108 protein-coding genes, 1 tRNA gene, 2 pseudogenes and 1 riboswitch (2 of these 112 only partly in view) are annotated in these 114,262 nt (G+C 54.8%); of the genes and pseudogenes, 61 read left to right on the forward strand and 50 right to left on the reverse strand.

Features of this window, described 5'->3' with window-relative positions; all coding sequences use genetic code 11:
- The 5 genes in view from MUU51_RS08130 to MUU51_RS08150 are tightly spaced (at most 14 nt apart) and all read right to left on the reverse strand, a layout consistent with a single transcriptional unit that may run on beyond the window.
- A protein-coding gene (locus tag MUU51_RS08130; protein ID WP_159773955.1) for an IclR family transcriptional regulator crosses the window boundary here: on the reverse strand, positions 1-462 show its 5' portion. Its footprint begins 327 nt before the window's first position; 462 of the gene's 789 nt are visible here — the first part of the coding sequence; it begins with the start codon at positions 460-462; its stop codon lies beyond the left edge, outside the window.
- A 14-nt stretch (positions 463-476) separates the two neighbouring features.
- Positions 477-1,226, reverse strand: coding sequence for an SDR family oxidoreductase (locus tag MUU51_RS08135; RefSeq protein WP_159773957.1), 750 nt, complete (start codon positions 1,224-1,226; stop codon positions 477-479).
- Complete coding sequence (locus MUU51_RS08140; protein ID WP_258967562.1) at positions 1,226-2,248, reverse strand: Rieske 2Fe-2S domain-containing protein; 1,023 nt, start codon at positions 2,246-2,248, stop codon at positions 1,226-1,228. Before MUU51_RS08140 ends, MUU51_RS08135 begins: the two co-directional genes overlap by 1 nt.
- Before the next feature lie 10 nt (positions 2,249-2,258).
- Entirely contained in the window at positions 2,259-2,567 is a 309-nt protein-coding gene (locus MUU51_RS08145; RefSeq protein WP_159773961.1) for a recombinase-like helix-turn-helix domain-containing protein, read from the reverse strand.
- Positions 2,564-2,887: a Rieske (2Fe-2S) protein gene (locus MUU51_RS08150; RefSeq protein ID WP_159773963.1), complete on the reverse strand. Its 324-nt coding sequence runs from the start codon at positions 2,885-2,887 to the stop codon at positions 2,564-2,566. Before MUU51_RS08150 ends, MUU51_RS08145 begins: the two co-directional genes overlap by 4 nt.
- A 428-nt stretch (positions 2,888-3,315) precedes the next feature.
- Here MUU51_RS08150 and MUU51_RS08155 point away from each other — a divergent pair, with 428 nt between their 5' ends.
- Positions 3,316-4,527 carry an MFS transporter gene (locus MUU51_RS08155; RefSeq protein WP_159773965.1) on the forward strand — a complete coding sequence of 404 codons (1,212 nt, stop codon included), beginning with the start codon at positions 3,316-3,318 and terminating at the stop codon, positions 4,525-4,527.
- A 3-nt stretch (positions 4,528-4,530) separates the two neighbouring features.
- Here MUU51_RS08155 and speB read toward each other — a convergent pair whose 3' ends face one another.
- From speB to yqgG, 4 genes are all read right to left on the reverse strand, one after another.
- Positions 4,531-5,451, reverse strand: coding sequence for an agmatinase (gene speB, locus MUU51_RS08160; protein ID WP_159773967.1), 921 nt, complete (start codon positions 5,449-5,451; stop codon positions 4,531-4,533).
- A 149-nt stretch (positions 5,452-5,600) separates the two neighbouring features.
- Positions 5,601-7,577, reverse strand: coding sequence for a biosynthetic arginine decarboxylase (speA, locus tag MUU51_RS08165; protein WP_159773969.1), 1,977 nt, complete (start codon positions 7,575-7,577; stop codon positions 5,601-5,603).
- Positions 7,570-7,716, reverse strand: coding sequence for an acid stress response protein YqgB (yqgB, locus tag MUU51_RS08170; RefSeq protein WP_159758637.1), 147 nt, complete (start codon positions 7,714-7,716; stop codon positions 7,570-7,572). The genes speA and yqgB overlap by 8 nt, the downstream gene beginning before the upstream one ends.
- A gap of 90 nt (positions 7,717-7,806) precedes the next feature.
- The gene (gene yqgG, locus MUU51_RS22245; RefSeq protein WP_445326597.1) at positions 7,807-7,950 is read right to left on the reverse strand and encodes a small protein YqgG; all 144 of its coding nucleotides are present in this window, start codon (positions 7,948-7,950) and stop codon (positions 7,807-7,809) included.
- Between the two features lie 422 nt (positions 7,951-8,372).
- Here yqgG and metK point away from each other — a divergent pair, with 422 nt between their 5' ends.
- The 8 genes from metK to ruvX all read left to right on the forward strand — a co-directional run bounded on the left by metK (position 8,373) and on the right by ruvX (position 15,541).
- A complete protein-coding gene (gene metK / locus MUU51_RS08175) occupies positions 8,373-9,527 on the forward strand; it encodes a methionine adenosyltransferase (RefSeq protein WP_159773971.1) in 1,155 nt (384 codons plus the stop codon).
- A 402-nt stretch (positions 9,528-9,929) separates the two neighbouring features.
- A complete protein-coding gene (locus MUU51_RS08180; protein ID WP_159773973.1) occupies positions 9,930-11,324 on the forward strand; it encodes a sugar porter family MFS transporter in 1,395 nt (464 codons plus the stop codon).
- 75 nt (positions 11,325-11,399) lie between these two features.
- On the forward strand, positions 11,400-11,900 hold the full coding sequence (locus MUU51_RS08185) for a SprT family zinc-dependent metalloprotease (RefSeq protein WP_159773975.1): 501 nt from the start codon (positions 11,400-11,402) through the stop codon (positions 11,898-11,900).
- Positions 11,901-11,995: 95 nt separating this feature from the next.
- Positions 11,996-12,730 (forward strand): deoxyribonuclease I, encoded by a 735-nt coding sequence (gene endA, locus MUU51_RS08190; protein ID WP_159773977.1) that lies wholly within the window; start codon positions 11,996-11,998, stop codon positions 12,728-12,730.
- Between the two features lie 20 nt (positions 12,731-12,750).
- A complete protein-coding gene (rsmE, locus tag MUU51_RS08195; RefSeq protein ID WP_258967563.1) occupies positions 12,751-13,482 on the forward strand; it encodes a 16S rRNA (uracil(1498)-N(3))-methyltransferase in 732 nt (243 codons plus the stop codon).
- A gap of 25 nt (positions 13,483-13,507) precedes the next feature.
- On the forward strand, positions 13,508-14,455 hold the full coding sequence (gene gshB, locus MUU51_RS08200; RefSeq protein ID WP_110511946.1) for a glutathione synthase: 948 nt from the start codon (positions 13,508-13,510) through the stop codon (positions 14,453-14,455).
- A 106-nt stretch (positions 14,456-14,561) separates the two neighbouring features.
- Complete coding sequence (locus MUU51_RS08205) at positions 14,562-15,125, forward strand: YqgE/AlgH family protein (protein WP_168927203.1); 564 nt, start codon at positions 14,562-14,564, stop codon at positions 15,123-15,125.
- Positions 15,125-15,541, forward strand: a complete 417-nt coding sequence (gene ruvX, locus MUU51_RS08210; protein ID WP_110511944.1) for a Holliday junction resolvase RuvX — start codon at positions 15,125-15,127, stop codon at positions 15,539-15,541. The genes MUU51_RS08205 and ruvX overlap by 1 nt, the downstream gene beginning before the upstream one ends.
- Before the next feature lie 301 nt (positions 15,542-15,842).
- Here the strand turns inward: ruvX and MUU51_RS08215 are convergent, their stop codons facing one another.
- A complete protein-coding gene (locus MUU51_RS08215; RefSeq protein WP_258967564.1) occupies positions 15,843-16,535 on the reverse strand; it encodes an IclR family transcriptional regulator in 693 nt (230 codons plus the stop codon).
- A gap of 67 nt (positions 16,536-16,602) precedes the next feature.
- Here MUU51_RS08215 and MUU51_RS08220 point away from each other — a divergent pair, with 67 nt between their 5' ends.
- Complete coding sequence (locus MUU51_RS08220; RefSeq protein WP_258967565.1) at positions 16,603-18,861, forward strand: FAD-dependent oxidoreductase; 2,259 nt, start codon at positions 16,603-16,605, stop codon at positions 18,859-18,861.
- Here the strand turns inward: MUU51_RS08220 and MUU51_RS08225 are convergent.
- Positions 18,858-19,838 (reverse strand): type IV pilus twitching motility protein PilT, encoded by a 981-nt coding sequence (locus MUU51_RS08225; RefSeq protein ID WP_258967566.1) that lies wholly within the window; start codon positions 19,836-19,838, stop codon positions 18,858-18,860. The genes MUU51_RS08220 and MUU51_RS08225 overlap by 4 nt on opposite strands.
- 15 nt (positions 19,839-19,853) lie before the next feature.
- On the opposite strand from MUU51_RS08225, the gene MUU51_RS08230 reads away from it, so the two are divergent.
- The 8 genes from MUU51_RS08230 to MUU51_RS08265 all read left to right on the forward strand — a co-directional run bounded on the left by MUU51_RS08230 (position 19,854) and on the right by MUU51_RS08265 (position 26,310).
- Positions 19,854-20,558, forward strand: coding sequence for a YggS family pyridoxal phosphate-dependent enzyme (locus MUU51_RS08230; protein WP_159774055.1), 705 nt, complete (start codon positions 19,854-19,856; stop codon positions 20,556-20,558).
- A 22-nt stretch (positions 20,559-20,580) separates the two neighbouring features.
- Positions 20,581-21,147, forward strand: a complete 567-nt coding sequence (locus tag MUU51_RS08235; RefSeq protein ID WP_258967567.1) for a YggT family protein — start codon at positions 20,581-20,583, stop codon at positions 21,145-21,147.
- The gene (gene yggU, locus MUU51_RS08240) at positions 21,144-21,431 is read left to right on the forward strand and encodes a DUF167 family protein YggU (protein ID WP_258967568.1); all 288 of its coding nucleotides are present in this window, start codon (positions 21,144-21,146) and stop codon (positions 21,429-21,431) included. Before MUU51_RS08235 ends, yggU begins: the two co-directional genes overlap by 4 nt.
- Before the next feature lie 11 nt (positions 21,432-21,442).
- Positions 21,443-22,030 carry an XTP/dITP diphosphatase gene (locus MUU51_RS08245; RefSeq protein WP_258967569.1) on the forward strand — a complete coding sequence of 196 codons (588 nt, stop codon included), beginning with the start codon at positions 21,443-21,445 and terminating at the stop codon, positions 22,028-22,030.
- Positions 22,030-23,166: a radical SAM family heme chaperone HemW gene (gene hemW / locus MUU51_RS08250; RefSeq protein WP_159773989.1), complete on the forward strand. Its 1,137-nt coding sequence runs from the start codon at positions 22,030-22,032 to the stop codon at positions 23,164-23,166. Before MUU51_RS08245 ends, hemW begins: the two co-directional genes overlap by 1 nt.
- Before the next feature lie 305 nt (positions 23,167-23,471).
- A complete protein-coding gene (locus tag MUU51_RS08255) occupies positions 23,472-24,458 on the forward strand; it encodes a TRAP transporter substrate-binding protein (RefSeq protein WP_159773991.1) in 987 nt (328 codons plus the stop codon).
- Positions 24,459-24,505: 47 nt separating this feature from the next.
- Complete coding sequence (locus MUU51_RS08260) at positions 24,506-25,009, forward strand: TRAP transporter small permease (protein ID WP_159774057.1); 504 nt, start codon at positions 24,506-24,508, stop codon at positions 25,007-25,009.
- Positions 25,009-26,310 (forward strand): TRAP transporter large permease, encoded by a 1,302-nt coding sequence (locus MUU51_RS08265; protein WP_258967570.1) that lies wholly within the window; start codon positions 25,009-25,011, stop codon positions 26,308-26,310. Before MUU51_RS08260 ends, MUU51_RS08265 begins: the two co-directional genes overlap by 1 nt.
- A gap of 57 nt (positions 26,311-26,367) precedes the next feature.
- On the opposite strand, the gene MUU51_RS08270 is transcribed toward MUU51_RS08265, so the two are convergent.
- The 3 genes from MUU51_RS08270 to trmB are packed head-to-tail and all read right to left on the reverse strand — an operon-like array spanning position 26,368 to position 28,187.
- On the reverse strand, positions 26,368-27,087 hold the full coding sequence (locus tag MUU51_RS08270) for a YggN family protein (protein ID WP_159773995.1): 720 nt from the start codon (positions 27,085-27,087) through the stop codon (positions 26,368-26,370).
- Positions 27,088-27,141: 54 nt separating this feature from the next.
- The gene (locus tag MUU51_RS08275; RefSeq protein ID WP_110511931.1) at positions 27,142-27,468 is read right to left on the reverse strand and encodes a YggL family protein; all 327 of its coding nucleotides are present in this window, start codon (positions 27,466-27,468) and stop codon (positions 27,142-27,144) included.
- On the reverse strand, positions 27,468-28,187 hold the full coding sequence (gene trmB, locus MUU51_RS08280; RefSeq protein WP_159773997.1) for a tRNA (guanosine(46)-N7)-methyltransferase TrmB: 720 nt from the start codon (positions 28,185-28,187) through the stop codon (positions 27,468-27,470). The genes MUU51_RS08275 and trmB overlap by 1 nt, the downstream gene beginning before the upstream one ends.
- A gap of 143 nt (positions 28,188-28,330) precedes the next feature.
- On the opposite strand from trmB, the gene mutY reads away from it, so the two are divergent.
- The 4 genes from mutY to MUU51_RS08300 all read left to right on the forward strand — a co-directional run bounded on the left by mutY (position 28,331) and on the right by MUU51_RS08300 (position 32,293).
- A complete protein-coding gene (mutY, locus tag MUU51_RS08285) occupies positions 28,331-29,383 on the forward strand; it encodes an A/G-specific adenine glycosylase (RefSeq protein ID WP_258967571.1) in 1,053 nt (350 codons plus the stop codon).
- 25 nt (positions 29,384-29,408) lie between these two features.
- A complete protein-coding gene (locus MUU51_RS08290) occupies positions 29,409-29,684 on the forward strand; it encodes an oxidative damage protection protein (protein WP_110511928.1) in 276 nt (91 codons plus the stop codon).
- A 46-nt stretch (positions 29,685-29,730) separates the two neighbouring features.
- Positions 29,731-30,810, forward strand: a complete 1,080-nt coding sequence (mltC, locus tag MUU51_RS08295; protein ID WP_258967572.1) for a membrane-bound lytic murein transglycosylase MltC — start codon at positions 29,731-29,733, stop codon at positions 30,808-30,810.
- A 226-nt stretch (positions 30,811-31,036) separates the two neighbouring features.
- Complete coding sequence (locus MUU51_RS08300) at positions 31,037-32,293, forward strand: nucleoside permease (protein ID WP_258967573.1); 1,257 nt, start codon at positions 31,037-31,039, stop codon at positions 32,291-32,293.
- Between the two features lie 43 nt (positions 32,294-32,336).
- Here the strand turns inward: MUU51_RS08300 and citG are convergent, their stop codons facing one another.
- The 3 genes from citG to MUU51_RS08315 are packed head-to-tail and all read right to left on the reverse strand — an operon-like array spanning position 32,337 to position 35,042.
- Positions 32,337-33,137, reverse strand: coding sequence for a triphosphoribosyl-dephospho-CoA synthase CitG (citG, locus tag MUU51_RS08305; protein ID WP_159774005.1), 801 nt, complete (start codon positions 33,135-33,137; stop codon positions 32,337-32,339).
- Positions 33,115-33,654, reverse strand: a complete 540-nt coding sequence (citX, locus tag MUU51_RS08310; protein ID WP_159774007.1) for a citrate lyase holo-[acyl-carrier protein] synthase — start codon at positions 33,652-33,654, stop codon at positions 33,115-33,117. Before citX ends, citG begins: the two co-directional genes overlap by 23 nt.
- 23 nt (positions 33,655-33,677) lie before the next feature.
- The gene (locus MUU51_RS08315; RefSeq protein WP_159774061.1) at positions 33,678-35,042 is read right to left on the reverse strand and encodes a 2-hydroxycarboxylate transporter family protein; all 1,365 of its coding nucleotides are present in this window, start codon (positions 35,040-35,042) and stop codon (positions 33,678-33,680) included.
- A gap of 290 nt (positions 35,043-35,332) precedes the next feature.
- Between MUU51_RS08315 and MUU51_RS08320 the strand changes: the two genes are divergently transcribed.
- Positions 35,333-36,961: an ATP-binding protein gene (locus MUU51_RS08320; protein WP_159774009.1), complete on the forward strand. Its 1,629-nt coding sequence runs from the start codon at positions 35,333-35,335 to the stop codon at positions 36,959-36,961.
- Positions 36,937-37,632 (forward strand): response regulator, encoded by a 696-nt coding sequence (locus MUU51_RS08325; protein WP_258967574.1) that lies wholly within the window; start codon positions 36,937-36,939, stop codon positions 37,630-37,632. Before MUU51_RS08320 ends, MUU51_RS08325 begins: the two co-directional genes overlap by 25 nt.
- A 28-nt stretch (positions 37,633-37,660) precedes the next feature.
- Here MUU51_RS08325 and MUU51_RS08330 read toward each other — a convergent pair whose 3' ends face one another.
- Entirely contained in the window at positions 37,661-39,796 is a 2,136-nt protein-coding gene (locus tag MUU51_RS08330) for an ornithine decarboxylase (RefSeq protein ID WP_159774013.1), read from the reverse strand.
- 538 nt (positions 39,797-40,334) lie between these two features.
- Between MUU51_RS08330 and MUU51_RS08335 the strand changes: the two genes are divergently transcribed.
- The 11 genes from MUU51_RS08335 (at position 40,335) to MUU51_RS08385 (ending at position 55,834) form a co-directional block, all read left to right on the forward strand.
- Positions 40,335-40,410 (forward strand) — tRNA-Phe (locus tag MUU51_RS08335).
- 351 nt (positions 40,411-40,761) lie between these two features.
- Positions 40,762-41,868, forward strand: coding sequence for a non-hydrolyzing UDP-N-acetylglucosamine 2-epimerase (gene wecB, locus MUU51_RS08340; RefSeq protein ID WP_258967575.1), 1,107 nt, complete (start codon positions 40,762-40,764; stop codon positions 41,866-41,868).
- Between the two features lie 59 nt (positions 41,869-41,927).
- Positions 41,928-44,168, forward strand: a complete 2,241-nt coding sequence (gene nfrB, locus MUU51_RS08345; protein WP_258967576.1) for a cyclic di-3',5'-guanylate-activated glycosyltransferase NfrB — start codon at positions 41,928-41,930, stop codon at positions 44,166-44,168.
- The gene (locus MUU51_RS08350) at positions 44,165-47,146 is read left to right on the forward strand and encodes a phage receptor (protein ID WP_258967577.1); all 2,982 of its coding nucleotides are present in this window, start codon (positions 44,165-44,167) and stop codon (positions 47,144-47,146) included. The genes nfrB and MUU51_RS08350 overlap by 4 nt, the downstream gene beginning before the upstream one ends.
- A complete protein-coding gene (locus MUU51_RS08355; RefSeq protein ID WP_258967578.1) occupies positions 47,146-48,021 on the forward strand; it encodes a DUF4434 family protein in 876 nt (291 codons plus the stop codon). Before MUU51_RS08350 ends, MUU51_RS08355 begins: the two co-directional genes overlap by 1 nt.
- Before the next feature lie 193 nt (positions 48,022-48,214).
- Positions 48,215-48,874, forward strand: a complete 660-nt coding sequence (locus tag MUU51_RS08360; protein ID WP_258967579.1) for an SGNH/GDSL hydrolase family protein — start codon at positions 48,215-48,217, stop codon at positions 48,872-48,874.
- A 20-nt stretch (positions 48,875-48,894) separates the two neighbouring features.
- Positions 48,895-49,899, forward strand: a complete 1,005-nt coding sequence (locus MUU51_RS08365) for an acyltransferase family protein (protein ID WP_258967670.1) — start codon at positions 48,895-48,897, stop codon at positions 49,897-49,899.
- 76 nt (positions 49,900-49,975) lie between these two features.
- Complete coding sequence (gene hflK, locus MUU51_RS08370) at positions 49,976-51,874, forward strand: protease modulator HflK (protein WP_258967580.1); 1,899 nt, start codon at positions 49,976-49,978, stop codon at positions 51,872-51,874.
- Positions 51,871-52,872: a protease modulator HflC gene (gene hflC, locus MUU51_RS08375; RefSeq protein WP_258967581.1), complete on the forward strand. Its 1,002-nt coding sequence runs from the start codon at positions 51,871-51,873 to the stop codon at positions 52,870-52,872. Before hflK (MUU51_RS08370) ends, hflC begins: the two co-directional genes overlap by 4 nt.
- On the forward strand, positions 52,869-53,930 hold the full coding sequence (gene hflK, locus MUU51_RS08380) for a protease modulator HflK (RefSeq protein WP_258967582.1): 1,062 nt from the start codon (positions 52,869-52,871) through the stop codon (positions 53,928-53,930). Before hflC ends, hflK (MUU51_RS08380) begins: the two co-directional genes overlap by 4 nt.
- The gene (locus tag MUU51_RS08385) at positions 53,927-55,834 is read left to right on the forward strand and encodes a heavy metal translocating P-type ATPase (protein WP_159771676.1); all 1,908 of its coding nucleotides are present in this window, start codon (positions 53,927-53,929) and stop codon (positions 55,832-55,834) included. The genes hflK (MUU51_RS08380) and MUU51_RS08385 overlap by 4 nt, the downstream gene beginning before the upstream one ends.
- A 113-nt stretch (positions 55,835-55,947) precedes the next feature.
- Here the strand turns inward: MUU51_RS08385 and MUU51_RS08390 are convergent.
- Positions 55,948-56,184: pseudogene (locus MUU51_RS08390) on the reverse strand (glutathionylspermidine synthase family protein); the annotation flags it as partial.
- A 150-nt stretch (positions 56,185-56,334) separates the two neighbouring features.
- Here MUU51_RS08390 and MUU51_RS08395 point away from each other — a divergent pair.
- Positions 56,335-56,883, forward strand: coding sequence for a DsbA family protein (locus tag MUU51_RS08395; RefSeq protein ID WP_159771679.1), 549 nt, complete (start codon positions 56,335-56,337; stop codon positions 56,881-56,883).
- A gap of 50 nt (positions 56,884-56,933) precedes the next feature.
- Here the strand turns inward: MUU51_RS08395 and MUU51_RS08400 are convergent, their stop codons facing one another.
- Complete coding sequence (locus MUU51_RS08400; RefSeq protein WP_258967583.1) at positions 56,934-58,349, reverse strand: aldehyde dehydrogenase family protein; 1,416 nt, start codon at positions 58,347-58,349, stop codon at positions 56,934-56,936.
- Positions 58,350-58,461: 112 nt separating this feature from the next.
- Here MUU51_RS08400 and MUU51_RS08405 point away from each other — a divergent pair, with 112 nt between their 5' ends.
- The gene (locus MUU51_RS08405; RefSeq protein ID WP_159771685.1) at positions 58,462-59,370 is read left to right on the forward strand and encodes a LysR family transcriptional regulator; all 909 of its coding nucleotides are present in this window, start codon (positions 58,462-58,464) and stop codon (positions 59,368-59,370) included.
- Here the strand turns inward: MUU51_RS08405 and MUU51_RS08410 are convergent.
- The 5 genes from MUU51_RS08410 to MUU51_RS08430 all read right to left on the reverse strand — a co-directional run bounded on the left by MUU51_RS08410 (position 59,360) and on the right by MUU51_RS08430 (position 64,864).
- The gene (locus MUU51_RS08410) at positions 59,360-60,331 is read right to left on the reverse strand and encodes an ABC transporter ATP-binding protein (RefSeq protein WP_258967584.1); all 972 of its coding nucleotides are present in this window, start codon (positions 60,329-60,331) and stop codon (positions 59,360-59,362) included. The genes MUU51_RS08405 and MUU51_RS08410 overlap by 11 nt on opposite strands.
- Positions 60,328-61,305: an ABC transporter ATP-binding protein gene (locus MUU51_RS08415; protein ID WP_258967585.1), complete on the reverse strand. Its 978-nt coding sequence runs from the start codon at positions 61,303-61,305 to the stop codon at positions 60,328-60,330. Before MUU51_RS08415 ends, MUU51_RS08410 begins: the two co-directional genes overlap by 4 nt.
- A complete protein-coding gene (locus MUU51_RS08420) occupies positions 61,298-62,143 on the reverse strand; it encodes an ABC transporter permease (protein ID WP_258967586.1) in 846 nt (281 codons plus the stop codon). The genes MUU51_RS08415 and MUU51_RS08420 overlap by 8 nt, the downstream gene beginning before the upstream one ends.
- Positions 62,144-62,149: 6 nt before the next feature.
- Complete coding sequence (locus MUU51_RS08425; RefSeq protein ID WP_258967671.1) at positions 62,150-63,094, reverse strand: ABC transporter permease; 945 nt, start codon at positions 63,092-63,094, stop codon at positions 62,150-62,152.
- Positions 63,095-63,271: 177 nt separating this feature from the next.
- Positions 63,272-64,864, reverse strand: a complete 1,593-nt coding sequence (locus tag MUU51_RS08430; protein ID WP_258967587.1) for an ABC transporter substrate-binding protein — start codon at positions 64,862-64,864, stop codon at positions 63,272-63,274.
- A 368-nt stretch (positions 64,865-65,232) separates the two neighbouring features.
- Here MUU51_RS08430 and yghU point away from each other — a divergent pair, with 368 nt between their 5' ends.
- Together yghU and MUU51_RS08440 are read left to right on the forward strand one after the other, a co-directional pair.
- Positions 65,233-66,099, forward strand: coding sequence for a glutathione-dependent disulfide-bond oxidoreductase (yghU, locus tag MUU51_RS08435; protein WP_159771703.1), 867 nt, complete (start codon positions 65,233-65,235; stop codon positions 66,097-66,099).
- A 111-nt stretch (positions 66,100-66,210) separates the two neighbouring features.
- Positions 66,211-67,182 (forward strand): sensor domain-containing diguanylate cyclase, encoded by a 972-nt coding sequence (locus MUU51_RS08440; protein ID WP_258967588.1) that lies wholly within the window; start codon positions 66,211-66,213, stop codon positions 67,180-67,182.
- 185 nt (positions 67,183-67,367) lie between these two features.
- Here the strand turns inward: MUU51_RS08440 and yghX are convergent, their stop codons facing one another.
- On the reverse strand, positions 67,368-68,255 hold the full coding sequence (yghX, locus tag MUU51_RS08445) for a YghX family hydrolase (RefSeq protein WP_159771715.1): 888 nt from the start codon (positions 68,253-68,255) through the stop codon (positions 67,368-67,370).
- 111 nt (positions 68,256-68,366) lie between these two features.
- Between yghX and MUU51_RS08450 the strand changes: the two genes are divergently transcribed.
- Positions 68,367-69,407, forward strand: a complete 1,041-nt coding sequence (locus tag MUU51_RS08450; protein WP_159771718.1) for an aldo/keto reductase — start codon at positions 68,367-68,369, stop codon at positions 69,405-69,407.
- A 72-nt stretch (positions 69,408-69,479) separates the two neighbouring features.
- On the opposite strand, the gene MUU51_RS08455 is transcribed toward MUU51_RS08450, so the two are convergent.
- Positions 69,480-69,983, reverse strand: a complete 504-nt coding sequence (locus MUU51_RS08455) for an ESA_00282 family adhesion-associated protein (RefSeq protein ID WP_159771720.1) — start codon at positions 69,981-69,983, stop codon at positions 69,480-69,482.
- 103 nt (positions 69,984-70,086) lie between these two features.
- On the opposite strand from MUU51_RS08455, the gene MUU51_RS08460 reads away from it, so the two are divergent.
- Entirely contained in the window at positions 70,087-70,491 is a 405-nt protein-coding gene (locus MUU51_RS08460; protein ID WP_258967589.1) for a hypothetical protein, read from the forward strand.
- Positions 70,492-70,493: 2 nt separating this feature from the next.
- Positions 70,494-70,925: a cytoplasmic protein gene (locus tag MUU51_RS08465; protein ID WP_159771725.1), complete on the forward strand. Its 432-nt coding sequence runs from the start codon at positions 70,494-70,496 to the stop codon at positions 70,923-70,925.
- On the opposite strand, the gene MUU51_RS08470 is transcribed toward MUU51_RS08465, so the two are convergent.
- From MUU51_RS08470 to exbB, 4 genes are read right to left on the reverse strand one after another with little or no spacing between them, the layout of a single operon-like run.
- Entirely contained in the window at positions 70,926-71,138 is a 213-nt protein-coding gene (locus tag MUU51_RS08470) for a hypothetical protein (protein ID WP_159771728.1), read from the reverse strand. It lies immediately after the preceding gene.
- Between the two features lie 28 nt (positions 71,139-71,166).
- The gene (locus MUU51_RS08475; RefSeq protein WP_159771731.1) at positions 71,167-71,352 is read right to left on the reverse strand and encodes a hypothetical protein; all 186 of its coding nucleotides are present in this window, start codon (positions 71,350-71,352) and stop codon (positions 71,167-71,169) included.
- Between the two features lie 12 nt (positions 71,353-71,364).
- Complete coding sequence (exbD, locus tag MUU51_RS08480) at positions 71,365-71,793, reverse strand: TonB system transport protein ExbD (protein WP_110512539.1); 429 nt, start codon at positions 71,791-71,793, stop codon at positions 71,365-71,367.
- A 6-nt stretch (positions 71,794-71,799) separates the two neighbouring features.
- On the reverse strand, positions 71,800-72,531 hold the full coding sequence (gene exbB / locus MUU51_RS08485; RefSeq protein WP_159771734.1) for a tol-pal system-associated acyl-CoA thioesterase: 732 nt from the start codon (positions 72,529-72,531) through the stop codon (positions 71,800-71,802).
- A gap of 251 nt (positions 72,532-72,782) precedes the next feature.
- Between exbB and metC the strand changes: the two genes are divergently transcribed.
- Together metC and yghB are read left to right on the forward strand one after the other, a co-directional pair.
- Positions 72,783-73,970: a cystathionine beta-lyase gene (metC, locus tag MUU51_RS08490; RefSeq protein ID WP_159771737.1), complete on the forward strand. Its 1,188-nt coding sequence runs from the start codon at positions 72,783-72,785 to the stop codon at positions 73,968-73,970.
- Positions 73,971-74,103: 133 nt separating this feature from the next.
- Positions 74,104-74,763 carry a DedA family general envelope maintenance protein YghB gene (gene yghB / locus MUU51_RS08495; RefSeq protein WP_258967590.1) on the forward strand — a complete coding sequence of 220 codons (660 nt, stop codon included), beginning with the start codon at positions 74,104-74,106 and terminating at the stop codon, positions 74,761-74,763.
- Positions 74,764-74,814: 51 nt separating this feature from the next.
- On the opposite strand, the gene MUU51_RS08500 is transcribed toward yghB, so the two are convergent.
- Positions 74,815-75,714, reverse strand: coding sequence for an AraC family transcriptional regulator (locus MUU51_RS08500; RefSeq protein WP_159771743.1), 900 nt, complete (start codon positions 75,712-75,714; stop codon positions 74,815-74,817).
- Positions 75,715-75,908: 194 nt separating this feature from the next.
- On the opposite strand from MUU51_RS08500, the gene yqhD reads away from it, so the two are divergent.
- Together yqhD and dkgA are read left to right on the forward strand one after the other, a co-directional pair.
- Entirely contained in the window at positions 75,909-77,072 is a 1,164-nt protein-coding gene (gene yqhD, locus MUU51_RS08505) for an alcohol dehydrogenase (RefSeq protein ID WP_258967591.1), read from the forward strand.
- Positions 77,073-77,306: 234 nt separating this feature from the next.
- Complete coding sequence (dkgA, locus tag MUU51_RS08510; protein WP_159771749.1) at positions 77,307-78,134, forward strand: 2,5-didehydrogluconate reductase DkgA; 828 nt, start codon at positions 77,307-77,309, stop codon at positions 78,132-78,134.
- A 106-nt stretch (positions 78,135-78,240) separates the two neighbouring features.
- Here dkgA and MUU51_RS08515 read toward each other — a convergent pair whose 3' ends face one another.
- The 5 genes from MUU51_RS08515 to MUU51_RS08535 form a co-directional block, all read right to left on the reverse strand.
- A complete protein-coding gene (locus tag MUU51_RS08515) occupies positions 78,241-80,418 on the reverse strand; it encodes a YgiQ family radical SAM protein (RefSeq protein WP_258967592.1) in 2,178 nt (725 codons plus the stop codon).
- A 98-nt stretch (positions 80,419-80,516) separates the two neighbouring features.
- Positions 80,517-81,929, reverse strand: a complete 1,413-nt coding sequence (gene ftsP / locus MUU51_RS08520) for a cell division protein FtsP (RefSeq protein ID WP_110510410.1) — start codon at positions 81,927-81,929, stop codon at positions 80,517-80,519.
- Between the two features lie 108 nt (positions 81,930-82,037).
- On the reverse strand, positions 82,038-82,778 hold the full coding sequence (locus MUU51_RS08525) for a 1-acylglycerol-3-phosphate O-acyltransferase (RefSeq protein WP_258967593.1): 741 nt from the start codon (positions 82,776-82,778) through the stop codon (positions 82,038-82,040).
- A 155-nt stretch (positions 82,779-82,933) separates the two neighbouring features.
- Positions 82,934-85,198 carry a DNA topoisomerase IV subunit A gene (parC, locus tag MUU51_RS08530; protein ID WP_159771755.1) on the reverse strand — a complete coding sequence of 755 codons (2,265 nt, stop codon included), beginning with the start codon at positions 85,196-85,198 and terminating at the stop codon, positions 82,934-82,936.
- A gap of 129 nt (positions 85,199-85,327) precedes the next feature.
- A complete protein-coding gene (locus tag MUU51_RS08535; RefSeq protein ID WP_159771757.1) occupies positions 85,328-85,738 on the reverse strand; it encodes a YgiW/YdeI family stress tolerance OB fold protein in 411 nt (136 codons plus the stop codon).
- A gap of 151 nt (positions 85,739-85,889) precedes the next feature.
- Here MUU51_RS08535 and qseB point away from each other — a divergent pair, with 151 nt between their 5' ends.
- The 6 genes from qseB (at position 85,890) to MUU51_RS08565 (ending at position 91,679) form a co-directional block, all read left to right on the forward strand.
- A complete protein-coding gene (gene qseB / locus MUU51_RS08540; protein WP_159771760.1) occupies positions 85,890-86,549 on the forward strand; it encodes a quorum sensing response regulator transcription factor QseB in 660 nt (219 codons plus the stop codon).
- Positions 86,550-87,899, forward strand: a complete 1,350-nt coding sequence (gene qseC / locus MUU51_RS08545) for a quorum sensing histidine kinase QseC (protein WP_258967594.1) — start codon at positions 86,550-86,552, stop codon at positions 87,897-87,899.
- Between the two features lie 104 nt (positions 87,900-88,003).
- Positions 88,004-88,585 carry an NAD(P)H-dependent oxidoreductase gene (locus tag MUU51_RS08550; protein ID WP_159771766.1) on the forward strand — a complete coding sequence of 194 codons (582 nt, stop codon included), beginning with the start codon at positions 88,004-88,006 and terminating at the stop codon, positions 88,583-88,585.
- Positions 88,586-88,618: 33 nt separating this feature from the next.
- Positions 88,619-88,933, forward strand: a complete 315-nt coding sequence (locus MUU51_RS08555; protein ID WP_159759928.1) for a putative quinol monooxygenase — start codon at positions 88,619-88,621, stop codon at positions 88,931-88,933.
- Positions 88,934-89,238: 305 nt separating this feature from the next.
- Positions 89,239-89,733: a putative pterin-binding protein gene (locus MUU51_RS08560; RefSeq protein ID WP_258967595.1), complete on the forward strand. Its 495-nt coding sequence runs from the start codon at positions 89,239-89,241 to the stop codon at positions 89,731-89,733.
- A 17-nt stretch (positions 89,734-89,750) separates the two neighbouring features.
- Complete coding sequence (locus MUU51_RS08565; protein WP_258967596.1) at positions 89,751-91,679, forward strand: putative bifunctional diguanylate cyclase/phosphodiesterase; 1,929 nt, start codon at positions 89,751-89,753, stop codon at positions 91,677-91,679.
- A 27-nt stretch (positions 91,680-91,706) separates the two neighbouring features.
- Here MUU51_RS08565 and catA read toward each other — a convergent pair whose 3' ends face one another.
- A complete protein-coding gene (gene catA / locus MUU51_RS08570; RefSeq protein ID WP_159771774.1) occupies positions 91,707-92,384 on the reverse strand; it encodes a type A chloramphenicol O-acetyltransferase in 678 nt (225 codons plus the stop codon).
- A 379-nt stretch (positions 92,385-92,763) separates the two neighbouring features.
- On the opposite strand from catA, the gene MUU51_RS08575 reads away from it, so the two are divergent.
- Positions 92,764-93,408 (forward strand): QnrB family quinolone resistance pentapeptide repeat protein, encoded by a 645-nt coding sequence (locus tag MUU51_RS08575; RefSeq protein WP_159771777.1) that lies wholly within the window; start codon positions 92,764-92,766, stop codon positions 93,406-93,408.
- 107 nt (positions 93,409-93,515) lie between these two features.
- Here the strand turns inward: MUU51_RS08575 and parE are convergent, their stop codons facing one another.
- The 5 genes from parE to nudF are packed head-to-tail and all read right to left on the reverse strand — an operon-like array spanning position 93,516 to position 97,917.
- Positions 93,516-95,411: a DNA topoisomerase IV subunit B gene (gene parE / locus MUU51_RS08580; protein ID WP_159771780.1), complete on the reverse strand. Its 1,896-nt coding sequence runs from the start codon at positions 95,409-95,411 to the stop codon at positions 93,516-93,518.
- A gap of 27 nt (positions 95,412-95,438) precedes the next feature.
- A complete protein-coding gene (gene yqiA, locus MUU51_RS08585; protein WP_159759940.1) occupies positions 95,439-96,014 on the reverse strand; it encodes an esterase YqiA in 576 nt (191 codons plus the stop codon).
- Positions 96,014-96,841 carry a 3',5'-cyclic-AMP phosphodiesterase gene (cpdA, locus tag MUU51_RS08590; protein WP_159771783.1) on the reverse strand — a complete coding sequence of 276 codons (828 nt, stop codon included), beginning with the start codon at positions 96,839-96,841 and terminating at the stop codon, positions 96,014-96,016. The genes yqiA and cpdA overlap by 1 nt, the downstream gene beginning before the upstream one ends.
- A gap of 24 nt (positions 96,842-96,865) precedes the next feature.
- A complete protein-coding gene (locus MUU51_RS08595; protein WP_097162172.1) occupies positions 96,866-97,288 on the reverse strand; it encodes a DUF1249 family protein in 423 nt (140 codons plus the stop codon).
- Positions 97,285-97,917 (reverse strand): ADP-ribose diphosphatase, encoded by a 633-nt coding sequence (gene nudF / locus MUU51_RS08600; protein ID WP_258967597.1) that lies wholly within the window; start codon positions 97,915-97,917, stop codon positions 97,285-97,287. Before nudF ends, MUU51_RS08595 begins: the two co-directional genes overlap by 4 nt.
- Before the next feature lie 205 nt (positions 97,918-98,122).
- On the opposite strand from nudF, the gene tolC reads away from it, so the two are divergent.
- From tolC to MUU51_RS08615, 3 genes are all read left to right on the forward strand, one after another.
- Positions 98,123-99,601 carry an outer membrane channel protein TolC gene (gene tolC, locus MUU51_RS08605; protein WP_159771789.1) on the forward strand — a complete coding sequence of 493 codons (1,479 nt, stop codon included), beginning with the start codon at positions 98,123-98,125 and terminating at the stop codon, positions 99,599-99,601.
- Between the two features lie 171 nt (positions 99,602-99,772).
- Entirely contained in the window at positions 99,773-100,441 is a 669-nt protein-coding gene (locus MUU51_RS08610) for a DUF1190 family protein (protein WP_159771791.1), read from the forward strand.
- A 5-nt stretch (positions 100,442-100,446) separates the two neighbouring features.
- Complete coding sequence (locus tag MUU51_RS08615; RefSeq protein ID WP_258967598.1) at positions 100,447-101,607, forward strand: glutathionylspermidine synthase family protein; 1,161 nt, start codon at positions 100,447-100,449, stop codon at positions 101,605-101,607.
- A 72-nt stretch (positions 101,608-101,679) separates the two neighbouring features.
- Here MUU51_RS08615 and ygiD read toward each other — a convergent pair whose 3' ends face one another.
- Positions 101,680-102,468 (reverse strand): 4,5-DOPA-extradiol-dioxygenase, encoded by a 789-nt coding sequence (ygiD, locus tag MUU51_RS08620; RefSeq protein ID WP_258967599.1) that lies wholly within the window; start codon positions 102,466-102,468, stop codon positions 101,680-101,682.
- A gap of 196 nt (positions 102,469-102,664) precedes the next feature.
- On the opposite strand from ygiD, the gene zupT reads away from it, so the two are divergent.
- Positions 102,665-103,438, forward strand: a complete 774-nt coding sequence (zupT, locus tag MUU51_RS08625; protein ID WP_159771797.1) for a zinc transporter ZupT — start codon at positions 102,665-102,667, stop codon at positions 103,436-103,438.
- 74 nt (positions 103,439-103,512) lie between these two features.
- Here the strand turns inward: zupT and ribB are convergent, their stop codons facing one another.
- Positions 103,513-104,166 (reverse strand): 3,4-dihydroxy-2-butanone-4-phosphate synthase, encoded by a 654-nt coding sequence (gene ribB / locus MUU51_RS08630; protein ID WP_159759954.1) that lies wholly within the window; start codon positions 104,164-104,166, stop codon positions 103,513-103,515.
- Positions 104,167-104,268: 102 nt separating this feature from the next.
- A riboswitch (FMN riboswitch) is annotated at positions 104,269-104,418 on the reverse strand.
- Between the two features lie 122 nt (positions 104,419-104,540).
- Here ribB and ubiK point away from each other — a divergent pair.
- Positions 104,541-104,825, forward strand: coding sequence for a ubiquinone biosynthesis accessory factor UbiK (ubiK, locus tag MUU51_RS08635; RefSeq protein ID WP_159771799.1), 285 nt, complete (start codon positions 104,541-104,543; stop codon positions 104,823-104,825).
- Between the two features lie 57 nt (positions 104,826-104,882).
- Here ubiK and hldE read toward each other — a convergent pair whose 3' ends face one another.
- From hldE to MUU51_RS08650, 3 genes and pseudogenes are all read right to left on the reverse strand, one after another.
- A complete protein-coding gene (hldE, locus tag MUU51_RS08640; RefSeq protein ID WP_159771801.1) occupies positions 104,883-106,316 on the reverse strand; it encodes a bifunctional D-glycero-beta-D-manno-heptose-7-phosphate kinase/D-glycero-beta-D-manno-heptose 1-phosphate adenylyltransferase HldE in 1,434 nt (477 codons plus the stop codon).
- Between the two features lie 45 nt (positions 106,317-106,361).
- Entirely contained in the window at positions 106,362-109,202 is a 2,841-nt protein-coding gene (gene glnE, locus MUU51_RS08645; RefSeq protein WP_258967600.1) for a bifunctional [glutamate--ammonia ligase]-adenylyl-L-tyrosine phosphorylase/[glutamate--ammonia-ligase] adenylyltransferase, read from the reverse strand.
- Between the two features lie 27 nt (positions 109,203-109,229).
- Positions 109,230-110,132, reverse strand: a pseudogene (locus MUU51_RS08650) (CYTH domain-containing protein); the annotation flags it as partial.
- A gap of 199 nt (positions 110,133-110,331) precedes the next feature.
- On the opposite strand from MUU51_RS08650, the gene MUU51_RS08655 reads away from it, so the two are divergent.
- Positions 110,332-110,952: a TIGR04211 family SH3 domain-containing protein gene (locus MUU51_RS08655; RefSeq protein ID WP_159771807.1), complete on the forward strand. Its 621-nt coding sequence runs from the start codon at positions 110,332-110,334 to the stop codon at positions 110,950-110,952.
- 80 nt (positions 110,953-111,032) lie between these two features.
- Positions 111,033-112,271 carry a multifunctional CCA addition/repair protein gene (locus tag MUU51_RS08660; RefSeq protein WP_258967601.1) on the forward strand — a complete coding sequence of 413 codons (1,239 nt, stop codon included), beginning with the start codon at positions 111,033-111,035 and terminating at the stop codon, positions 112,269-112,271.
- Here the strand turns inward: MUU51_RS08660 and bacA are convergent.
- Positions 112,264-113,085 (reverse strand): undecaprenyl-diphosphate phosphatase, encoded by an 822-nt coding sequence (bacA, locus tag MUU51_RS08665; protein WP_159771813.1) that lies wholly within the window; start codon positions 113,083-113,085, stop codon positions 112,264-112,266. The genes MUU51_RS08660 and bacA overlap by 8 nt on opposite strands.
- Before the next feature lie 98 nt (positions 113,086-113,183).
- The gene (gene folB / locus MUU51_RS08670; RefSeq protein WP_258967602.1) at positions 113,184-113,546 is read right to left on the reverse strand and encodes a bifunctional dihydroneopterin aldolase/7,8-dihydroneopterin epimerase; all 363 of its coding nucleotides are present in this window, start codon (positions 113,544-113,546) and stop codon (positions 113,184-113,186) included.
- A 107-nt stretch (positions 113,547-113,653) separates the two neighbouring features.
- On the opposite strand from folB, the gene plsY reads away from it, so the two are divergent.
- A protein-coding gene (gene plsY / locus MUU51_RS08675; protein ID WP_159771817.1) for a glycerol-3-phosphate 1-O-acyltransferase PlsY crosses the window boundary here: on the forward strand, positions 113,654-114,262 show its 5' portion. It continues 6 nt past the right edge of the window; 609 of the gene's 615 nt are visible here — the first part of the coding sequence; its start codon is at positions 113,654-113,656; its stop codon lies beyond the right edge, outside the window.

Genomic DNA, 114,262 nt, shown 5'->3' on the forward strand with positions numbered 1-114,262 from the left:
GACATCGGTCAGCAGCATGCGACCCAGCGACGTACAGTGAACCGGCAGACGCGTGCCAATACTGACCTGATTGATGCGTGAACCGGCGGCGCTGACGCGGGCGATGTAGATAATGTCCCGTCCATCTCGGATCGCCAGATGGCTGCTGCACTGACTGGTATCTCGCAGTTGCTCAATCACCGGCTGGCCGACCTGCGCCACATCCAGCGACGCAATGTACTCAAAACCAAGACGCAGCACGTTCATCCCAAGCGAGAAGGTGTTGGTGCGTGAATTACGCTCCAGAAACCCCATATACTCCAGCGTCTGCACCACGCGATAGGCGGTCGCTTTCGGCATATCGACCAGCCGGTGCAGCTCGGCAAAGGTCAGATCGCGATGTTGTTCGCCAAATGCCAGAAGCAGCTGTAGTCCTCGCTCCAGCCCCGGCACCAGGTATTTCACTTCCTGATCGTTTGCCATACCGCCTCGCTTTTTTAGTTGAAAACAAATCCGCCGTTGACCGGAATCAGCTGCCCGGTGATAAACCGCGACAGATCGCTTAACAGCCACACCACACTGCCAGTAACATCTTCCGGCTGCTGAGCGCCGCTTAATGCACGACCATTTTCGTACAGCTGATGACGCTCGGCGGGAACATATTCCGTCGCCTCAACGCGGGTCAGACCAGGGGCTATAGCATTGATACGGATACGCTTTTCGCCAAGCTCACGGGCCATTGAGCGGGTCATGGCGATCACTGCCCCTTTGCTGGCGACATAGGCCATCAGCCGTGGTGCGCCCCACAATGCGGTATCGGAGGCGACGTTCACGATGCCTGCGCCTTCACGCAACAATGGCACCGCCGCCCGGGTCACCAGCCAGGTGCCCTTGACGTTAACAGACATCACCCGATCCCACAGGCTCGGATCGTAATCGATCATATCTTTGCCGCCGACGCCAGTAGCCATCGCGGCGTTATTCACCAGACCATCGATCTTCCCCTGCTCGCCGATCGCACGAAAAGCCTCGGTGATGGAGTGCGCATCAGCCAGATCGATAAACTGCGATTCGATGCGATAACCCTGCTCGCGCAGACGATGGGCGCTTTCCGCCAGCTCGCCCTGCAGAATGTCGCACATCACCACCTCAGCCCCCTGCTCTGCACAGGCTTTGGCAAAATGAAAGCCCAGGCCGCGCGCCGCACCAGTGACCACCAGACGCTTACCGTTTAACAGCCCGTTCATCAGGCGGCTCCCTGCTGTTCTTCGCGCGCAGCCAATTGCTCTTTAGCCGCTTTTTGCATCATACGGCGCAGGCGGGAAAGGCCCACATCGTGCTGATACAAGTATTCGTGATCGCGGGCATTGGGCGCGAGGCTTTCCAGCACTACGCGGTCCTGCTCCAGCACTTCCCAGTGCAGTTTTTCCAGGCGGTTGCGGTACATAAAGCGCCATAAATCACGCTGCCAGCCCTGCACACCGCGAATACGCCAGAAAAAGACCCGGCAGTTGTCGTTATCTTCTGGCACCACCATGCCGACAATCCAGAAGTGCCCACCAGGCCCAAAGCGCTTTTTGTACGGAATAGACAGCCGCATCCAGTAAGCGCCGCTGTTACCCAGCTCTACCCAGTCGAAGTTCACGCCACTTTGGCCTTTCTTCTCGAAGATAAAACCGGTTTTCGTCGGCTGGAGTACCATCTCCGCTTTACGCTCTCCTTCTGCCATCGAGTGCGAAGAGGAGTGCAGGTAAGTGCCATGCATGGGATCCATGACGTTTTCCAGCGCGTACTGATAGTTGCACTTCCAGGCGGCGGTGCAGAGGAAATTACTGTATTTATCGCTGTCAGCCAGCTCTTGCGGGAAGGTGAGATCTTCCGGCGGCTGATCGGCCGTGACGCCAAACCACAGGAAGATAGCCCCATGCGCTTCCTGAACACTGTAGCTGCGTACGCACTGCTGGCCCACCAGCGGACATTTGTCCACCGCCGGAACATCTTTCACTTCGCCGTTTCCGGCCACTTCCACGCCGTGATACCAGCAGGCGATACGGTCGCCCAGGTTCCAGCCCATCGACAGGCGAGCACCGCGGTGCGGGCAGCGGTCTTCCAGCGCCTGCAGCTGACCGTCTTTATTACGCCACACCACAATTTGTTCGCCGAGACGGGTAATGCCGACCGGTGCGGATTGCACTTCCCAGCTTGCCAGAACCGGATACCACAGACCGCGTAACCCTTTATCAAGATAGTTTTGTACCGTTGTCGTCATCGCTGTGTCCTCAGTAACCGTTTACCTGCAAAAACGCCTGAAAGCTGGCTTCGCTCCAGGGCTCGCCTTGCTGATCGTGCATCTTCAGCGCATTCAGCCCTTCTACCAGTTGCGCCAGGCTCTCCGCTCCCTGTTCAAACAGCGTTTCGAGGGTGGCGATAAGGTGCAGCTCCCAGTTTTCCGGGACGCGGCTACGGGTCTGCCAGATAAGATTGTGATAGTCGCCGGGCTTATGAATATTGCCATTCCCGCCTTCAGCGGGCGGCGTAAACTGGCGGCTTTCCGGCAGCGCCGGGTTGAAGTTCAGGGTTTCGCTCATGCCACGCTCTCCTCGATAAAAGTAATCTGGATCTGATTGTCGAATACCCGAACCGGGTAACGATTGAGGTTACGACCGCCCGGACCATGCAGACACTGGCCGGTTTTCACATCGAATACCGCTTCATGCAGCGGACATTCGACCTTGCCGTCTTCCACAAAACCTTGGCTTAACAGCGCATAGGCATGGGGACATACGTCTTCCAGCGCGTAATACTCCCCCTCAATCAGATAAATGCCGATTTCTTTACCGTCGATGTTGCCGCTATAAGGGAAATCTTCCTGTACCTGCTCTGCGTCACATACGCCTATCCAGCTCATCACGATCCTCCAGGCTCTGTTTCATATATGAAACTCTGTTTCTTATTTAATACGGTCAATATAAAAGCGTTCACTCTTTCGTCAAGCGGCAATGTGAAGGATTTGTTAATCGATCGCTATTTAATGAGCTAACTGTGCAACCGATCACGAAAAAGGACGAAAAGAAGAAGTCGTGATATTCAAAGCGCGGCATGAGAATAAATTAATCTGGCCATTTAATTTTCGAAAATGACTATTGACTTCTTTTCCAGATCGTTATTAAAAATGATAAAGGCCATGCTACATAACGTTTCACCAGTGAAACCAATATTTAATTTATTGTTTTAAAACAATGAGTTTCACTGGTGAACCATTTTACCTGCGTGACTATCACCGCTATTTAAAAATAACAATTTTGATTGTTAGATGACCGGGAGAAAAGAATAAAGATGACCACAAAATGGCAGGGGACAATAGCATTGCTGTTGTTAATTATTATTTCTTATATCGATCGGGTAAATATTTCAGTAATGATACTGAATCCAGACTTCGCCGCCCATTTCCAGTTAAATGAAAACAGAATGTTACAGGGAATGCTGATGACCTGTTTTCTTCTGGGTTATGGTTTTTCGGCATTACTCTTAACACCGTTCATAGAAAGTCAGTGGAATTACCGACAGGGATTGTTAGCCAGCATCGCTATCTGGGCGGTAGTCTGCGCGATTTCACCGTTGTTGGGTTCGCTGATGGGGATGCTGGTCGCCCGCATTATTCTGGGTATCGCGGAAGGTCCGCTGTTTTCACTTAAAACGCGTTTTATCAGCGATAACTTTGCTGCTGAACAGATTGGCAAACCCAATGCCGTCACCGCATTGGGCGTCTCTTTGGGGCTGGCCGTCGGGTTTCCGCTGGTCACTTTTTTAGTCGCCCACCAGGGATGGATGGGATCGTTTTACAGTTTGGCGGTACTGAACCTGGTGCTCGGAGGTGGACTGATTTGGCGCTTCCTGCCCGCCCCCGTCGCTGTGCCGAAAAACAGTAACCCTGGTTTTCAGCAGACCTTGCTCCTGGCCTGGCATACCCCTCTCCTCGGCTGGATCCTGTTGGTTGAAATTGCCACCCTCAGCTATCTGTGGGGCAGCAGTGCCTGGCTTCCGGCCTGGCTGCGCGATGAACACCACTTTTCCTTGCAGGCCACCGGCTTCCTGGCGGCGATCCCTTTTCTGCTCAGCCTGGGCTCTAAATTTCTTGGCGGTGTCTTGCTCGATAAGATGCGCCCGGAACAGGCACCACTGCTGTTTATCATCGGTGGAGTCCTGACGGCCTGTTCAGTACTGGCGCTGATGCTCAGTCAGCAACCGGCGCTGCTGGCGCTGTTTATGCTGTCAGCCAATATTTTCTGGGGGTTACAGGGGGCCGCGATACCGGCAGTGGTGCAGCATCATGCGCCGCGACAAGCCGTAGGCAGCGCTTATGGGATAATCAATGGAATAGGCAATATCTGTGCGGCGTTTATTCCGCTTCTGATGGGCATGGTGATGAAATCGGCGGGATCGGTCAGTTCCGGATTTTCGGTGCTGGTAGCATCGCAGATGGTGACTCTGGTTGCCGGCAGCATGCTGCTGCTGCGCATGCGTCGCGCAGCAGCGGCAAGTGCCTGAGACTTACTCGCCTTTCTTCGCCGCCTGGATGTAAAGCATCTCCAGCGCCAGTGTCGCCGCGGCCAGGGCGGTGATCTCTGACTGATCGTAAGCCGGAGCGACTTCCACCACGTCCATACCCACGATGTTCAGGTCTTTCAGACCACGCACCAGTTTGATCGCGCGATCGGACGTCAGGCCGCCGATTACCGGCGTACCGGTGCCCGGCGCAAACGCAGGATCCAGACAGTCGATATCAAAGGTCAGGTACACCGGCATATCACCGACTACCTTTTTCACCTGCTCAAGAATATCGTCAACGCCACGGTCGTTCACCTGCGCAGCATCCAATACGGTAAAGCCGTTATCTTTGTCGAACTCGGTACGAATACCAATCTGCACCGAGTGATTTGGGTCGATCAGACCTTCTTTCGGCGCGGTGAAGAACATGGTGCCGTGGTCAAATTCGCAGCCGTTCGCGTAGGTATCGGTGTGCGCATCGAAATGCACCAGCGCCATTTTACCGAAGTGTTTTGCGTGCGCGCGCAGCAGTGGCAGCGTCACGAAGTGGTCGCCGCCGAAGGACAGCATGCGTTTGCCATTTGCCAGCAGGCGTTCTGCGTGGGCCTGCAACTTCTCGCTCATTTCACGGGCATCGCCGAACGCGTAAACCAGGTCTCCGCAGTCCACGACGTTCAGACGTTCGCGCATGTCGAAGTTCCACGGGAAGCGGTTGTGCTCCCACGCCAGGTTGGTAGACACCTGACGGATAGCCGCTGGACCATGACGCCCGCCCGCACGGCCAGAAGTCGCCGCATCAAACGGCACACCGGTAATAACCCAGTCGGCGTCGCTATCGTAAGGCTGGAAGTTCAGCGGCAAACGCAGAAAACCAAAGGCGTTAGATACCAGAGAGTTGTCGTACTGATGACCCAAAGTGCTCATGGAAATGACCTCTTTAACCGTCGTGTATGAAAAAAAGATGAAAAAAATCCCCTCCGCGTCGTTAGGCCCGACGAGGAAGGGATCTATTCGTGTTACTGCTTAATAGTGCGAATTATCGTCAAAATTTTGACCGGGTCAAGTGCCCTGTTTTATTCGTCTTCCAGATACGTGTAGCCATACAAACCGGCTTCAAACTCTTCAAGGAACTGCTGCTGCAGCGCGTCGTCAAGATCGGTCTGTTTTACCTGGTCACGGAACTGGGTCAGCAGTTTTTTCGGGTCTAGCTGCACGTATTCCAGCATGTCTGCCACGGTGTCACCTTCATCGGAAAGCTCCACTTCCACGCTGCCATCAGGGAAGACAAACACGTCCACCGCTTCGGTATCGCCGAACAGGTTATGCATGTTGCCCAGAATTTCCTGGTAGGCACCGACCATAAAGAAGCCCAGCATCGGCGGGTTCTCCGGATCGTATTCCGGCATTGGCATGGTGGTGGCAATCCCGTCGCCGTCGATGTAATGATCGATAGCACCGTCAGAGTCACAGGTAATATCCAGCAGCACAGCACGGCGTTCCGGTACTTGATCCAGCCCTTCCAGCGGCAAGACCGGGAACAGCTGATCGATACCCCACGCATCCGGCATAGACTGGAACAGCGAGAAGTTGACGTAAATCTTATCCGCCATACGTTCCTGCAGCTCGTCAATGATCGGACGGTGCGCACGGTTGCTCGGGTCGAGCTGTTTCTGCACTTCGTGACACATGCTCAGATAAAGCTGCTCTGCCCAGGCGCGTTCCTGCAAATTAAAGGTGCCGGAAGAGTAACCAATGTGAATATCATGCAGATCCATCTGGCTATCATGCAGCCATTCGCGCAGCGAACGACGCCCGCCCGGTTCACGCATTTCCTGCCAGGTTTCCCACATGCTTTGCAGCGCGCGCTGTGCATCTTCAGCCGGGGCTACTGGCGTGGTGTATTCGTTGCGCTCAACGCCGATGATGTTCGACACCAGCACCGTGTGGTGAGCGGTCACGGCACGGCCGGACTCGGTAATCACCGTTGGATGTGGCAGACCGTTCTCTTCGCAGGCATCACCGATAGCCCAGATAATGTTGTTCGCGTACTCATTAAGGCCATAGTTGACCGAGCAGTCAGACTGCGAACGGGTTCCTTCGTAGTCCACGCCCAAACCGCCGCCGACGTCGAAGCACTGAATGTTCACGCCGAGCTTATGCAGCTCGACGTAGAAACGGGAAGATTCACGTACGCCGGTGGCGATATCGCGAATGTTCGCCATCTGCGAACCGAGGTGGAAGTGCAGCAACTGGAGGCTGTCCAGACGACCGCATTCACGCAGGGTTTCTACCAGCTGCAACACCTGAGTTGCCGCCAGGCCGAATTTGGATTTTTCGCCGCCGGAAGACTGCCATTTACCGGAACCCTGAGAAGCCAGACGTGCACGCACGCCGAGGCGCGGAGTCACATTCAGACGCTCAGCTTCTTCGAGAACCAGCGCAATCTCAGACATCTTCTCGATAACCAGATAGACCTTGTGGCCCATCTTCTCGCCGATCAGCGCCAGACGAATATATTCGCGGTCTTTATAACCATTACAGACGATAACGCTGCGGGTCATACCGGCGTGCGCCAGAACCGCCATCAGTTCTGCTTTGGAGCCGGCTTCCAGACCCAGTGGTTCGCCTGAATGGATCAGGGACTCAATCACGCGGCGATGCTGGTTTACCTTGATCGGGTAAACGAGGAAGTAGTCACCCTTATAGCCGTAGGATTCACGCGCACGCTTGAACGCGGCGTTAATCGAACGCAGGCGATGTTGCAGGATCTGCGGGAAACAGAATAATGCAGGCAGTCGCTGTCCTTGCGCTTCGCGAGCTTTAACAAGCTTAGCGAGATCTACGCGGGCGTCTGGCACATCAGGATCGGGACAAACGCTGATATGGCCCAGTTCGTTCACGTCGTAGTAATTATTGCCCCACCAGGCAATGTTGTAAGTCCGCAGCATCTTGCTGGCTTCCTGAGAGCTCATTGCCACCTCCTGCATGGAACGTAGTACACCCTGCTCGCCGGCTGACGAAGGGGAAGAAAAAGACATGTCGTCAGACATAGCGAACCTCAAATGTTGTCGAAAGTGTAAAACAGTTGACTACTATCGCAATGTTATAAAGCGATAACAACCCATAAACAGCCGTCTGTTCCAGCAGAGTATGCTGAACGTCCGCCTGCGCGACCGGTTTCATGTTCATATAATTGTAAAACATAGGCCCGGGGTTTGTAGGACCGCCGGAGAAACCACGAGAAAACCCCTTACGATCAGGAGCGCCCAAGTCCCATTATCACAGCGCCTTGCCGGCCCTGGAGTCCTGAGATGTGCCCGAATGGGAATAACTTCGGCAGGTATTTATCGAAGAGAAAAAGGTTGCGGGGTATAAACGCACGCCTGAATGGCATGACTGAGTCTGCAAAAAACGCTGGTTCATTATGTCGTATCACCTCCACGCCAACCTTTCGGGGCCAGCGACAAGCCAAAGCCAAAAATTACACTGCTTAACCCGGCTGGAAGTGGCGACACGACGGATTTCGTCGTGCGCTTTTTAGGAGAGCCGCGCGCGGCGTTTTATACCGAGAACCGGGGTAAAAAGCAAAATAAAAATGCGCATTCTTCCACCGCTGTCAGGAAAAATTTCCAGCACAAAAGCGACTCAGGTGAGACCTATCTCAAAAAAAACTGGAAATCGGGCGAATATCTGACCTAAAATAGCCATCCAGATGTTAATCCATCTATACTGATTAACACCCAGACTGTTAGTAGGTTTACCTGCAGCCTTTGGTCGAAACGTCTATCAAAGTCTTTTTCTACAACAGTTTGCGCTAACCAAATTCTTTCCAGGTGAAATAAAACATGGCAAAACACCTCTTTACGTCCGAGTCCGTATCTGAAGGGCATCCAGACAAAATTGCTGACCAAATCTCTGATGCCGTACTGGATGCGATCCTCGAGCAGGATCCTAAAGCACGCGTTGCTTGCGAAACTTACGTTAAAACCGGCATGGTTATGGTCGGTGGTGAAATCACCACCAGCGCGTGGGTTGATATCGAAGAGATCACCCGTAATACGGTGCGCGAAATTGGCTATGTGCATTCCGATATGGGCTTTGATGCCAATTCTTGCGCGGTACTGAGCGCAATTGGTAAGCAGTCTCCGGATATCAACCAGGGCGTTGACCGTGCTGACCCGCTTGAGCAAGGTGCTGGCGACCAGGGCCTGATGTTTGGCTACGCCACCAACGAAACCGACGTGCTGATGCCAGCGCCAATCACCTACGCACACCGTCTGGTGCAGCGTCAGGCTGAAGTGCGTAAAAATGGCACCCTGCCGTGGCTGCGCCCGGATGCAAAAAGCCAGGTGACCTTCCAGTATGACGACGGCAAAATCGTCGGCATCGATGCGGTGGTTCTGTCTACTCAGCACGCTGAAGATATCGATCAGAAATCCCTGCAGGAAGCAGTGATGGAAGAAATCATCAAGCCGGTTCTGCCGACCGAGTGGCTGAACAGCGCAACCAAATTCTTCATCAACCCAACCGGACGCTTCGTTATCGGCGGCCCAATGGGTGACTGTGGTCTGACCGGTCGTAAGATAATCGTAGATACCTACGGCGGCATGGCTCGTCACGGTGGTGGCGCGTTCTCCGGTAAAGATCCGTCTAAAGTGGACCGTTCTGCAGCGTACGCGGCACGTTACGTAGCGAAAAACATCGTTGCTGCAGGCCTCGCTGACCGTTGTGAAATTCAGGTGTCCTACGCTATCGGCGTTGCAGAGCCGACTTCCATCATGGTCGAAACCTTCGGCACTGAAAAAGTACCGACTGAGCAGCTGACCCTACTGGTACGCGAGTTCTTCGACCTGCGTCCATACGGCCTGATTCAGATGCTGGACCTGCTGCACCCAATCTACAAAGAAACCGCGGCATACGGTCACTTTGGTCGCGAACATTTCCCTTGGGAAAAAACCGACAAAGCCGATGTGCTGCGTGAAGCTGCCGGTCTGAAATAAAACCGTTGCTTTTCCTCGTCAAAGGCCAGCCTCGTGCTGGCCTTTTGTCTTTTTTCCTGCACAAAACTCCGTCCCTCTTCTCTCGCTCTGCCTATACTAAAAAACTTCGACTTCATTTTAATGAAAGCGATTACATTTGGATTCATTGCTTATTTTTAAGATTATTCGCTTTGCATGATGAAAGATTGCCTGTCGTTACATTATATTTCAGGAAAGTCTGAAACCTGTATTTTTATCTCCTCAATACAATATTTATCCTACTGATTTATAATCATTTATTTAACTTACATAACATGACACTTGTGTAACCGATTACACCAATGTGATTTATCTCACATCTTTTCATGCCCTCCTACCCTAACCTTTATATTGATGAGATTAATAATCCAACTGGAGGGCATAATGCCTGACAATAAAAAACAGGGATATTCCAACAAGGCGATAACGTTCTTCGTCTGTTTTCTCGCAGCCCTGGCGGGGTTACTGTTCGGCCTTGATATCGGTGTGATTGCCGGCGCGCTGCCGTTTATCGCCCATGATTTCCAGATTGACTCACACACTCAGGAATGGGTCGTCAGCTCGATGATGTTCGGTGCCGCCGTCGGGGCCGTCGGCAGCGGCTGGCTCTCCTATCGTCTTGGGCGTAAAAAGAGCCTAATGATTGGTGCGGTTCTGTTCGTGCTCGGGTCGCTGTGCTCCGCTGCTGCGCCGAACGTAGAAATACTGTTGATGTCACGCGTGCTGCTCGGCCTCGCCGTCGGCGTAGCGTCCTACACCGCGCCGCTCTACCTGTCTGAAATCGCGCCCGAGAAAATTCGCGGCAGCATGATTTCGATGTATCAGCTGATGATTACCATCGGTATTCTCGCAGCCTATCTGTCCGATACGGCGTTCAGTTATAGCGGCGCATGGCGCTGGATGCTCGGCGTTATCATTATCCCAGCCGTCCTGCTGCTGATTGGCGTGTTCTTCCTGCCGGACAGCCCACGCTGGTACGCCGCTAAACGTCGCTTTAACGATGCCGAACGCGTCCTGCAACGCTTGCGTGATACCAGCGCCGAAGCGAAACAGGAGCTGGAAGAGATCCGCGAAAGCCTGAAGATCAAACAGTCCGGCTGGGCGCTGTTTAAAGAGAACAGCAACTTCCGTCGCGCGGTATTCCTTGGCGTGCTGCTGCAGGTCATGCAGCAGTTCACCGGAATGAACGTCATCATGTACTACGCGCCAAAAATCTTCGAACTGGCGGGCTACACCAACACGACCGAGCAGATGTGGGGTACGGTTATCGTCGGTCTGACCAACGTGCTGGCGACCTTTATTGCTATCGGTCTGGTGGACAGATGGGGCCGTAAACCGACACTGGTACTGGGCTTCCTGGTGATGGCGGTCGGTATGGGCGTGCTGGGTACCATGATGCACAACGGCATCCATACCCCGAGCGCGCAGTACTTTGCGGTTGCGATGCTGCTGATGTTTATCGTTGGTTTCGCCATGAGTGCCGGTCCGCTGATTTGGGTTCTGTGCTCGGAAATCCAGCCGCTGAAAGGACGTGATTTTGGTATCACCTGCTCTACTGCGACCAACTGGATTGCCAACATGATTGTCGGTGCAACCTTCCTGACTATGCTGAACTCGCTCGGCAACGCCAACACCTTCTGGGTATACGGCGGGCTGAACCTCTTCTTCATCGTCCTGACCCTGTGGCTGGTTCCAGAAACCAAACACGTGTCGCTGGAGCACATCGAACGCAACCTGATGAAAGGCCGTCGTCTGCGCGAGATTGGTGCGCATAACTAAGTTCCCGGGCTTCCCTCCGCCAGGAGGGAAGCCTTCTCTTGCACTCCCCGTTTCCCGGCTTTATCCTTCTGCGTTATGAAAACCCCTCGCCTCCCCATCGCCATTCAGCAAGCCGTTATGCGCAGCCTGCGGGAAAAACTCGCCCAGGCGAATCTGAAGCTCGGCCGCGAATACCCTGAGCCGAAACTGACCTGGCAACAGCGCGGCACTTCCGCAGGCACGGCCTGGCTGGAAAGCTATGAAATCCGCCTAAACCCCGTGCTTTTGATGGAAAATCAGCAGGCGTTCATTGACGAAGTGGTGCCGCACGAACTGGCGCATTTACTGGTCTGGAAGCGCTTTGGTCGCGTGGCCCCGCACGGAAAAGAGTGGAAGTGGATGATGGAGAGCGTACTCGGCGTCCCCGCCCGCCGCACACACCAGTTCGAACTGGAATCCGTGCGCAAAAATACCTTTCCCTATCGCTGCGGCTGTCAGCAGCATCAGCTCACCGTACGCCGCCACAATCGCGTTCTGCGCGGCGAAGCCGTTTATCGCTGCGTGCACTGCGGCGATCCTCTGGTGGCTGAAAAGTAACCTTCGGAAACTACTGGAAGTTTTTCTGATCTAGCTGATTGCATCTGGCAACAGCATTCGCTACGTTGCGGGCTCGTTTTGACACGGAGTTCGTGATGTCCCGTAAATCTCTTCTGGCGTTGGCTTTTATTGCCACCGCCCTTTCAGGCCAGGCATTGGCCAACGGTATCAACAGTTTTTCACAGGCAAAAACCGCCGGTGTGAAGGTCAACGCTGACGTTCCCGGCGATTTTTACTGCGGCTGTAAAATCAACTGGCAGGGTAAAAAAGGCGTAATCGACCTGGAATCTTGCGGTTATAAAGTGCGTAAAAATGAAACCCGCGCCAGTCGCGTCGAGTGGGAACACGTGATGCCTGCCTGGCAATTCGGTCATCTGATGCAGTGCTGGCAGGACGGCGGACGTAAAAACTGCGCCAAAGATCCGGTATATCGCAAAATCGAAAGCGACATGCATAATCTGCAGCCCGCAGTCGGGGAAGTGAACGGCGATCGGAACAACTTTATGTACAGCCAGTGGAACGGCGGCGAAGGCCAGTACGGCCAGTGTTCAATGAAGGTCGATTTTAAAGACAAAATCGCTGAACCGCCGACGCGCGCACGCGGGGCCATCGCCCGCACCTACTTCTATATGCGCGACCAGTACAAACTCCCGCTTTCTCGCCAGCAAACGCAGCTGTTCACCGCATGGGACAAACAGTATCCGGTCAGCGCCTGGGAGTGTACGCGTGACGAGCGCATCGCCCGGGTACAAGGGAATCACAACCCATACGTCCAGCAGGCTTGCCAGGCGCAAAAGAGCTACCCTACACTAGCGTCAAACGTTAACTGATATCCGGAAATCTTGAGACTATGCGCATTCCCCGCATCTATCATCCTGAGTTTATTACCGCGGGCAGCCAGATTGCCCTGAGCGAAGACGCAGCCAACCACGTAGGCCGCGTGCTACGCATGGGCGCAGGCCAGGCCATTCAGCTGTTTGACGGCAGCAATCAGGTCTTTGAAGCCGAAATTATTCAGGCGGATAAAAAGAGCGTGCGGGTCAATGTGCTGAGCGGCGAGACCGACGATCGTGAATCGCCGCTGCACATTCACCTCGGGCAGGTGATGTCGCGCGGCGAAAAAATGGAATTCACTATCCAGAAATCGATCGAACTCGGTGTAAGCCTCATTACGCCACTCTTTTCCGAGCGCTGTGGCGTTAAACTGGATGCTGAACGACTGAACAAGAAGCTCCAGCAGTGGCAGAAAATCGCCATCGCCGCCTGCGAACAGTCCGGGCGTAACGTGGTCCCGGAAATTCGCCCGGCGATGACGCTGGAACAGTGGTGCGCAGAAGAGGAAAGCGGGCTGAAGCTCAACCTGCATCCGCGCGCCAGCGCCAGCATCAACACGCTGCCGCAACCCGTTGAGCGCGTGCGCTTGCTCATCGGCCCGGAAGGCGGATTATCGGCAGATGAAATTGCCATGACCGCCCGCTATGCGTTTACTGATATTCTGTTGGGACCTCGCGTTCTGCGTACTGAGACCACTGCGCTCACCGCCATTACCGCGCTGCAGGTGCGTTTTGGCGATCTGGGCTAAAAACTCGCGTTACAGGAGAAGAGTAATGATCAAGCTCGGCATCGTGATGGACCCCATTGCGAAGATCAACATCAAGAAAGATTCCAGCTTCGCTATGCTGCTGGAAGCGCAGCGTCGTGGTTACGAACTCCACTATATGGAGATGAACGATCTCTATCTGAACAACGGCGAAGCGCGGGCGCAAACGCGCCTGCTGAGCGTTGAGCAGAATTATGACGGCTGGTATACCTTCAACGGTGAACAGGATCTGGCGCTGGCCGATCTGGATGTCATCCTGATGCGTAAAGATCCGCCGTTCGACACCGAATACATCTACGCGACCTACATCCTTGAGCGCGCTGAAGAGAAAGGCACGCTGATCGTTAACAAACCGCAGAGCCTGCGTGACTGTAACGAAAAGCTGTTCACCGCCTGGTTTGCCGACCTGACGCCGGAAACGCTGGTGACCCGCAACAAGGCGCAGCTGAAAGCGTTCTGGGAAAAGCATGGCGACATCATCCTCAAGCCGCTGGACGGCATGGGCGGCGCGTCGATTTTCCGCGTGAAGCAAGGCGATCCGAACCTGGGCGTCATCGCCGAAACCCTGACCGAGCTTGGCAACCGTTATTGTATGGCGCAGAACTATATCCCTGCCATCAAAGACGGTGACAAGCGCGTGCTGGTCGTTGACGGCGAACCGGTGCCGTACTGCCTGGCGCGTATTCCGCAGGGCGGTGAAACCCGTGGTAACTTAGCCGCAGGTGGCCGTGGTGAACCGCGTCCGCTTTCTGAAAGCGACTGGGAAATCGCCCGCAAAGTAGCCCCGACGCTGAAAGAGAAAGGTCTGATATTCGTTGGCCTCGACATCATCGGCGATCGCCTGACGGAAATTAACGTCACCAGCCCAACCTGCATTCGCGAAATCGAAGCCGAATTCCCTGTCTCCATCACCGGGATGCTGATGGACGCTATCGAAAAACGTCTGGGCAAGTAATTCCGTTTCTTAGGCGGGAGCAATCCCGCCTTCGCTCGACAGCGCCCTGGTTTGCCCGCATACTGGCCGTTGTTGCTTTTTAAACCAGGAAACAGAACCTCTGACAATGAATTTACAGCACCACTTTCTTATTGCCATGCCTGCTCTCCAGGACCCGATGTTTCGCCGCGCCGTGATCTACATTTGTGAATACAATGATGACGGAGCGATGGGGATCATCATTAATAAACCGATGGAAAATCTGAAGGTTGAAGGGATTCTGGAAAAGCTGAAAATCACCCCTGATCCACGCGATCCGGAGATCCGCCTCGACAAACCGGTGATGTTGGGTGGCCCACTTGCGGAAGACCGCGGTTTTATCCTGCACACGCCACCTTCGTCGTTCGCCTCGAGTATCCGCATATCTGACAACACGGTCATCACCACGTCTCGCGACGTGCTCGAAACGATCGGCACCGCCGAACAGCCGTCGGAAGTGTTGGTCGCACTGGGTTATTCCTCCTGGGAAAAAGGCCAGCTTGAGCAGGAAATCCTGGAAAATGCGTGGCTGACCGCCCCGGCTGATCTCAACATTCTGTTCAAAACACCGATCGCCGATCGCTGGCGCGACGCGGCTCGTCTGATTGGCATTGATATTCAGACCATGCCTGGCGTGGCGGGACACGCCTGATGAGCGGAACCCTGATTGGTATTGATTTCGGCACCCGCAGCATTGGCGTCGCAGTCGGACAACGCGTGACGGGCACCGCGCGTCCTCTTGGTGCGCTAAAAGCGCAGGACGGTACGCCGGACTGGAACGCAATCGAAAAGATACTCAAAGAGTGGCAACCGGAAGCTGTAGTGGTTGGCCTGCCGCTGAATATGGACGGCACCGAACAGCCGCTTACCGCACGCGCGCGTAATTTTGCCAATAAAATTCACGGTCGCTTCGGCGTAAAAATTATCCTTCACGATGAGCGTTTGAGCACCGTAGAAGCACGCGCTGGCCTGTTCGAGCACGGTGGTTACCGGGCGCTAAACAAAGGGAAAGTGGATTCCGCCTCCGCGGTGGTGATTCTGGAAAGCTTTTTCGAACAGGGATTCTGACTTGCCCAGTGCTGACCGGGCCTACAGGTTCTTTGGATTTTGTAGACCCGGCAAGCAAATAATGATGAGAATGTAAAAGTAATTTATATTAACCGATTCATTTTCAACATCGATATAACATTAGCGTTAATGAAGTCTTTTCCCTCTAAACAAATTTGATTTGTTCCGCCCCATTCAAATAAATATTAAATACTGCATAAATAATTTTATGTTTCTGGCGTCAATCTCGCGATCGCACTCACAGATTATGACTGCATTTTTTGCATATCATTAACCGTTTCTATAAAAGAAACACATCAAATCATGAAGGTTTAATGAGCATCCGTGCCAGCTCATGCAGCGATTGCCGGCGACGTTCCACCTCGGCGGGTTCCGGGTTCCACATACCTGCGAACGCTAATGCGGCGGAATGTTCGCCCAAAGGCTGTGCCATGGAGACTTCGCCATCGCTGTGATGCCAGACCACGTGGCCTTTTTCACGCTGCTGCTGCAGATGAGGTGCCAGCTGCTGCCACTGCTCCGGACTGAAACGCTGCTGAAGACTTTCGTCGCTTTCGTCAGCCAGCAGGGACATACCGATGACCGACTGCCAGGCCGGCAGCATATGGAAACCGGCCAGCGCCTGACTCATCTTGCTGCCCGGCTCGGAGTGCCAGATATAAATCACCTGGTCCTCCCAAAGAACGCCCACCGCCACGACGAGATCGCCAGGGGCTGCGCGTTCGAGGATCGGCAGCGCATGGGAAAACAGCGCGGAGCCGCGAATGGCCTGCGCGGCCAGTGCATGAATGCCCGGCCCTGGAAGATAGCGTCGCTGCTCGTCCTGCATGGTCAGGCCTACCGACGCCATGGTCATTAGCAGTCGGTTCACGCGGGTGGTGTTGATCCCCATCAGGCGCGCCAATTCACGACAGCCAATGGCCCGGCCGCTGGAAACCAGATATTGCAGACAGCGGATGCCATCGATCAGGCTTTGGTTCGGTTGAGAGGACATTAACGCTCCATCCGTTACAGGATTATAAAGCAATGATTTTAGCGCCAGCTCAAAAGGATACAAGGTAATGAATATCTACCCGCCATGTGACAACAGAACCTTTCCTGTGCAACCACTGCACGCTGACTTTGTCGTGGCCGGAGGCGGTCTGGCCGGGCTATGCGCCGCCCTCGCGGCCGCACGTCGCGGGCTGGAGGTTATCCTGATTCAGGACCGTCCGGTTCTCGGCGGCAACGCGTCGAGCGAAGTCAGATTATGGGCCAACGGCGCGACGTCGCATATGGGCAACAACAACCGCTGGGCGAGAGAAGGCGGCATCATGGGTGAAATCATGGAGGAAAACCTGTGGCGCAATAAAGAAGGTAACCCGGTGATGTTCGACCTGGTGCTGCTGGATATGGCGCGCAGCCAGCCAGGGTTGACGTTACTGCTCAACACCGCCGTGTATGAGGTGAAAAAAGAGCATAACCGCATTACGAACGTCAGCGCCTTCAACGCCATTAATGAAACCTTCTACCAGGTTTCCGCCTCGCAGTTTTGCGATGCCACCGGTGACGGTGTGCTCGGCTATCTGGCAGGCGCTGAATTCCGCGAAGGCGCAGAGGAAGAAAGCGAGCTGGGCGAAAAGATGGCCCCGGGCGACAATTTCGGTCACAAACTCGGGCACTCGATCTATTTCTACACCAAAAGGACTGAGGGTCCGGTCAACTTTGTCCCGCCCTCTTTTGCGCTAAAAGAGATAACCGACATCCCACGCTATAAGCGGCTCACGTCCACGCTGAACGGCTGCGATCTGTGGTGGCTGGAATGGGGGGGTCGCCTTGATACCGTCTATGAAAGCGAAACCATCAAGTGGGAGCTGTGGAAAATCGTCTGGGGCGTGTGGGATCACATCAAAAATTCCGGCGAGTTTCCTGAAGCCGCCAACATGACTATCGAATGGGTCGGCTCGGTGCCCGGCAAGCGCGAAAGCCGACGCTTTATGGGCGATCATCTGCTGACTCAGCAGGACATTGTCGAACAGCGCGATCATTATGACGCCGTCGGCTACGGCGGCTGGTCGATAGACTTACATCCCGCCGATGGCGTGTACAGCACCCACGACGGCTGCCGTCAGTTTCACAGTAAAGGTACCTACACCATCCCGTGGCGCAGCCTTTACAGCCGCTCGCTGGATAACCTGCTCCTGACCGGGCGACTGATTTCCGCCTCCCACGTCGCCTTCGGCAGCGCCCGCGTGATGTGCACCTGCGGGCTACTCGGCGAAGTGGCTGGCGCAGGTGCAGCACTCTGTCATGAGCACGTCATTACGCCAAAAGCGCTGGCGGGCCAGCAACGCATCGGCGAGCTTCAGCAGCGTTTGCAGGAATCGGGCTGTTATATCCCGCGCCAGTGGCTGGATGACCCTGCCCTTGGCGCTGAAATCAGCGTCAGCAGCGAACTGCAATTGAGAGAGCTTCCCCCGAACGGTACGTGGCACTCTCTGCGCGAACGAATGGCGCTTCTGCTGCCCGTGAAAACCGGGGAAGCGCTGTCGGAATTGTCATTCACCTTACGCAGCCAAAACCCGCAGATGTTGGACATCACGCTGTTGGGCAGTCTACGCCCTGGCAACTTCACGCCGGAGTTACACTACGCCAGCCATCGCCTCAGCGTAAATGGAGAAGGCGAATACCGCTGCCAGCTCGACTGGGTAAGCGATCATGACCAGTATGTTTTCGTTGCCTTCGACGCACAGGAAAATATCGACATTGCGCTTACCGACGTTCGGCTTCCTGGCATCATGACCGTGTTCAACAGCCTGAACGCCCGCGTCGCAAAACACACTCGTCAGGTGGTCGACGGCGACTACGGCGTGGACGAGTTCGACTTCTGGCTGCCGCGCCGCCACCCGAATCAGATCCTGCCTGCCCTGCGTTTTGCTACGCCGCTGCACTGCTATCCGGCAACTCATCTGCGCAATGGTCGCCTGCGCCCGGAACAGCAAACTAACGCCTGGGTGCCAGCCCTGAACGATAAAACCCCGACGGTTCTCTGGCATTGGCCAGAGCTGCTGCTGATTCACAGCCTGACGCTGGTGCAGGACAACGATTTCGACAACGCGATGGAAACCGTGCAGATGGGCCATGCCAGCGCGGTGACACCACATTGCATCACCCATTACCGCCTGTGGGCAGATGAAACGTTACTGGCAGAAGTTGAAAACAACCATCATTCCGTGTGCAGGCATGAGTTCCCCACCGCCATTCGCGTACGTGAAGTGCGGCTGGAAATTATCGCCACCGCGGGCGCGCTGCCCGCCGTCTATTCACTCAATGTTCGCTAAAGGCGGCCTGCTTCCTGTCGCTGCTGGAAACACTGCGTAAACGTCATCATCCCCATTTGCTGCCCGGCCTGCATCACACCGGGCAGCTGATGGGTTTTGCCATCGCGAATCAGACTGCCGACCGCAGGCGTGTTGACCAGCAATTCGTACAACGCCGCACGCCCGCCCTGTTTATCAGGCAGCAGCTTTTGCGACAGCACCGCGCACAGGCTTCCCGCAAGCTGACTGCGAACCTGTTCTTTTTCCCCAGCCGGAAATACATCCACCAGCCTTTCAATGGCCTGTGCTGCGCCTCGCGTGTGCAGCGTCGACAGCACCAGATGCCCGGTTTCGGCCGCCGTAAGCGCCAGACGAATGGTTTCGGTGTCACGCAGTTCACCGAGCATTATCACATCGGGGTCCTGACGCAATGCCACACGCAGCGCCGCAGAAAACGATCCGCAATGCGCCCCAACTTCACGCTGATGAATCAGACATCGCTCGCTGTGATGCATAAACTCCACCGGATCTTCCAGGGTCAGAATATGCCCGTCACGCTGATGATTGAGATAATCAACCATCGCCGCCAGCGTGGTGGATTTACCACTGCCGGTGGCACCCGTAACCAGAATCAGCCCACTTTCTCCGGCTAACAGTTCGCTGATGGCGGGCGGAACACCAAGCTCCGCCAGCTGCGGGCAGATTTCTGGCAATAGCCGTAAAACTAATGAAACGCCGTCCGCATGTCGGAACGCACTGGCGCGCAGCCGCATGCCGCTGTCCGTCTGCACCGCAAAATCACACTGGTTATCCTTTTCCCATTGCCGCAGCGCCGTTTCACTCAGCCAGTTTTGCAGCAGCGTTTGTGGCTCCGGCGCACTGAAAGGAGCCGGTTCGAGGAGTCCTCGCCGCCGCCAGCGCGCGGTGCCATTGCCGCACAGGTGTAGATCCGAGACGTTATGCTTTACACTAAGGGCCACAATTTCCTGCATATCCATACCATCATCCTGAAAATGAACGACATTGCGCATAACCTGACACAGGTCAGGGACAAAATCTCAGCCGCTGTCGCCCTTTGCGGCCGTGCTCCAGAAGAAGTTACGTTACTTGCAGTGAGTAAAACGAAACCTGCGAGCGCCATCGAAGAAGCTATCGCTGCGGGCCAACGTGCCTTTGGTGAAAACTACGTTCAGGAAGGAATAGAAAAGGTCCGCTATTTCCAGGAAGCGGGACAAAACGACCTGCAGTGGCACTTTATTGGCCCGCTGCAGTCGAACAAAAGTCGTCTGGTAGCAGAGCATTTCGACTGGTGTCATACCGTTGATCGCCTGCGGATCGCCAGCCGTTTGAGCGAGCAGCGCCCTGCGCATTTACCGCCGCTGAACGTGCTTATTCAGGTCAACATCAGCGATGAATCGAGCAAATCCGGTATCGCGCCAGAGGAAATCGATGCGCTGGCCGCCGAAGTAGCTGTTCTGCCAGGTCTGAACCTGCGTGGGCTGATGGCCATTCCGGCGCCTGAGTCAGAATATGTAAGGCAGTTTGCGGTAGCCCAACAAATGGCGGTAGCATTTGCCCGGCTGAAAACACGCTATCCGTCCGTGGACACGCTCTCTCTGGGTATGTCAGACGACATGGAAGCCGCCATTGCGGCGGGTAGCACGATGGTGCGCATCGGTACCGCCATTTTTGGTGCGCGCGATTACACACAACAATAAATAAGGAAAACTGAGGAACGCCATGAAGACGTTGACTTTCCTGCTTTCGACAGTGATTGAGCTGTACACGATGGTGATGCTGCTCCGCGTCTGGATGCAGTGGGCTCGCTGTGATTTTTACAACCCCTTCTCGCAGTTCGTGGTGAAAGCCACTCAACCGCTGGTTGGACCGCTGCGTCGCGTTATTCCTGCGATGGGGCCAATTGACAGTTCATCATTATTGATTGCCTTCGTGCTCTGCGTACTGAAAGCTATCGTGCTGTTTATGGTTATCACCTTCCAGCCAATTATCTGGATTTCCGCGGTGCTGATTCTGGTGAAAACCATCGGCCTGCTGATTTTCTGGGTGCTGATGCTGATGGCGATTATGAGCTGGGTCAGCCGCGGTCGTAGCCCGGTTGAGTTTGTGCTGATGCAATTGGCCGACCCGCTGCTGCGCCCAATTCGCGGTATGCTGCCGTCGATGGGGGGTATCGACGTCTCCCCGATGATCCTCGTTCTGTTGCTGTACGTGGCCAACATGGGTATCTCCGAGCTGTTACAGGCTACCGGAAATATGCTGTTGCCGGGGCTGTGGATGGCACTATGAGTGCCGTTGAAGTCTGCGACGACGGGCTGGTTTTACAGCTGTACATTCAGCCGAAAGCCAGCCGTGACAGCATTGTCGGATTGCATGGCGACGAACTAAAAGTCGCCATCACCGCACCACCGGTGGACGGCCAGGCCAATGCGCATTTGGTAAAATTTCTCGCCAAACAGTTTCGCGTCGCGAAGAGCCAGGTGATAATTGAGAAAGGCGAATTGGGCCGCCACAAGCAGGTAAAAATCATTCAACCGCAACAAATCCCTTCGGGCGTTGACGCGCTCATCTGACAGGACATCCCATGCAAAAAGTAGTTCTGGCTACCGGTAACGCCGGTAAAGTGCGCGAGCTTGCCTCGCTGTTAAACGATTTTGGTCTCGACGTGGTCGCACAGACCGAACTGAACGTCGAGTCGGTGGAAGAAACCGGGCTGACCTTTATTGAGAACGCGATTCTCAAAGCGCGTCATGCAGCGAAAGTCACCGGCCTGCCTGCAATTGCTGATGATTCCGGTCTGGCGGTTGACGTTCTCGGCGGTACGCCGGGTATCTACTCCGCGCGCTATGCCGGCGTTGACGCCAGCGATCAGCAGAATCTGGAAAAGCTGCTGGTTGCGTTGAAAGACGTGCCCGACGATAAACGTCAGGCGCAATTCCATTGCGTGCTGGTGTACATGCGTCATGCCGAAGACCCAACGCCGCTGGTGTGCCACGGCAGCTGGCCGGGCGTGATTACCCGTGAAGCCGCGGGCAACGGTGGCTTTGGCTATGACCCCATATTCTTTGTTCCCGACGCCGGTAAAACGGCGGCTGAACTGAGCCGTGAAGAAAAAATCGCCGTGTCCCACCGCGGACAGGCGCTGAAACTGTTACTGGAAGCACTGCGTTAATGACCGTTCTCCCTCCGCTGAGTCTTTATATTCACATTCCCTGGTGCGTGCAGAAATGCCCGTACTGCGATTTCAATTCGCACGCGCTGAAAGGCGAAGTGCCGCATGACGACTACGTACAGCATCTGCTCGCCGATTTAGACGTCGACGTGCCTTACGCACAGGGACGCGAAGTAAAAACAATTTTCATCGGCGGAGGCACGCCGAGCCTGCTGTCTGGCCCGGCGATGCAAACATTGCTGGATGGCGTACGCGCGCGCCTGAATCTGGCGGCCGATGCAGAAATCACCATGGAAGCCAACCCAGGCACGGTGGAAGCCGACCGCTTTGTGGATTATCAGCGCGCGGGCGTAAACCGCATTTCGATTGGTGTGCAGAGCTTTAGCGAAGCCAAACTCAAACGTCTGGGGCGTATTCACGACGCCGACGAAGCGAAACGTGCGGCACATCTGGCGACAAGTCTGAACCTACGCAGCTTTAACCTTGACCTGATGCACGGCCTGCCAGACCAGTCGCTGGAAGAAGCGCTGGACGATCTGCGTCAGGCGATTGCGCTCAATCCGCCGCATTTGTCGTGGTATCAGCTCACCATCGAACCGAACACGCTGTTTGGCTCTCGCCCACCAAAACTGCCGGACGACGACGCGCTGTGGGATATCTATGAGCAGGGCCACCAGCTGCTGAGTGCCGCGGGCTATCAGCAGTATGAAACGTCAGCCTACGCCAAGCCGGGCTATCAGTGTCAGCACAACCTGAACTACTGGCGATTCGGTGATTACCTGGGCATTGGCTGTGGCGCGCACGGTAAAGTCACATTCCCGGATGGGCGCATTTTGCGTACCGCCAAAACTCGTCATCCGCGTGGCTATATGGAAGGCCGGTATCTGGAGCGTCAGCACGACGTCGAAACCACTGACAAGCCGTTCGAGTTCTTTATGAACCGCTTCCGCCTGCTGGAACCTGCCCCTCGCGCTGAATTTACCGCGTTCACGGGTTTACCGGAGTCTGCGGTTCGTGCGCAGATTGATGAAGCCATCGCCCAGGGTTATCTCAGCGAGTGCGAGCAATTCTGGCAGATTACCGAGCACGGGAAACTGTTCCTGAATTCGTTACTCGAATTATTCCTCAGCGAATAAACACAAAGCATGATGCCTGTATATTATTCACAGGCATCATCCATTCGACATTTCCGAGCTAATTCATCGATATTATATATGAGTTATTCATTTATAATTATTTTTTTATTTACCCCTTCCGAATAAAAACAAAAATAAACCTAACCCAGCGCACAAAATTAAGCGGCTATTTATTTTTCGGCGTAAATCTGTGAACTTGGTTGTGCATTGATGTCTGACAACCAGGATAGGATGTCATACAGATTCTTGTGGTATGTGGTTTTCTATATACCATCATCTTCTTATTTATGTGCATGGAGCCAATAATGAAAATGAACACTATCGCCCGTTCCTTGCTGGGCATTTCAATGCTTGCCTTCTTTGCAACGACTGCACAAGCAGCGGAAAAAGTGACCTTAAAGCTGGCACACAACCTTGAGCGAAGCCATGTGGTACATCAGGCTTTCGAGCAAATGGCGAAGGAGGTCAAACAGCTTTCTGACGGTAAAATGACAATCCGTATTTATCCGAGCAGCCAGATGGGCAGTGCGCGGGAAACCATGGAATTATTGCAAAACGGTGCGTTGGATATGACCAAAGGCTCCGCCAGCGATCTGGAGTCATTTGATAATATCTACGCTATTTATAACCTTCCTTATTTATTTAAAGATCAGAAACATTTTGATAACGTCGTCTTTGGCAACGTTGGCAAAGAAATTATGGGATCCAGTAAAGATAAAGGTTTCTTTGCCCTTTCCGCTTATATTGCCGGTACCCGTAGTTTCTACGCAAAAAAACCGATAACGAAACCTGAAGACCTCAAAGGTTTGAAAATTCGTGTTCAGGCAAGCCCTACGACCTTACGCATGGTCGAGTTAATGGGCGGTTCGCCTACCCCTATCTCCTTCGGTGAGGTGTATACCGCCATGCAGCAAGGAGTGGTGGATGGTGCAGAAAATAACGTCCCTTCCTGGGTGCAAACCCGCCACATCGAAATCGCCAAAGTCTTCTCCGAAGATGAACACTCCTCTATTCCTGACTTCCTGGTTATCTCGACCAAAACCTGGAACAAGCTAACCCCGGAACAACAGCAAATCCTGAGTAAAGCTGCGAAAGACTCCGAGGTCTGGCAGCAAAAAGCCTGGGCCGGTGTTGAAGCAGAAACCCGCGCCCAGGCCAAAGCGATGGGTGGCACCTTTGTCACGGTGGATAAAGCCCCGTTCCGGGCTGCCGTACAACCGCTGTATGACGATTTCAAAAAAGATCCGCAGCAGGCCGCTTTACTGGCGAAATTCGAACAAGCCGCGCAATAACGTGACACGGGCCTGGTAACAGGCCCTTCTCTCCGGGGTATTCCATGATGATTTTAAACCGCATTAAACAGGTGGTGGACGGCACTATTGCGGCGTTTTCCATCGCCGTAATGGTGGCACTGGTGGTCTGTGTGGTGTGGCAAGTGTTCAGCCGCTACGTGCTTAACCAACCCAGTACGATGACTGACGAACTGGCGCGTTTTCTGATGATTTGGGTCGGCCTGTCAGGTGCTGCCTACACCGTCGGCGCACAACGCCATTTGGCGATTGATCTGCTGGCGATGGCGCTGAATGCCCGAAAACAGGCGCTGCTGAACATCCTCATTAATAGCCTGATTTTCCTTTTCTCCGGCCTGGTGGTGGTGACAGGGGGTATAAAACTTATCAATAAGACTCTCGCCACCGCGCAGGTGTCCGCCGCGATGCAAATTCCGATGGGCTACGTCTATCTCATTCTGCCGCTGTGTGGCGCCATGATGATGTTTTACGCGTTGTACTTTATTCAGCTGAATCTTCATCGTCTGACTCATCCGCAGGAGGCGGCACACTAATGGAAGGATATATCGCCCTTACATTGTTCGGTTGCTTCTTTGCCCTGGTGTTCATCGGCGTTCCTATCTCTTTTTCCATTGGCATCGCCACAGTTACCTCAATGCTGCTGATGTTTCCCTGGGATATTGCGGTGATTACCGTTTCTCAACGCCTGGCCAACGGGCTGGATAGCTTTGCCCTGCTGGCTATTCCGTTCTTTATTTTCGCCGGCACGCTGATGAACAGCGGCGGGATAGCCATTCGCCTTATCAACCTCGCTCAGGTCATGGTCGGTCGGGTGCCTGGTTCACTGGGTCATGTGAATGTGCTGGCTAACATGATGTTTGGTTCCATTTCCGGTTCAGCGGTTGCCGCTGCCGCTGCGGTCGGCGGGACCTTAAATCCGATTCAGGCCCAAAAAGGATATGACCCGGCCTTTTCCACTGCGGTAAACGTTTCATCATGTATTACCGGTTTGCTTATTCCACCGTCCAACGTGCTGATTGTTTTCTCACTGACGGCAGGGGGAGTCTCTGTCGCCTCACTGTTCATGGCAGGTTATCTACCCGGTATCCTGATGGGTCTGGCTATCATGGTGGTGTGCGCGATTATCGCCAAACGCCGGGGGTATCCGCTGTCTGAACGCCCAACCTGTGCACAGGCCGCAAAAGCCTTACTGGATGCGCTACCCAGCCTACTGTTGGTGGTGATTGTGATGGGGGGGATTCTGGGTGGCATCTTCACGGCTACCGAAGCCTCCGCGATTGCGGTGGTGTATACCTTTATTCTCTCGGTGCTTATTTACCGCGAAGTGAAGTGGCGCGATTTGCCGAAGCTTATCCTCGAATCGGTGGTCACAACGTCTATCGTGCTGTTGTTAATTGGCTTTTCCGTCGGTATGTCATGGGCGATGACCAATGCGGATATCCCGTACCTGATTAGCGACACACTGATGGGCATCTCCGATAACCCGTTGATCATTTTGCTGTTGATTAATATCGTGCTGCTGATCGTGGGCATCTTTATGGATATGACCCCGGCAGTGCTTATCTTCACGCCTATCTTCCTGCCGATTGCTCAGGAACTGGGTATGGACCCGGTTCATTTCGGAATTATGATGGTGGCTAACCTGTGTTTCGGTCTGTTAACACCGCCGGTCGGTAGCGCATTGTTCGTGGGATGTTCAATTTCCGGGGTGAAGATCCAGCACCTGATCAAACCGCTGCTGCCCTTCTACGTTGCCCTGCTGGTTGCGTTGATGTTGATAACCTACGTCCCGCAGATTTCACTGTTTATTCCCCAGGCACTGGGGCTGATGTAACAACCTTAACAGTCTGACCCTCGCGTTGGCGTCCGGCCTGCGCGAGGGTCACTGAGTTTACTTCAGCGAACTCACCAGCGTTTTACGGCTGTCTTCCAGCGACACAACGCGACTACACACGTCTTTGCCGAACTTCTGGAAATCTGCCTGCTGGCTCTTCCATTCATCCTGAATCGCGCCCTGCAGACCGCCGAGGCTGCCTAAAATACCTTGCAGTGGATTACCACCGCCTTTGACGACCGCTTTCGCGCCCATCTCATTAATGCTGTCCTGCAAAATACCGCCCATCGCCTGATTCACCAGTTCCTGGCCATCAGCGCGAACCTGATCGATACCTTTGTAGTGGAACGTCAGGCCATCGGTACGATGCTCAATAATACGGTTCATCTGCTCTTTCAGCTGGGCATCAAGTTTGGTCAGACGTCCATGCATATTGCTGCTGGCCCCAACCTGCTCGGTGATGATTTTGTCCAGCGCGACACGGCCTTTGTCGACGCGGGAACGGGCGCCTTCGTCAATCCACGGCAGCGCGCTGCGCAGATCGGTCTGGTAGTCTTTCGCCTGCTCACGCTGAGCAGCACTGAGCGTGTACTGTTTGCCGTTATACATCACGTTGCCATCAGGGGTGATGACCAGATTGCCGTTCTCCCCTTTCACCTGCACGGTTTGCGGGCTGAGGATAACGTCATCACGTGGGGTCACGCTGCACTGATAATCCGCCTGAGCGGCAAATGCGGTGACGCAGAGAGCCGCTGCCAGCAGCGTTTTGCGCATCATAGAAACTCCTGTAAAGACAAAACGGGCCAGCGATTGCTGGCCCCTTATGTTTGTTTAGTCCCACCAAACGTCGAAAAGTTCGCTGGTGCGTACCTCTTCGAACTTCCTGTCTTCCAGCCATTTACGCACGGCGGCCTGGTGTTCTTCGGTACATTTACCGATTTCCTGCATGCAAATCAGACCTTCCCAGGCCAGATAGCCGCTGCCATCAAAGGCCAGTTTATTCGGCTCAATCACCTCGTTGATAAACTCATCAACGATATGGTCGATTTGTTCTTCAGTCGTGCCTTCCGGGAAACGCCATGCAACGGAAAATCCTAATTCCTGAAACTCGTCGATGTGCATTTTTTTACGCAGACGACGGCTACGGTTCTTCGCCATTATTTCACCCTCTCGAACATTAAGTCCCAAACGCCGTGACCAAGACGATGGCCACGCTGTTCAAATTTGGTCACCGGACGTGAATCCGGACGCGGTACGTAGTCGTTGCTTTCAGAAAGGTTTTTATACCCGTCGAGTGACGACATCACTTCCAGCATGTGCTCCGCATAAGCTTCCCAATCGGTCGCCATGTGGAAGACGCCGCCAAGCTTCAGCTTACTCTTCACAAGCTCTGCAAAAGGAGCCTGAACGATACGGCGTTTATTATGACGCGCTTTATGCCACGGGTCAGGGAAAAACAGCTGTACCATGTTCAAAGAATTGTCAGGAACCATTTTATGCAGCACTTCAACCGCGTCGTGACACATCACGCGCAGGTTTTCCACACCCTCTTCATGGGCAGACGCGAGACACGCGCCGACGCCTGGAGAGTGGACTTCAATGCCTAAGAAGTTCTGCTCTGGTTTGGCGCTCGCCATGGTGACAAGCGAGGCGCCCATGCCGAAACCGATTTCCAGTGTGGTCGGCGCATCGCGGCCAAACAGAGCGGCAAAGTCGACAGGCGTTTCGCTAAACTCGACACCCATCACCGGCCAATAGTTATCCAGCGCGTGCTGCTGCCCTTTGGTCAGGCGGCCCTGACGGCGGACAAAGCTACGAATACGGCGCAGAGGGCGGCCGTTTTCATCAAAATCCGGTGAAATGACGTCGTTGTTCATAAAAATTCTGTCTACCTGATGAGTATTCGGGAAACGGGCATTATCCAAACTCAGGCGAAGTATGCAAGCATGGGAAAGATCCGGTTTACAGCCCGATGGCGCTGTGCTGCAATCTGCGTCCCTGATACAGCGAATCGGTAGCCATGCAAGCCTCTCAATTTTCAGCCCAGGTGCTGGACTGGTACGACAAATATGGGCGTAAGACCCTGCCCTGGCAAATGGAAAAAACGCCGTACAAAGTATGGCTCTCTGAGGTGATGTTGCAACAAACTCAGGTTGCTACCGTTATTCCTTATTTTGAGCGCTTTATGGCGCGTTTTCCGACCATCACCGATCTCGCGAATGCGCCGCTCGATGAAGTGCTGCACCTGTGGACGGGCCTCGGCTATTACGCCCGGGCGCGCAATCTGCACAAAGCCGCCCAGCAGGTCGCGACGCTGCATAACGGCAAGTTTCCGGAAACGTTCGAGGAAGTTTCTGCCCTGCCCGGCGTCGGCCGTTCTACTGCGGGCGCGGTGCTTTCCCTGTCGCTGGGTAAACATTTCCCCATTCTCGATGGCAACGTGAAACGGGTGCTCGCGCGCTGCTACGCGGTGAACGGCTGGCCGGGTAAGAAAGACGTGGAAAAACGGCTGTGGGAAATCAGTGAAGACGTGACCCCGGCGAAAGGCGTGGAGCGTTTTAATCAGGCGATGATGGATTTGGGCGCGATGGTCTGCACCCGTTCAAAACCTAAGTGCGAACTCTGTCCGCTGAACAACGGCTGCGTGGCGTATGCCAACCACTCGTGGGCACAGTATCCCGGCAAGAAACCGAAGCAGACCCTGCCGGAACGCGTGGGGTATTTCCTGATTATGCAGCACGACGACGAGGTGTTCCTGCTTCAGCGTCCGCCAAGCGGTCTGTGGGGTGGGCTGTTCTGTTTTCCACAGTTCACCTCCGAGGAAGAACTTCTCGAATGGTTGGCCTCGCGTCAGATAAAAGCCACGTCACTCGCGCAGCAAACGGCTTTTCGCCATACTTTCAGCCATTTCCATTTAGATATTGTGCCTATGTGGCTCAGTGTGCAGTCGATAGACGCGTGCATGGATGAAGGCGGCGCTCTCTGGTATAACTTAGCCCAGCCACCGTCAGTCGGGCTGGCGGCCCCCGTGGAGCGTCTGTTACAGCAGTTACGCGCCGGCGCTCTGGTTTGAGCGACGGCCATAAAGAGGAATAGTCATGAGCAGAACCATTTTTTGTACCTTCCTGCAGCGCGACGCTGAAGGCCAGGACTTCCAACTGTATCCGGGCGAGCTCGGAAAACGTATCTATAACGAAATCTCTAAAGAAGCCTGGGGTCAGTGGCAGCATAAGCAGACCATGCTCATCAACGAGAAAAAACTCACCATGATGAACCCGGAGCACCGCAAACTGCTGGAGCAGGAGATGGTTAACTTCCTGTTCGAGGGTAAAGACGTTCACATCGAAGGCTATACGCCGCCAGAAAAACAATAAGGGCCTTTCGGCCCTTTATTTCAACCTGACGACACTTCCCGGAATGATGAAAAAATATTTAGCGCTAGCCCTGATTGCGCCGTTGCTCATTTCGTGTTCAGGCTCCAAAAAGGGCACGCCCTATAATGAAGCTTGGGTAAAAGACACCAACGGTTTTGACATTTTGATGGGGCAGTTTGCCCATAACATAGAGAACATCTGGGGATACAACGAAGTTCTGGTCGCCGGACCGAAGGACTACGTGAAGTATTCCGACCAGTATTACACTCGCAGCCATATCAACTTTGATAATGGCACCATCACCTTTGAAACCATCGCCGGAACCGATCCTGCGAGCCATCTTCGCCAGACCATCATCAAAACGCTGTTGATGGGCGACGATCCGGGTTCGGTCGATCTCTATTCCGACGCCGATGATATCCAGATTTCCAAAGAGCCGTTCCTGTACGGTCAGGTGGTGGATAACACCGGGCAGCCGATTCGCTGGCAAGGCCGCGCGTCGAACTACGCTGACTGGCTGTTGCAAAACCGTCTGAAGAGCCGCAGCGACGGGCTGCACGTTATCTACAGCGTGACCATCAACCTGGTGCCAAACCACCTCGATAAACGTGCGCATAAATACATCGGCATGGTACGTCAGGCCTCGCGCAAGTATGGCGTGGATGAGTCACTGATTCTGGCGATTATGCAGACCGAATCCTCATTTAACCCGTACGCAGTCAGTAATTCCGATGCGCTGGGATTGATGCAGGTGGTTCAGCATACCGCGGGGAAAGATGTGTATAAGGCGCAGGGGAAATCCGGGACGCCAAGCCGCAGCTATCTGTTCGACCCGGCCAACAACATTGATACCGGCACCGCGTATCTGGCGATGTTGAGCAATGTTTATCTGGGTGGAATTGATAACCCGACCTCACGCCGCTACGCGGTGATCACCGCTTATAACGGTGGCGCGGGCAGCGTACTCCGCGTGTTCTCCAGCGATAAAGTTCAGGCGGCGAACATCATTAACAGCATGGCGCCGGGCGACGTTTACCAAACGCTGACGACGCGTCATCCGTCGCAAGAATCGCGCCGCTATCTGTATAAAGTGAACAACACCCAGAAGAGTTACCGCCGGAAGTAATTGATGTCCTCACCCCACGGGTGAGGGCATCAGCCCACACAAAATCCGCCCCCACCATACGAAAATGTTATTTGCGTCACTAATCCACTCTGCAAAAGAATAAATATTGCATTTTTTTGCTGGAGGTAACAAAACGCCGACCCCGACCTCGATAGAATCGCATCAAATTCACGCCATAAATGTTTCAATAAAAACACACAGCCGGTCACTTTGTGAGGAAAATAACATGAACCTTAAGCTGCAGCTTAAAATACTGTCGTTCCTGCAGTTCTGCCTCTGGGGGAGCTGGCTGACAACCCTCGGCTCCTATATGTTCGTCACGCTCAAATTTGACGGTGCATCCATCGGTGCGGTGTATAGCTCGTTGGGGATTGCGGCGGTCTTTATGCCGACGCTGCTCGGCATCATGGCGGATAAATGGATCAGTGCGAAATGGGTATATGCGCTGTGCCATTTAGTCGGCGCAGGCACGCTGTTTATGGCGGCGCAGGTCACCACGCCGGGCGAAATGTTCATCGTCATCCTGCTTAACTCGCTGGCCTATATGCCGACGCTTGGGCTGGTGAACACTATCTCCTACTATCGCCTGAAATCAGCGGGCATGGATATCGTCACCGATTTCCCGCCAATCCGTATCTGGGGCACCATCGGCTTTATCATGGCAATGTGGGCAGTGAGCTTCTCTGGCTTTGAACTGAGCCACATGCAGCTGTACATCGGCGCGGCGCTGTCGCTGGTGCTGAGCCTGTTCACCCTGACACTGCCGCACATTCCGGTTTCGCAGCAGCAGAAAAACCAGAGCTGGAGCACCATGCTGGGCCTTGATGCCTTCGCGCTGTTTAAAAACAAACGCATGGCGATATTCTTTATCTTCTCCATGCTGCTCGGCGCTGAACTGCAAATCACCAATATGTTCGGCAACACCTTCCTGCACAGCTTCGATAACAACCCGCTGTTCTCCGGAAGCTTTATCGTTGAACACGCGTCGGTGATGATGTCGATTTCCCAGATTTCCGAAACCCTGTTCATCCTCACCATCCCGTTCTTCCTGAGCCGTTACGGTATTAAGAACGTGATGCTTATCAGTATTTTCGCGTGGATGCTGCGCTTCGGTCTGTTCGCCTATGGCGACCCGTCCGCGTTCGGTACCATCCTGCTGGTGCTGTCGATGATCGTCTACGGCTGCGCGTTCGACTTCTTCAACATTTCCGGTTCGGTGTTTGTTGAGAAAGAGGTGCGACCTGAAATTCGCGCCAGTGCGCAAGGGATGTTCCTGATGATGACCAACGGCTTCGGCTGCATCCTAGGAGGCATGGTGAGCGGTAAAGTCGTTGAGATGTACACCGTGAACGGCAATACCGACTGGCAGAGCGTGTGGCTGATTTTCGCGGGGTATTCGCTGGTGCTGGCCTTCGCATTCGTGGCATTGTTCAAATACAAACATGTGCCAACGGTTGCGGCCGCGCAGCCGGTTGCCCACTAATCGAATTTCACATTAATGCCCGGCGGCGCTACGCCTGCCGGGCTTACAATTCCCCGAGTACCCACGCCACCGACAGCAAATCTGCGCTGCCCCCCGGGCTTAAATTCCGTGCTATCAGCGCATCGTCCATCGCCTCTAACGCGTGTTTGTCCCAGCCGTCACGCAACAGGTTTTGCGCAGCGTGCCGGACGTATTCCAGCCCGGCCATTCCGCCACGCGACACCAGATTGCTGTCAGGATTAATGGCCATCAGTCGCAGCAGCATCTCGTCGAGTCGATAGCGGTTCCAGTGCGGTAAAACGGCGTTGACCGTCGCGAAACCGCTTTCCGCTTCGCCGCGCGCGCCCGTCAGGCCAAACTGCTGAAACTGACGCTCGCCCGCCGTGGTCGCCGATGTGCGAACCATCAGTTCGCGGGCGACCACGCCCCGGCATATCCCCCGCACCTGCAGGCATAAATTCTCTGCGGTCGCGTCACCGATACGTCCGGCGGAAAAGCACAGCAGGCCGAGAGAAAATATCCCGCCTTTATGGCTGTTAATACCGTCGGTTGCCGAGTACATCGCTTGCTCACAGGCGATACCCATCGGGCGCAGAATGCGCAGCTGTTCGGTAATATCGCGCGTCGCGTGCTGTGCTCCGAGTTCAGCAAAACGCGCAAACCATGGCGTAATCGCCCGGATGCTGCGCTCAAACAGCGCGTGGTCCATATCGCGATGAGAGCCGTTGTTACGCCGGTCCACCAGCCCCGGTTTTGGCGTCAGCTCCAGCTCCTGCCACAGCGCCTCTTCTGCCAACGCCGGGACATTTTTAACGCGCGGTTTAGTCGCGTGCAAACCAGTCATCAATGAGTTTCTCCACGCTGGCAACCACTAACGCCTGCTCATGACGACGGGAACGTGAGCAGGCATGAGCCGGTTCATCACACAGCAGGCAACGGCGCTGTGTGCGGCCCAATGAGGTGCGCCCAACCGGGCCACTCTGCGGACAAATCACGTCGATATCCCACAGACGGCCCAGCGGATGCGACTGCTCCAGGGTAGTCGCATGAGCTTTAATTTCAGCGGCGCTATGCGCCACGCACCACAGGGCTTCCGGCCCGGTCGGCAGCCACAACACCTGGCGGTCGAGCACCTGCCAGTGATGCTGCCACAGCAGCTGGTCGCAGGCCTGGATGGCAACGCCCATGCTGTTGCGATAGCGGATACTGTCTTTCACTTCGCCGGGCGTCACCAGCGTCAGGGACACCACCGGCTGGCCGTAATGCAGCAGCCAGTCGGTCTGACGCGCGGCGCGGTTGTCCTTCGCGGCCAGCATCTCGTCCAGTTTCACGCCCGGTCGGTGCAGCGTTTCGAGGGTCATACTTTCTCTCCTTCGTCCGTTAATCAGGCAAGAAATTTACTGAGGATAAGCAGCGACAACGCGACATTAATGGCCCCGCCTATACGCGTTGCGATTTGAGCAAACGGCATCAGGCTCATGCGGTTACCCGCAGTCAGGATAGCCACATCCCCGGTGCCGCCCTGCCCGCTCTGGCAGCAGGAAACAATCGCCACATCAATCGGATGCATGCCAATCTTTTTACCCACAAAAAAACCGGTCGCCACCAGCGCCGACACGGTGCTGACGATAACCAGCAGGTTGCTGATCGTAAATGCCGCCATCAGCTCATTCCATGGCGTGATAGCCACGCCAACCGCGAACAGCACCGGATACGTCACCGCGGTCTGGAAGAATTTGTACACCACCTGTGAGCCGTCCAGCAGACGCGGCGATACACCGTTCACCAGCTTGATGAACACGGCGATAAACAGCATTCCCACCGGCGCAGGTAGGCCAATCAACTTGTAGCCGAGCATCCCGAGCATGTAGAGCAGTACCGCCAGCAGCGCACCCGACGCGATAGTCGTCACATCCGTTTTTCCGCTGGAGACTGCCGCGTCCGGGGCAGAATCAGGTTCACCGTCGCGCGCAGGCATCAGTTGCCCTTCTCCGGTCAGATGCGGGTAACGCTTGCCGAGCTGATTCAGACAGCCTGAAATCACAATCGCCGTCAGCCCGCCCAGCATCACCATCGGCAGCACGCGCCCAAGTGCCACGCCCTGATCCATATGCAGTAAAGTGGCATAGCCTATCGACAACGGAATCGCCCCTTCGCCCACGCCGCCCGCCATGATAGGCAGAATGATGAAGAAGAAAATCTGGAACGGTTCCAGCCCCAGCGCCATGCCGACGCCCATCCCCACGACCATGCCGACCACTTCGCCGCACAGCATCGGGAAGAAGATGCGCAGGAAGCCCTGAATCAGCGTGGTGCGGTTCATACTCATGATGCTGCCAACGATAATGCAGCAGATGTACAGGTACAGAATGTTGGTGGATTTGTAGAATTTAGTGGTCGATTCCACAACTACATCCGGCAGCAGGCCATAATAGACCAGCGCGGAAGGAATAAACGTGGCGCAGATAGCCGCCGCGCCGAATTTACCCACAATCGGCAAACGCTTGCCGAACTCACCACAGGCGAAGCCGAAGAAGGCCAGCGTGGCGACCATCACCACGATGTCACTCGGCAATTTGCCCCCGAGGCAATCAATGGCGATTAGCGCCCCGGCAAGCAGAAACAGCGGCAGAGGAATGATCCCTATTTTCCAGCTATCCATAATGTGCCACCACTTCTCTCTCAGTGATGTTTTCGGAATATTTATTGGTTCATGGTTAACAGTAAAAGAATCATCGGTCGTGCTCATCATCAGCCCCTTGGTTATTTCACGCTCTCATCTTAGAGGCCCCGCGTTCGCCTTTACGTGAGGAAATTCAGATTAAAACTGAAGTTTTTATGGTCACTATGGTGTTAATGGTTTTAATTATTGAACGTGATCTACACCTTATTATTTTGTGTGGTTTTTATGGTTTTAATTATTGCGAAATGCCTCAGAGAAGCGGCTGTGCAAACGATCACAAGTTTCGCTGAAAAGCGGCGTAATGGCGGGTTTTGGTGATACAGTAAAAACTATTTTTGTGAGTGCGTGTGATGGTAATGAAGCTGTCTTTCCAGATAAAACTGTTTATATCCCTGGTGGCCTTTTTCTCTGTGCTATTCGCCCTGCTCGGCGGATATTATTATGTCGACATGGGCCGTCAGTTGTATCAGGAAATGAGCATTAGAGCGAAAATACAGGCCGAAGAAATTGCCCTTATTCCCACCCTGCGCCAGGACGTTGCCAATAAAAATATCCCCGCCATTCACAACTTCATGCAAAAACTGGCGGCGCACAGTGATGCCAGTTTTATTGTGATTGGCGATAACCACGCCCGCCATTTATTCCACTCTGTTTTTATCGATCGCGTCGGCACGAAGCTGGTCGGGGGTGACAATCAGGAAGTACTGGCGGGCAAAAGCACTATCACCATCCGCAAAGGCGGGCTCGGCATTTCACTGCGCAGCAAAGTTCCCATTCTGGATGATGACGGTATGGTGGTGGGCATCGTGTCGGTAGGCTATCTCACCAGCTATCTCGACGATGTTACTGTCAGCAAAATGGTCAATATTCTGATTGCCGCCGTTCTGCTGCTTATCGCACTCTTTGTCTTTTCGTGGTTCTTCACCCGTAGCATCAAAAAACAGATTTTCTCGCTCGAACCACGGGAAATCGGCCTGCTGGTACGTCAGCAAAAAGCGATGATGGAATCCATTTTTGAAGGGGTGATCGCCATTGATAAAGACGGCCATATTGAGGTTATTAATCAGGCGGCGCGTAAATTACTGAACCTCAGCCAGCCCGCGCGACGGCTGCGCGGCTTGCCGATTGGCGAGGTGATTGCGCCGGTTCCGTTCTTCGATCCCGCAGTGATGCTGGCTAACGATACGCACGATGAAATGTGCCATTTTAACCAAAGCCGGGTGCTCGCCAGCCGGGTCAGGATCATGCTCGAAAACGCGTTACAGGGCTGGGTGATTACCTTCCGCGACCGCAATGACATTGACTCACTCAGCGCGCAGCTCAGCCAGGTGAAACGCTATGTCGATAACCTGCGCATTATGCGTCACGAACAGCTCAACAAAATGACCACCCTCTCCGGTTTGCTGCATATGGGCCATTACGACGAGGCGATCCGCTTTATTCAGGCACAGTCGGAACATGCCCAGGAATTGCTCGATTTCCTTTCCGCGCGCTTCAGCTCGCCGACGATTTGCGGCCTGCTGCTCGGTAAAGCGGCCAGGGCGCGGGAGAAGGGCGTCGAGTTGCAGCTTGACCCCGGCTGCGGCATGGATAAGCCCTTCCCGACGCTACCGGAGGCGGAAGTGATTTCCATCATCGGGAACCTGCTCGATAACGCGATCGAAGCCACCCAGCGCGCCGCACTGCCGCACGCGCCGGTCGAAGTCCTGATTCGCTTAAACGAGCGGGAGCTCATTATTGAAGTGGCCGACCGCGGCATCGGCATTGTCCCGGAACTCCGTGATCACATTTTTGAGCGGGGCGTCACCACCAAAACCCGCGGCGACCACGGCATCGGGCTGTACCTTATCGACAGCTACGTGACCCAGGCCGGCGGCACTATCGAAGTAGCCGACAACGAACCGAGCGGAACCATTTTCTCCGTGTTTATCCCTGTGCTTCAACCAGGAAGAGAAGAATCATGCAACACGACATTATTGATGTAGCGATTGTAGAAGATGAAAGCGAGCTCGCGGCCCTGCACGCGGAGCTTATCCGCAAACACCCGCGGCTGCGGCTGGTCGGCATTGCCTCGTCGTTAGCCGAGGCGCAAACGCTGCTCAACGAAAAACATCCGCAGCTGGTGCTGCTGGATAACTATCTGCCCGACGGCAAAGGCATCACGCTGCTGAATACCCCGAATCTGAACCTCGCCAACTGTTCGGTGATCTTTGTCACCGCTGCCAGCGATATGGACACCTGTAGCCAGGCAATTCGTAATGGTGCGTTTGATTACATTCTCAAGCCCGTTTCCTGGAAGCGCCTCAGCCAGTCGCTGGAGCGGTTTGTGCAGTTTCACGAACAGCAGCGGGTATGGAAGATTGTCGATCAGCAAAACGTCGATTCGCTGTATCAGCTCCAGGCGAAAAACTATCGGCTCGATAACGGCAGTAAAGGCATTGAGGAGAAGACGCTGGAACGCGTGAAAGCGCTGTTTCAGGAAGAGCCTGAACGTTTTTTTTCCGTGGATGACGTCGTGACGGAAACGGGGTTAAGCAAAACCACGACCCGACGTTATCTGGAACACAGCGTCGAGGCGGGTTTGCTCAAAGTGGAAATACTGTACGGTAAAATCGGCCACCCTCGGCGGCTGTATCGCCGGGCGCACGAGAGCTAACCTCTCCGCGCCCGGCCCGCAAAAAACACTACTTCAGCACGTAGCCGTACAGCCGCTTGATGCCATCGGCATCTTTTTCGCTGTACACGCCCTGCAACTCCGGCGAGAAGCCTGGCAGCATATTGACCCCCTCTTCCAGCGCCAGGAAATAACGCTGCACCGCGCCGCCCCAGATTTCGCCAGGCACCACACACAGCACGCCCGGCGGATACGGCAGCGCGCCTTCCGCAGCGATGCGCCCTTCCGCTTCGCTGAGACGCACCAGCTCGACGTTGCCGCGGATAAATTCGATATTGGCATCCTGCGGATTCATCACCACCGCCGGGAAACTCTCTTTGCGGAACATCGCCTTTTGCAAATCCTTCACGTCAAAGCTGACGTACAGATCATGCATCTCCTGGCACAGTTCACGGATCGTATAATCGCGATAACGCACCGGATACTTGCTGTAAATCGTTGGCAGCACATCGGCCAGCGGCGTATCGTCTTCAATGTGCTGTTCGAACTGGCCGAGCATCGCCACCAGCTGCGCCAACTTTGCGGTGCTTTCGGCGGGCGTCAGCAGGAACAGGATCGAATTCAGATCGCACTTCTCCGGCACGATGCCGTTTTCACGCAGATAGTGCGCAAGGATCGTCGCCGGAATACCGAACGCCGCATATTTACCGGTGTGAGCATCGATCCCCGGCGTGGTCAGTAGCAGCTTGCACGGATCGACGAAATACTGATCCTGCGCGTAGCCCTCAAACCCGTGCCACTCCTCGCCCGGCCCAAAGCTAAAGAAACGACGTTCGCGAGCAATGGCTTCCGTCGGGTGATCCTGCCATGGGCGGCCCGCCACCGTCGGCGGAATAAACGGTTTGATCATCTTGCAGTTGGCGATAATGGCTTTGCGCGCCTCAATTCCCAGCGCCACACATTCCGCCCACAGGCGGCGACCGCTTTCGCCCTCGTGAATTTTGGCGTTCACGTCCAGCGCCGCAAACAGCGGATAGAACGGGCTGGTTGACGCATGCAGCATATAGGCGTTGTTCAGGCGTTTATACGGGCAAAAACGCGCCTGGCCGCGAATGTGATTGTCTTTCTTATGGATTTGCGAAGTCTGCGAGAAGCCCGCCTGCTGCTTATGTACCGACTGGGTGACAAAAATGCCCGGATCGTTTTCGTTCAGCTCCAACAGCAACGGCGAACAGTCGGCCATCATCGGAATGAACTGCTCATAACCGACCCACGCGGAATCAAACAGAATGTAGTCGCACAGATGCCCAATTTTATCGACCACCTGACGGGCGTTATAAATGGTGCCGTCATACGTGCCGAGCTGGATCACCGCCAGGCGGAACGGACGCGCGTCGTCCGCCTTTTCCGGGGCCACTTCACGAACCCGCTCGCGCAGGTATTTATCGTCAAAACAGTGCTCATCAATGCCGCCGATAAAGCCAAACGGGTTGCGTGCCGCTTCAAGATACACAGGCGTGGCCCCAGCCTGGAACAGCGCGCCGTGGTGGTTCGATTTGTGGTTATTGCGGTCGAACAGCACCAGGTCGCCACGGGTCAGCAACGCATTGGTCACCACCTTATTCGCCGCCGACGTGCCGTTCAGCACAAACCAGGTTTTATCGGCATTAAACACTTTCGCCGCGAATTTCTGCGCACGTTTGGCCGCCCCTTCGTGGATCAGCAAATCACCCAATTTGACGTCGGCGTTGCACATATCGGCGCGGAAAAGGTTCTCGCCAAAAAAGTCATAGAACTGGCGACCGGCCGGGTGCTTTTTAAAGAACTCACCGTGCTGATGGCCTGGACAGGCGAAGGTGCTGTTGCCCATTTCGACGTACTGCGTCAGCGTGTCGAAGAACGGCGGCAGAAGATTCTCTTCATAACGCATGGCGGCGGTTTCAAGCTCCAGCCACTGCTGAACGCTGCCGCCGATAACGGCATCAACGCCCTCCGGCGCATCCACGGGTTCTTCAGAAAACAGGAACACCGGTAGCTGAAAACCGGTGCGCTTTAGCAACGTGAGAATGCCGCTGCGGCTGTCTGCCACGGTGATGACGACTGCCGCCACGTCGGTAAAATCGGTACTGTCCAGCGCCACCACGCTGCGGTGACTGGAAAGACGAGTGACCAGCTCGCGGCTGGCGGCAATGTGCAAAGATTTCATAAGCGCGACTACCCAAATCGGGAGAGTAAAAGGCCCGGACACGGTATTGACCGTGCCCATAAACTGTCAGGGTCCGACTGGTGACCAGCTCCGACCGCCAGACATCAGTAAAAGCAGACGAGATCTGATTTTACTGTTGTCCTGCAGTGAGCGTGCGTTTCCCTCACCGCATGGTGAGCATAGAAGGTTCTGCGAGGATAAGGGAGCAACTTCGCATGAGCGCGAAGTGGATAAGGCAATGTTGTTCGAGGATAAACATTCCGCTGCTCCCAGGGTTGAAAGGAGAAAATTCGCGCAATAATTACACCTTTCTCACAGGGGAGCAAGATGAAATTTTTATGCACAAAACCCGACTCATCACCATATAAGCAGTCACAAAAAACCATATGAATTCAATATTAATGCATAAAACACTGACACCATTGCAGTAACTGAAAGAGCATCAGCGGTCGCGAATGGTGAGAGATTGCGCAGTCCGTCGCGAAACACATAAATTTCGTTGACGACGCGTGTCGAATTTAGTTTAATGCGCCCCGTTGCCCGGATAGCTCAGTCGGTAGAGCAGGGGATTGAAAATCCCCGTGTCCTTGGTTCGATTCCGAGTCCGGGCACCACTCATTTAAAGAACCCGCCTATGGCGGGTTTTTTGCTTTCTGGGGTACGGACTCTCCGTCTAACTCCGTTCGATTATTCGCCGCAGGCGGCTCACCCCTTCGGGGCCAGCGCGACAAGCGCGCTGTTCAACGCCTTCGGCGTTAGTCCGAGTCCAGGCACCAAATTCTGAATCGCCACGGGTTTATAACAGACACCTCAGAGTCATTTATGGGCTGACCCCGCCCCCATACAATGAAACAACAAATTGATTCTCAAGTTTTTTTTTACATAAATGAACTGCTCACACATTCTCCATTTTTTGTTTAAAATTTAACAAAAGACTTGTATCCACATTTTTCTATAAGGCAAAGATGAACAAAACGAAGCTGTTGTGTATCGTAGGTACCCGCCCTGAAGCGATAAAAATGGCGCCCGTCATCATGGCGCTGAGAAATGACGACGCCTTCGAGGTCCGTGTGCTTGCCACTGCACAGCACCGACATCTGCTGGATCAGGTTTTTAGCCTGTTTGGCATTGCTTATGATTATGATTTAGATGTGATGACCCCTAACCAGACATTACCGGAGCTCACGGCAAAATTAATTACCGGTATTGATGCTGTTCTGGAAAGTTTCAACCCCGATATGGTTATCGCTCAGGGGGACACCACGACGGTCTTTACCGCCGCTCTGGCCGCGTTTTACCGCAAAACACCGTTTGCTCATGTCGAGGCTGGTTTACGCAGTCGCGATTTGTATTCCCCTTTTCCTGAAGAAGGAAACCGTATCCTTGCCGGGCATCTGGCAGCGCTTCACTTTGCCCCGACGACCTTAGCTCAGGACAACCTGATTCGTGAAGGAATAGACGCCTGTAAAATCGTCATGACGGGCAATACAGTCATCGATGCATTACTTGAGACAGCAAAGCAAGATGTTGAACCCGGCTTTACGTTACCGGAAAACAGTCGAATGATTCTGGTGACCTCACATCGGCGGGAAAACTTTGGTGAACCGCTGAAGAATATCTGTAACGCACTACGTAGTATCATCGCTAAATATGATGATGTTTGTATTGTGTTCCCGGTGCATCCGAACCCGCATGTACGGGAAACGGTCTACGGCATCCTTGCTGAAAATGACCGCATTAAATTAATTAATCCGCTGGGCTATGAGCAATTTGTCAGCGCGATGAAACAGGCGCATCTCATCCTGACGGATTCCGGCGGTGTTCAGGAGGAAGCCCCGGCATTGGGTAAACCTGTTCTGGTACTTCGTCAGGAAACGGAGCGCACCGCAGCGCTGGCGGTCGGTGCAACGCGTCTGGCTGGTACAGATGAACAGGACATCATTGATCACGTCTCAACTCTGCTTGATAACCCCAATGAATACAAGAAGATGGTTATTGGTACATCTCCCTACGGTGATGGTCAGGCAAGTATGAAAATAGTCCGGGCGGTAAAAGACTTTTTCCATCTATAGCAACTTATGCTTTAGGCTTATGTTTCTGTAAATTATAACTAATAATCTCTGGTGAAATAATGAGCTGGTTTGTGGATGTTTTTTCAGCCTACCTTTATGGACTCAAGGTGGTTGCCATTACTCTGGCAATAATGATGTTAATCAGTGGACTGGATGACTTAATCATCGATATCGTCTACTGGTTTCGTCGTGCTGTGCGGGCAGTTACAGTTTATCGTCGTCACCAGCATATGGACTACCAGGCACTGTATAAGCCCGATGAAAAACCGCTCGCCATTATGGTACCCGCATGGAACGAAACCGGGGTAATCGGCAATATGGCTGAACTGGCAGCCATGACGCTCGACTATGAGAATTACCATATTTTTGTTGGTACCTACCCTAACGATCCTGATACGCAGCGCGATGTTGATGAGGTTTGTGCCCGTTTCCCGAACGTGCATAAAGTGGTGTGCGCACGTCCAGGGCCAACCAGCAAAGCCGACTGCCTGAATAACATTCTTGACGCCATCACTCAGTTCGAGCGCAGTGCGAATTTCACCTTTGCTGGTTTCATTCTGCACGATGCCGAAGATGTTATTTCGCCCATGGAACTGCGCCTGTTTAACTATCTGGTTGACCGCAAAGATCTCATTCAGATCCCGGTGTATCCCTTTGAACGTAAATGGCACCATTTCACAAGCATGTCCTATATTGATGAGTTCGCCGAATTGCATGGCAAGGATGTGCCTGTACGCGAAGCCATCGCCGGACAGGTGCCCAGCGCAGGTGTCGGGACCTGCTTCAGTCGCCGGGCGGTCATGGCTCTGCTGGCTGATGGTGACGGTATCGCCTTCGATGTACAGAGTCTGACAGAAGATTACGACATTGGTTTTCGTTTAAAAGCCAAAGGCATGACGGAAGTTTTCGTGCGTTTTCCAGTCGTGGATGCCGAAGCCAGACGCTCACGCAAATTTTTGCAACGCGCGCGCTCCTCTTCTGTTATCTGCGTACGGGAATATTTTCCGGATACCTTTACCACCGCGATGCGCCAGAAATCTCGCTGGATTATCGGTATTGTCTTTCAGGGATTCAAAACTCATCGCTGGACCAAAAGCCCGACGCTCAACTATTTTCTCTGGCGCGACCGTAAAGGAGCCATCAGTAACTTTCTGAGCTTCTTTGCGATGATTATCATGATTCAGCTGGTTCTGCTGCTTATCTATCAGCGTGTCTGGCCGGACGCATGGCAATTTTTGTCGATATTTACCGGCGGCCCCTGGCTGGTGACGCTGCTGTGGATGAACTTTGCGTTGATGGTCAACCGTATACTGCAGCGAATTATCTTCGTGACGGTCTATTACGGCCTCACGCAAGGGTTACTGTCAGTGCTGCGCCTGTTCTGGGGCAACCTGATCAACTTTATGGCCAACTGGCGAGCCCTGCGCCAGGTCATTCAGCACGGCGACCCACGCCGTGTCGCCTGGGATAAAACCACCCATGATTTTCCGAGTGTGACCGGTGAAAACCGCGCGCTGCGACCTTTAGGTCAGATCCTGCTGGAACATCAGGTGATCACCGCTGAGCAGCTGGAGTTTGCGCTGACGCATCGCGTTATCGGCCTGCGTCTTGGGGGATCACTGATGCACCAGGGACTCATAACCGCGGAACAGCTCGCGGTCGCGCTTGCAGAGCAAAGTGGCGTGAAGATGGAGTCGATCGATGCCTGGGAGATAGACAGCACGCTTATCGAAAACATGCCTGCGGCCATCGCCCTGCGTTATGCCGTCTTGCCACTCCGTTTCGAAGAAAATGTGCTGATCGTCGCCAGCGAGGAGGGGATCGACCCGGTCTCCCTCTCGGCTCTGGAGCGTAAAATGCGCTGCGCAGTAAAATATGTCATCGTTCCACGTGGGCAGGTTGTGACAGGGCTGCGGTACTGGTATGCCCGTCATCGTGGCAAGGACAGCCGTGAACTTCTGCGCTCTGCGGTAGCGAAAGGCTGGCTCACGCCTCAGCAGGCTGACGCCCTGTGGCAGCAATATGTACCGCGCCAGCTGTTATTTGCAGAAGTGCTGACCTCCCTCGGCCACATCAACAACTCGTCCATGAATGCGTTACTGCTTCGTCATGAACGTAGCGAGAAACCCCTGGGCGAATTTTTGGTGGATGAAGGTGTCGTGACCCAGGCAACCCTGAATCAGGTTCTCCAGTTACAGCAGGAGCTTCAGCTCTCCATGCCGGAACTGCTGAAAAACGCCGGTTTCACCGACCTGCAACTGGAAGAACTTCAGCAGCAACAAGAGCAGGAGCACGCATGAGCAGGGAAAATACTCGTCGATTCTCACCCTGCGTGGTCAGCGTGCTGGTCGCCTCACTGCTCAGTGCCAGCACATTTGCGCAGGATGGCGTAGCAGACACCAGCGCGAAAGCGCTCGGATTAAGCGACTATCGTCACTTTGTTATTTATCCGCATCTGGAAAAAGCGTTACGTGCGCAAAAGGATAACGACGAAAAAACAGCCCTTCAGGAGTTCCGTCATATCCATCAGCAAGCGCCCGATAACGTTGCGCTGACCCTTTATCTGGCGGAAGCCTACCGCCATTTTGGTCATGACAATCAGGCCCGGCAGGTGTTGCAGGAACAGCTAAAACACCATCCGAATGACCCACGTCTGCAACAGCAACTGGCTGCGATCCCACGGAAAATACAGCCAGTCACCACCGTTGAACAACTTCTGGCGCAGCAGAAGCGTTGCGATACGGCGCCCACCGCGGAGTGTCGCAGCGAAACAGGGCAAAATGCGCTGAAGCTGAAACAACTCGATATTGCGCTGGCACAGCTTAATGATGCGGCATTCGCCGGTACTCCCGATGGAGAGGCGCTGGAGAATAGTATTCTCCAGCGGGCCATCTATCTGAAAGCGTGGCAGACAGCAGATGCTATCTTCAGTCGGAAAAACGAACAGCACACCCTGAGCGCCGAAGAACAGCAACAGTGGTTCGATGTTTTACTTGCCGGTCAGCTCGATAACCGTATCCGCACACTCCAGTCGCAGGGCATATTTGCCAAGGCCGGGCAGCAACTGGCTTTTGCCAGTACGCTGGCCACACGCGGTGAAAATACCGAATTACAGCGCTACCTTGCCGATAATCAACCGCGTTTTGACACGGCAACACAGGAGCAGAACTGGCTCTATCTTATCTCCCGCTACAGTAAAGACCCTGAGCAGACGTTACAGCAGTACACGCCGCAATTTACGGCTAACCAGCGCTATGTCACCGGTGCCACCTTCCCTGCGGCGATGAAAGCAGGACAGTACGAGCAGGCACAAAAACTGCTGGATGCACTGCCTGAAGATCAGATGCTGTCTGAACGTTATACCTTGAGCACCATCACCCACAATCGTGCGGAAAGTGCACGACTGGCTGGGCTCATGTATCAACGCGCGCCCGGCAATATCTCTCTGCTTGATAACTACAGCTGGCAGCTGATGCAGAATGGTCAATCCCGCAAGGCGGCATCTCTGCTGCTGGCGCGTTATCCCTTTGGGGCCGCATCTGCAGAAGCGGAGAAACTGGTTATCCGCCTGGCCGGGCTGTTGCTGCGTTATCCTGATCTCGCCACCCAGTCACAACGTGCACGTCTGAGCACCCCGCTCTCAAGCGCTTCACTGCGGCAGATCCAGAGTCAGCTTCCGGGAGTTAACACCGACTGTCAGGCCACGCGTAAACTCCTTGGCGATCTCTCACCGCAGTATGAGGCCGCGACCTGGAGCCGACTGGCAGAGTGCTATCACACCACGCTTCCCGGTATGGCGCTCTATGCCCGACAACAGGCAGAACAACGCCAGCCGGATATCTATCAACGCCGTGCGGTGGCCTATCAGGCGTATGCCGTAGAGGATTACGTCACCGCGATGCAAGCCTGGAAGTTGCTGCCTGTCGCACAGATGAGCAACGACGATTTGATGGCTGCCGCGAATACAGCTCAGTCCGCCGGAGACCGTACCGCACGCGATAATTGGGTGGATGAGGCACGCAAGCGCGGTCTTGATAACAGCGAAAACTGGTGGTGGTTGCATGCCCAGCGCTATCTTCCGGCACAGCCAGAGCGCGCCTTAGCCGATCTCAATCAGGCTGCCGCGATTGATCCGACGGTGAGCGTCCTGACGTCGCGCGCTGCGCTATACCGGGAACTTAACCAGAAGCCAGAAGCCATTGCCGATCTCCGTCAGGCGCTGGTACTGGATCCTAATAACGGTTCCGTTCAGGCCGCTCTGGGCTATGCGCTATGGAGTGATGGCGATTATGCTGCTTCACGCAATGCGCTGGAAAAAGCGCGTAACACATCGCCGGACGATCCTCAGCTCACTCGTCAGTTGATGTACGTCAACGAACGCCTGGGTGATATCCCACAGACACAACTCTATGCCCGCAAGGTGGTTGATGAGCTGGATGCCGCCTCAGAGGTCACGCCGCTCACCACGGCGCAAAACCAGGAGCGCTATGATGTCCGCCGACTGCATGAAGATATCGGACGTCGCTGGACAATTAATTTCGACACATCCATCGGCTTAAACTCAGCGGCAGCGAGTCCATTCAGTAACCCGCTGAGCGGTCCCTCTTCAGCACAAAGCTATCGCAGTTTCGGACAACTGGAGGCGGAGTACCGTCTTGGCCGCAATATGCTGGTCGATGGCGATATGTTGTCGGTCTATACCCGCCTGTTTGCCGGTACCGATGACAGTGGCGTCGTGCTACCGGTTAAAAACCCGATGCTCGGCACAGGGCTTCGCTGGAAGCCACTGCATGACCAGACGCTCTTTCTGGCGGTTGAAGAGCAGTTTGCTCTTGACCATCATCACGGCGAAACCGACACGATGCTGCGTGCCAGCGCCTCGTTTTTCAACAATGGCAAGTACAGTGATGAATGGCACCCGAACGGAAGTGGCTGGTTTGCCCAAAACCTTTATCTGGATGCGGCAGAATACATCCGCCAGGATATTCAGGCCTGGACCGCTGATTACCGGACCAGCTGGCACCAGAAAGTGGGCCAGCATCAAACCATTGAGCCTTATGCGCATATCCAGATAAATGGATACCGTGACGGCCATACAGAAGGAACTCAACTTGGTGGACTTGGCGTGCGCTGGAATATCTGGACCGGGCAAACACAATACGACGCCTGGCCGCATAAAGTGAGCCTGGGCCTGGAATATCAGCATACGTTCAAAGCGATCAATCAGGATGTGGGTGAACGTAATAACGCGTTCTTCACCGTGGGGGTTCACTGGTAATGAAACGACGTCACTTTTTACTGCTGCTGGCACTGTTCAGCCCGCTGGCGTGTGCCATGAATGCCATCTTCTGGCAGCCGCAACTGCGGGATAACAGCATTCCACCAGAGCAATGGCGCAGTCTGATGCAAAACGTTCACCAGACGGGTTTTGACACACTGGTGCTGCAATGGACCCGCTACGGTGAGGCATTCAGCAATGACAAAGAACTCACCCTGTTACAAATGCGGGCAAAAGACGCACGTGCTGCCGGTCTGAATGTCATTATTGGTCTTCATGCCGATCCTGACTTTTTTCAGCGCCAGAAACAAACTGCCGCCGCCCTGATGAATTACCTCAATCGCCTGCGCGTCGCGGACATTCAACAGGCAAAAAAATGGTCTGCGTATGCCGATGGCTGGTATATCAGCGCAGAAATTGACGACCTGAACTGGCGTAATCCAGAGGCCAGAGCGCAACTCCGGCAGTGGCTGAGCACTACCCGCACGCAACTTACCGCTGTAGATAACAAGCCGGTGTATATCAGCAGCTTCTTCGCCGGAAATATGACGCCGGAAAGCTATAGCCGTATGCTCGCGGAAATACATCAATTGGGGCTCCAGGTCTGGGTTCAGGATGGCGAGGGTGTGAATACGCTAACGAAGCCGGAAAGAGCGCTTTATCTTAATGCCAGCGCGGGTTGTCAGTCTCTGACACCTGCACAGGGTATCGTCTACGAGCTCTTTCAGACCCTACCGGGCAAAACGTTTACTGCGACAGCATTATCATCAACAGAACTCACGGCACGCCTGACGCAAAAAACAGCCTGTGATAAAGACCGTATTTATTTCTCACTACGCTATTTACCCCTTGCTAAGGGAACACTGGAAAATTGATGATGTAGGCCATGGGACTGATGGACGGCATGTGAGGGTGACACGCTTCCACTGTATGAAAAAAAATCATAGGGTTATCGCGCCCACGCCGTAGACGCCCCCTCCCAGGTGTAAATTAGTGGTTTGTAATGTGATCTTTTCCGGGGAGAGTTGTCTGTCTCTGTTTTATGCTGATTTCAAAAGGAGTTAAAGCGTGCAAGCAGCACTGGTTGGAGTAACCCTTCTTATCATAGGGGATAGTCATGTAGCCTTTCAGGGTTCACTACTTTCTGTACTTCCAGAGACCTATGAGCAGATGGGTGCCAAAGTTATTACCTATGGTGTTTGCTCCTCCACTCCTGATGCGTGGCTGAAGGGACCGGTCGATACTGGCTGTGGCGGCACGATAAGAGAAGGGACCGGCCCAATTGTCGATCCTTACGACGCAAAATTTCCTTTCCCTGATATCGATACGTTGATAAAAAAGTGGGATCCTACCGCAGTGATCGTGGTGTACGGCGATACCATCGGTGCCTACAGTGCGGAGACTCTCCCCACGGAATGGGTCGAAAGCGAGATGAAACCCCTTACTACTGCCATCAGTAATAAAACCCGTTGTATCTGGGTCGGGCCAACGTGGGGCACGTTTATTCCTCGCTACGGGAAAACTGAGCAAAAAACCCAACGCATCTCAGATTTTCTTAGTTCACACGTGACACCCTGCACCTATATTGACAGTACCTCCCTCATGCAGAGTAACACCGTCAAAACCGTCGATGGATTACATTTGACCCCTCAAAGCTATAAAGCATGGGGTGCAGATATTGTGGACGCGACATTGCCCCTCCTTGAGAAGAAAGGTGAAAAAAACTGATCGCTTCTCGCCGTGCTGATATTGATGGGTTACGTGGCCTGGCCGTTTTACTCGTTGTATTCTTTCATGCTGGCTGGCTCTCTGGCGGTTTTGTAGGCGTTGATATTTTTTGCGTCATATCTGGCTACTATATGAGCAAAACTGCGCTAATGAATACCCCCTTTACGCCATGGAAATTTGTCGCCAGGCGAATACAGCGGTTATTACCGGCACTGCTTTGCATGGTTACCGTCGTTTCGCTCGCTACACTGTGGTGGGTATTACCCATGGACAGGCAGGATATTGCGTACAATGGCTGGACGGCACTGCTTTACGTCTCGAATTTCTGGGCCTCGCATCATGTCGGTTATTTTGCCGGGCAATCATTGGCGTATCCTTTTTTGCATACCTGGTCGCTCTCTGTCGAGATGCAGTTTTATTTGCTGATACTGCTTCTGGGTATCACTCGCCAAGGATGGGGGGCACTCTGCTGCATTGCCGTTGGTTCCCTGGTTGCAGGCCAGTTCAATGGGGGAATGGGGTACTACGGTTTTATCGAGCGTCTGTGGCAGTTCGCGATAGGGGGGATTATTGCCTGGCTTCCCGCACGACGTTTGCTGGCGCCCTGGTTATCATCGCTCATCTATTGCCTGGCAACGACCAGTATTGTGGCCTGTAGCATTCTGTTTCAGGGAAACGATGCTACACCATCGCTATGGGCGCTGATACCCTGCCTTTCGGCAGCCATATTACTGCTGATACCTGATGCCCCGGCAAACAATCTACTCGCCACACTTTCACCGGCAGGACGAATTTCTTATTCCCTGTATCTCTGGCACTGGCCGGTTATTGTCTGGGCGACCTACTTCTTCGAGCGGCAAATAACCGGCCTGTCCATGGCGCTGTGTATTGCGGCGGCCATTGGTATCAGCATTATCAGCTATCTCTTTATAGAGCGACGCATCTCTGTCTTACTGCTGTTAGCCATTAATGCGGTGGCGGCAGCACTCCTCCTCATCATCTCGCACCTGTCATTGTACATATAGTAACAATATAACATTACGAAATATTTCGCTTTTCGATGAGAATCGTCCTGGACCCAATCAGGAGAATTAGCGGATTATGACCCCGTCCTCACCCCCTGTGGCACCGCCTAAAGTCACGCCGCGTGGCCAGCGTTTGCTCATCACTCAGGCTTGTCTTTTCGGTATTTTGGTCATCTTTGGCATGGCTTATGCCTTACTGGAACTCTTTTCCAGCCCTGGTTTATGGTTATCAGTCACTCGCTTGTTATTGTCGGCATCGTTTGTCGCGCTGGCCTTTGTTGAAAATTCACTCCGCTGCGAAGGCATTCAGTCACCAGAACCTGAACTGATTGCTGATCCCGGCGCACAATCACGCCCACGCCGTCAGCTATTGCCGCCTAATGTTCACGTCTGGTTGAATTATTTCCACCAGCATTTGGCCACTACGGTGATCACTGCAGGCCTGGCACTGGCGTTTGCCATCTCAAATTTAGCAGACACGACGCCAGTCGACCCGAGCGATGTGCCCCCCTTGACCGTCAGCGTCGTCTTTATTCTGTTGTGTTTTGCGCTGCTGCTGATTGAGCGAATGCTCAGTTTTAAAGTCGTTCGGGGATGGCAATATCAACAGGAGCACATTGGTCTTGCCCGCGCCCTGCTCAGCATCTTTATATTACTTTCGCTGGCCCTGCTCGGCGCGATGCTTTCTCCTGCCCTGGCGCTGTGGGCTGTTAAGCTGGCGACCCTCATCCCGCTACTGATGGCGGTTGAGTATCTGCTACGAGCTCTGGCTGCCGTGACGCACCCTCTTCCCGCGGAGTCCGAGCCTCGTTTTCTCACGCGCAGTCTGCTGACCGCGCTGTATCAATGGCCGCTGCGACCGGTCGTTTTTTTGTTGAGCGCATTCCATCAGCGTTTTGGCGTCGATCTGCGCCAGATCCAGGCCTTCCGTCTGATGGCTAAAAAGCTGTTGCCGGTGACTTGCGGCATCGCCGCACTCGGCTGGTTACTCAGCGGATTAACCGAAATCACGTTACATCAGCGGGGAATCTATGAACGATTTGGCCGCCCAACGGCCATTCTGCAGCCCGGTCTGCACGCCGGCTTACCCTGGCCCTTTGGTCGGGTTATCGCCGTTGAAAACGGTACGGTACATGAGTTACAGCTCAGTGATAACACGCAGGTGAGTCAAGCGGAAACGCCACCCGACAGCGCGGAAGGACCTGCGCCGCAGAGCAGCTGGCGTCTGTGGGATAACGACCATGCCACCGACCAGTCTCAGGTGATTGCCAGTACCACGATGGACAGCCAGAACTTCCAGATGGTCAATACTGACATTCGTTTGATCTGGCGCGTTGGCCTCACCGATAAAGACGCACTTAACAGTCAGTATCAGACGCAAGACTTGCCAGGCCTGATACGCAGCGTGGCACGCCAGGTGCTGATGACCCAATTTGCCAGTAAGCAGCTCGATGAATTACTCGATGAGCAACGAGCGACGCTGGCAACCACCCTGAGCCAGCAAATCCAGCAGCATCTGACCGCCCTCAATACCGGGGTGGAATTGCTGTTCACCCGCATCGAAGCGATTCATCCGCCTGCCGGGGCAGCCGATGCATATCATGGCGTACAGGCCGCACAAATCGCGGGTAACGCGTTAATCGCCCGCGAAAAAGGCTACGCCGCTACGGTGGCCAGCGAAGCGCAACGTAACGCGCAAACCGGGATGTATAGCGCGCAGGCCACGGTGGCAGAAAACCTATCGAAGGCTCAGGCCGCAGCGACCAACTTCGCGGCGGAAGAGCAGGCATGGCAGCTGGCGGGCGCGGCGTTTATCACTGAACGACGCTACCAAATCCTGAGCCAGACCCTGGCGCATACCCCGCTTTTAATTCTCGACGCTCACCTCCAGGGCGCGAACCAACCCGTCCTGGATTTACGCCAGTTTCCCGCGTTAACGGACAGCACCGCTCCACAGAAGGCCAGCACGAAATGAAGATAACCGCGATAACCCCCGCCAACGACGCGCCCAATGCGGTTAAAAGGCAGACGTTTCCCAAAGCCCCATCACCACGAAAACGTGCCCTGCGCTTCGGCGTGGCGGCCTTACTGGTGATGCTGGCCGTGCTGACAGCAAGTCTGCTGGAAGTTCGCGCTGGTAGCGCGACGGTCATTACCCGGTTCGGCGATCCGGTGCGGGTTCTGCTCACACCCGGCCTGGCATGGCGAATTCCGGCCCCCTTTGAATCGCCGGTTGATGTCGATTTACGCATCCGCTCCACCTCAAGTGGCCTGCAGGACGTCGGCACCCGGGATGGACTGCGGGTCCTGATGCAAGCCTGGGTTATCTGGAAAGTAAAATCAGACAACGACGACGTGCTGCGTTTCATCCGTGCCGTACAAAATCAGCCGGATGAAGCCGCCCGCCAGATCCGCACCTTTATTGGCTCGGCGCTGGAAACCACCGCCAGCAATTACGCGCTGTCGGATATCGTTAACGTCGACGGCAAAAAGGTCAAAATTGCCGAACTGGAAGAGCAGCTTCAGTCACAGCTTAAAAACCAGTTACTTAACAGCTATGGCATTGAGGTTATCCAGACCGGCATTGAACGCCTGACGCTGCCAGCCGTGACCTTAAACGCCACCGTTGACCGGATGCGCGCGGAACGTGAGACCATCGCCGCCGAACGCACGGCTGAAGGCAAACGGCTGGCGGCGGAAATCCATTCCAAAGCCGATCGCGACGCCCGTATTCTGGAAGCTGATGCCTCGGTAAAAGCCGCCGCCATCACCGCCGACGCCCAGCGCGACGCCGCCGGAATATACGGCAAAGCCTGGCACAGCGACCCGCAGCTCTATGACCTTCTGCGCTCGCTGGACACCCTGAGTTCGATCGTGAACTCCAGCACCCGTCTGGTGTTGAGGACGGATGCTGCCCCGTTTAAAACGCTGGTGCAGGAGCCGGGCCAGCCGCAAGAGAAGACGCAACCATGATGCCCGTCCGTACGCCGTGGGGGCAGTCTTATCGCATCGCTTTCTTCACGCTTTATGCCACGGCCATCATTGCCGCGTGTGTCTGGCTATTCTCCTGCATCCACCAGGTGTCGCCCGATAGCCGAGCGGTGGTCTATCAGTTCGGCAAACCGGTTCGCGTGGCTAATGCGGGGCTGCTGTTTGTCTGGCCCCATCCCATCGGCAGCATCGAGCGGGTGCCTGCCTCAGAACGGATTATGGAGCGAGAGGTCCTGATGCTGCGCCGCGGCGAACAATTAGATCTCGTCAACAGCTGGGATCGTGACGGTGATGCCGGTGCCGGGGCGGGATATCTCCTGACCGGCGATGAAGGGGTTGTGCAGCTGGATGTACGTGTGTTCTGGCGTGTCAGCGATCCCATCCGCTTTGCGCTCCAGCGTCCGCATATCGATCCGCTGATCGACCGCCTCGCCGAGCGGGCGGCAGCCGTTGTTGCAATGGAACGCAATCTGGATGCTATCCTGGTCGCACGACCTGAGACGCCGCAGAATGACCAGCACTCTGCCGAGGAACGACTCCGTCTGCGCAGCGATTTCAAACAGAATATGCAACAAAGCCTCGCGCGAATGCGTGCCAGCGGCAACGATCCGGGGGTAACCATTGAGCGGATCGATATTATTTCCTCACTGCCGGATAACGCCGTCGCGGCCTTCAATGCGGTACTGACCGCCAGCCAGCAGGCCGATCAGGCGATTGCTGCGGCGCGCACCGCCGCCACCTTGCGCACTCAGCAAGCGCAGCAACAGGCGGACCGCACTCTCCAGCAGGCAGAAGCCAGCCGCCAGGAAACGCTGGCCAAAGCCAGCACCGATACGCAACTCATCCTGCAACTCTCACAGGTCCTGCGTGATGGCACCGACGGCGGGATGTTGCAGCGGCTGTGGCGCGAAAAAGTCACCAAAATTCTGGCGCAGGCCGGACAGGTCATTACCGTCGCGCCTGGCGACGATAGCCGTCTGATCTTACAAGGTCTTATGCCGCAAGTAACCACCCCGCCTGCCAGCGAGAAACAGCCATGAGCCATCAGTGTAGTCACGGACATATTCACTTTAGCAACAGCTTGCAAACTCCGGCTGAACAGCGTCGCATGTCGCGCCAGCTCACGCTGGCAATGGTCACCATCGGGCTGCTGTTGTTAAGCCTGCTCTGGCGCGCGATGGCACCAAAGCAGCCAGCAATCAGCGATATTCTGGCGGGCGTCGCGTGGTTGCTGGTCGCTGTACCGGTGTTCCGCGCCGGATGGCACAGTTTACGTCACCCCGATCTCCACGGCGTCACTGACCAGCTGATCGTCCTGGCGATGCTCGGCGCATGGGCACTGGGCGACCTGATGACCGCCGCGTTACTGCCGGTTATCATGATTTTCGGCCATATCCTTGAAGAGCGCAGCGTGATGGGCACCCGCCAGGCCATTGCCGGCCTGAGTAAGCTGACGCACAGCCAGGCGAGACGCGTGCGGACCGATGGTTTGCTGGAAAGCATCAGCAGCCAGCATCTTAAACCTGGGGATATTGTTGAGGTCCGCGCGGGCGATCAAATCCCTGCCGATGGCCGAATCCTTTCCGGTCATGCCAGTCTGGACGTCGCCTCGATCACCGGCGAATCGGTGCCGGTTGAAGTCTCGGTGGGGATGGCCGTTTTCGGCGGTACACTGAATCTGAACGGTTTATTGCGCCTCGAAGTCACCCATACTGGCGAGCAATCGACGCTGGGTAAAGTCATCGCCCTGATGAAAGATGCCGAGCAGGCCAAACCGCCGATAACACGGATGCTGGAACGCTACGCCGGCCACTATCTGATCCTGGTGCTGTTGATTGCCGCTACCACCTGGTTTTTAACCTACAACAGCCAGGCCATGCTGGCAGTACTGGTTGCCGCATGCCCGTGTGCGCTGGTGTTATCGGCTCCGGCGACGTCAATGGCGGGGATCGCCGTCGCCGCCCGGCACGGGATCCTGATCCGCAATGCGGCATTTCTGGAGGAGCTGGCCGATGTCGACGCGCTGATTATTGATAAAACCGGCACATTGACCCAGGGCCGATTGCGGCTGGCCGAACTGAATCAGTCTACCGAACGCTCGCGCGAGGCCGTGTTGCAACTGGCCTCAGCACTGGGTGCCGTCAGCAATCACCCGGTCAGCCGGGCGCTGGTCGACGCCCGCCACAATCATAAAGCGATCCCACTGAGTGACGTGGAGGAAATTCACGGCCTGGGCGTTATTGCCATGACGGACGCAGGTCAGACGCTGCTGGGCCGACGCGAACTGTTTGAGCGTTACCGGGTCAGCGCCTCGCCGCTACCCAGCCATGACGGTCCAGTGGTCGGCCTTGCAGAAAATGGCGTGTTTCTCGGCTGGTTTCTGCTGGAGGATACCCTCCGTCCTGAAGCTCCCGAGGCAATGGCGACGCTGAAAATGCTGGGTATCGACCATCAGCTTCTGCTAACCGGCGATCGACAGATTGCCGCGCAGCGTGTGGCCCAACAGACCGGTATCAGTGAACTGGCCGCCGAAGTGCTTCCCGCCGAAAAACTCCAGAAGGTGCATCAGGCGGTGAATGAAGGCTGGCGGCCAATGGTAGTCGGTGACGGGGTAAACGACGCACTGGCGTTAAAAGCGGGTGCCGTCGGCATCGCGATGGGCAGCAACGGTGCCGATATCGCCCTGGCTTCGGCAGATGTGGTGTTAACCGGCAGCGATTTACGCCGCCTGGCGACTGCGGTGAGGCTGAGCAGGCAGTGTCGTTCCACGTTGCAGGTCAATGTGATTATCGGGCTGGGCTGGACGGTACTCATTGTTATCGCCGCTGCCCTGGGATTGCTCGGATCCTCCGGGGCATTGATTGCCGCGATACTGCATAACCTCAGCACGCTGCTGGTATTACTGAATACCGGCCGCTTACTGCAATTTAATGAAACGCTGTGATTCGTTTACCGCTATAAATCATTCAGGGGCGCCATGCCCCTGACTATCCCGAGTTTACGACTCACCCTTCTCCACCATCAGCGGTTCGAAGACCCTCACTTCCGGGCGCAGCAGCCCGTTTTGGCCCACTGCTCCAGAATCAAACCGCCTTCCGTGTGACACGACGCGCAGTCAGCGTTGTAGTCGTACACCTTCAGCCCGCGCTCATCCATGCAAAAATCCATGCGCCCGGTAATCATGTCGTGGCGACGACGCTGCCACGAAAGTCGTCATCGCGGCCAGAGGATTTTCGGGATATTAAACAGCGCCAGCAGGTTATCGTCCTTCATCACTTTATCGGATTCGTCCAACCTAATTTTTCCAGTTCAGGGAAGCAGGCGGCTAGCGAAAATCCTGTTGTTGTTGTCGTCTGCACATTGCCAACACTGTGGCAGAAGTGGCTTAATCGTACATCTCACAGATAAGATAATCGAAACGACAACACAACATCAGGAGTCAACATGAGCTTACAGGCACAGGCACTGGAATGGGGTCACGGTCCACGGACTTTCGAGGTTTTTCTGGAACCGACTTGCCCCTATTCGGTAAAGGCGTTCAACAAACTCGACGCACTGCTGGCCGCAGTTGGGGAAGATAACGTGACGGTAAAAATTCGTCTGCAATCGCAACCGTGGCACATGTTTTCTGGGGTGATCGTTCGCTACATTCTGGCGGCGTCGACCTTACCGGACGGCAGAGAAGCGGCGAAAAAAGTATTACAGGCGGTGGCCGATCATCGTGAAGAATTTGAATTCACCGACCATTGCAGCGGCCCGAATATGCAGGCCACGCCGCAGGATATTGTTGAACGTCTTGAGCGTTACAGCGGTGTGAACGTGAGCGAGCCGTTTGCGGTACCGGAATTACAAACCGTCATCAAATGGCATTGCAAATATGCCCGTCAGAACGGCATCCACGTGTCGCCAACCTTTATGGTGAATGGTCTGGTACAGCCGGATTTGGGCAGCGGGGATGACATTTCCGTGTGGGCCGCGCGGATAATGAGTTAATCGAAGCCCTGTGCCCGGCGGCGATGTCGCCTTGCCGGGCAGTCAGACGCTTACCCCACCACCACCGTTTTTGCTTCCAGATACGCCTGCATTCCCCATTTGCCCATTTCACGTCCCAGGCCGGAATGTTTCACGCCGCCAAACGGGGCTTTGGGCTCATGGGCCAGGGTGTTGACCATCACGCGACCGGACTCAATCTGCTGCGCGATACGCACGGCGCGGTCGGTATTGCCACCCAGCACCATCGCATTCAGGCCATAATTCGTGTCGTTGGCAATCGCCAGCGCATCGGCGTCATCTTCGTAAGGAATCATCACCAGCACCGGGCCAAAGATTTCTTCACGGGCGATGCGCATCTGGTTATGCCCGACAAACACCGTCGGCTTCACGCCCCAGCCTTTTTCCATGCCCGCCGGACGCCCTTCGCCGCCCACCAGCAGTTTCGCACCTTCTTCCACGCCCAGACGAATGTAGTCCTGCACGCGCTGCCACTGTTTACGGCTGACCATCGGGCCGATTTCAGTATTGTCGTCGCGCGGATCGCCGGACTGCACCTGGCCCACCGCATGGGCAAACGCCTGCTCAAATTCGGCCTGGCGGCTGCGCGGAACCAGAATACGCGTCCCGGCAATGCACGCCTGCCCGCTGTTCATAAAGCCTGCCGCCAGCGCCAGCGGGACGGCTTTTTCGATATCGGCATCATCAAGAATAACCGTCGGCGATTTCCCACCCAACTCCAGCGTGACGCGCTTCAGCGATTGCGCGCTGCTTTCGACAATGTGTTTGCCCACCGCCGTTGAACCGGTGAAGGAAATTTTCGCGATATCCGGATGACGGTTAATCACGTCGCCCACCACCTCCCCGCGCCCGGTGATGATGTTAAACACGCCCGCCGGAATGTTCGCCTCGTGCAGCGCTTCGGTCACAATCTGCGTCTGCATGGCGCTCATTTCACTCGGTTTGATAACGGCGGTGCAGCCTGCGGCCATCGCCGTTGCCAGCTTGTTGCAGATAAACCCGGCGTCGCTGTTCCACGGCGTGATCAGCCCCGCCACGCCGACCGGCGTCATGATCACCTGCGCGCTGCCCGCCTGCTCCACAAACTCAAATTCTTCCAGGGTTTCAATCGCCTGAGCGATAACGTCTGCCGGATATTGCGCCATCCAGCGGCCCCTAGCCTGAGGTGCGCCGTATTCGGTAACGATAGCCTCCAGCAGTTCGTCCTCACGCGCGGCGACCGCTTTATGCATACGTTTCAGCACTGCGATACGCTCGTCTTTGGTGGTACGCAACCAACCCGCAAACGCGGCTTTCGCCGCAGCAATCGCCCGCTCAGCGTCCACTTCATCCGCCAGACGCACGGTGCCAATCACCGCTTCGGTGGCTGGGTTAAACAGCTCAAAGCGCTCTTCGCCGTGCGGGGTAACGAATTCGCCGTTGATATAGATGGTGTCGATGTGCTGCATGGTGTTCTCCACGTATTCTGTTTTTCAGTGTGTGGAAGGAGTATAGAAACGGATGACCGCTACGATAAGAGGGTCTATCCTGTACGGACTGTACCGAAAATCGGGATAATCTATGCATCGTAGTGGATTCACTGAGCTGGAAGTGGTGCTCGCCGTCGCGCACCGCCAGAGTTTTCGCGCCGCCGCACGGGAGCTTGGCATGTCGGCGACCGCGGTCAGCAACGCCGTCGCCGGGCTGGAAAGCCGCCTGAAGGTTCGGCTGTTTAACCGTTCGACGCGCAGCGTGGCGCTGACGCCTGCGGGTGAGCGCTATGTCGAACGCATCGCGCCCGCGCTGGCGGAAATTCAGCGCGCGTCGGAAGAGATTACCGCCGTGCCGGACACGCCAACCGGCACACTGCGCATCAACGCTCCGCAGGAGAGCGTGGCGCTGCTGTACGAACCGTTGATTGAGGAATATCTGCAACGTTATCCACAGATGCGCCTGGAAATCACCAGCGAATCGCGGATGGTGGATATCGTGGCGGAAGGCTACGACGCGGGTATTCGACTCGAAGAATCCGTGCCGCAGGACATGATTGCGGTGCCGCTGACGCCGGACATTCGCATGCTGGTCGTCGCCACGCCAGCGTATCTGGCCGCACATGGCACACCGCTGTCGCCGGACGATCTGCTTCAGCATCAAAGCGTCGGGATGCGCATGGCGCACGGCGGGATTTACCACTGGGAGCTGGAACGCCATCAGCAGAAATTCTCCGTCAACGTGCCGCCGCGCATCGTGCTCAATGAAATGCGCGCCATCCGCCACGCCGCGCTGAGCGGCATCGGGCTGGCATTTATTTCAGACCTGTTTGTGCGGGACGATATCGCCGCAGGGCGACTGGTCAGCGTGATGGCCGAGTGGTGTCAGCCGTTTGGCGGATTACGTCTTTACTACCCCGGCAGACGTCACGTCCCACCGGGGTTAAAAGCGTTTATCGATCTCGTGCATGAGATCCGTGACAGAGCACCTACGCCTTAAACAGCCAACAGGCGACGAAATGGCGCGGAGAAATTTCCTGCATCGGCGGTTCCTGCTGCTGGCACACCGGCATTACGTGCGGACAGCGGCTGCAAAAACGGCAGCCGTTAATCTCTGCAGTCGGGCTTGGGATCTCGCCTTTCAGCCCGCCGAGTTCCAGATTTCGCACGCGCGGATCGGGCTGCGGCACCGAAGCCAGCAGCGCCCGGGTGTACGGGTGCGTCGGATGGCGATACAGTTCCTCCGCATCCGCCACTTCCACCAGCTTGCCGAGGTACATCACGCCGATCCGACTGGAGATGTGGCGCACCATCGACAAATCATGAGCGATAAACAGGTACGTCAGCCCTAATTCCTGTTGTAAATCTTGCAGAATATTCACCACCTGCGCCTGCACCGATACATCCAGCGCCGACAGCGGCTCATCGCACAGCACAAACTCCGGACGCACCGACAGCGCACGCGCGATGCTGATCCTTTGACGCTGACCGCCGCTGAACTCATGCGGGAAACGCTGCAAATGCTCCTGCTTAAGTCCCACCTTGTACAACAACTCTTCGGCGCGTTCACGCTGCGCCTGCTTATCGTAGCCGTGGATTTGCATCGGTTCGGCAACCAGCTGCTGGACGGTCATACCGGGGTTCAGCGAGGAATACGGGTCCTGAAAAATGGCCTGCATCCGGCGGCGCAGCGGTTTGAGGGTTTTCTCTGAGGCGTGGGCAATCTCCTGCCCGGCAAAGGAAATCTCGCCGGAAGTGATATCAAACAGCCGCAGCATGGCACGCCCGAGAGTCGATTTTCCGCAGCCGGACTCCCCCACCAGACCGAAAGTCTCACCCGGCATAATGTCGAAACTGACGCCGTCGACGGCTTTAACCACACGCCCTTTGCTCAGCCAGCCGCCGTTCAGCGCGTAGTGCTTACGCAGGTCGCGAACACGAATTAACGGTTCATGGCTCATGCCTGAATCTCCTTATCCTGCCACAGCCAGCACGCGGTGCGGTGGCCCTCAGCGTTCGAATAAAACGGTGGCGGCGTGTCGCATTGCGCCATCTTCTGCGGGCAGCGCTCGGCAAACGGGCAGCCGGTGGGCGGGTTGAGTAACCCCGGCGGCGAGCCTTCAATCGGCGACAAACGGTGTTCCGGGTCGTCGGCGCGCGGCAGTGACGCCAGCAGGCCGCGGGTGTACGGATGCAAAGGCCGCCAGAAAATATCTTCGACGCTGCCCTCCTCCATCACCTGCCCGCCGTACATCACCACGACGCGGCTGCACACCTGCGCCACCACGCCAAGATCGTGCGTGACCAGCAAAATGGCGGTGCCGGTTTCCTGTTGCAGCGATTTTAGCAGCCGCAGGATCTGCGCCTGAATAGTGACGTCCAGCGCGGTGGTCGGTTCGTCGGCAATCAGCAGTTCAGGGTTGCAGGAGAGCGCGATGGCGATCATCACGCGCTGGCGCATCCCGCCGCTGAACTCGTGCGGATATTGGGAGAAACGGCTGGCAGCATCGGCGATCCCGACGCGGGTCAGCATGTCGATGGCCCTGGATTTCGCCTCGCGCTTCGACAGGCCTTTATTGCGGATCAGGATCTCGCTCATCTGACGGCCAATAGTCAGCACCGGGTTCAGCGCGGTCATGGGATCCTGAAAGATCATCGCGATATCGTTCCCGCGAATTCTGCGCATCTGCTCCGGCGTTTTACGCGCCAGATCTTCACCGCGAAAACGAATGCTGCCGCCAGTAATTTGGCCATTGTTGCCGAGCAGTTGAATCACCGATTTACAGGTGACGCTTTTGCCGCAGCCGGATTCCCCGACGATGCCGACCAGTTCGCCCGGCTTCAGCGCAAAACTCACGCCGCGCACCGAATGTACTTCGCCGTCACGGGTGAAGAACGATGTTCGCAGGTTGTCGAGTTCCAGTAAGTTATGCATCGCGATTGGCTCCCGGCTCGAAGGCGGTACGGAACACGTCGCCCAGCACGTTAAAACTGAATACCGTCAACAGGATAAGCACACCGGGGAACATCGCCAGCCAGGTGGCTTCCCCGATGTACGACTGTGCGTTGTTGAGCATGCTGCCCCACGATGCCGCGGGCTGTTGCACGCCGAGACCCAAAAAGCTCAGCGTCGATTCCATCAATATGGCCGACGCGATATTGAGCGTCGCGGAGACGATGATCGTCGGCAACACGCCGGGTATGATGTGCCGCGCGATAATGCGTAACGGATGCTCGCCGGACGCCCTGGCGTAAAGCACGTATTCGCGCTCCTTCACCGACAGCGTTTCGGCGCGGATCAGACGCGACATATTCATCCACGTCAACAGGCTGATAATCATGATGATGTTGTCCACGCCGGGCTTGAGATAGGCGTTGAGTACCAACAGCAGAAAGAACGCCGGGATCGCCAACAGAATATCGACGGCGCGCATCATGATGTTGTCTATCCAGCCGCCAAAATAGCCGCTCACAGTACCGACGACGGTGCCAATCAGCGTGGAAAACAGCATCACCATAAAGCTGACCATCAGCGAAATCTGGCCGCCGTACAGCGCGCGCGTAAGGTAATCGCGACCGTATTCGTCGGTGCCGAACCAGTGCGCGGCATCGGGCGGCAGCAGGCGTGCACCAAGCGACATCTGATCCGGATCGTAAGGACTGAACCCCGCAGCCAGCGCCGCGAGGATGAAAATAAAGAGCACCAAAAGGGAGAACTGCGCCGGACGATTGCGGCGCAGCTGGTGACGTACGTTTTGCCAGCGTCTGCTCATCGGCGGTTACCTCTGGGTACGAATGCGGGGATCGGCGAAGCGATACAGCAGATCTGCCAGCAGGTTGCCGACGATCAGCATTAACGACGACAGCAAAATGATCGCCATGATCAGCGGGTAGTCGAGCGAGGAGATCGCCTGAATGCCCAGCAGCCCCATGCCCGGCCACGAGAACACGCTTTCGGTGACGTACGCGCCCACCACCATTTCGCCAAATGACAGGCCAAACAGGGTGATGACCGGCAGTAGCACGTTTTTCATTACGTGGCGAAACAGAATGGTGCGATACGTTGCGCCATACGCCAGCTGGGTTTGCACATAGTCCGCCGAGAGCTGGCTGATGGTATTGGAACGCACGTAGCGCACGTAGGTCGACAGGTTGTAGAAGGTCAGCGCGATACACGGCAGCACGCCGTGGCGCACGACGTCGAGCCAGTTGTCTTCCACGCCGATAGTGCGCATTCCCATGCTCGGCAGCCAGTTGAGCTGCACCGCAAACACCGTGATCAGCAATATGCCGAACCAGAAAATCGGCACCGATATACCGATATAAGCAAACAGGTTGAGGACGTGATCGAGCCAGCGATGTTTAAACGCACCGGCCAGCAGGCCGAGCGGCACCGCCAGCACGATAGCCAACAGCAGCGACGCGCCCATCAGGCCAAGCGTGGCGGGCATACGTTCGACAATCATCTCCAGCACCGGGCGGTGATAAATCAGCGAGTAGCCCAGGTCACCCTGAAACAGGTTTTTCAGCCACAGGAAGTACTGCGTCACCAACGGTTTATCCAGCCCGAGACTCTGGCGGATACGCTCGATATCCTCCGGGGCCATGCGCGGCGTGATGTACGCTTGCACGGGATCGCCCGGCGCGAGTTTCACCAGCAAAAAAGCAACCAGTGAAATAAAGAAAAGCATCGGCAGCAGTTGCAGCAGCCGACGCGTTAGCATTGCGTTCACGACATTCCCTTCACAAAAAAGCCCCCATCCTGGGTGACACCGTTATTTTAAGGTTTTGATATTCGGGGCGACCACCGGGTCTGGCCTCCCTCCGGGAACCAGATCCCGGCGTTTCCCCGTATTCATTACCTGAGATAAACGGTGTCACCCTTGCGGGGGCTAAGCGCATTATTTTTGGTAGATTTTCGACAGATCCTGGAACATATACACCGGCTTCGGTTCGGCCTCTTTGGTGCCGGCAAAACGCTTGTCGACGGCCACGGTGGCGTTGGTGTACGCAATCGGGTAGTAGGTCATGTCGTTCGCAACGGTCTGCTGGATTTGCTTGTAGATTTCACCACGTTTGGCCACATCGGTTTCAATCGCGCCTTTATCCCACAGCGCATCGAACTGCGGATTTTTGTAATGCGCGTAGTTGTAGGCTTCGTTGCTCATGAACAGCGATTTATAGCCGTCCGGCTCCGCGCCCATGATGTAACCCCCGAGGTTCAGCTCCCACGCCGTGCTTTGCATATCGAGGCTGCGTTGCGACATCGCGTTCGCATCCAGCGGCATCAGCTCAACGTTAATGCCTAACGCTTTCAGCTGCTGCTGGATATAGAGGCTCATGCTCTCCTGGGTTTTGTTGGTGTTCACGTAGGCCAGACGCAGTTTGAGATTGGCTGGCGCGCCGGAGGCTTTCAGCAGGTCTTTGGCTTTTTGCAGGTCATATTTGTACTGTTCGACGTCGTCAGAATGGTACAGGGTGTCTGGCGTCAGGAATGAGGTTGCCGGTTTGGCGTAGTCCTGAGAGGTAAACGCGGTAGTGACCAGGTCGTCTTTGTTGATGCCGTACGCAATCGCCTGACGCAGCGCTTTGCTCTTCATCACCGGTACGTTCTGGTTGAACGTCATGTACGCCAGACGCCCTTCCGGGTAAACCACAAAGTCGAATTTGCCGGTGCTTTTCAGGCGCGACACGTCCTGCGGATCGACCATCTTCATGTTGATCTCGCCGTTTTGCAGCGCCAGGTTGGCGGAGTTGCTGTCTTTGGCGAAACGGTAAGTAACGGAATCAAGCTTTGCTTTGCCGTTCCAGTAATCGTCAAAACGCGTCAGAGCGTAATACTGTCCCGCGCGGTATTCCTTGAATTTGAATGGTCCGGAACCGACCGGCGCATCATTTTTACTGCTCTTTTCCAGGTCGCTTTCATTGGCGAACACGTGCTGCGGAATCGGGTAAATCTGCACCAGGGTGCCAACAAACGCCGCGCTGACCTGCGGCAGAGTGAATTTCACCGTCAGATCATCGACTTTACTGACCTGTACCGGTTTGCCACCGAACATGAACATGCTGCGGAAGAAGCTGTGCTGCTTTTCGTCCAGCAGCTTATTGAAGGTGAACACCACGTCATCGGCGGTCAGTGGCTGGCCGTCCTGCCATTTCAGATTCGGTTTCAGCTTCAGGGTGTAGCTAAGATTATCAGCAGAAGGCGTCAGGCTTTCTGCCAGACCCCATTCAATTTTTCCGTCGTTGTAGCTGTAGAGCGGCGCATACAGCGCCTGCATGATGGTCAGCGTGGTGCGGTCGCTAGCGTAAATTGGGTTCACCGCCAGCGGATCGCCGGAGGTAATGCCAATAATCAGCGAGCCGCCGTCTTTCGGTGCGGCATTCTGATTGGCGGCAGGAGCGTTTACGGTGTCATTATTTTTTGCGTCGTCGCATCCAGCGAGACCTAAGGCCAGCGACATCATCGCGGCGGAGAAAACCAACTTGCGCATGCTTTATTAACTCCTTGCCATCATTATTATTGTCTGCCAACGGGCGCAGTTCAGCGCGCATATTGGAGCCTTTCCCACACGATTTGAAATGCGATTTTCGCTTAAGCTTATATCCGTATTGATCTATATAAGATGTTTTTAAAATAAGCCGTTAAGGCCATCACGACTCTGAATGCTAAAGCTCGGCTTTATCACCTGCTACACTCCTGCTTTTGTTCCCCTAAATTATTCGAGTTGCAGGAAGGCGGCAAAAGAGCGAATCCCCAGTCACTTACTTAAGTAAGTGACTAAGGTGAGAGAGTGCAGCCAACGCACCTGCGGCTCGAAGAATGACGGGGAAATACCTCAAACAACAGGGTGGTTTATCTATGTCTAAGAATGATTATCAACCTCCGAAAGTCTGGGAGTGGAAGCAAAACAACGGCGGCGCGTTCGCCAATATTAACCGTCCGGTTTCTGGCCCGACGCACGAGAAAGCGCTGCCGGTGGGCACGCACCCGCTACAGCTTTATTCACTGGGTACGCCGAACGGGCAGAAAGTGACGATTATGCTCGAAGAGCTGCTGGCGCTCGGCGTGACAGGCGCGGAGTACGACGCGTGGATGATCCGCATTGGCGACGGCGATCAGTTCTCCAGCGGGTTTGTCGACGTGAACCCGAACTCAAAAATTCCGGCACTGAGCGATCATTCGGTGAACCCGCCGCTGCGCGTGTTTGAATCCGGATCGATCCTGCTGTATCTGGCGGAGAAATTCGGCCACTTCCTGCCGAAGGATCCGGCGGGCCGTACCGAAGCGCTGAATTGGCTGTTCTGGCTGCAGGGCGCGGCCCCGATCCTCGGCGGCGGATTTGGTCACTTTTATAACTACGCCCCGGTCAAAATTGAGTACGCCATCGACCGCTACGCCATGGAAGCCAAGCGTCAGCTCGACGTGCTGGATAAACAGCTGGCGCGCGGTCGTTATGTGGCGGGCGAGGAGTACACCATTGCTGATATGGCGATTTGGCCGTGGTATGGCAACGTGGTACTGGGCGCGGTGTACAACGCGGCGGAATTCCTTGATGCCGGTAGCTACAAAAACGTGCTGCGCTGGGCGCAGGACGTAGGCAATCGTCCGGCGGTAAAACGCGGGCGCATCGTCAACCGCGCCCAAGGGCCGCTGAACGAGCAGCTGCATGAGCGTCACTCTGCCAGTGATTTCGACACCAACACAGAAGATAAACGCCAGGGCTAAGCCCTTCCCGTCGACCGGGCGTCATTGCCCGGTCACTTTTTTTTCACTGTATATTTACACGTCAATACATTATTAGTATGAATATGTCTTCCTCTGGCATATGGCATCTAAATGTCTGAAATCGCCCTGAAACAACAGATCCAGAATCTGAAGAAGCATAACGCCCGGTTGCTACGCATTGCCCGTGATGCAAAGAGCAAGCTCAGTGCTGCGCTCGATGGCACCGGTCTGTGTTTATGGCAACTGGATATTCCCAGCGGAAAATTAATTATTTTTAACCGCCGCTGGGGCGCGATGCTCGGTTATCAACCGAAAGCCCTGAGCGCCCATTTTGACGTGTGGCGGGAACACCTGCATCCGGAAGACCGCCAGCAGGTTCTCGATGCCTTTTACAGTCATCTGGAAGGCAGAGCGCCCTATTACGAAGCCTTGCATCGGATGCAGCACAAAAACGGCACCGTCAGCTGGGTGTTAGATCGCGGGCGCGTGAGCGAGTGGGATGATGACGGCAAACCACTGAAGGTCACAGGCACCCATATCGACATGACCAAGGAGAAGCAGTACGAAGAACAGCTTTCCCTGCTCGCCAATCACGACCCGCTTACCGGGCTCGCCAATCGCCATGCGCTGTTAAAACACTTCGCGCAGATGCAGCGGAACGATGCCATGTGCGTGGCGTTTATCGATCTGGATGATTTTAAAGCAGTGAATGACCGGTTTGGCCATCGCTGCGGTGACGAGCTTCTCATTCAGCTTAGCAAGCGCCTGCGTGACGCCTGCCCGCCGGGTGCCGTCGTTGGGCGGCTGGGGGGCGATGAGTTTGTGCTGCTACTGCCGTTTTCGCTCAACAGCCTGCTTATCTGGAGCACCGCGCACAACTGTCTGCGCGCGGCGTTGACGCCGTTCGAACTGGTCAGCGGCACCGCCTCGGTAGGCGCATCGATAGGCATTAATGAAGTGCTGCACGGCGACGATTTTAACGACGCGCTTCTGCGGGCTGACATCTCGATGTATCAGATTAAACACACAGGCAAAAACGGCGCGGCCATTGGGCAGACACTGATTTCCCTTTCCGCTGACTGATTAGCACTCGTCGCGATAACCCACCATCATTTTGAGCATGTCCCAGCAATTGTCAGAAAGCGACCCATTCAGGAAAAGTCGTGGATTTTTCGCGGGGTTCCATTGCCGCAGGTGCAATAGATTCCTCGTTATCGGCAGATCCTTGAGAATCCCTAACGTTTTGTGATTATTTTTTTGTGAAACTTTTACGTCAGGTAGCGATTGAACCAGCCGAGGGTGCGTTTCCACGCCAACTCAGCCGCCGTCGGGTCATAGCGTGGAGTCGAATCATTGTGAAAACCGTGGTTCACGCCGGGATAAACGTAACCTTCATACACCTTATCATTCGCTTTCAGCGCCTGTTCGTATGCGGGCCAGCCGTCAGTAATGCCTTTATCCAGCGCGGCGTAATGCAATAACAGAGGTGCCTTGATTTTCGGCACATCGGCAACCGGCGGCTGGCGACCGTAGAACGGCACCGCGCATGAAAGCTCCGGGTAGGCCACAGCCGCGGCGTTGCAGACGCCACCGCCGTAGCAAAAACCGGTGATCCCGACTTTGCCCGTGGCCTGCGGATGCGTTTGCATAAACTCAATGGCGGCGAAAAAGTCGTTCATAAGTTTGGTTGGGTCGACCTGCTGCTGTAACGCACGTCCTTCGTCGTCGTTGCCCGGATATCCGCCTACCGACGTCAGCCCGTCCGGCGCCAGGGCGATAAACCCGGCTTTAGCGACGCGTCGCGCTACGTCCTCAATGTACGGATTCAGACCGCGATTCTCATGCACCACCACCACCGCCGGGAATTTCCCGCTTCCGCCCGTCGGAGTGACCAGATAACCGCGCACTGTGCCGTGTCCGTTCGCCGAAGGGTATTCGATGTATTCCGGTTTGATAGCCGGATCGGTGAATTCCACCTGCTCCGCCAGCGCGTAATTGGGTTTGAGCAGGTTAAATAACGCCAGCGCCGTGAGGCCACCGACGGCATATTTCCCCGCCATTTGCAGGAATTCACGCTTGGTGATTTTGCCGTGAGCGTAGTAATCGTAGTAATCCAGCAACGCCTGTGGAAAGTCCTTCGCCGTTAGTCGGGTCATCGGGGTTCTCCCTTATTAATCGTCAGCAGTGTGATCGCCCGAACTTACCGGAACATTTTCAGGCGCTAGTATAGAAACGTCGTTTCAAAATATAGACCAGAAGGAGCTTCCATGTCCTGGCTCGCCAGTTCCGAACGTTATCAACAGATGCAGTATCGCTATTGTGGCAACAGCGGGTTGCAGCTTCCCGCGTTATCGCTGGGGTTGTGGCACAATTTTGGTCACATTCAGTCGCTCGATTCCCAACGCGCACTGCTGCGTAAAGCCTTTGATTTAGGCATTACCCATTTTGACCTCGCCAACAACTACGGGCCGCCGCCGGGCAGCGCCGAGGAGAACTTTGGTCGTCTGCTGCGTGAAGATTTCGCCGCCTGGCGCGATGAACTGATTATCTCTACCAAAGCGGGATACGACATGTGGCCCGGCCCCTACGGCTCCGGCGGTTCGCGCAAGTATTTGCTGGCGAGCCTCGACCAAAGTCTGAAGCGCATGGGCCTGGAGTACGTCGACATTTTCTATTCTCACCGCGTCGATGAGAAAACGCCGATGGAAGAAACCGCTGCGGCGCTGGCTCAGGCGGTGCAGAGCGGCAAGGCGCTGTATATCGGCATCTCGTCGTATTCCACCGAGCGCACTCAGCAAATGGTGGGTCTGCTGCGCGAGTGGAAAATCCCGCTACTGATTCATCAGCCTTCGTACAACCTGCTGAACCGCTGGGTGGATAACACCGGGCTGCTGGATACGCTGGAAAATAACGGCGTCGGCTGCATCGCCTTTACGCCGCTGGCGCAGGGTCTGCTGACGGGTAAATACCTGAACGGGATCCCGGACGGGTCGCGGATGCAGACTGAAGGCAAGAAAGCGCGCGGGCTGACGGAAAATATGCTCAGCGAGAGTAATTTGCAGAGCTTGCGTCTGTTGCAGGAAATGGCGCAGTCACGCGGGCAAAGCATGGCGCAAATGGCGCTGAGCTGGCTGCTGAAGGACAACCGGGTGACGTCGGTGCTGATTGGCGCGAGCCGCCCGGAGCAGCTGGAGGAGAACGTACAGGCGCTGAATAATCTGACCTTTACGCCGCAGGAGCTGGCGCAGATTGACCAGCACGTGGCGGACGGGCAACTGAATCTTTGGCAGGCGTCGTCGGATAAGTAACGTGGGATGCCTGTCATCCTGTGCGGTCTTTGCCCCCTCTCCCTAAAGGGAGAGAGGGCGATAAGACTCGCCCTACACTGCCAGCGGATCAACCTGTGGCCGCTGATACTCCGGCCACACCAGCGCCACCAGGTCCGGGTAAGCATGTAAACTAAATTCCCTAAAACACTGCTGCAGGTTCAACACGTCGAGGTCACCCCGCGGGACTTTTTCCCCGTTAAGACAGCGTTTTTTTATATTGTCGTAATATTTATACACTGCCGAATTGAGATCACTGCAGCGTCGCTGGGCCTCAAATAAGCCCGCCGTAGCATTTAATTCGGTGATACTCATCCGCTTTATTGTGGCGTGAAGAAAATCAATATATTCATGATTTACCCGCCAGTACCATATCGGTGTTATCGCGTTCATGAGCATCGAAAAATGGTCTTCACCCTCTTCTTTACTCAGCAATTTCACCTGAACAGGCAGCGTTTTTTCTTCCACCACGTCGTTTTTAAACAGACCAGAGATAACGCAAAGAATAACAACCGTCAGCAATAGCAGGGCTATCACAAAATAGATAATACTGTTCATGGTTGGCTCCATTTTTTTTGATTTTAAATTTACCCCATGATATTGTCAACGAACCTCACACCTTTATCGCCCTTATCCTGTTGAAACCAAAAGGACATCAGGCATGATACCCGAGTCGCTGATTCCGGCCCGCTTTCACATTTCCGGCGCAGAGCAAAATACCGATACAGCAGAAAATAACGCTGATTTAACTCAGGGAAAGATGTCCCTCGATAATATCGCCGAAGATATATTCGCCGCGCCGGTTCGTCACGGCCAATCGCGCAATATACTGCTGGAGGAGCGTGACCGCCATATTAAAGACCGGCTGTTTCGGGCGGTTAAAATAGAAGCATTTGTACGCGTACTCAACGACCTGCAATGGCAAGGCGAATTAGACAGCCAGGAATTAAGTCAAATTATCGCCGAATACACCGACAAAATTAATAAAGCCGGAAACGAAATTTGGCTTAATTTGATTACATGCGAAAAAGCCTCCCCTCTTTTTTATGATTTTCAGGGCGAATAAAAATGAAAGAGAGTGAAGATAATAATGTCTATTTGACTTTGGACGACAGAAACAGCGACGCCGTCATTCTGAAGCATAATCTTCAGGCGCTAAAAAATGAAAAGAATGCTGTGATTGAAGAGACAGCCAAAGCGCTGGTGTCGATTCCCGCAGCGCTGGTCCGTATGAAGTGGCAGTACCGCCGGGAGATTTACGCCTTCCAGGTGAAAGAAGAGATCTACGGCGCGGCGCTGGCCGAGATAATGACCCGAAATCCGCAGCTAAAAGAGAAGATCCTCGCGCATGTTGAAGCGAGCTATCAGCATATTTTGGCCCGCGAAACCGCCACCTTGCGCCTGACGCGCAAACTCGCTGACGGTAATTGCCGCACCGCCAGCGTTAATATTGTGGCACCGGAAGAAAACCTCCCGTCGCCAGTCGCTAAAAAAGCCTGATTACACCAGCCTGAAGATGGAAATCGCCGTCTTCAGCTCGCCGGTTTGTCGCTGTTGCTGCTGCGCCACCTGCATGGTCATTCCGGCCTGCTCCACCTGACGCGATCCCCGTTGCGTGCTTTCCACCGAGGCGGCAATTAGCTGACGAATGGCGGTGAGAAAAATGAGGTGGCGAGAAGAGGAAGCTGTGCTGAGTAAAGTCGCCAGGGTCATACTGGACTCCCATGCTATACAGGGGATGTTATGCCCCGTTTTCACGGTGCTTTTTTATGATGTTCCTGAATAAGCGTAGAGAGGTTTGTCGCGCCTGCCAGTGACGACCAACAAAAATGCGGGCGGCTTTCAGATGAGAAAAAACACGATACATCAGCGAGTTAACAATTTTACTTAAGGTATAAAAAAACCGGCGAGAGGCCGGTTCTTTCATTAATGATGCCGCTTATTTTTTCGCGGCGGCGTGTTCTTCACCGACCAGGCCAATTTTCAGATATCCCGCCTGATGCAGAGTATCCATCACCTTCATCATCGTCTCGTAGTTTACGGTTTTATCCGCACGGAAGAAGATGGTGGTGTCTTTCTTGCCTTCGGTCAGCGTGTTAATCGCATTCACCATGGTGTCGTCGGTTACCGGATCGTTGCCGAGGAACATAGTGTTATCCGCTTTCACCGACAGATACACCGGCTTTTCCGGACGCGGCTGCGGCTGGCTGGAGGACGCCGGCAGGTTCACTTTCACATCAACGGTCGCCAGCGGAGCCGCCACCATGAAGATGATCAGCAGTACCAACATGACATCGATAAACGGCGTCACGTTGATTTCATGCATTTCGCCGTTATCGTCCAGATTTTCGTTTAGACGCATTGCCATTGGTTATCACCCTACCCGTAATTTCTGGGCGGTACGCACCGGCTGAGCGCCGCTGTTGTTCAGGTCAAGGTCACGGCTTTGCAGCAGCAGAACCTGCGCCGCCACATCACCGAGCAGCGCTTTGTGGCTGCCAATCATGCGGGCGAAAATGTTGTAGATAACCACGGCAGGGATGGCGGCGAACAGGCCAATGGCGGTCGCCAACAGCGCTTCTGCGATACCCGGCGCGACAACGGCCAGGTTAGTGGTCTGGGTCTGGGCGATACCGATGAAGCTGTTCATGATGCCCCATACGGTGCCGAACAGACCGATAAACGGTGAAATCGCACCGATTGTTGCCAGATAACCGTTACCACGACCCATATGACGACCGGCGGCAGCGACGCGGCGCTCCAGACGGAAACCGGTACGTTCTTTAATACCTTCGTTGTCTTCGGCACCTTCAGAAAGTTCCAGTTCGTTCTGCGCTTCGTTCAGCAACTGAAGGCTGAGGCTTTTCGCCGGGAATGCGGTGGCAATTTCGCTGGCCTGATTCAAAGAGCGGGCTTCGCCCAGCTGCTGCTGCTCACGCTTGAGGCGGCGTTTTTGCGACAGCAGTTCGGTACTTTTGCTGAAGAAAATTGCCCAGGTGACAACCGATGCCAGAATCAGGCCGATCATGACCACCTTAACTACGATGTCGGCATGATGATACATACCCCAAACGGAGAGATCCGCCTGCATCAAATTATTACCCACTCTGTATCTCCAGGATCTAAATCACAAAATCTGAGCGTAATAATATCAAAACGTCGTCGAATTGATAGTCGTTCTCATTACTATTTACATATTGACGCAATCATCACTAACTTTCATTGCGCTCACGCAGTAAAAAAGGTGCTTTGCCATATTCTGGCAAAATTTTCTGCTTAATCTGTTCGCACAAGGTACAACCCGAAACAATCATGTTAGTTTAGACGTCCAGACGTATAAAAACAGGTAACAAAAACATGTCCAAAGAACAACTTGATACCGTGCTGGTGAATGCTGGCCGCAGTAAAAAATACACCCAGGGTTCGGTGAACAGCGTAATTCAGCGCGCGTCATCCCTCGTTTTCGAGACCGTTGAAGCCAAGAAACAGGCCACCCGCAACCGCGCCAAAGGCGAGCTGTTTTATGGTCGTCGTGGCACCCTGACCCACTTCTCTTTGCAGGAAGCGATGTGCGAACTGGAAGGCGGCGCTGGCTGTGCTCTGTTCCCGTGCGGCGCGGCTGCAGTGGCCAACACGATTCTGGCGTTTGTCGAACAGGGCGATCACGTGCTGATGACCAACAGCGCCTACGAACCGAGCCAGGATTTCTGCACCAAAATCCTCGCCAAACTCGGCGTCACCACCGGCTGGTTCGACCCGCTTATTGGCGCCGGTATTGCCGACCTGATTCAGCCCAACACCAAAGTGGTGTTCCTGGAATCCCCGGGCTCCATCACCATGGAAGTGCATGACGTTCCGGCCATTGTCAGCGCCGTACGCAGCAAAGCGCCTGACGCCATCATCATGATCGATAACACCTGGGCCGCGGGCGTACTGTTTAAAGCACTCGAATTTGATATCGATATTTCGATTCAGGCCGCCACCAAATACCTGATGGGCCATTCCGATGGCATGATTGGCACCGCCGTTTCCAATGCTCGCTGCTGGGATCAGCTACGCGAAAACGCCTATCTGATGGGGCAAATGGTGGATGCCGATACCGCGTATATGACCAGCCGTGGCTTGCGTACGCTCGGTGTGCGTCTGCGTCAGCATCACGAAAGCAGCCTGAAAATTGCCGAATGGCTGGCTGAGCATCCGCAGGTTGAACGCGTCAATCACCCGGCGCTACCGGGCAGTAAAGGTCATGAGTTCTGGAAACGAGACTTTACGGGCAGCAGCGGCCTGTTCTCCTTCGTGCTCAAAAAGCGCCTGAACGATAGCGAGCTGGCGGCGTATTTCGATAACTTTACGCTGTTCAGCATGGCCTATTCCTGGGGCGGCTTCGAGTCACTTATTCTGCCGACGCAGCCAGAGCAGCTGGCGGACATTCGCCCCAACGGCAAGCCAGACTTCAGCGGCACGCTGATTCGTTTGCACATTGGTTTAGAGAATGTTGACGATCTTCTTGTGGATTTATCGGCCGGTTTCGAGCGCATCGCGTAAAGTAGCAACCTGATGGACACAATTTCAGACAGTCCCTGCAAAAACTGCCGGAATTGTTGCGCCTGGAATCAAGGCATCCCGGGCAATTCAGGAGTACAATACACTCAGAAAATGTCAGTCCACAGGAAAGTCCATGGTTGTTATCCAGGAGATTGCCGCCGCACTCTGGCAGCATGATTTTGCCGCGCTGGCGGATCCCCACGTTGTGGGTATTGTTTATCTGGTGATGTTCGCCACGCTGTTTTTAGAAAACGGCCTGCTGCCCGCGTCTTTCTTGCCGGGAGATAGCCTGTTGCTGCTCGCCGGTGCGCTGATCGCCAAAGGCGTGATGGATTTTGTGCCGACCCTCGCTATTCTGACCGCCGCCGCCAGTCTCGGCTGCTGGCTGAGCTACATTCAGGGCCGTTGGTTAGGCAACACTAAAGTGGTGAAAGGCTGGCTGGCGCAGCTGCCGGACAAATATCACGACCGCGCAACCTGCATGTTTGACCGCCACGGGCTGCTGGCGCTGCTTGCCGGGCGTTTCCTGGCATTCGTTCGAACCCTGCTGCCAACGATGGCAGGCATTTCCGGTTTGTCTAACCGCCGCTTCCAGATTTTCAACTGGCTGAGCGCCGTGCTGTGGGTCGGTGTGGTGACGGGCTTCGGCTATGCGCTGAGCATGATCCCATTCGTTAAACGCCACGAAGATCAGGTGATGACATTCCTGATGATCCTGCCTATTTTCCTGCTGATTGTGGGTTTACTGGGCACGGTGATTGTGGTGATTAAGAAGAAGTATTGTAGCGCCTGATTTCTCCCCTGACCCTCTATCCAAAGGGACGAGGGTCAGGGAGAAGACAAACTACATCCCCTGCATCCCCCGAATACGCGCTGCATCTTCGCCCGGCGTGATCCCGAAGTAACGCTTAAACTCACGACTGAACTGCGAAGGACTTTCGTATCCCACCTTTATTGCCGCCGTGCTGGCCTTCAGGCCCTCATGCACCATCATCATTCGCGCTTTGTGCAGCCGATAGGATTTCAGATATTGCAGCGGCGAGGTGCTGGTTACTGACTTAAAGTTGTGATGAAACGCCGAAACGCTCATGTTGGCTTCCGCTGCCAACTGGTCAACGCTAAGATTTTCGGTGTACTGGCTCTCAATCCGTTTCAGCACCCGGCTAATCAGGCTGAAATGCGTCTGGCGGCTGACCAGCGCCAGCAGCGCACCGCCGCGTGGCCCCATCAGCACGTGATACAGCATTTCACGGATGATTTGCTTGCCGAGAATACGCGCATCCATCGGGTGCTCCATCACGTCGAGCAGACGCTCAGCGGCACAGAGGATTTCATCGGATAGCGTGGCGGAGTTAATCCCGCTGGCGGCCATCGAAGGCTGAAACAGTTCGTCCTCACCGATGTCCATCAGCAGCTCTTGCAATTGCAGAATATCGACATTCAGACGCAGGCCCGCCAGCGGCACTTCCGGCGTGGCGAAGGTTTCGCATTCAAACGGCAACGGCACCGTCAACAGCAGGTATTCCGTGGCGTCATAGCGGAAAACGCGCTCGTTAATGTGGCCTATCTTATGGCCGGAAAAGAGGAATACGATGCCCGGCTGGTACATTACCGGCGTGCGGGTCCCCGGCTGCGTGCCGTACAACAGGCGAATATCCGGCAACAGTTGAATGAGTTTTTCTTCATTATTTTTCAGCTGCTTAATTTTCTCCGTCAGCAGCAGACAGGTCTCTTCACGGTTCATTTTTTGCGATATCCGGGACGTATTTCGATGGATGTATTGTGGATAATAATATTCATATTCTCCAGCCCACAGGAGAAATGGGCAATACATAGGCAGGAATGTGCATTGAGACAAACAGCCCACAGGACCACAATACACTCCATCAGGTAGCCCTGTCGCTACCGTCTTTTTCACCCGTTATGAAGGGAAAACCTATGTTTAATTTCAATCTGCACACGCCTACTCGCATTTTATTTGGTAAAGGTGCTATCACAGAACTGCGGGCGCAAATCCCGGCAGATGCGCGCGTCCTCGTCACGTACGGCGGCGGCAGTGTCAAAAAAACCGGCGTGCTGGACCAGGTCATGACGGCGCTGGACGGCCTCAACGTGCTGGAGTTCGGCGGCATCGAGCCAAACCCGTCTTATGAAACACTGATGAACGCGGTGAAAATTGCCCGTGAAGAAAAAATCACCTTCCTGCTGGCCGTGGGCGGCGGTTCCGTTCTCGACGGCACCAAATTCATTGCGGCCGCCGCGCAGTATGCTGACGGCGTTGACCCGTGGGAAATCCTGCAAACCGGCGGCAGCAAAATTGAAAGCGCTATCCCGATGGGCTCCGTGCTGACGCTGCCTGCGACCGGTTCTGAATCCAACATGGGCGCGGTGATTTCTCGCAAAACCACCGGCGACAAACAGGCATTCATGAACCCGCACGTGCAGCCGGTCTTCGCCATTCTTGATCCGGTTTACACCTACACCCTGCCACCGCGTCAGGTCGCAAACGGCGTGGTCGATGCCTTCATTCACACCGTTGAGCAGTACGTGACCTACCCGGTTAACGCCAAAATTCAGGACCGTTTCGCCGAAGGTATTCTGCTGACGCTGGTTGAAGAAGGTCCAAAAGCGCTGAAAGAACCAGAAAACTACGACGTGCGTGCCAACGTGATGTGGGCGGCGACTCAGGCGCTGAACGGTCTGATTGGCGCTGGCGTGCCGCAGGATTGGGCGACGCATATGCTCGGCCATGAACTGACCGCAATGCACGGCCTGGACCACGCCCAGACGCTGGCGGTTGTTCTGCCTGCTTTGTGGAATGAAAAACGCGACACCAAACGCGCCAAACTGCTGCAATACGCAGAACGCGTATGGAACATTACCGAAGGTTCTGAAGATGCCCGCATTGATGCCGCCATTGCCGCGACTCGCGAGTTCTTCGAAGTGATGGGTGTGCCGACGCGCCTGTCCGGCTACGGTCTGGACGGCAGCTCTATCCCTGCGCTGCTGAAAAAACTGGAAGAGCACGGCATGACGCAAATCGGTGAAAATCAGGATATCACTCTCGACGTGAGCCGTCGTATTTACGAAGCGGCACGCTAAGGGTTTTTTCGCTCAACCTTTCGTTTTCTCGTATTTCGTCCAGACTTAATGCTACTACTTCACCGGAGCGCCCACCGCGCTCTGGTGAATTTCATCTAGCCCTAAATAATTCGCATTGCAGGAAGACGGCAAGGGAGTGAATCCCCTGGAGCTTACTTGAGTAAGTGACTGGGGTGAGCGAGTGCAGCCAACGCCCCTGCAATGTGAAGCATGATGGGCGTAAGGGAGGAATGCATGACACATCCAACACTAATCAAGCTCAATGACGGCAACATCATGCCGCAACTGGGTCTCGGCGTGTGGAAAGCAGGCAACGAGGAAGTGGTTACCGCCATTCATAAAGCACTGGAGGTCGGATATCGTTCTATCGATACCGCCGCCGCGTATAAAAATGAGGATGGCGTAGGCAAAGCATTAGCCAGCGCAGGTGTCGCGCGCGATGAGCTGTTCATTACCACCAAGCTGTGGAATGACGATCAGAAACGCCCGGCAGAAGCACTCCAGGAAAGCCTCGATAAACTGCAGCTCGATTATGTCGATCTGTATCTAATGCACTGGCCGGTTCCGGCTATCGATCATTACGTTGAAGCCTGGCGTGGGATGATTGAACTGCAAAAACAGGGCCTGGTGAAAAGCATCGGCGTGTGTAATTTCCAGGTGAGCCACCTGCAACGTCTGATAGATGAAACCGGCGTCTCGCCAGTCATTAACCAGATTGAACTTCATCCTCTGATGCAGCAGCGTCAGTTGCATTCCTGGAACGCGACGCACAAGATCCAGACCGAGTCGTGGAGCCCACTGGCGCAGGGCGGCGAAGGGGTTTTCGATCAAACCATTATTCGCCATCTGGCTGAGAAATACGGCAAGACACCGGCGCAAATTGTGCTTCGCTGGCATCTGGATAGCGGACTGGTGGTTATCCCGAAATCCGTTACGCCTGCACGTATTGCGGAAAACTTCGACGTATGGGATTTCCGTCTGGATAAAGACGAACTGGGTGAGATTGCGAAGCTGGACCAGGGGAAACGGCTCGGGCCGGACCCGGATCAGTTCGGCGGTTAATCGCGGTCAGTAAAAAGCCCTGAAGTGCCCGGCGGCGCTGCGCTTGCCGGGCCTACATTTCAGCCTGTTGTAGGCCCGATAAGCGCAAGCGCCATCGGGCTTCTTTTTATGGTTTCACCGCACGTTTGGTGGCGGGTTTTGGCTTACGTGCGCCAGGATTACGCTGCTGGGCAATCGCCGTGTGCTTGGTCAACGCCGGACGCGTGTGACGATTCTGTCGACGCGCTTCCCGCATTTCTTCGAGTGTCGGTGATGGCACCAGACATTCCCGGCGTCCGCCGATTAAATGCTTTTTACCCATCACTTCCAGCGCCTGACGAATCATCGGCCAGTTCGCCGGATCGTGATAGCGCAGCAGCGCTTTGTGCAGACGACGCTGCTTGTCGCCCTTCGGCACCGCGATATCTTCGCTCTTATAACCAATCTTACCCAGCGGGTTTTTACCGGTGTAATACATGGTGGTCGAGTTGGCGAGCGGCGATGGATAGAAGTTCTGCACCTGATCGAGGCGGAAGCGGTTCTTCTTCAGCCACAGCGCCAGGTTAACCATATCTTCGTCAGTAGTGCCCGGGTGCGCAGAAATGAAGTAAGGGATCAGATATTGCTCTTTCCCGGCCTGTTTCGAATAGGTGTCAAACAGCTCTTTAAAGCGGTCATAACTTCCCATTCCCGGTTTCATCATCTTCGACAGCGGGCCTTCTTCCGTATGCTCTGGCGCAATCTTCAGATAACCGCCGACGTGATGGGTTGCCAGCTCTTTGATATAGCGCGGATCTTCTACCGCGATGTCATAGCGCACGCCGGAAGCGATGAGGATCTTTTTGACGCCGTCCAGTTCGCGGGCACGGCGATACAAATTGATCGTCGGCTCGTGGTTGGTGTCCATGTGCTTACAGATATCCGGATAAACACAGGAAAGGCGGCGACAGGTCTGCTCGGCGCGCGGTGATTTGCAGCGCAGCATGTACATGTTGGCGGTCGGGCCACCAAGATCGGAAATAATGCCGGTAAAACCAGGCACGGTGTCGCGAATGGCTTCGATTTCGTTGATGATCGAATCTTCGGAACGGCTCTGAATAATGCGCCCTTCGTGCTCGGTTATCGAACAGAAGGAACAGCCACCAAAGCAGCCGCGCATGATGTTGATCGAGAAGCGAATCATCTCATAAGCCGGGATGCGGCTGTCACCGTACGCCGGATGCGGGATACGCTGGTACGGCAGTGCAAACACACTGTCCATCTCTTCGGTGGAAAGCGGGATAGCCGGCGGGTTCAGCCAGATGTAGCGATCGCCATGTTTTTGCATCAGCGCGCGGGCACAGCCCGGGTTGGTTTCATGATGCAGAATACGTGAGGCGTGCGCATACAGCACTTTGTCGCCTTTTACTTTCTCGTAAGAAGGCAGCAGCACGTAGGTTTTTTCCCATGGCTTTGGCTTCGGCGGCTGGACGGTAATGGCTTTGGCTTCTGCCTTTTTCGGTGCAACAGGTTTGTTGTCGGCACACGGTAAATCTTCACCGTAAGGATGCGGGATCGGATCGATTTTGCCCGGCGTGTCGAGGCGGGTGGAATCCACGCCGCTCCAGCCTGGCAGAGCTTCTTTCACCATGATCGCAGTGTTACGCACGTCACGAATATCGGACACCTGCTCGCCCATTGAGAGGCGATGTGCAACTTCCACCAGTGGTCGTTCACCGTTGCCGAAAATCAGCATGTCAGCTTTGGAATCCACCAGCACTGAACGACGCACGGTATCAGACCAGTAATCGTAATGCGCGGAGCGACGCAGGCTCGCTTCGATCCCCCCAAGGATAACCGGCACGTCTTTCCAGGCTTCTTTGCAGCGTTGGGTGTAAACCAGGGTGGCGCGATCCGGGCGTTTGCCCGAGACGTTATCTGGCGTATACGCATCGTCGTGACGCAGTTTACGGTCGGCGGTATAGCGGTTAATCATGGAGTCCATGTTGCCCGCGGTGACGCCAAAGAACAGATTCGGTTTGCCCAGACGCATGAAGTCGTCTTTGCTGTTCCAGTCTGGCTGGGAGATGATCCCCACGCGGAAGCCCTGAGCTTCCAGCATGCGTCCGCAGATGGCCATCCCGAAGCTCGGGTGATCGACGTACGCGTCTCCCGTCACCATGATGATGTCGCAGCTATCCCAGCCAAGTTGATCCATCTCTTCCCGAGACATCGGTAAAAATGGCGCGGGGCCAAAACAGGCCGCCCAATACTGCGGCCAGGAGAAGAGGGAGCGATCCGGTTGGATCAGGGAAATTGCGCTCATAGTGCTTCCGGGTGGTTAAAAAGGGTGCAAAAGGCGGGGATTATACGCTGAATTGATGTAAAAAATGAAGGGGCATATGTCCCCCTTCATCGTGTGGATTACGGCGCAGGATTCACCAGCATCTGGCCAATCGATCCGCGGTCGGCGAGCTCCAGGGTCTGGCTGGCAAACTGGAACGGGAAGTGTGGCCACGACGGCTGGCCGTAATACACCAACAGCTCAACCTGACCGTCTACCCACACCGTATCTTTCCAGCCGCGATCTTCCGGGAATGGCATCGCGCCGTTCACGTTGCGGATCTGGAACATCACCCCTTCAATATGGAATGACTGCGGGCTATCGGCGCGAAGCGTCCAGCGCTCCCACGATCCCTGCTGTGCCGTGACATCTATGCGCTGCGGGTCCCACAGCTGACCATTGATGCCCGGATCGTCGCCAAGCGTAAAATCGCGGCTGCGGATAGGCGTGCCGGTCATAATTTCTTCCGGCAGCAGGCGCATCGGCAGGCTGTCGGTAACCAGCGGCAACAGACCGGTTGGGCGCAGCGTCAGCACCAGGGTCGAAATCAGAATGCTCGACGGCTCGAAGAAGCCGCGAATGCGGTCCACAATGCCCGCCGCTTCACCGCAGGTGATCGACACTTCGTCGCCGTTGGTCATGTCGACCAGAATTTCACGGCGCTCACCCGGTGCCAGCGACAGCTGCTTCACCGAAACGGGCGCAGGCAGGAAGCCCTGATCGCCGGAAATCACGTGCAGCGCGCGACCGTCGCTCATTTGCAGCAGGTAACGGCGAGAGTTTGACGCGTTTAGCAAACGCAATCGCACCCAACCGCGAGACACTTCGACGTACGGGCTTTGCGCGCCGTTGACCATCAGCGTATCGCCCACAAAGCCGCCGCTGCCCGGTTCGCTGTACTCCGCCGCGCCGAAATTATCGAGACGCTTGTCCTGAATAATGACCGGGAAATCGTCCACGCCGTAGTGGTTCGGAATAGGTAAGGATTTACTCACCTCATCTTCAACCAACCACATGCCCGCCAGGCCGTTGTAAACCTGCTCTGCCGTATGGTTCGGGGTGTTGGCCTGGTACCACAGGGTTGCAGCGTTCTGTCGAATAGGCAGCACCGGCGCCCAATCAGCATTCGGTGACATCATACGCGCTGCGCCGCCAATCAGCGGGCCTGGCACCTGCAGACCACGGATGGTCATCGCCACGTTTTCCGTCAGACGGTTGCTGTAAATCAGCTTGACGTCATCGCCATTCCACACGCGGATAGTCGGTCCGAGATAGCGCCCATTGATGCCCCAGACCGGGGCACGCGTGCCCTGGGTAAATGACCAGTGCGCACGTTGCAGGGTTAAAAACAGAGGCTGTCCACGACGGGATTCAAGCAGTGGGGGAACTGGCAACGCTGGCTGCTGGCCTGCCGCATTTGCCCTCAGCGGCACTGCGCCAGCACAAAGCGCTACTCCTGATGCCTGAATAAATTGACGCCGACTGAGTGACATATTAATAACTCCATGAAACTGACTATAAAACAGAGGGAAACCGTTCCCAAACAGTGGTCACTTGCGGCTGCGCCATGTCGTAAACGGCATGGCGGCTCACGGTGACGCTTATTTTTTCTTTTTCGCCGCTTCGCGTTCAGCAACTTCCAGATCAAGCTCGGCGATTTTCGCCTTCATGACTTCACGGCAATGCGTCGCAAGTTCACGCACCTGATCTTTGCCGTAGCCGCTGGTATCAATCGGTTGCAGCATTTCGACGATAACCAGACCGTTATTGATACGGTTCAGGTTAATTTTATTCGACGTATTAGAAACACACACCGGAATAATTGGGACGCCAGCTGCAATTGCAGCATGGAACGCACCGGTCTTAAACGGCAGCAGGCCACGGCCACGGCTGCGGGTGCCTTCCGGGAACATCCAGAACGAAATCTTACGGTTCTGGAACGCATTAACCACTTCGGCGATAGTGCCGTGTGCTTTCGAGCGGTTGTTACGGTCGATCAACAGGTTGCCGGTCAGCCAGTACAGCAGGCCGAAAAACGGAACCCATAACAGGCTTTTCTTTCCGACGGTAACCGTCGGCGGGACGACGATATTCGCCGCCGTCACCATGTCGTAGTTATTTTGATGGTTGCCGATATAAATGGCATTACCAAAGTTTTCATACCCTTCCGGCAGACGTTTTTCGACTTTCAGGCCAAAAACCGGGGCCAGGCGGCCAAACAAATGGCCAAACGTCGCAACGTGCTTCGGATTACGTGGGCTAAACAGACAATAAACACAGCCAAGAATGCATACCAGAATGCAATAAATGACAACGATGATTGCGCGAAAAATCAATAGCATAGCTACCTCTGAAATCCTGACCGCTTAGAATTATATACCGGCCAGGGGATGTGACTTGCAGAACCTTTATTAGGGTATTGTTAATCGCAACGCACGAATTAACAACGGTTTGCCGCAAATTTTACAGCCCCTTCCGGAGAGAAGGGGCAACGGGATTACTCTTCGCTGTCGCCCGCGCTCGGGCTGGCACGCAGTGGAGAATCAATGTCGATTCGATCGATTTTTTGCAGGCCGCGCATTAGCGTGCCACGACGACCGCGTTCGCCAGTGACTTTCTGCAGTTCTTCCGGACGCAGTTTGATTTTCCGCTTACCAACGTGAATGGTCAGCGTGCTCTGCGGTGGCAGGATGTAGAGATGCGCCAGGCCATCAGCGCCCTTCGCCGCATCTGCGGACGGAATGCCGATGATCTTATTGCCCTTTCCTTTTGACAACTGCGGCAAATCGCTTAGAGGGAACATCAACATGCGTCCCGCCTGGGTAATCGCCAGCAGCATGTCGGACTCATCCTCAATCACCAGTGGCGGCATTACCTGCGCATTTTCTGGCAGCGTGATGAGCGCTTTACCTGCGCGGTTACGCGCCACTAAATCGTTGAAGGTACAGACGAAACCGTAACCGGCGTCGGATGCCATCAGCAGTTTTTGATCGTCGTTTTCCATCAGCATATGATTGACGGTCGCACCCGGCGGCAGCGTCAGCTTGCCGGTCAGCGGCTCGCCCTGCCCGCGCGCAGACGGCATCGAAATAGGGTCGACGGCGTAGCTGCGTCCGGTAGTATCAATAAACACCACCGGTTGGTTGCTCTTGCCCTTCGCCGACGCTTTCCAGCTGTCGCCCGCTTTGTAGCTCAGTCCCTTCGCATCGATGTCGTGGCCTTTGGCGCTACGCACCCAGCCGCTCTGCGACAGCACAATCGTGACCGGCTCAGACGGCAGCATGTCGTGTTCGTTCATGGCCTTCGCCTCTTCGCGCTCGCGCAGCGGAGAACGGCGATCGTCGCCAAACGCTTCGGCATCAGCCTGCAGCTCTTTCTTCAGCAGGTTGCTCATCTTGCGCTCGGACGCAAGGATCGACTGAATGTGATCGCGCTCTTTTTCGAGGTCGTTTTGCTCACCGCGAATTTTCACCTCTTCCAGCTTAGCGAGGTGGCGCAATTTCAGTTCGAGGATCGCTTCAGCCTGCGTTTCGCTGATGCCAAAACGCGACATCAGCGCCGGTTTCGGCTCATCTTCATGACGAATGATTTCGATCACTTCGTCGATATTGAGGAATGCCACCAGCAAACCTTCGAGGATATGCAGGCGCTTGAGCACTTTCTCCAGACGGTAATTCAGGCGACGGCTGACGGTATCGCGGCGGAAGGCCAGCCATTCGGTGAGGATCTCCAGCAGGTTTTTCACCTGCGGACGATTATCCAGACCGATCATATTCATGTTAATGCGGTAGCTTTTTTCCAGATCGGTGGTGGCAAACAGGTGGTTCATCACCTGCTCCATATCCACACGGTTGGAGCGCGGCACGATAACCAGACGGGTTGGGTTTTCGTGATCGGATTCGTCGCGCAGGTCGTCGACCATCGGCAGCTTTTTATTGCGCATCTGGCTGGCGATTTGCTCCAGCACGCGCGCGCCGGACACCTGATGCGGCAGCGCGGTAATAACCACCGCACCGTCTTCTTTCTTCCACACCGCACGCATACGCACGGAGCCGCGGCCAGTCTGGTAAATTTTACGGATATCGGCGCGAGGCGTGATGATCTCTGCTTCAGTCGGATAATCCGGACCCTGCACGATATCGAGCAGTTGGTCGAGGGTGGTTTTCGGCTGTTCAATCAGCGTAATCGCCGCTTTCGCCACTTCACGAACGTTATGCGGCGGAATATCCGTCGCCATCCCCACCGCAATCCCGGTGGTGCCGTTCAGCAGAATGTTCGGCAGACGCGCAGGTAACATGCGCGGCTCTTGCAGCGTGCCATCGAAGTTTGGCAGCCAGTCAACGGTGCCCTGCCCCAGCTCGCCCAGCAGCACTTCGGCATACTTCGACAGACGGGATTCGGTATAACGCATGGCGGCGAAGGACTTCGGATCGTCCGGTGCACCCCAGTTCCCCTGGCCGTCGACCAGCGGGTAACGATAGGAGAACGGCTGTGCCATCAGCACCATCGCTTCATAGCAGGCGCTGTCACCGTGCGGGTGGTATTTACCCAGCACGTCACCGACCGTACGGGCGGATTTCTTGAATTTGGCGCTGGCGCTCAGCCCCAGCTCTGACATTGCGTAAACAATGCGGCGCTGAACCGGTTTCAGGCCGTCGCCGATAAACGGCAACGCGCGGTCCATGATGACGTACATGGAGTAGTCAAGGTACGCTTTTTCCGTAAACTCATGTAGCGCAAGGCGCTCTGCCATATCGCTCATTAACTGTGATTCCTCAACGATTTCGCCCGGCCATAAAGGGGGCAATATTGCCGCAGATAGTACCTTATCTGGCGCGCTGAGTCACAGGGGATAAGCAGTTTTGCCGCCACGGATGCGGCGGCACGGGGGTTACTTGCTGACTTTGTTGACCTGCTTCACGTCGATTTCGACAGAGTTCCAGTCTTTATCGACTTCACCCTGAATTTCCACCACGTCCTGCGGGGTGACGGTCACGCCGTTCCAGCGTTTGTGGTCGATATCCACGTTCATGGTGCCGGTGGCATCTTTGAAGGTGTAAAGGTCGTCGGAAATGCGCTCTACGATATTCCCGCGCAGTGTCACCCACGCATCGTCGCGCATGGATTTGGCTTTTTCGACGGTGGTGACGCTACCGTTTGGCCCGATAAATCCGCCGTTCTGGGTGGTCTGGGCCGTTGTCGGCGCCGCACCTGGACCGGAAAAACCTCCCTGAGTATTCGCCGCAAACACCGGGGCTGACATCAAGGCCACAATGGCCGCTATCGCTAATGTCTTTTTCATCACAATCTCTCCTTTTGAGTGGACTCTGAGACCCATTAAACAGCACAAAACTTAACGACTTCTTAAAGCGCAAAAAGATTATTTTTTGCTGTACAGCACCGCCTCGCGCGGGTTTACTGGCGTTTAATGTCGGTTAAAACGGGGCGAACGGATGCGAATTTTACTGGTAGAAGACGATAAGCTGATTGGCGACGGTCTGAAGGCCGGGCTGGTCAAAATGGGCTTTACGCTCGACTGGTTTACGCGTGGCGAAGACGGCAAAACGGCGCTGTTTACAGCGCCGTATGATGCGGTGATCCTCGATTTGACGCTGCCGGGCATCGATGGCCTGGACATCCTGCGCGGATGGCGCGCTGAGGGACGCAAAGAACCGGTGCTGATCCTCACCGCCCGCGATGCGCTCGCCCAGCGTGTCGAAGGCCTGCGCGCAGGCGCCGACGATTACCTGTGCAAACCGTTCGCCCTGATTGAAGTCGCCGCCCGGCTGGAGGCGCTGATTCGCCGCGTACACGGCCAGGCCAGCAACGCGCTGTGCCACGGTGCGGTGACGCTCAACCCCGACAGCCTGACCGCCTTCCTGAACGACGAACCGCTGACGCTCAAACCGAAAGAGTTCGCGCTGCTGGAACTGCTGATGCGCAACGCCGGGCGCGTTCTGCCGCGGAAACTTATCGAAGAGAAACTGTATAACTGGGACGATGACGTCTCCAGCAACGCCGTGGAAGTTCACGTCCACCATTTGCGCCGCAAGCTCGGCACCCCGTTTATCCGCACCGTACACGGTATCGGCTACACCCTGGGCGAACAATAAATGAGATTTCTGCGCCACATGAGCCTGCGTCTGCGCCTGACGCTGCTGTTTATCGTGCTGACGCTGGTGGCCTGGAGCTGCGCCAGCTTTATCGCCTGGCAGCAAACGACCGATAAGCTCGACAAGCTGTTTGATACCCAGCAAATGCTGTTCGCCAAGCGCTTGAGCGCGATGGATTTCAACGAGCTGCACGTCACATCGCCCCAACTGCGTACCAAAAAGAAAATTAAACACGGGCATCTCGACGACGACGCGCTGGCGTTCGCCATTTATACCATCGACGGACGGATGGTACTGAACGACGGCGATAACGGGCAGGACATTCCCTACCACTATCGCCGGGAAGGGTTCGACGATGGCCGCATTAATAATGACGACGACGAATGGCGTTTATTGTGGATAACCACCGCCGATGAAAAATACCGGATCGTGGTCGGCCAGGAGTGGGATTACCGTCAGGAAATGGCGCTGGAAATCATCACCTCCCAGCTTGCGCCGTGGCTGGTGGCGCTGCCGCTGATGGTACTGTTGCTGATTCTGCTGCTCAGCCGCGAACTCGCGCCGTTGAAAAAGCTGACCCGCACTCTGCGCAGCCGCACGCCGGGCTCCGATGAACAGCTCGATACCACCGGCGTGCCGGGCGAAGTCCGTCCGCTGGTCGATGCACTGAACCAGTTGTTTAACCGCTCGCATGAAATGATTATCCGCGAGCGGCGTTTTACCTCCGATGCCGCCCACGAACTGCGCAGCCCTCTCACCGCCCTGAAGGTGCAAACGGAAGTGGCGCAGATGTCGATGGACGATCCGCAGAGCCGGGAGAAAGCGCTGTCACAACTGCATTTTGGCATCGACCGGGCCACGCGCCTGGTGGAACAATTGCTCACGCTGTCGCGCCTGGACTCCCTCGCCGGGCTGGATGATGTCGAGCAGATTTCGCTGGCCGACCTGCTGCAATCGGCGGTGATGGATATTTACCACCCGGCGCAACAGGCGGGCATTGAGCTGCGGCTGCATGTGAATGCGCCTGACGTGACGCGCAAAGGCCAGGCGTTATTGTTAAGCCTGCTGGTGCGTAACCTGCTGGATAACGCTGTGCGTTACAGCCCGCGCGGCAGCACGGTAGATGTGACGCTCAACGCCCATGACTTTACCGTGCGTGATAACGGGCCGGGGATCAGCGCCGACGCCCTCGCCCGGATTGGCGAGCGTTTCTATCGCCCGCCTGGGCAGGATGAACCCGGCAGCGGCCTCGGGTTATCCATCGTGCAGCGCATCGCCGCCCTGCATCAGATGACCGTTGTTTTCAGTAATGCGCCGGACGGTGGGTTCGTCGCCCGCGTAAACGGGTAATACCATTATTGCTATAATCGCAAAAGACTTTGCACATTTTGCTAATTTCATCGTCTCGTTGCTGGCGTTACACTACTGGCAAACTTCCTTTCTAAGGCATTACGATGAGCAAGATCCTGATTATCAACGGCGGTAAAAAATTCGGTCATTCCAACGGCCAGCTGAACGACACCATGACCGAGGTCGCGGATGGTTTCCTGCGCGACGCCGGGCATGAAGTCCGTGTTGTTCGCGCCGACAGCGATTACGACGTGAAAGCGGAAGTGCAAAACTTCCTGTGGGCCGACACCATTATCTGGCAGATGCCAGGCTGGTGGATGGGTGCACCGTGGACTGTGAAAAAATATATCGACGACGTATTCACCGAAGGCCACGGCTCACTGTACGCCAGCGACGGTCGTACCCGTTCTGACGCCAGCAAAAAATACGGCTCTGGCGGCCTGATCCAGGGCAAAACCTACATGCTGTCCCTGACCTGGAACGCACCGATGGAAGCGTTCACCGAGAAAGATCAGTTCTTCCATGGCGTCGGCGTTGACGGTGCTTACTTGCCGTTCCACAAAGCCAACCAGTTCCTGGGGATGGACGCGCTGCCGACCTTTATCGCCAATGACGTGATCAAAATGCCTGACGTGCCACGCTATGTCGCAGAATATCGCAAGCATCTTGCCGAGATTTTTGCTTAACTGACGGTCTGCATAAAAAGGAGTACGACTATCATGTTAACTGTTATTGCTGAGATCCGTACCCGTCCTGGCCAGCATCACCGTCAGGCCGTACTGGATCAGTTCGCGAAAATTATCCCAACCGTGCTGAAGGAAGAAGGCTGCCACGGCTACGCGCCAATGGTAGACAATGCCGCAGGCGTGAGCTTCCAGGCGACAGCACCGGATTCCATCACCATGGTTGAGCTGTGGGAAACCGTGGCGCATCTCGAAGCGCATCTGCAAACTCCGCACATGAAAGCGTGGAGCGAAGCCGTCAAAGGCGACGTGCTGGAAAGCCACATCCGCATTCTGGAACCCGCACTGTAATTTCCCCCCGAATAAAATCTAAAAGCCGGATAACGCCTTAGCGTTGTCCGGCCTTTTTGTTTGTGTATTTGCGCTGAGTAAACCGGTGGCTTTTTTTTGCACAGGTGCAACGCTGTTTTGTGTATATCAAATAACGGCATCGACCTTGCTTTATCAATGTAAAAAGTAAGTGTTTTTAACTGGTTGATTTTAATAAATTAAAATATTGGTGACATGATTGCATCAATAATAGCCCTGGAGCATATATTAATAGCACAGTAACTAAATTATAATTCTTTAACATCCGGTTGATATACGAGGTCAGAATGCGGTTAATTGTCATGCTGTTAAGCTTTGCGCTCTCGACACAGCTCTGGGCGGGTGAACTTTCCAGACCTGCCGGTAAAGTCCTTTTAACGCTGTCTGGTAATATCGAAAATACGAATGAAGGTGGAAAAGCCGTTTTTGATATCGCCAGCCTTGAAAAACTGGGTATGATCAGCTTTCAGACCACTTCCCCCTGGTATGATGGCCGCACAACCTTTACGGGTATTCCACTGCAAAAGCTCATGGATTATGTTGGGGCGAAAGGGTCTGTTGTTAGGATCACTGCGCTCAATGACTACACCACGGAAATCCCCCTCAGTGATTTTAAGAAATACAACGTTATCCTTGCGTTAAAAATCAACGGAGAATATATGCGTATCCGTGATAAAGGCCCGTTGTTTGTTGTTTACCCCTATGACAGTATGCCTGAGCTGAATAATCAGATTTATTATTCCAGATCAGCCTGGCAGGTCAGCAGAATGAATATTGAGTAAGGGGTCAAAAGACCAACATGAACAGAATTCTGGCTGGCATCATTTTTTTCCTTTTTATATCTACCGCGTATATCTCTTTCCTTGTGCATGAAAGGCAACAAGAGTTACAGAAACTGACGCACTACGCCGCTTCGTGGTCTGCTGCACAAATGGTATCAGAATATTACCGGTTCGAATCGTTGCTTGGTCTTTACACTATCGATAAGACGATGACGCTGGACGATGTGCGTATGCGTCTTGACATTATGCTCAGCCAGAGTGATTTAATGAAAGAAGGTGATCTGCGGAATTACATAGAAAGTAATAAAGATCATCATGCTCTTGCTCTACAGCTTGAAAAAACGCTTGAGTATCTGGATATTCATCTTGAGAAAATGAACCACTCAGACCTCCAGGCCTACCTGAAAAAAATGCAGACGCTTGATGCACAACTGGGTCGACTGTCGTCCGGCGCTTTAGACAAGGATATTAACTCGATAAATGGCGCCAACCTCAAAATTAAAACCCTGTACTCTATTTACTCAGCGACGTCTGTATTGCTGATAATAATGAGTGCGATACTTGGCGTACTGATATTTTATCAAAACAGAAATATTCTGAAGGCTCATCTTCAGGTAAAGAGTCTTGCTGAAGCGCTGCAGGAATCTAAAGAAAAACTGCAAATCCAGAATGCCAAGTTAGAGTATGACGTCTACCATGACTCTCTGACAGAGATGAATAACCGTCAGTTTTTCTGGGGAAATTTAAATGAAACCATCGAGAACGCTGTAAAAAGCAATGATTCTGTGAATGTGATGTTGTTTGATTTAGATCGATTCAAAGAGGTCAATGATACGTATGGCCATGATGTCGGTGATATGTTATTACGCCAGATATCACACCGTCTTATTTCGATGGGCCTGACTTCCGATACGCTTTATCGCTTAGGCGGGGATGAGTTTGCGTTTCTCTCGAGTGGCCTGACGGAAAGTAGTGCCGTTTCACGAGCCCAAAATATATGCGATGCGATCAACCAACCTTATACTATTTATAATACGATTATCAATATCACCACCAGTGTCGGCATTGTTATCTCAGACACTGAACGCCGCTCCGACTATCTCTATAAATTTGCCGATCTGGCCCTTTATGAAGCCAAAAAAGAGGGTGCTGGTAAGATAAAAGTCTTCCGGCAATGGATGTTAGAAAAGTTGCAAGAGAGCAGAACCCTTGAGCATGATATGGCACTGGCGTTAGTGAACAAAGAATTCGTTGTTTACTATCAACCTATTGTCGATTCTTTCAGTCAGGAAATTTACAGCTATGAAGCCCTTATTCGTTGGATACATCCTCTGAAGGGCCTACTGTCGCCGGACAGCTTTATTCCTGTGGCTGAAAAAACAGGAATGATTAACGAGATGGGAAAATCGGTGCTTGAAATGGCCTGCCGGGAAGCCGCTGCCTGGGTGATTCCGGCTAAGATTTCAGTCAATGTCTCTCCTGTCCAGTTAAGCAGCAAAGCCTTTGCCGGAATAGTACAGTCCATTCTGAACGAAACGGGACTTCCCGCTGAGCGTCTTGAACTGGAAGTGACTGAATCCTCATTGTTTACTGAGAGCACAACGCCGATGAATACGCTTAAGAGGATGCGAGCTCTGGGGGTGAAAATATCCATCGATGATTTTGGTACCGGTTATTCTTCTCTTTCGCGCCTCAGCAGGCTTGCCTTCGATAAAATAAAAATAGACAAGTCCTTTGTGCAGTCGATATCGACACAGGAAGACGCCCTTAATATCATCAGGCTCATCACCGGCATGGCCAAATCCCTCAATATGAAGGCCGTTGCGGAGGGTGTTGAAACACAGGAGCAATTAGAAAGCCTTCAGTTGCTGGGCTGTGATTTCACACAAGGCTATCTGTTTGGTAAACCACAGCCTTATATAGATCGAAAAATCAGATACGGTTAAAAGGATGTCTATAAGACGTCAGGCACATCAAGTATTGTGTTTCTCTGAAAGGTGCCGTATGTCATGACTGAGCTCTTGTAACTCATTGAACAGCCTTGCCACATGGAAACCATCGCACACGGAATGATGTACCTGAACGGCGAGAGGCAATAATACTTTTCCATCTTGTTCGTAGTATTTCCCCAACGTGAACATGGGGGCAAAAAAGTTCTGCATGTTAGCAACGTTGATATTAAAACTGGTAAAGCTTACCCAAGGAATAGCCGAGACGAAAAATACATTTTCCCGAGACTCCTCCTTAGGCCAATAAGAAAGATTATTACCATAGCGTGCAACGTCTTCTGAATAAACGCCCTGAAAGTGATGAATATTGCCATCGTAGTGGCTCCATAATGATGAAAAGGTCTCCGTTTCATTATGGAAAATGGTATAGCTTGGATGAACTTCATTCCATATAACAAGCTCATTATTCTTCATGGCCATACGGAACTCCGCATGACTGTTTACGACTTTTGAAAGCAGGAAAATAATAGTAGGGTAAAATTTCCAGCCAACTTCTCTTATATGTTTTAGCAGCGCGGTAATATCGACCAGGACAGTTTGGTTAAATGTACTTTGAGCAAATGACTGGAATACTTCAAAATGCTCCTTCCTTGCCCAACGAGACAAGTCAACAGGTGTATATTCCAGGGTTGTTTTTTCCATTTTTAGCCTTTAATTACATATCAGATGTTAGCCTACGCTTTTATGGATGACTATCTGGCAAAGTATTTTCATGTTTAACGTCCGCCCTTGCTCATAACAGACGATCTTCAAGCACAAAAAATGCCACTACAAATAAAAAACACTTTCATCCCGCTCTCAACCATCAATGTAGCCCTCACCGTCACCACAGGCAATAGAAAACCAATAGCCCGGTGGCGCTACGCTTACCGGGACTACAACATCACATTCTCGTAGGCCCGCGCAAATGCAGTGCCGCCGGGCAATTCACGACACAAACCGTGCAGGGGAAGGGTGGCCCGCGACGTTAAATTCGTTTACCATGGCGTCATTTACTGTACAAAAAAACAGGTTTATTCCTATGACGCTCGCGTTGACCGCCGAAAAAATTGAAAGACACCGCTTCACTGGGCTGAAAGTTGAAAACAGCACGTTTCATAACTGTGATTTCTCCGGGGCAGACCTTACCGGCACTGAGTTTATCGGCTGTCAGTTTTATGAGCGCGAAAGTCAAAAAGGATGTAATTTCAGCCGCGCTATTTTGAAAGATGCGATTTTCAAAAACTGTGATATATCGATGGCGGATTTCAGAAACGCCAGCGCGCTGGGTATCGAAATTCGTAGCTGCCGCGCTCAGGGCGCAGATTTTCGCGGCACCAGTTTTATGAATATGATCACCACACGCACCTGGTTTTGTAGCGCCTATATCACTAACACCAACCTTAGCTACGCCAACTTTTCGAAAGCCGTGCTGGAGAAGTGTGAACTGTGGGAAAACCGTTGGATAGGCACTCAGGTTCTTGGCGCGACGTTCAGTGGGTCAGATCTCTCCGGCGGAGAGTTTTCCTCGTTTGATTGGCGTGCTGCTAACGTGACACATTGCGATCTGACCAACTCAGAACTGGGTGATTTAGACGTGCGGCGCGTTGATTTACAGGGCGTCAAACTGGATAGCTATCAGGTGTCATTGATAATGGAACGGCTTGGGGTCGCGATTATCGGCTAGCCAAACTATTTTCAGCCAAAAGCCCGGCGGCGCAAAGGCTTAACGGGCCGACAACAGGCAAAAAAAACCGGCGCATTCGCCGGTTTTTTTTATGCTGCCAATCAGGCTCAGGCTTCCAGATCCGCCATGTCGCCTTTTTCCTGCAACCAGTTACGACGGTCTTCGGAACGTTTTTTGGCGAGCAGCATGTCCATCATCGCGTCAGTCTTTTGATCTGATTCATCGTCGATATACAGCTGCACCAGGCGGCGCGTGTTCGGATCGAGCGTCGTTTCACGCAGCTGGAGTGGGTTCATTTCACCCAGACCTTTAAAGCGCTGGACGTTCGGTTTGCCTTTTTTGCGTTTCAGCTGGTCCAGAACGCCTTCTTTTTCCTGCTCGTCGAGCGCGTAGTACACCTCTTTGCCGAGGTCGATACGATACAGCGGCGGCATAGCGACGTAGACGTGTCCGGCTTTCACCACGTGGCGGAAGTGTTTCACGAACAGCGCACACAGCAGCGTGGCAATATGCAGACCATCGGAGTCCGCATCCGCAAGGATACAGATCTTGCCGTAACGCAGCTGGCTAAGATCGTCGCTGTCCGGATCGATGCCGATAGCCACGGAAATGTCGTGCACTTCCTGCGAGGCCAGCACTTCATCGGACGACACTTCCCAGGTGTTGAGGATCTTACCCTTCAGCGGCATGATCGCCTGATATTCACGGTCGCGCGCCTGTTTGGCAGAACCGCCCGCCGAGTCCCCTTCTACGAGGAACAGTTCGGTGCGGTTGAGATCCTGCGCGGTACAGTCGGCCAGTTTGCCCGGCAGCGCAGGGCCGCTGGTCAGTTTCTTACGCACCACTTTTTTAGCGGCACGCAGACGGCGCTGTGCGCTGGAAACGGCCATTTCGGCGAGCATTTCTGCCGCCTGGACGTTCTGGTTCAGCCACAGACTGAAGGCATCTTTCACCACGCCTGACACGAATGCCGCGCACTGACGAGAAGAGAGACGCTCTTTGGTCTGTCCGGCGAACTGTGGATCCTGCATTTTCACTGACAGCACGTAAGCACAGCGATCCCAGATATCTTCCGCCGAGAGCTTCACGCCGCGCGGCAGAATGTTGCGGTATTCACAGAACTCGCGCATGGCATCGAGCAGCCCCTGACGCAGACCGTTGACGTGTGTACCGCCCTGCATGGTTGGGATCAGGTTAACGTAGCTTTCAGTCAGCAGCTCACCGCCTTCCGGCAGCCACAGCAGCGCCCAGTCCACCGCTTCGGTGTCACCGGCAAAGCTGCCGACAAACGGTTTTTCTGGCAGCAGCGGCAGGCCGTTGACGGCTTCGCACAGATAGTCATTCAGACCGTCGGCATAACACCACGTTTGCTCGCTGTTGTTCACTTTGTCTTTGAAGACGATTTCTACGCCGGGGCACAGAACCGCTTTCGCTTTCAGCAGATGCGACAGACGGGATACGGAGAAGCGCGGGCTGTCGAAGAAGCTTTCATCCGGCCAGAAATGGACGCTGGTGCCGGTGTTACGTTTACCGACCGTGCCGGTGACGTGCAGATCTTCCACTTTCTCGCCGTTTTCAAAGGCCATGGTGTAAATCTGTCCGTCACGACGAACGTTCACTTCCACGCGTTTTGACAGGGCGTTAACCACCGAAATCCCTACGCCGTGCAGGCCGCCAGAGAACTGGTAATTTTTATTGGAAAATTTCCCGCCGGCATGCAGACGACAGAAAATAAGTTCTATCGCCGGAACACCCTCTTCCGGGTGAATATCGACCGGCATACCACGACCGTCATCGATAACTTCCAGCGACTGATCGGCATGTAAAATAACTTCCACGCGCTTGGCATGGCCCGCCAGTGCCTCATCCACACTGTTATCAATAACTTCCTGACCCAAATGGTTAGGACGAGTGGTATCGGTGTACATCCCTGGGCGGCGGCGAACCGGCTCAAGCCCGGTGAGTACCTCAATGGCATCAGCGTTGTAAGAAGATTGCGTCATGGTTTTTTCACGAGTAGTTAGGGCCGACTAACGCAGCCCCAGAAAATCGATAATCTGTGTGAAATGATCTTCAAAGCCGATAAAGGCATGATTCCCGCCCTCCTCGACTGTTTGACGGCAGGAGGCGTAGTAATCAACTGCCTGGCGATAATCGAGCACTTCATCACCCGTCTGCTGTAGCAACCAGAGCAAATCCGGGGCTTCGAGCGGGTCAATTTGCATCACTTTCAGATCGTAAATATGGCGTGACTCTAGCACATATTGTTCCCCGGTGTAGGGATTCTCATTGTGACCGAGATAGCCGGAGAGTAGCTCAAACGGACGTACTGCCGGATTGACGACTACGGCAGGCAGCATGAAACATTGCGACAGCCAGGTGCCGTAATAGCCGCCCAGTGACGAACCCACAATGCCCAGCGGTTCACCGCCGTGTTGCAGGACAAGTTTCTCCAACAGTTCCGCGGCTTCTGCCGGAAATGCCGGCAGCTGCGGGGTGACCATCTCAATATCCGGATGGTTTTCGGCAAGCCACGACTTCATTGCCGTAGCCTTCGCCGAACGCGGTGAGCTGTTAAACCCGTGGAGATAAAGAAGCGTAGACATCAGTATCCTTCTGAAGCGGTGTCCGGGCGGAACTCCGCGCCATCCAGGCGGCAAACTTCGGTGGTAAGCGTGCCATCAGCATGCAATTCCAGCCAGCGCCAGCCAGGGGCTATGGTATCCAGCGTAAAGTTCGCGCAGTGCGGTTTGAACTGTACACAGGTGGACGGCGTGGCCATCATGCGACGCCCGTTCCAGTCAACGTCCATTTCCTGGTGGATATGGCCGCAGAGTAAATTTTTCACCCGAGGGAAACGCATTAATACACGATCGAGCGCGCCAGCATTACGCAGGCTGTGCTGATCGAGCCAGCTGCACCCGGCCGGAAGCGGATGATGATGCAGCAGCAATAGCGTGAAACGCTCAGGGGTTTCGGTCAGACGCTGTTCCAGCCATTCGAGCTGAAATTCGCTTAATTCGCCGTGTGGGACGCCGAAAACCTGGCTGTCGAGCATCAAGACTTGCCAGTGGTCGCCTGCGAAAACACGTTTTACCGGGGAAATTCCGGCGTCCTGCAACGCGCTGTACATGGCTGGCTGAAAATCGTGATTACCGGGTAACCAGACGCAGGGCACGTCGAAGCCCGCGATGCCTTCAGCAAAGTGCTGATAAGCCGCAGACGAGTGATCCTGTGCTAAATCTCCGGTGGCGACCACGAGATCGCATTCACGCTGCGAGGCGCGGATGGCCGCCAGAACGGCCTGGTAACTGTCCCAGGTGTTCACCCCTAACAACGTTTCATGCTTTTCAGCAAACAGGTGAGTATCAGTAATTTGTAAGACTCTGACCCTGGCCTCACCAGCCAGTGAGAGATTTAACAGGCTTTCCAAATGGTGTCCTTTGGTTTCACGACGCTAACAAACCGGAATCGCCATCGCTCCATGTGCTAAACAGTACCTCAGCCAATCGGCCAAAAACTGGTTAATTTGATGCTTTTCGTCGCGTTGATGCAACTTTTTATTCGGGTAATCATACCGTGCTTTGAAGCGAAAAATCTGCTGACTCGAACACACTTCAGCCACCATCGCATCATGGTAAAGGCGCACCGTCATTGACGGCAGGCTCCAGTAACTGACCGCAGGCACCGTCTGTTCTATTTCCACCAGAGTAGTGTAGCGGGTCGATTCGCTGATCGTTAACCGGTATTGCGCATTAGCCACCTGATAGCTCACCGTTTCGCCGGGTGCGTCCGTTTGAGGCAGCAGGCGGCGTAGCTGTGCGAAGTTGGTTTCGCACAGACGCATCATTTCTGGGAAGTCAGGTGTATAGCGCTTCATTTTGTCCACTCGTTTCGTAATGCCTGATAATGCAATTGCAGCCATTGCAGGGCGATGACAGAGGCTGCGTTATCGATTTTTCCCTCTTCAACCCACTGGTATGCCTGTTCCCTGCTTACCACATGCACCCGAATATCTTCGTGTTCATCTGCCAGACCGTGAATACCATGCGCGGTCGAGGCGTCCACTTCACCCACCAGAATGGATAAGCGCTCGCTGGTGCCACCGGGGCTCGCCAGGTAGCTCAGCATAGGTTTGACGCGTTTGACGTCCAGACCGGCTTCTTCCACCGCTTCGCGACGGGCCACCTCTTCTGGACTTTCGCCCTCTTCAATCATCCCGGCAACCATTTCCATCAGCCACGGGCTTTCGCTGGTATCAAATGCGGCGATGCGAATCTGTTCCACCAGCACCACTTCATCACGCACTGGGTCAAAGGGTAGCAAGACTGCGGCGTGACCGCGCTCAAAAATTTCGCGTCGCACTTCACCGCTCATTTCGCCGTTAAACAAACGATGACGAAAACGGTACATGTCTAACGAAAAAAAACCGCTGTAAAGCGTTTCCCGTGCAATAATTTCAACATCGTTTTTGGCGTAAGTTACGACAGATTGATTTTTTCTGGTCATCGTCAATATCCTGGGCTGTAAAGTGGTGACGAAATCGGGGATTTCAGGTCTCTATGGCTACTGTTTTACTTATGCTGTGGTAGATTGGTGCAAATTAACGCCAGATGGCACGATACGCCAACTTTTTACGCGTGCGGACTCTGGTACAATCGACAAATCTTTTTGAATTAGATCAGCGCTAAATGCTTCACAACAAGGAATGCAAATGAAGAAATTGCTCCCCATCCTTATCGGCTTGAGCCTGACGGGCTTCAGCGCAGTGAGCCATGCGGAAAACCTGTTGCAGGTTTATCAGCAGGCACGTTTGAGCAACCCAGACCTGCGTAAGTCCGCGGCCGATCGTGATGCTGCATTCGAAAAAATTAACGAAGCACGCAGCCCCTTACTGCCGCAGCTCGGTTTAGGTGCAGATTATACCTACACCAATGGCTTTCGCGATAACAACGGTATTAACTCCAACGAAACCAGCGCAGCATTGACGTTAACGCAGACCATTTTTGACATGTCAAAATGGCGTGCGCTGACGCTGCAAGAAAAAAGCGCCGGTATCCAGGACGTCACCTATCAGACTGACCAGCAGACGCTTATCCTGAATACCGCGACGGCCTACTTCAATGTGTTGAGTGCGATCGACTCGCTCTCCTTCACCGAAGCAAACAAACAAGCGGTTTACCGTCAATTAGACCAGACGACCCAGCGTTTTAACGTGGGCCTGGTAGCTATCACTGACGTGCAGAACGCCCGTTCACAGTACGACACCGTGCTGGCGAATGAAGTGACCGCCCGTAATAACCTCGACAACGCCGTTGAACAGCTGCGTCAGGTCACCGGTAACTACTATCCGGAGCTGTCTTCTCTGAATGTCAGCAACTTAAAAATGGACAAGCCGCAACCGGTGAATGCGCTGCTGAAAGAAGCAGAAGGCCGTAACCTCGCGTTATTGCAGGCTCGTCTGAGCCAGGACCTGGCCCGTGAGCAGATTCGCTATGCGCAAACCGGCCACATGCCAACCGTTGGCCTGACCGCATCTACCGGCGTGTCTGACACCAGCTACGATGGCAACAACGCCACCAGTAGCCAGTATACCGACCGTAACATCGGTCAGAATCAGATTGGCCTGAACTTCAATCTGCCGCTGTACAGCGGTGGCTCGGTAACCTCGCAGGTGAAACAGGCGCAGTACAACTTCGTCGGTGCCAGTGAGCAGCTCGAAAGCGCACACCGTAACGTGGTTCAGACCGTGCGTTCGTCCTTCAACAACATCAATGCGTCCATCAGCAGTATCAACGCCTACAAACAGGCTGTTGTTTCTGCGCAGAGTTCTTTAGACGCAATGGAAGCAGGCTACCAGGTCGGTACCCGTACCATCGTTGATGTGTTGGACGCGACCACGACGCTGTACAACGCGAAGCAGCAGCTCTCCAGCGCGCGTTATAGCTACCTGATTAACCAGCTGAACGTCAAGTCAGCTCTGGGTACGCTTAACGAGAACGATCTGTTGGCCCTGAATGGCACCCTCGGTAAAGCGGTTTCCACTTCCCCGGAAGCGGTTGCCCCAGAGAATGCCCAGCAGGACGCTAACGCTGATGGTTACAATGGCGCGAGCGCGGCGCCGGCTACACAGCCTGCCGCACAACGCACATCCACGTCCAGCAGCAACAGTTCTAACCCGTTCAAAAACTGATTCGGGCAACCCCGGCGACGCCGTTCGCCGGGGTTAAATCACTTTCCGCTCTCCCTCGCAAAAATAAACGTAAGGCAACGTAAAGATCCCCTCCTCCTGCCTCTCATCGCTTCAATTTCAACCACTCATCCACTATCCTGAGCACTACCACTGGGTCCAGGATGAAAGATAATGAAACGGACAAAAACAATTAATCACGCTTCGTTCCGCAAGAACTGGGGCGCACGCCATCTGACGCCAGTTGCGTTGGCGATCACCGCCGTATTTATGCTCGCTGGCTGTGAAAAAACTGACGAAACGGTGTCGATGTATCAGAACGCCGATGACTGCTCGAGCGCTAACCCAGGCAAAAGCGCTGAATGTACCGCGTCATACAACAACGCGCTGAAAGAAGCCGAACGCACCGCACCGAAATACGCCAGCCGTGAAGACTGTATCGCCGAATTCGGTGAAGGCCAGTGCCAGCAAGCTCCTGCCCAGGCAGGTATGGCTCCTGAAGGACAGCAGGCGCAGGCTCAAAGCAGCGGCAGCTTCTGGATGCCGCTAATGGCGGGCTACATGATGGGTCGCATGATGAGCGGTTCAGGCTTCCAGCAGCAACCACTGTTCAGCTCGAAGAATCCAAAAAGTCCGGCCTACGGCCAATACACTGATGCCAGCGGCAAAGGTTACGGTGCAGCGCAGTCGGGCCGTACCATGAACGTGCCTAAAACAGCGATGGCGCCAAAACCGGCCACCACCAACACCGTGACACGTGGCGGCTTTGGTGAGTCCGTAGCTAAACAGTCCACCATGCAGCGCAGCGCTTCCGGCACATCTTCTCGTTCAATGGGCGGCTAATCGCCATGGAAAGAGTCAGCATTGTCGAGCGCCCGGACTGGCGCGAAAAAGCCACCGAATATGGCTTCAATTTTCACACCATGTATGGCGAGCCGTACTGGTGTGAAGATGCGTATTACAAACTCACTCTCGAGCAGGTTGAAAAGCTGGAAGACGTGACCGCCGAGCTACACCAGATGTGCCTGAAAGTGGTGGAGCGTGTGGTAGCCAGCGATGAGCTGTTGACCAAATTCCGCATTCCGAAACACACCTGGAGCTTTGTGCGTCAGGCGTGGCAAACACAGCAACCTTCGCTTTATTCTCGCCTCGATCTGGCATGGGATGGCAAAGGCGAGCCTAAGCTGCTGGAAAACAACGCTGATACGCCAACATCACTGTACGAAGCGGCTTTCTTCCAGTGGATCTGGCTCGAAGATCAGCAGAATGCGGGCAACCTGCCCGCAGGCAGCGATCAGTTCAACAGCCTGCAGGAAAAGCTGATTGAGCGTTTCGCTGAGCTGCGCGAACAGCACGGTTTCGGCCTGCTGCATTTTGCCTGCTGTCGCGATACCACCGAAGACCGTGGCACCGTGCAGTATTTGCAGGACTGCGCCAATGAAGGCGGCGTGGCGAGCGAATTTCTGTATATCGAAGATATCGGGCTTGGCGAAAAAGGTCAGTTTACCGACACCCAGGATCAGGTTATTGGTAACCTGTTCAAGCTCTACCCGTGGGAATACATGCTGCGCGAGATTTTCTCCACCAAGCTGGAGGACGCTGGCGTTCGCTGGCTTGAACCGGCCTGGAAAAGCATTATCTCTAATAAAGCGCTGCTGCCGATGCTGTGGGAAATGTTCCCGGATCACCCAAATCTGCTGCCCGCGTATTTTGCCGAAGACAGCTATCCACCGATGGATAAATACGTGATCAAGCCGATTTTCTCGCGCGAAGGTGCCAACGTGTCGATTGTCGAAAACGGCAATGTGGTTGAAGCCGTAGAAGGGCCGTATGGCGAAGAAGGTATGATCGTCCAGCAGTTCTGTGAACTACCGAAGTTTGGCGACAGCTATACGCTGATCGGCAGCTGGCTCATCAACGATCAACCTGCCGGGATCGGCATTCGTGAAGACCGGGCGTTGATCACTCAGGATCTGTCCCGCTTCTATCCGCATATTTTTGTGGGGTGATATGTGCCGGCGGCGCACGCTTGCCGGGCCTACTTGTCTTTGTAGGCCTGCTCAGCGTAGCGCCACCAGGCATTAACCAATCTGCACCGACAGCATACTCAAACTGCCCATCTCGATCCCATCAGTCGGCAACGTCATCGGCTCTTTTCTGTCCCACGTGCCCAGCACGTACAACAGCGGCAGATAATGATCCGCAGTCGGGTTGGACAGCGATCCTCCTTCATGGTCGAGATAATTCACCAACGGGTGCGATTCCGTCGGACCTTGCCAGGTGAGATTGTCTTTCACAAATTCATTGAACGATGTCGCCCACGGATACGGCGTATTTTCGCCATGCCAGCGTGCGGTGCGCAGGTTGTGAACCACGTTGCCGCTCGCCACCAGCATGATGCCCTCTTCACGCAGTGAGGCCAGTTTGCGGCCCATTTCCATATGCCAGGCCGGTGGTTTAGTGCTGTCGATACTGAGCTGAACCATTGGGATATCGGCATCCGGATACATTTTAATTAAAACGCCCCATGAACCGTGGTCAAAGCCCCAGGCTTCTTTATCCAGCGCTACCGGCACCGAGGTCAGCAGCTCAACGAGTCGCTGCGCCAGTTCCGGCGAACCTGGAGCCGGGTAATGTGTGTCGTACAGTGCCTGCGGAAAACCACCGAAGTCATGAATGGTTTTTGGGGCTTCCATCGCCGTGACACCTGTCCCGCGAGTAAACCAGTGCGCGGAAATGGCCACAATCGCTTTCGGGCGCGGCAGCGTTTCGCCGAGATGCTGCCAGGCACGGGTGTACACGTTATCCTCCAGCACGTTCATCGGACTACCGTGCCCCAAAAACAGTGCTGGCATACGGGAAGAAGACATGATGATATCCTTACAGGAATAGTCGATTTGATGGTTCTACATTACGCGTTTTCGGGCAGGGATGAACTCAGATAACAGTGATGAAGATCATCAGGAAATTTGAATGTAAGGACACGTAAAAGCGCCATCTCCCCTCTCGCTTTCGGGGCAATGGATCTTTACTATAAATGATAATCATTATCATAAAGGAGTTTTCATGTCAGTACCTTTGATCCTGACCTTACTCGCTGGTGGGGCCACCTTCATTGGGGCTGTCCTGGGTGTTATCGGCCAGAAGCCCTCCAACCGCGTACTCGCGTTTTCCCTTGGCTTCGCTGCGGGCATCATGCTGCTTATCTCATTGATGGAAATGCTGCCTGCCGCTCTCGGTACCCAAGGCATGTCGCCGGTGCTCGGCTACGGCATGTTCGTGGTGGGTCTGCTGGGATATTTTGCCCTCGACCGAATGCTGCCCCATGCGCACGCACAAGATTTAATGCAGGGCGATAAGGCCGTGATGCCGCGCAATTTGCGCCGCACCGCGATTCTGCTGACGCTCGGCATCAGCCTGCACAACTTCCCGGAAGGCGTGGCGACCTACGTTACCGCCAGCAGTAATCTGGAGCTCGGATTTGGCATCGCACTGGCAGTCGCATTGCACAATATTCCTGAAGGCCTGGCGGTGGCTGGCCCCATTTATGCCGCGACAGGATCGAAACGTAAGGCGGTATTCTGGGCGGGCGTGTCCGGGATGGCTGAAATTCTTGGCGGCGTACTGGCGTGGCTGATTCTGGGTTCACTGGTCTCGCCAGTGGTGATGGCTGCTATCATGGCTGCGGTGGCCGGTATTATGGTGGCGCTGTCGGTAGATGAACTGATGCCGCTGGCGAAAGAAATCGACCCACACAACAACCCAAGCTACGGCGTGCTGTGCGGCATGTCGGTGATGGGGCTCAGTCTGGTACTGCTTCAGTCGATGGATTTCGCCTGATACTCTGAAAGCCAGATAGCAAAACGCCGGGACACTCCCGGCGTTGTCTTTTCAGATTCGCTATTCAGTGGATCTTAGCTGGCCTTACGCTCATGCTTTTGGCGGTATTCCACCAGATCTTCAATGGTCACGACCGGCATGTTGTGTTCCGCAGCAAACTTGATGCACTCCGGCGCGCGCGCCATGGTGCCATCGTCGTTGGTCAGCTCACACAGCACGCCCGCAGGTTTGAAGCCCGCCAGCGTCACCAGATCGATAGTCGCTTCAGTGTGACCGCCGCGAGTCAATACACCACCCGCCTGCGCACGAAGTGGAAACACGTGGCCTGGACGATGCAGATCGGAAGGTTTAGCGCCGTCGGCAATCGCCGCACGAACGGTGGTGACGCGGTCAGCAGCAGAAACGCCGGTGGTCACACCGTGCGCCGCTTCGATGGTTACGGTAAAACCGGTACCGAACGCACTGGTGTTGGTTTCCACCATCATCGGCAAATCGAGCTGTTTGCGGCGCTCTTCGTTAATGCACAGGCAAACAATGCCGCTGCCGTGACGGATGGTCAGCGCCATCTGCTCAACGGTCATGGTTTCGGCGGCAAAGATCATGTCGCCTTCGTTTTCGCGGTTTTCGTCATCAAGCACCATCACACCGCGACCTTCACGCAGTGCGGACAACGCGTGTTCTACGCGTTCAAATGCAGTACCAAAAGAGGAAAGTAGCGTCTGATTCATGGTAAAAGACCTCATTAAGATTATGGTTACCAGAATCAGGGCAGTCTTAGGAGCGCCGACGAAGCGGCAAAAAGATAACGTGCGCGGGCCTTGCCCGTAGATCGTTACTCTCTCCCATCCGGACTCTAACCGTCGGCCCCGGAATTACACCGGATCTGCTGTCCTTCAGACTGACGTCCAAAGCGCTCGCGGGCTTTCAACCTGAGTTGATTTACCGCCGGTGGGGAATTTCGCCCCGCCCTGAGAATAAGCGAGATAACTATAACGCTAATGATTATTGTCGGCAATGCATAAGCTTCAAACATTTCTGGTTTATAGCCCCGGCATAAGGCACTACAATAATCTGCAAAACCGACCAGATCAGGGAAACCATAATGATTGATCCGAAAAAAATTGAACAGATTGCCCGCCAGGTTCACGAGTCCATGCCGCAAGGTTTGCGTGATTTTGGTGGTGACGTTGAGAAGAAAATCCGTCAGGTGCTGCAATCTCAGCTGACGCGTCTGGATCTGGTCAGCCGCGAAGAGTTCGACGTGCAGACTCAGGTTCTGCTGCGCACTCGCGAGAAACTGGCCCTGCTGGAACAGCGTATTTCCGACCTGGAAAACCGCACCACCGCCGCGTCCTCCGCGCCAGCGATTCCGCCGGTAGACGAATAATGTGAGATTGCCCGGTGTCGCTTACGCTAACCGGGCCTACAACTGGCAGTCGCAACGTTACTTGCTGCTGTCTTTCTGTATACGCTTGATGATATTGGTGGTTGAACAGCCATCTTCAAAGTTCAGTACCATCACTTCGCCGCCGTTCGCCCAGACTTCTTCACTACCCGCGATTTCGTCCGGCTTGTAGTCCCCGCCTTTCACCAGCAGATCCGGCAGAACGCCCGCAATCAGGCGCTGCGGCGTATCTTCTTCAAACGAGACCACCCAATCGACAGATCCCAGCGCACCGAGCACGATCATGCGCTGATCGAGCGGATTCACCGGACGGGTTTCGCCTTTCAGACGTTTGGTAGATGCATCGCTGTTCACCGCGACAATCAATCGATCGCCAAGCTTACGCGCGTTGGAGAGATAGGACACGTGACCCGCGTGCAGAATGTCGAACACGCCGTTGGTCATCACGACTTTCTCACCACGCTTACGCGCTGCCATTACTGCCAGCTTCAGCTCGGCTTCGCTCATCACGCCGAAACCGGTGTCCGCACGACCACGCACCGCATTTTCCAGTTCGATAGGCGAAACGGTAGACGTCCCGAGTTTGCCCACCACAACGCCGGCTGCCGCGTTGGCAAAGAAACACGCCTCTTCCAGCGAATTACCCGCCGCCAGCGTTGCCGCCAGCACGCCAATCACCGTGTCACCGGCACCGGTCACGTCATACACTTCTTGCGCCTGCGTTGGCATATGCAGCGGTGCTTTACCCGGTTGCAACAGGGTCATGCCCTGTTCGGAACGGGTGACCAACAGCGCCGACAGTTCGAAGTCGGCGATGATTTTCATGCCGCGCTCAACGATTTCCGCTTCGCTTTTACACTTTCCGGCGACGGCTTCAAACTCAGAGAGGTTTGGCGTCAGCAGCGTTGCGCCACGATAGCGTTCAAACTCGCTACCTTTCGGGTCGATCAGTACCGGAACACCCGCTTTACGAGCAAGCTGAATCATATCCTGAACGCTTTCCAGTGCGCCTTTAGCGTAGTCAGACAGCACCAGCGCGCCGATGTGGCCCAGCGCCTGCTGAATACGTTCGTGCATCGGCTGTGGATCGACGCCCGCAAAGCCTTCTTCGAAGTCCAGACGAATCAGCTGCTGGTTGCGTGACAGCACGCGCAGCTTGGTGATCGTCGGATGGGTCGGCACGGAAACGAAATCGCACTTCACGTTTACGTCCGCCAGCGCTTTGCTGAGCGCCCGCGCCGCATCGTCAATACCGGTCAGCCCGACCAGACGCGAAGTGGCCCCCAACGCCGCGATGTTCATCGCCACGTTCGCCGCGCCGCCAGGACGCTCTTCGATGGTATCCACTTTCACCACCGGCACCGGGGCTTCCGGGGAAATGCGGCTCGTTGGGCCATACCAGTAGCGGTCCAGCATCACATCACCGACGACCATCACTCCTGCACGCTCAAACTCTGGCAGCGTTACTTTCATTCCAGACTCCCGAAAGATTTGTTAATTGCGCGCGATAATAACATCTCACGACACCACCAGCCACTTTAGCCAGCTCGCGCGCACCAACTCGCGTTCCGCCGCAAAGGCCTCCGGCTCTACGTGCCCGGCCTCCTCCTGCAATGCCAGATGATGCAACGCATCGCGCAGCGTAGTGTATGCCCGGCTCAGGGCCAGCGCTTCCTGCTCGTCCATTATGTCGTTTTGTGCGAGCAGTTCGAGAATGCGCACGTTATCCGACCAACGGGTCAGCTTCGGTTTATCGTGAGCGAAACGCAGCACCAGATACTGGGTAATAAACTCAATATCCGTAATGCCGCCTTCATCAGCTTTAATATCAAAGCGGTAGCGATGCTTGCCCCCAAGATGCGCCCGCATTTTCTCGCGCATTTCGCGGACTTCGGTTTGCAACTTTTCGCCTTCACGGGAAACGGTCAGTACGTCGCGGCGAATCGCATCAAACTGCGATTGCAGCTGCGGGTCGCCGTACACCACGCGGGCGCGAACCAGCGCCTGATGTTCCCAGGTCCAGGCTTCATGATGTTGATAATCGGCGAAGGCCGCGGTGGTCGTGACCAACATACCTGCCGCGCCGGACGGACGTAAGCGAGCGTCCACTTCGTACAGGATGCCTGAGGAGGTGCGGGTGCTGAACAGATGCATGATGCGCTGGGCCAGGCGCAGATAGAACTGACGCCCATCGATTTCACGTTCGCCATCGGTCATCACTTCCACTGGGCAGTCGTGTAAAAACACCAGATCGAGATCAGAACTGTAGCCCAGCTCCCAACCGCCGAGTTTGCCATAGCCCACTACCGCAAAACCACGCCCCTGGCGCTCTGCAAGATGGCGAGGTTGCCCAAAACGAGCCACCATTTGCACCCAGGCCTGCTGAACCACCGCGTCGATCATCGCTTCCGCCAGCCAGGTTAAGTGATCGCTCACTTTCATGACCGGCAGCGTGCCGGCTATATCCGCCGCGGCAACGCGCAACAGCTGCGCCTGCTTAAACTGGCGCAGCGCTTCAAGCTGCTGCTCTTCATCTTCTTCCGGCACGCGCAGCAAATACTGGCGCAATTCGTCGCGATAGGCATCGGTGGCCGTTGGCTGGTACAGCGTGTTCGGATCGAGCAACTCATCCAGCAGCAGCGGATAACGCGCCAGCTGGCTCGCCACCATCGGCGACGCGGCGCAAAGGTGAATAAGATGCTTGAGCGCACCCGGGAATTCGCTCAGCAGTTCAAGATAGGTGGTGCGAGTGACGATCCCGGTCAGCAGCGGCATGATGCGCGCCAGCGGAACCGGGGCATCTTCCCGACTGCAAACGTTACTTAGCAAATGCGGCATCAGCGAATCAAGCACCTGACGCCCGCGCGGGCCGATGGTGCGTTTGTCGAGCTCTTTGCGGAAATCGGCAATCACCGCCAGCACCTGATTGCGATCGCTGTCGGTGAGATGCGTCAGCACCGGCGTGGTGTCGTCTTCCTGCAACGCATCCTGCCACAGCTCTCGCCAGTGCTCAGACAGCTGTTCATCCGCCGAGGTCTCTTCGTCATCGCCAATCAGCGCGTTGAAAATCTGCCGTACGTGAGCCATGTGCGCATCCAGGGCCTGCGTCAGTGCATCCCAGTCAGCGAAGCCCATGCCCCACGCCAGCCGCGCCCGGTTCAGCTCGTCCTGAGGCAGGGTCTGCGTCTGTTCGTCATTAATGCTTTGTAGCAGGTTTTCCAGGCGGCGTAAGAACAGGTAGGCGTCATGCAGCCGTTGCGCCTCGCCTTCCGGCAAAAGATGCAGCGCATCAATAGCTTCCAGCGTTGGCAACAAAGCGCGCCCTTGCAGTGACGGCTCACGCCCACCGCGTATCAGCTGGAACACCTGTACGATAAATTCGATTTCGCGAATGCCACCCGCGCCGAGCTTGATGTTGTCTTTCAGGCCACGGCGGCGAACTTCGCGGGCGATCATACCTTTCATATTACGCAGCGACTGGATCACGCTGAAATCGATGTAGCGGCGGAACACGAACGGACGCAGCGTGGCACGCAGTTCATCGACGTATACGCCTTCCCTGTCGCCCATGATCCGTGCTTTGACCATCGCATAGCGTTCCCAGTCGCGGCCCTGCTCCTGGTAATAATCTTCCAGTGCGGCGAAGCTCAACACCAGCGGCCCGCTTTCGCCAAACGGACGCAGACGCATATCCACGCGATAGACAAAACCGTCCATCGTTGGCTGATCCAGTGCTTTAATCAGCCGTTGTCCCATGCGGGTGAAGAACTGCGCGTTGTCGAGTTCACGCCGCCCGCCCTGGGTTGAGCCGTGTTCCGGCCAGGCAAAAATCAGATCGATGTCAGAAGAAAAGTTCAGCTCGCCGCCGCCGAGTTTGCCCATGCCTAAAATCAGCAGCGGCTGCGGCTTGCCGTTGACGTTGCACGGCGTGCCCCATTCCCGGCAGCAGGCGTCGTACAGCCAGTCGCGCGCGGCGACGATCAGCGTTTCAGCCAGATGACTCAACTGCTGCAAACTGTGTTCAGTGGAAATAAGAGAAAGCGCCTGCGCCCAGGCAATGCGCACCATCACGCGACGGCGGAACAGGCGTAGCTCGCGCATCAGGCTATTTTCATCGCTGACGTTCGCCAGCGCGTCCTGCAACCAGGCGGCGTAATGCTGCCATTCACCGGCCTGTGGCGGTGTATTCTCCAGCTCGCTAAGCCATGCTGGATACACGACCAGGCTTTGGCTGATAAAATCGCTGAAGGTCATCGCCGCCTGCGCCTGCGGGGTAAGGGCGTCGGAAGGGAAATCTGTCGGCAGTCGGTCGACCACCGTCTGCCAGTGCTGCTGTAACTGCAAAGAAAACGGCGTCATGACTACCTCGTTTCGCTATCGTCCGGTGACCAGAAAAGCCGTCAGCATCAGTTTGGCTTGCGCAATTTGCGGTTTAAATGCCGCATCCTTTGCGCTGGTTGCTGCGGAAATCGCGTCGCCAATTTGCGCCATTTGTTCAGAAGCCATCTCGTGTTCGGATTGCAGGCTGGTGCGAATAAATTCCACTGCTTTCAACACTTCGGTTTTGGCTTTCGCATTACCACGCAGCCATAGCTCTTCGTGATACTGCCAGTGGGCCAGCGCCGCTTCGAGCGCCGCGTTACCATGGTCAGTGAAATCAGTCTTTTTCATGGCACGTTCGGCATTACCCGCCGCCAGATGATAGCCGCGCGCCGCTTTGCTCAGACTGCCCTGACGCAGCACGCCTGCAGAAAGCAGCTGTTCTGCCACTTCAAGAATGTCTTCTACATTACCGTGCAGCAGTTCCAGTTCCAGCTCGCAAATCGGCTCCTGGTGGCGTCCGGCTTTAACGTAGCCCAAATCCAGCGCCAGTTCGATGCGGCTCTGATTGTGATTCACCAGCCATTTTTCGCGATAAAAATCGGTGCTGAACAGCGGGTTCACCTGCGAGGCGAGTTCTGGCGGCAGCGTACCCTCAGGCCAGACTTCAGCGGGCAGTTTTTCCAGCGCCAGTTCGGCTTTATCAAGATCAATGTTGTATTCCGGGCGCGAATGCAAACCGCCCACCACCTTCCCGGCGATTTTCATCGTCATTTCATAGCGACCGTTATGGCCACGGATCCGCAGCCCCATATCGTGGCGGCGCAGCCAATTATCGGCGGTTTCGTAGTAAATATTGAGGAGTTGAGCAGCTGGAACATGCTCCGCGGAGAGGGCGTTGAGCTGGGTGCGCAGCGTCTCGACGCCGTCCTGCTCAACGATGAACTTCAATTCGATTTCCTGATCCATGACTGATTTCTTATGGTTGCATTGCCTGGATTGAACATTACGCCGAACTTCCGCGCATCTTTTTTGTCAGTAGAGTGTATTTCGCGGTACTTTCCCATGCAACGTCCTCCTGGAGGATTCCGATTGCCGGAGAATGCCTGGCATCGTCAGACTGATGCCATTACTATCGATTCACTTTATGACAATAACGAATGACCTGATGCCTAAATTACGCCTGATTGGATTAACTTTATTTGCACTTAGCGTTTCCGCCGTGGTTCACGCTGAAGAAACACGTTACGTCTCTGACGAACTGAACACCTGGGTCCGCAGTGGCCCTGGCGATAACTATCGCCTTGCCGGTACCGTTACCGCAGGTGAAGCCGTCACCCTGCTGCAAACCAACGACGCCACCCAATATGGCCAGGTTCGCGACAGCAACGGGCGTACCGCATGGATCCCGTTAAAAGAGCTGACCAGCGAGCCGAGCTTTAAAACGCGCGTGCCGGATCTCGAAAGCCAGGTCAAAACGCTGACCGATAAGCTGACCAACATTGATACCACCTGGAATCAACGCACTGCAGATATGCAGAAGAAAGTTGCCGAGAGCGACGGCGTGATTAACGGGCTGAAAGACCAAAATCAGAAGCTGAAAAATGAGCTCATCGTGGCGCAGAAAAAGGTGAGTGCCGCCAATCTGCAGCTGGATGACAAACAGCGCACCATCATTATGCAGTGGTTTATGTACGGCGGCGGCGTGTTGGGCGTGGGTCTGATCCTTGGCCTGGTTCTGCCACGTCTGGTGCCGAGCCGCAAACGCAAAGATCGCTGGATGAACTAACGCCCCACGGCGGCCCGATTAGCCATCTCCTCTACACTTACGTATTATCGTCGGATAAACAGTGAGAGGAGAAGGTTGGCGTGAAGACATATCTGGTCGGTGGTGCAGTTCGCGATGCGTTGTTAGGCCTGCCGGTCAAAGACAAAGATTGGGTCGTTGTCGGCGCCACACCGCAGCAAATGCTCGACGCGGGCTACCAGCAGGTAGGTCGCGACTTCCCTGTTTTTCTCCATCCGAAATCCCACCAAGAATACGCCCTGGCTCGCACCGAGCGAAAATCAGGTTCCGGTTACACCGGTTTTACCTGCTATGCCGCACCAGACGTAACCCTTGAACAAGATTTACTGCGCCGCGACCTGACCGTTAACGCCCTCGCCCAGGGCGATAACGGCGAGATTGTCGACCCGTATAACGGCCAACAGGACCTGCAAAACCGCCTGCTGCGCCACGTTTCCCCGGCGTTCAGTGAAGACCCTTTGCGCGTCCTGCGCGTCGCCCGTTTCGCTGCCCGCTATGCCCATTTAAGCTTCCGCATTGCCGATGAAACGATGGCGCTGATGCGCGACATGACCGCCGCTGGTGAGCTTGAACACCTCACGCCGGAACGCGTGTGGAAGGAAACCGAAAATGCACTCGGGACGCATAACCCACAGGTTTATTTCCAGACCCTGCGCGACTGCGGCGCGTTGAAAGTGCTATTCCCGGAAATCGATGCGCTGTACGGCGTACCTGCGCCGGCCAAATGGCATCCTGAAATCGACACGGGCGTACATACCCTGATGACGCTGACGATGGCTGCGATGCTGACACCCGCGCTGGACGTGCGTTTCGCCACGCTGTGCCATGATTTGGGCAAAGGATTAACGCCGAGAGAACTCTGGCCTCGTCATCACGGTCACGGTCCGGCTGGCGTTAAACTTGTGGAGCAGCTCTGCACGCGTCTGCGCGTGCCGAATGAAATGCGCGATCTCGCGAAACTGGTGGCAGAATTCCACGACCTGATCCACACCCTGCCTATCCTCAAACCGGTGACGCTGGTAAAGCTGTTTGATTCCATCGATGCCTGGCGAAAACCGCAGCGCGTGACGCAGCTGGCGCTGACCAGCGAAGCCGACGTGCGCGGACGTACCGGGTTTGAAGCCTGTGATTATTCGCAAGGACGTTTACTGCATGAAGCGTGGGAAGTGGCAAAAGCGGTGCCGACCAAACCGGTCATTGACGCCGGCTTTAAAGGGCCAGAAGTGCGGGAGGAACTGACGCGACGCAGGATAGAGGCCGTCGCGCAGTGGAAGGAAAAACGCTGCCCGCAGGTTACATAAACACTGCGTAAACCGCGGCCGCGACGATAAAGCGGTAGATGGCGAATGGAATGAAAGTGATGCGTTTGATGATATGCAGGAACGCTTTGATAGCGATCAGTGCGACCACAAACGCTGTCACGAAGCCCACGGCAAACATCGGAATGTCCGAGCTGCTCAGGAATCCGATGCTTTTGTACAGATCAAGCGCCGTGGCTCCCATCATCATTGGCACTGCCAGCAGGAAGGAAAACTCCGCCGCCGCATAGCGGCTGATGCCCAGCAGCATCCCGCCCGCAATGGTTGAACCCGAGCGAGAGAAGCCCGGCCACAGCGCCAGACACTGGAAGCAACCCACCAGAAACGCCTGACGATAAGTCATATCATCCAGACCCGCAGTGCGCGGCTCTTTCGGTTTAAAGACCTCGGCCATAATCAGCAATATGCCGCCGACAATCAGCGCGTACATCACGTTAACCGGGTTGAACAAAGACTTGATGAGATCGTGTAACACCAGGCCCAGTACCACCGCCGGGAACATCGCCAACAGCACGTGAATGAGCGACAGACGCCCGGAGCCTTCGCCTTCATGGACCGGCGGACGACCAAAATGAATGCCGATCAGGCCAAACAGACGACGCCAGAACATCACCACAACAGCGAGGATCGATCCTAACTGGATAACCACCTCAAACGTATTTGCCGTTTCGCCTTCGAAGCCCAGCAGGTGGCCGACGATAATCATGTGGCCGGTACTGGAAACGGGTAAAAACTCCGTCAGTCCTTCGACAACACCCAGGATGGCCGCTATCAGCAGCGAGTGCATATCGCTCATTAATAAACCCTTAAATAATAGAAAAAAAGAAGCTGAAAATTGGAACCAGCTTTAAGACATATGTATCGGCGTTTCGTTTAACCTGGATGAATCTATTCTTACGCTTTCGGATTAGCGCCACGCTCAATGATGACCCCAACGTTGGCCGCGCGCGCCACGGCGCCGGGTTTGCTCAGTTTGATGCGCACCCACGGCGAGTTAAAGCGCGTCAGAAGGATTTCAGCGACTTCCTCCGCCACGCGTTCCACCAGCGCGAAACGTCCCCCTTTAACGTGCGCAATGACCGCTTCGCTAATATCGGCGTAGCTCAGACAATCATTAACATCATCGCTGGCGGCAGATTTACGGTTGTCCCACGCCATTTCGATATCGAACATCAGCTTCTGTTCAATGGTCTGTTCCCAGTCATAAACACCAATTGTGGTGATGACCGAAAGTTGCTCTATAAATACAATATCCATCACGCCCCGCCTGCTTTTTGTCCGTGCCGGATACCACTTCCGGCAAAATATGCGTATTATCCACAGATGAAGAGAATACCGATACATTTTCAAAACGGAACAGCGTTATGAGTGCAATCGAGCCTGGAATGGTCTTCCTTGCCTATCTTTGCGGCTCAATTTCCAGCGCCATTCTGGTCTGCCGCATCGCGGGTCTGCCTGACCCACGCGTAAGCGGTTCCGGTAATCCCGGAGCGACCAACGTTTTACGAATTGGCGGCAAGGGAGCAGCCGTAGCAGTACTGATCTTCGACATCCTCAAAGGCATGTTGCCGACCTGGGGTGCCTGGGCGTTGGGTTTCACCCCATTCTGGCTCGGCCTCGTCGCCATTGCAGCGTGCCTCGGCCACATTTGGCCCATCTTCTTCGGATTCCGCGGCGGGAAAGGCGTGGCCACGGCTTTCGGTGCGATTGCGCCCATCGGCTGGGATCTCACCGGCGTGATGGCGGGCACCTGGCTGCTGACTATTTTGCTGAGCGGCTATTCGTCGCTGGGCGCTATCGTCAGCGCACTGGTGGCCCCGTTCTACGTGTGGTGGTTTATGCCACAGTACACCTTCCCGGTTTCTATGCTCTCGTGCCTGATCCTGCTACGCCATCATGACAACATCCAGCGTTTATGGCGTCGTCAGGAAACCAAAATCTGGGCGCGCCTGAAGCGAAAGAATAAACCGCAG

This window comes from Scandinavium manionii, from assembly GCF_024764775.1.
Classification (GTDB): domain Bacteria; phylum Pseudomonadota; class Gammaproteobacteria; order Enterobacterales; family Enterobacteriaceae; genus Scandinavium; species Scandinavium manionii.

What these genes read in the sequence shown, in the direction of transcription:
- MUU51_RS08135 (WP_159773957.1), bottom strand. Translation starts at nt 1,226, where the DNA reads ATGAACGGGCTGTTAAACGGTAAGCGTCTGGTGGTCACTGGTGCGGCG.
- MUU51_RS08140 (WP_258967562.1), bottom strand. Translation starts at nt 2,248, where the DNA reads ATGACGACAACGGTACAAAACTATCTTGATAAAGGGTTACGCGGTCTG.
- MUU51_RS08145 (WP_159773961.1), bottom strand. Translation starts at nt 2,567, where the DNA reads ATGAGCGAAACCCTGAACTTCAACCCGGCGCTGCCGGAAAGCCGCCAG.
- MUU51_RS08150 (WP_159773963.1), bottom strand. Translation starts at nt 2,887, where the DNA reads ATGAGCTGGATAGGCGTATGTGACGCAGAGCAGGTACAGGAAGATTTC.
- MUU51_RS08155 (WP_159773965.1), top strand. Translation starts at nt 3,316, where the DNA reads ATGACCACAAAATGGCAGGGGACAATAGCATTGCTGTTGTTAATTATT.
- speB (WP_159773967.1), bottom strand. Translation starts at nt 5,451, where the DNA reads ATGAGCACTTTGGGTCATCAGTACGACAACTCTCTGGTATCTAACGCC.
- speA (WP_159773969.1), bottom strand. Translation starts at nt 7,577, where the DNA reads ATGTCTGACGACATGTCTTTTTCTTCCCCTTCGTCAGCCGGCGAGCAG.
- yqgB (WP_159758637.1), bottom strand. Translation starts at nt 7,716, where the DNA reads ATGAACATGAAACCGGTCGCGCAGGCGGACGTTCAGCATACTCTGCTG.
- yqgG (WP_445326597.1), bottom strand. Translation starts at nt 7,950, where the DNA reads ATGAACCAGCGTTTTTTGCAGACTCAGTCATGCCATTCAGGCGTGCGT.
- metK (WP_159773971.1), top strand. Translation starts at nt 8,373, where the DNA reads ATGGCAAAACACCTCTTTACGTCCGAGTCCGTATCTGAAGGGCATCCA.
- MUU51_RS08180 (WP_159773973.1), top strand. Translation starts at nt 9,930, where the DNA reads ATGCCTGACAATAAAAAACAGGGATATTCCAACAAGGCGATAACGTTC.
- MUU51_RS08185 (WP_159773975.1), top strand. Translation starts at nt 11,400, where the DNA reads ATGAAAACCCCTCGCCTCCCCATCGCCATTCAGCAAGCCGTTATGCGC.
- endA (WP_159773977.1), top strand. Translation starts at nt 11,996, where the DNA reads ATGTCCCGTAAATCTCTTCTGGCGTTGGCTTTTATTGCCACCGCCCTT.
- rsmE (WP_258967563.1), top strand. Translation starts at nt 12,751, where the DNA reads ATGCGCATTCCCCGCATCTATCATCCTGAGTTTATTACCGCGGGCAGC.
- gshB (WP_110511946.1), top strand. Translation starts at nt 13,508, where the DNA reads ATGATCAAGCTCGGCATCGTGATGGACCCCATTGCGAAGATCAACATC.
- MUU51_RS08205 (WP_168927203.1), top strand. Translation starts at nt 14,562, where the DNA reads ATGAATTTACAGCACCACTTTCTTATTGCCATGCCTGCTCTCCAGGAC.
- ruvX (WP_110511944.1), top strand. Translation starts at nt 15,125, where the DNA reads ATGAGCGGAACCCTGATTGGTATTGATTTCGGCACCCGCAGCATTGGC.
- MUU51_RS08215 (WP_258967564.1), bottom strand. Translation starts at nt 16,535, where the DNA reads ATGTCCTCTCAACCGAACCAAAGCCTGATCGATGGCATCCGCTGTCTG.
- MUU51_RS08220 (WP_258967565.1), top strand. Translation starts at nt 16,603, where the DNA reads ATGAATATCTACCCGCCATGTGACAACAGAACCTTTCCTGTGCAACCA.
- MUU51_RS08225 (WP_258967566.1), bottom strand. Translation starts at nt 19,838, where the DNA reads ATGGATATGCAGGAAATTGTGGCCCTTAGTGTAAAGCATAACGTCTCG.
- MUU51_RS08230 (WP_159774055.1), top strand. Translation starts at nt 19,854, where the DNA reads ATGAACGACATTGCGCATAACCTGACACAGGTCAGGGACAAAATCTCA.
- MUU51_RS08235 (WP_258967567.1), top strand. Translation starts at nt 20,581, where the DNA reads ATGAAGACGTTGACTTTCCTGCTTTCGACAGTGATTGAGCTGTACACG.
- yggU (WP_258967568.1), top strand. Translation starts at nt 21,144, where the DNA reads ATGAGTGCCGTTGAAGTCTGCGACGACGGGCTGGTTTTACAGCTGTAC.
- MUU51_RS08245 (WP_258967569.1), top strand. Translation starts at nt 21,443, where the DNA reads ATGCAAAAAGTAGTTCTGGCTACCGGTAACGCCGGTAAAGTGCGCGAG.
- hemW (WP_159773989.1), top strand. Translation starts at nt 22,030, where the DNA reads ATGACCGTTCTCCCTCCGCTGAGTCTTTATATTCACATTCCCTGGTGC.
- MUU51_RS08255 (WP_159773991.1), top strand. Translation starts at nt 23,472, where the DNA reads ATGAAAATGAACACTATCGCCCGTTCCTTGCTGGGCATTTCAATGCTT.
- MUU51_RS08260 (WP_159774057.1), top strand. Translation starts at nt 24,506, where the DNA reads ATGATTTTAAACCGCATTAAACAGGTGGTGGACGGCACTATTGCGGCG.
- MUU51_RS08265 (WP_258967570.1), top strand. Translation starts at nt 25,009, where the DNA reads ATGGAAGGATATATCGCCCTTACATTGTTCGGTTGCTTCTTTGCCCTG.
- MUU51_RS08270 (WP_159773995.1), bottom strand. Translation starts at nt 27,087, where the DNA reads ATGATGCGCAAAACGCTGCTGGCAGCGGCTCTCTGCGTCACCGCATTT.
- MUU51_RS08275 (WP_110511931.1), bottom strand. Translation starts at nt 27,468, where the DNA reads ATGGCGAAGAACCGTAGCCGTCGTCTGCGTAAAAAAATGCACATCGAC.
- trmB (WP_159773997.1), bottom strand. Translation starts at nt 28,187, where the DNA reads ATGAACAACGACGTCATTTCACCGGATTTTGATGAAAACGGCCGCCCT.
- mutY (WP_258967571.1), top strand. Translation starts at nt 28,331, where the DNA reads ATGCAAGCCTCTCAATTTTCAGCCCAGGTGCTGGACTGGTACGACAAA.
- MUU51_RS08290 (WP_110511928.1), top strand. Translation starts at nt 29,409, where the DNA reads ATGAGCAGAACCATTTTTTGTACCTTCCTGCAGCGCGACGCTGAAGGC.
- mltC (WP_258967572.1), top strand. Translation starts at nt 29,731, where the DNA reads ATGAAAAAATATTTAGCGCTAGCCCTGATTGCGCCGTTGCTCATTTCG.
- MUU51_RS08300 (WP_258967573.1), top strand. Translation starts at nt 31,037, where the DNA reads ATGAACCTTAAGCTGCAGCTTAAAATACTGTCGTTCCTGCAGTTCTGC.
- citG (WP_159774005.1), bottom strand. Translation starts at nt 33,137, where the DNA reads ATGACTGGTTTGCACGCGACTAAACCGCGCGTTAAAAATGTCCCGGCG.
- citX (WP_159774007.1), bottom strand. Translation starts at nt 33,654, where the DNA reads ATGACCCTCGAAACGCTGCACCGACCGGGCGTGAAACTGGACGAGATG.
- MUU51_RS08315 (WP_159774061.1), bottom strand. Translation starts at nt 35,042, where the DNA reads ATGAGCACGACCGATGATTCTTTTACTGTTAACCATGAACCAATAAAT.
- MUU51_RS08320 (WP_159774009.1), top strand. Translation starts at nt 35,333, where the DNA reads ATGAAGCTGTCTTTCCAGATAAAACTGTTTATATCCCTGGTGGCCTTT.
- MUU51_RS08325 (WP_258967574.1), top strand. Translation starts at nt 36,937, where the DNA reads ATGCAACACGACATTATTGATGTAGCGATTGTAGAAGATGAAAGCGAG.
- MUU51_RS08330 (WP_159774013.1), bottom strand. Translation starts at nt 39,796, where the DNA reads ATGAAATCTTTGCACATTGCCGCCAGCCGCGAGCTGGTCACTCGTCTT.
- wecB (WP_258967575.1), top strand. Translation starts at nt 40,762, where the DNA reads ATGAACAAAACGAAGCTGTTGTGTATCGTAGGTACCCGCCCTGAAGCG.
- nfrB (WP_258967576.1), top strand. Translation starts at nt 41,928, where the DNA reads ATGAGCTGGTTTGTGGATGTTTTTTCAGCCTACCTTTATGGACTCAAG.
- MUU51_RS08350 (WP_258967577.1), top strand. Translation starts at nt 44,165, where the DNA reads ATGAGCAGGGAAAATACTCGTCGATTCTCACCCTGCGTGGTCAGCGTG.
- MUU51_RS08355 (WP_258967578.1), top strand. Translation starts at nt 47,146, where the DNA reads ATGAAACGACGTCACTTTTTACTGCTGCTGGCACTGTTCAGCCCGCTG.
- hflK (WP_258967580.1), top strand. Translation starts at nt 49,976, where the DNA reads ATGACCCCGTCCTCACCCCCTGTGGCACCGCCTAAAGTCACGCCGCGT.
- hflC (WP_258967581.1), top strand. Translation starts at nt 51,871, where the DNA reads ATGAAGATAACCGCGATAACCCCCGCCAACGACGCGCCCAATGCGGTT.
- hflK (WP_258967582.1), top strand. Translation starts at nt 52,869, where the DNA reads ATGATGCCCGTCCGTACGCCGTGGGGGCAGTCTTATCGCATCGCTTTC.
- MUU51_RS08385 (WP_159771676.1), top strand. Translation starts at nt 53,927, where the DNA reads ATGAGCCATCAGTGTAGTCACGGACATATTCACTTTAGCAACAGCTTG.
- MUU51_RS08395 (WP_159771679.1), top strand. Translation starts at nt 56,335, where the DNA reads ATGAGCTTACAGGCACAGGCACTGGAATGGGGTCACGGTCCACGGACT.
- MUU51_RS08400 (WP_258967583.1), bottom strand. Translation starts at nt 58,349, where the DNA reads ATGCAGCACATCGACACCATCTATATCAACGGCGAATTCGTTACCCCG.
- MUU51_RS08405 (WP_159771685.1), top strand. Translation starts at nt 58,462, where the DNA reads ATGCATCGTAGTGGATTCACTGAGCTGGAAGTGGTGCTCGCCGTCGCG.
- MUU51_RS08410 (WP_258967584.1), bottom strand. Translation starts at nt 60,331, where the DNA reads ATGAGCCATGAACCGTTAATTCGTGTTCGCGACCTGCGTAAGCACTAC.
- MUU51_RS08415 (WP_258967585.1), bottom strand. Translation starts at nt 61,305, where the DNA reads ATGCATAACTTACTGGAACTCGACAACCTGCGAACATCGTTCTTCACC.
- MUU51_RS08420 (WP_258967586.1), bottom strand. Translation starts at nt 62,143, where the DNA reads ATGAGCAGACGCTGGCAAAACGTACGTCACCAGCTGCGCCGCAATCGT.
- MUU51_RS08425 (WP_258967671.1), bottom strand. Translation starts at nt 63,094, where the DNA reads ATGCTAACGCGTCGGCTGCTGCAACTGCTGCCGATGCTTTTCTTTATT.
- MUU51_RS08430 (WP_258967587.1), bottom strand. Translation starts at nt 64,864, where the DNA reads ATGCGCAAGTTGGTTTTCTCCGCCGCGATGATGTCGCTGGCCTTAGGT.
- yghU (WP_159771703.1), top strand. Translation starts at nt 65,233, where the DNA reads ATGTCTAAGAATGATTATCAACCTCCGAAAGTCTGGGAGTGGAAGCAA.
- MUU51_RS08440 (WP_258967588.1), top strand. Translation starts at nt 66,211, where the DNA reads ATGTCTGAAATCGCCCTGAAACAACAGATCCAGAATCTGAAGAAGCAT.
- yghX (WP_159771715.1), bottom strand. Translation starts at nt 68,255, where the DNA reads ATGACCCGACTAACGGCGAAGGACTTTCCACAGGCGTTGCTGGATTAC.
- MUU51_RS08450 (WP_159771718.1), top strand. Translation starts at nt 68,367, where the DNA reads ATGTCCTGGCTCGCCAGTTCCGAACGTTATCAACAGATGCAGTATCGC.
- MUU51_RS08455 (WP_159771720.1), bottom strand. Translation starts at nt 69,983, where the DNA reads ATGAACAGTATTATCTATTTTGTGATAGCCCTGCTATTGCTGACGGTT.
- MUU51_RS08460 (WP_258967589.1), top strand. Translation starts at nt 70,087, where the DNA reads ATGATACCCGAGTCGCTGATTCCGGCCCGCTTTCACATTTCCGGCGCA.
- MUU51_RS08465 (WP_159771725.1), top strand. Translation starts at nt 70,494, where the DNA reads ATGAAAGAGAGTGAAGATAATAATGTCTATTTGACTTTGGACGACAGA.
- MUU51_RS08470 (WP_159771728.1), bottom strand. Translation starts at nt 71,138, where the DNA reads ATGACCCTGGCGACTTTACTCAGCACAGCTTCCTCTTCTCGCCACCTC.
- MUU51_RS08475 (WP_159771731.1), bottom strand. Translation starts at nt 71,352, where the DNA reads ATGAAAGAACCGGCCTCTCGCCGGTTTTTTTATACCTTAAGTAAAATT.
- exbD (WP_110512539.1), bottom strand. Translation starts at nt 71,793, where the DNA reads ATGGCAATGCGTCTAAACGAAAATCTGGACGATAACGGCGAAATGCAT.
- metC (WP_159771737.1), top strand. Translation starts at nt 72,783, where the DNA reads ATGTCCAAAGAACAACTTGATACCGTGCTGGTGAATGCTGGCCGCAGT.
- yghB (WP_258967590.1), top strand. Translation starts at nt 74,104, where the DNA reads ATGGTTGTTATCCAGGAGATTGCCGCCGCACTCTGGCAGCATGATTTT.
- MUU51_RS08500 (WP_159771743.1), bottom strand. Translation starts at nt 75,714, where the DNA reads ATGAACCGTGAAGAGACCTGTCTGCTGCTGACGGAGAAAATTAAGCAG.
- yqhD (WP_258967591.1), top strand. Translation starts at nt 75,909, where the DNA reads ATGTTTAATTTCAATCTGCACACGCCTACTCGCATTTTATTTGGTAAA.
- dkgA (WP_159771749.1), top strand. Translation starts at nt 77,307, where the DNA reads ATGACACATCCAACACTAATCAAGCTCAATGACGGCAACATCATGCCG.
- MUU51_RS08515 (WP_258967592.1), bottom strand. Translation starts at nt 80,418, where the DNA reads ATGAGCGCAATTTCCCTGATCCAACCGGATCGCTCCCTCTTCTCCTGG.
- ftsP (WP_110510410.1), bottom strand. Translation starts at nt 81,929, where the DNA reads ATGTCACTCAGTCGGCGTCAATTTATTCAGGCATCAGGAGTAGCGCTT.
- MUU51_RS08525 (WP_258967593.1), bottom strand. Translation starts at nt 82,778, where the DNA reads ATGCTATTGATTTTTCGCGCAATCATCGTTGTCATTTATTGCATTCTG.
- parC (WP_159771755.1), bottom strand. Translation starts at nt 85,198, where the DNA reads ATGAGCGATATGGCAGAGCGCCTTGCGCTACATGAGTTTACGGAAAAA.
- MUU51_RS08535 (WP_159771757.1), bottom strand. Translation starts at nt 85,738, where the DNA reads ATGAAAAAGACATTAGCGATAGCGGCCATTGTGGCCTTGATGTCAGCC.
- qseB (WP_159771760.1), top strand. Translation starts at nt 85,890, where the DNA reads ATGCGAATTTTACTGGTAGAAGACGATAAGCTGATTGGCGACGGTCTG.
- qseC (WP_258967594.1), top strand. Translation starts at nt 86,550, where the DNA reads ATGAGATTTCTGCGCCACATGAGCCTGCGTCTGCGCCTGACGCTGCTG.
- MUU51_RS08550 (WP_159771766.1), top strand. Translation starts at nt 88,004, where the DNA reads ATGAGCAAGATCCTGATTATCAACGGCGGTAAAAAATTCGGTCATTCC.
- MUU51_RS08555 (WP_159759928.1), top strand. Translation starts at nt 88,619, where the DNA reads ATGTTAACTGTTATTGCTGAGATCCGTACCCGTCCTGGCCAGCATCAC.
- MUU51_RS08560 (WP_258967595.1), top strand. Translation starts at nt 89,239, where the DNA reads ATGCGGTTAATTGTCATGCTGTTAAGCTTTGCGCTCTCGACACAGCTC.
- MUU51_RS08565 (WP_258967596.1), top strand. Translation starts at nt 89,751, where the DNA reads ATGAACAGAATTCTGGCTGGCATCATTTTTTTCCTTTTTATATCTACC.
- catA (WP_159771774.1), bottom strand. Translation starts at nt 92,384, where the DNA reads ATGGAAAAAACAACCCTGGAATATACACCTGTTGACTTGTCTCGTTGG.
- MUU51_RS08575 (WP_159771777.1), top strand. Translation starts at nt 92,764, where the DNA reads ATGACGCTCGCGTTGACCGCCGAAAAAATTGAAAGACACCGCTTCACT.
- parE (WP_159771780.1), bottom strand. Translation starts at nt 95,411, where the DNA reads ATGACGCAATCTTCTTACAACGCTGATGCCATTGAGGTACTCACCGGG.
- yqiA (WP_159759940.1), bottom strand. Translation starts at nt 96,014, where the DNA reads ATGTCTACGCTTCTTTATCTCCACGGGTTTAACAGCTCACCGCGTTCG.
- MUU51_RS08595 (WP_097162172.1), bottom strand. Translation starts at nt 97,288, where the DNA reads ATGAAGCGCTATACACCTGACTTCCCAGAAATGATGCGTCTGTGCGAA.
- nudF (WP_258967597.1), bottom strand. Translation starts at nt 97,917, where the DNA reads ATGACCAGAAAAAATCAATCTGTCGTAACTTACGCCAAAAACGATGTT.
- tolC (WP_159771789.1), top strand. Translation starts at nt 98,123, where the DNA reads ATGAAGAAATTGCTCCCCATCCTTATCGGCTTGAGCCTGACGGGCTTC.
- MUU51_RS08610 (WP_159771791.1), top strand. Translation starts at nt 99,773, where the DNA reads ATGAAACGGACAAAAACAATTAATCACGCTTCGTTCCGCAAGAACTGG.
- MUU51_RS08615 (WP_258967598.1), top strand. Translation starts at nt 100,447, where the DNA reads ATGGAAAGAGTCAGCATTGTCGAGCGCCCGGACTGGCGCGAAAAAGCC.
- ygiD (WP_258967599.1), bottom strand. Translation starts at nt 102,468, where the DNA reads ATGTCTTCTTCCCGTATGCCAGCACTGTTTTTGGGGCACGGTAGTCCG.
- zupT (WP_159771797.1), top strand. Translation starts at nt 102,665, where the DNA reads ATGTCAGTACCTTTGATCCTGACCTTACTCGCTGGTGGGGCCACCTTC.
- ribB (WP_159759954.1), bottom strand. Translation starts at nt 104,166, where the DNA reads ATGAATCAGACGCTACTTTCCTCTTTTGGTACTGCATTTGAACGCGTA.
- ubiK (WP_159771799.1), top strand. Translation starts at nt 104,541, where the DNA reads ATGATTGATCCGAAAAAAATTGAACAGATTGCCCGCCAGGTTCACGAG.
- hldE (WP_159771801.1), bottom strand. Translation starts at nt 106,316, where the DNA reads ATGAAAGTAACGCTGCCAGAGTTTGAGCGTGCAGGAGTGATGGTCGTC.
- glnE (WP_258967600.1), bottom strand. Translation starts at nt 109,202, where the DNA reads ATGACGCCGTTTTCTTTGCAGTTACAGCAGCACTGGCAGACGGTGGTC.
- MUU51_RS08655 (WP_159771807.1), top strand. Translation starts at nt 110,332, where the DNA reads ATGCCTAAATTACGCCTGATTGGATTAACTTTATTTGCACTTAGCGTT.
- bacA (WP_159771813.1), bottom strand. Translation starts at nt 113,085, where the DNA reads ATGAGCGATATGCACTCGCTGCTGATAGCGGCCATCCTGGGTGTTGTC.
- folB (WP_258967602.1), bottom strand. Translation starts at nt 113,546, where the DNA reads ATGGATATTGTATTTATAGAGCAACTTTCGGTCATCACCACAATTGGT.